Source organism: Nocardia transvalensis, assembly GCF_015477765.1.
Lineage (GTDB): Bacteria > Actinomycetota > Actinomycetes > Mycobacteriales > Mycobacteriaceae > Nocardia > Nocardia transvalensis_A.
The window spans coordinates 168,347-280,810 of record NZ_JADLQQ010000005.1 but is presented as its reverse complement, the minus strand read 5'-3'; the positions used below and the strand labels follow the sequence as shown (position 1 = coordinate 280,810).

Here is a 112,464-nt window from a genome sequence, read left to right as displayed (position 1 = left end):
TGGGAACCCGGCGACGAGATCTTCATCTTCGGCTTCAGCCGCGGCGCCTACACCGCGCGCAGCCTCGCGGGCATGATCAACCGCCTCGGGCTGCTGACCGCCGACGCGATGATCGCCAAGCAGTACCCGCGGGCGCTGAAGATCTACCGGCAGCGCAAGCGGCATCCCGACGATCCGGATCCGTGCGAGTGGGTGCAGTTCCGTGAGCAGCACTCCCATTACCCGGTGCCGATCAAGTTCATCGGGGTGTTCGACACCGTCGGCGCGCTGGGCATGCCGGTGGTGACCTCATGGCGCCACCGCTTCCACGACGTGCGGCTGTCACCGATCGTGCACTGCGCCCGCCAGGCGCTGGCCATCAACGAGCGCCGCCGCGCCTTCGCGCCCTGCCTGTGGGAGATCACCGACGAGGCCGGTGTCCAGGAGCAGCGGCCCGATCGGGTCAAGCAGGTGTGGTTCAAGGGAGTGCACACCGACATCGGCGGCGGCTATCCCGACAGCCGCCTGTCCGATATCACCCTGCGGTGGATGGTCGGCGAGGCCGAGCAGCAGGGGTTGCAGTTCGATCGGGAACGGCTGGAGCGGCTCATCGCCTTCGGCCCGACCTTCGACAACTCGGTGACCCCGCACAATTCACTGACCCCGCTGTACCGGATCCTGAATCTGATCGGGACCGTGTGCCGTCCGTTCAACCGGCGGTTCTACCCGGGTTCATGGCGGCGCCTGGGCGATCCGGAGGCGCATCGGGTGGCGCTGGCCTCCACCGCCGAGCCCTGCGCCGAATACCGTCCGCCGAATGTGGAGCGGTGGCAGCGCGAAGTGGGCCAGCCGCTTCCGGTGGAGAAGATCGAGACCAGCCCCATCACCGAGATGGCGCGGGAGGTATCCGAGCCCGCGGTGGTCTGACTCAGTTGGTTCGCACGGTCAAGCCCGGATTGGCCTGCAGCACCGGGTTGATCGGCTGACCGACGAGCAGGGCCAGGAAGCCGCAGCCGTCCTCGGGTGCGGTGGGGTCCATGGCGACAGCGCTGTTGACGCCGACGGCCTTCGTACCGGCGAAGATCGGCCCGCCGCTGTCGCCGTGCTGGCCGCACACATTGGCGGCGAACATGTGCTCCAGGTGCGCGGGCTTCGGGTCCTCGGGCCGCTGCCGGACATCGAGGGTCAGGTCGGTCTCGATGACCATGCCGCAGGTGTAACCGGTCCGCAGTCCGGCCTTGCAGACGGTGGCGCCGACCACCGGGTCCATCGTCCCGTCGATGCGGATGGCGGCGGGCAGGGGGCCCAGCAGTCCCTCACTGCTGCTGGTGGGTGGACGGATACCGCTGCCCGACCCCGAGCCGCTGGTCAACGGGCCGGGCACCGTGATCCGACGGGTGGTCACCATGTTGTTCCGGAAACGGTGCGCCTGCGAGTCGGCGATGCGGATGACCGCGTAGTCGTGCGGCCCGAGATTGGACTTCTCGAAGGAGCCGAGGGGGTCGCCACGCCGCTTGTCCTTCGCGTCGAACGACGTTTCGAACACCTGGCGGGGTTCCGTCGGCTTCTCGCCCGGGGGCAACAGATTGTCGGGATTGCAGTGTCCTGCAGTGAGATTCACCGCGTTGCCCGCAGCGTCGGTGCCGTTGAAACCGAATGAACACTTGCCCGTCCGGCCGTTGAAGTCGAAGGCGTAGGGCTGGCCTCCGAAGACGGCCTCACCGGAGAGGCTGTCGGGCGTCGACCGACTGATGGGCGAACCGCTGAACGGCCCCGTGGTCGGTGCGATCGCCGCGATCGAGCGGACGGGCCCCGCTTCGCTGGGGAACTGCACGTCCTTGGTCACCCGGACGGTGACGGTGTTGTGCACCACGTCGACGGCGTAACCGATCACGGACTCGGCCAGTGTCGCGGGCTGGCGCGACAGCCAGCGTTGGAACGCAATTCGCCGCTCGCGCAGCGCCGCCTCGCTCTGGGCGACGGTTTCGACGATGAAGCCGGCCTGCTCGGCCGACTTGCGGGCGACGGAGCTGCTGGTCCCGTTCGTCAGCGAGACGATGGGCCGGTCGCCGTCCATGCGGACACCGGCGAAGACGGTCGGGTGCGCCACTCGGGCGATGCGGGCGAAGTCGGCCAACCGCTGCGCGTTCCGGGTGCGCTCGAGGTACTGCTGCGCGCCGATCTTCAGATCGCGCTGCAGCGCCTCGACCAGCTCCGGGGGCAGTGGCACATCCTGGGGCTGCGGAGTCGCCGACGCCGGGCACGCCATCGACCCGACCACGGTGGCCACCACACAGCAGCCCAGCGCCACCCGGCGCGCACGGATACCGAACTCCATCGAGCTGCCTCCTGCCGAACGCGACGATGGTGCGGCTTGCAGCGCCTGATGCTATGTCACATCAGTCACAAAATGGACCAGGTGGTTTTCCGCGTGTCGCGCCCGGCGTGTCACCTCACGAGCAGGGCCACGGGCAGGCGGGTGAACATCTTCTCCAGCCTGACTCGATCGCTGAATGTCTGGCCGGTGAGGCGGTCGGTCCAGATGCCCTGGGGGAGGTTCAGCGTGGTGTCGCCCCAGCCGGTGTCGTTCAGGGCGACGCTGTGGCGGGTGGCGGCCACGATCACCTGCGGTGGCTCGCCGAGGCGGCCGCGGGCGTAGGCGACCAGATGCCCGGCCTGCTCGCCGGTGGCGAACAGCGGAAGGTAGCTGCCGCCGACGAAGCAATCGGGGCGTTCGCGGCGCAGCCACAGCGCATAGGCCACCACCCACATCTTGGCCGCGCCCGAGGAATCCAATTCCGGTGTGCCGGTCAGCGTTTGCAGCATCGCCAGCCGCTGCCCGAAGTCGACCGGACGGCGGTTGTCCGGATCGACCAGCGAGTCCTCCCACAGCTCGCAGCCCTGGTAGAGATCGGGGATGCCGGGCCCGCACAGCTGCAACAGCTTCTGCGCCAGCGCATCCGACCAGGCGTGCGGGGACAGCTGGGCCACCAGCTCGGCGAGTTCCGCGCCGACCGGGCCGTCGATCACCGCGTCGATCCAGCCGTGCAGCTCCGCCTCGAAGTCGAGATCGGGCTCCTCCCAGGAGGATTTGGTGCCCGCCTCGCGAACGGCCTTCTCCGCGAACAGATGCAGCCGCTCCCGCAGCCCGGGCACCGCGGCGGCGGGTCGCCCGTCGGCGGGCCAGACGCCGAACATGTTCTGCAACAGGAACAGTGAGGTCGCGCCGTCGGGTGGGGGAGTGATGTCGTTCCACGCCGTCACCGCCTGCGACCAGGTGTCGGCCAGCTGCGACAGCACCCCGATCCGGGCGCGCACATCCTCACCGCGCTTGGTGTCGTGGGTGGACAGCGTGGTCATCGAGGCGGGCCAGCGATGCGCGCGTTCGGCGTTGGCGAGATGGAATTCCAGCAGCGAGCGCCCGAATCGGCCCGGATCGCCGCCCACCTCCTGCAGCGACACCAGCCGGGCCGCCTGATAGAACATGGTGTCCTCGACGGCCTTGGCGGTCACCGCACCGCACACCTGCTGGAATTGCACCGCCGCCTCGCCGCCGACCCCCAGCGCGCTCACCAGCACCGACAGCGGTGCTGCCAGCTCCCCGTTGCGCCGCTCGACCTCGGCCACCACCGCGGCGAGCATCCCGGCCAGCGGCGCGTAGTCGGTCCGATAGACCGGGACGAACGACAGCACCTCGATGGTGGCGTTGGTCAGGGCCATCGTGTCGAAGTCGTCGGCATTCGCGTCGCGCTTGATCGCCGCGACCAGCCTGCGCACCTCGGGCACCAGCAGTTTCTCGGCCACCGCGCGCTTGATGCGATGCTCGTTGTCGGCGAACCACTCCCGGTCGCTGCCGTGCCCGCACACCTCGCGCGACAGGTCGGTGAGCGTGGCCTCCCCGCTCGGATCGATGAGAACGCCGCCGAGGACGTTCAGCGCCTCGTAACCGGTGGTGCCGTCGATCGGCAGCGTGGCATCCAGCGGTTCGCGATCGGAGAGGATCTTCTCCACCAGCAGCAGCCGCTTCGGCCCGAGGATGCGGCGCAGTTTCGCCAGGTAGGCGGCCGGCTGGGCCAGCCCGTCGGGATGGTCCACCCGCACCCCGTCGATGAGGTCGTGCTCACACCAGGCGATGAGTTCCCGATGGGTGAGCTCGAACACCGCCGGATCCTCCTGCCGGATCGCGGCCAGGCTCGACACCGCGAAGAAGCGCCGGTAGGTGCAGATCCCGGCCTTCCAGCTGACCAGCCGGTAGTGCTGCTTGTCGTGGATGCGCAGCGCATTCTCGCCGTCGGTGCCGGGGGCGATGGGAAACCGCAGGTCGTGCAGGGCGAGCATGGGCTCGGGCCCGCTGCGGTCGACGGTCAGCGCGGCCGGGTCGTTCTCGCTCTGCAGCACCGGCAGCGCCAGCCGCCCGCCCGCCCCGTTGCCCGGACTCCAGTCGATATCGAACAAGTGCGCGAACTGGGACTGCTTGCCGTTGCGCAGCACATCCCACCACCACGGGTTCTGCCGCGGATCGGCCACGCCCACGTGGTTGGGCACCAGATCGACGATCAGCCCCATGCCGCGGCTGCGCAGCTCGTCCGACAGCGCCTTGAGCCCGGCCGGTCCGCCCAGTGCCGCCGAGACCGTGGTCGGATCGGTGACGTCGTAGCCGTGCGTCGAGCCGTGCGCGGCGGTCATGATCGGCGACAGGTACAGGTGCGAGATGCCCAACTGCTGCAGGTACTCCGCGATCGTGCGGGCGTCGGCGAAGGTCAGCGCGTCGGGCCGCAGCTGTAACCGGTAGGTACTGCGGACCGACGTCTGCCGGCCGATGGGGCTGGTGAGCTGGTCGGGCAACGGGTTGTCTGTCATCTCGTATCGATCATGTACGGCGGAGGACGAGCAGGCAGCGCGCGGGTACCTCGACCGTGGCCGCGGCGAGGTAGTCGGCCTCGGTCTCCCCGGTGGGTGTCGAGCAGTCCAGCGCCACCGACCACCGGTCGCCGAAGTCGGCGCCCGGGAGGGTGAAGCCGATCGGTGCGTCGTGGGCATTGAAGCACAGCAGGAACGAGTCGTCTGTGATGCGTTCCCCACGCGGGCCCGGCTCCCCGATGGCGTCGCCGTTGAGGAATACCGCCAGGGAGCGGCCGAACCCGGAGTCCCAGTCGGCGGCGGTCATCTCCTCGCCGGACGGGGTGAGCCAGGCGATGTCGCCGGGACGGTCGTGGCCGGAGTCGGGGCGCCCGTCGAAGAAGCGCCGCCGACGGAACACCGGGTGGTCGGTGCGCAGGGCAATCGCATTGCGGGTGAACTCCAGCAGGTCGGCATTCTTCTGCGCCAGCGTCCAATCCATCCACGACAGCGGTGAATCCTGGCAGTAGGCGTTGTTGTTGCCGTTCTGGGTGCGCCCCATCTCGTCGCCGTGCAACAGCATGGGGGTGCCCTGCGACAGCGCCAGCGTGGCGATCATGTTGCGGCTCTGGCGTTCCCGCAGCGCCAGCACCTCCGGATCGTCGGTGGGCCCCTCGACGCCGCAGTTCCAGGAGCGGTTGTGGCTTTCGCCGTCGCGGTTGTCCTCGCCGTTGGCCTCGTTGTGTTTCTCGTTGTAGGACACCAGATCCCGCAGCGTGAACCCGTCGTGGGCGGTGACGAAGTTGATGCTGGCGCTGGGGCGGCGCCCGGTGGCCTCGTACAGATCCGACGAGCCGGTCAGCCGGGAGGCGAACTCGCCCAGGGTCGACGGCTCGCCGCGCCAGTAGTCGCGCACGGTGTCGCGGTATTTGCCGTTCCATTCGGTCCACAGGCCGGGGAAGTTGCCGACCTGATAGCCACCCTCGCCGACGTCCCACGGTTCGGCGATCAGCTTCACCTGACTCACCACCGGGTCCTGCTGCACCAGATCGAAGAAGGTGGAAAGCCGGTCCACATCGTGCAATTCGCGAGCCAGGGTGGCGGCCAGGTCGAAACGGAAGCCGTCGACGTGCATGTCCAGGATCCAGTACCGCAGCGAATCCATGATCAGCTGCAGGGTGTGCGGGTGGCGCACGTTGAGGCTGTTGCCGGTGCCGGTGTAGTCCATGTAGTGCGCGGGATCGTCCTCCATCAGCCGGTAGTAGGCGGCGTTGTCGATGCCGCGCAGGCAGATGGTCGGGCCCAGATGGTTGCCCTCGCCGGTGTGGTTGTAGACCACGTCGAGGATCACCTCGATGCCCTCGGCGTGCAGGGCGCGCACCATGGCCTTGAATTCGGTGACCGCGGCGCCGGGGCGCCGATCCGAGGCGTATTCGTGGTGCGGGGCCAGATATCCGAAACTGTTGTAGCCCCAGTAGTTTCGCAGCCCCCGGTCCAGCAGCATCCGGTCGTGGACGAACTGGTGCACCGGCATCAGCTCGATCGCGGTGACGCCCAATGCTTTCAGGTGTTCGATGATCGCCGGGTGTGCAATGCCCGCGTAGGTGCCGCGCTGTTCCTCCGGGACCAGCGGATGGGTCATCGTCATGCCCTTCACGTGGGCCTCGTAGATGACGGTCTCGTGGTAGGGGCGTTTGGGGGCGCGGTCGTCGGCCCAGTCGAAGAACGGGTTGATCACCACGCCGGTCATGGTGTGGCCCAGCGAATCCAGGCCGTAGGTGTGCAGCGAGGGATCGTTGTCGAAATCGCCCGCGAAGGCCTTACCGTACGGGTCGAGCAGCAGTTTGCTTGCGTCGCAGCGTAAACCGCGCTCGGGGATGTAGGGCCCGTGCATCCGGAAGCCGTAGTGCTGGCCGGGGGCGATGGTCGGCACGTAGGCGTGCCAGACGTAGCCGTCGACCTCCTCCAGCGGTATCCGCGTCTCGGCCCCCGCGTCGTCGATCAGGCACAGCTCCACCCGCTCGGCGACCTCGGAGAAGACGGAGAAGTTCGTGCCCGCCCCGTCGTAGGTGGCCCCGAGCGGATAGGCGGTACCGGGCCAGACGCCGAGCGGCGCCGCATCACCGGTTGCGTCGGGCTGAACCATGCCACCGACACTAACCGCCACCTCCGACGAACCGGTGCGGGTGGGGCGAGAGTGCCGGTCCTACGTGAATATGGGATCGGTTCGGTACGGGCGTGCAATTCGCGACCTCACACCAGCGACCGCCGCCACGTCTGCCCGACGAGATCCTTGCCGAAACTGTGGTGTGGCTCGGATTCGATCAACTCGAAGCCCGCGCGTTCGTAGATGCGCCGCGCCGCGGTGAGGACGTCGTTGGTCCACAGGACCATGCTGCGGTATCCGGCATCGGTGGCGAAGCGCAGGCATTCGCCGACCAGGGCGCTACCGACCCCGAGGCCGCGGGCCGACGGTTCGACCAGCAGCAGGCGCAGCCGGGCGGTGGTGTCGTCCTCGCGGACGCAGAACACGCTGCCGATCGGTTCGCCGTCGCGTTCGGCGATCCACGCCCGTTCGGTGTGTGGCTCCCGGGTTTCCAGGTAGTCGGCGACGATGCGGGCGACCAGCGCCTCGTAGCTGATGTCCCAGCCGTATTCGGCGGCGTAGAGGGCCGCGTGGCTCTGCACGACCCAGCCGTAGTCGCCGGGACGGGGGTCGCGGATGGTGAATTCGGCCGCGGCGCGGCCGTCGAGGATGCGTTCGATGGTGTGCATGGCGTTGACGAGGCGATGGCGGGCGGTCGGGGGATGACCGCCGAGCAGGGTGGCGACGGCGCGGCTGGACCGGCCGTCGAGGTCGGTGAATACGCCGCGGCCCAGGTCGGTCAGCTGCACCAGTTGCCGCCGCCCGTCGTGTTCGGACCGCTGCCGCAGTACCAGTCCGGCCTCCTCGAAGCGGGACAGGATGCGGCTGAGGTAGCCCGGATCCAGATCGAGATTCTGGCGCAGGGTGACCACCTCGAGGGGGCCGAAGTGGGCCAGCTCGAACAGAATTCGTGCCTCGGTGAGGGAGAAGTCGCTGTCGACGAGGTGTTCCTGCAGAACTCCGATCAGGCGCGTGTAGCGGCGATTGAATTCGCGTACCGCGGCCACATGCTCGGCGTCGACGTCGGGGTCGGTGACGGCGGTCATGTCGGCTCCAATCCTTTGACTAAGTCAAAGGTTACCGCGGGATTCCCGATCGCGGAGCGGTTTCGAGGGGTGAAGTGGTAACTTGAACGGCGTTCAAGCCCGCGTCGTGAAGGATCCCCGTGACCCTGACCTCCGAAGAAATCACCGCACTCGACGCCGCCCACCTCTGGCACCCCTACGGTGGCTTCCCGGCCGGTACCGAGCCGCTGGTCGTGGCCTCCGCCTCCGGCGCCCGCCTCACCCTGGCCGACGGGCGCGAGCTGATCGACGGCATGAGTTCGTGGTGGGCGGCGGTGCACGGCTACCGGCACGCGGTGCTCGATGCCGCCCTGGTGGCGCAGGCGCAGCGGATGAGCCACGTCATGTTCGGCGGCCTGACCCATGAGCCCGCGGCCCGGCTGGCGCAGCTGCTGGTCGAACTCACCCCGCCCGGACTGGACAAGGTGTTCCTGTGCGACTCCGGTTCGGTGTCGGTCGAGGTGGCCGCGAAGATGTGCCTGCAGTACTGGCGGGCGCTGGGGCGGCCGGAGAAGCGTCGGCTGTTCACCTGGCGGGGCGGCTATCACGGTGACACCTTCACCCCGATGAGCGTGTGCGATCCCGACGGCGGCATGCACTCGCTGTGGACCGACGTGCTGACCGAGCAGATCTTCGCGCCGATGCCGCCGAAAGACTATGAGCCGCAGTATGTCGCGGAGCTCGAGCGGCTGCTGGCGGCCCGCGCCGACGAGGTGGCGGCGGTGATCGTCGAGCCGATCGTGCAGGGTGCGGGCGGTATGCGGTTCCATCATCCGGCGTACCTGACCGACCTGCGCCGGATCTGCGACGAGCATGACGTGCTGCTGGTATTCGACGAGATCGCCACCGGATTCGGCCGCACCGGAACGTTTTTCGCCGCCGACCGGGTGGGCGTGCGCCCGGATGTGATGTGCCTGGGCAAGGCGATCACGGGCGGCTATCTGACCCTGGCCGCCACGCTGTGTACGGCGAGGATCGCCGAAACCATCAGTGCCGGACACGGTGCCCTGATGCACGGACCGACCTTCATGGGCAATCCGCTCGCCTGCGCGGTGGCCGTCGCCTCCATCGAATTGCTGCAGGCGCGGGACTGGAAGGCCGAGGTTGCGGGCATCGAGGCCGGGTTGACCGCCCGATTGGCTGCGGCGCAGGAGATTCCGGGCGTGGTCGACGTGCGCGTACTGGGCGCGATCGGCGTCGTCGAACTCGACCGCCCGGTGGATATGCGCAAGGCCACCCACGCCGCCGTCGAATCCGGGGTGTGGCTGCGGCCGTTCCGCAATCTGATCTACACCATGCCGCCGTTCATCAGCACCGCCGAAGAGGTGGACCGCATTGCCGCCGGGGTGATCGCTGCGGCCAGCGCTTGAACGGCAGAACACCGGCCACCGTCCTGGTTTGATCGGCGTGAGAAGCTGACGGCAGAGCGCGGGAGGACGGCATGGAAGACCGGGAGCCGGTGGTTGTGGTCGGAGGCGGGATCGGGGGTTTGGCGACGGCGCTCGCGTTGCTGCGGTGCGGACGGCAGGTGCGGGTTCTGGAGCAGGCGCCCGAGATCGGGGAGGTCGGTTCGGGGCTGAGCCTGTGGTCCAACGGTGTGCGGGCGCTGGCGGAATTGGGGCTGGGTGAGCAGGTGCGCCGCCGGGCCCTCATCAATGTCGAGGGTGGGATTCGCGACAGTACCGGCCGCTGGTTGTCGAAAACCGATACCGACGAAGTGGCCCGCCGGCACGGGGCGGTGGTCGCCATCCACCGTGCCGACCTGTTCTCCATCCTGCACGAGGCGATTCCGGAAGACGTTCTGCGCCTGGGGATCACCGTCGAATCGGTGGAGCAGGACGGCTCCGGGGCGAAGGTCGTGCACAGCGGCGGCAGCACACGTGCCGACCTGGTGGTCGGTGCCGACGGCGCGCACAGCGCTGTGCGGCGATCGCTGTGGCCGCAGGCTCGCGGTCTGCGGTACGCCGGATACACCTCGTGGCGGATGGTTACCCGGCCGGTGGCCGAGATCCACAGCGGTGGCGAAAGCTGGGGCCGCGGAGAGCGTTTCGGCATTCTGCCGCTGGCCGATGGGCGGGTGTACATGTTCGCCGTCGCCGACGCCCCTGCCGGTCAGCGCGGTCCGCACGGCGAATACGCCGAAGTGGTACGGCGATTCGGTTCCTGGCACGATCCGATCCCCGCCCTGTTGGACGCCGTCGATCCGGAAACTGTCCTGCGCCACGACATCTACGACCTCCCCGACCTGCCCACCTACGTCCGCGGCCGCGTCGCCCTCCTCGGCGACGCCGCCCACACCATGACCCCCAACCTCGGCCAGGGCGCCAATCAAGCCCTCGAGGATGCCGTCACCCTCGCCGCCCTGCTCGACCGCCACCCCGTCGACACCGCCCTCACCGCCTACGACCGCCTCCGCCGCCCGCGCACGCAGTCCATCGTCCGCCGCTCCCGCCGCGCAGGATTCGCCGCCCAATGGTCCTTCCCACCCGCCACCCTCGCCCGCAACCTCACCGTCCGCCTGACCCCCAACCGGATCGCCTTACGCGCCCTCGCGCCCGTCCTCGACTGGAATCCCCCGCACTAACCAAAGACGGGGTGCGTCGGGAACGTGAGGCCGCTGCATAGCCGCACCCCTTCTTCCCATCCGCACCCCTTGCGACCGTCTGTACGGGGTGCGGATGGCAAGAAGGGGTGCGGCTAGGGCGTCCGGCTTGCTCCTGAACGGCGTTCAAGTATGCTCTTCACCTGTGAGTGATCCGTTGAGCTGGTTGGACGTGCGGGCCGCCGGGCGGGTGCGGGACGGGCTGCGGCGGGAGCTGCGGGCGCGGGCGCCGGAGACGGGGCTGATCGATCTGGCTTCCAACGATTACCTGGGGCTTTCCCGGCATCCGGAGGTGATCGAGGGGGCGGTCGAGGCGGTGCGCAAGTGGGGTGCCGGGGCCACCGGATCGCGGCTGGTGACCGGGACGACCCTCGAGCACGAGCAGTTCGAGGCCGAACTGGCGGAATTCGTCGGCGCCGAGGCGGGGCTGGTGTTCGCGTCCGGATACGCCGCCAACCTCGGGGTGGTGACCGCACTGTCCGGGCGCGGCGCGCTGGTGGTGTCCGACGCGGGGAGCCACGCCTCCCTGGTGGACGCCTGCCGGTTGTCGCGGGCGCGGGTGGAGGTCGCGCCGCACGGTGATGTCGAGGCGGTGGATCGGCTGCTGGCGCAGCGCAGCGAGGAGCGGGCGCTGGTCGTCACCGATTCGGTGTTCAGCGCCGACGGGGACCTCGCGCCGCTGGTCGAACTGCACCGGGTGGTGCGGGCGAACGGTGCGGTACTGGTCGTCGACGAGGCACACGGCATCGGTGTGCGCGGCGCGGGCGGGTGCGGCCTGGTCCACGAGCTCGGCCTGGCGGGCCAACCGGATCTGGTGATCACCGCGACCCTGTCGAAAGCCCTTGCCGCCCAAGGCGGAGCGGTGCTCGCCGATGAGCGGGTGCGCGCGCATCTCATCGACTCCGCGCGCACGTTCATCTTCGATACCGGCCTCGCACCCGCCGCCGTCGGCGCCGCCCGCGCCGCCCTGCGCCTGCTGCGCCGCGAACCGGAGATGGCGGGCCGCGTCCTGACCCGCGCCGCCGAAATCGCCCGCATCGCCGAGGCGCCGCAACCGGATTCGGCGGTGGTGTCGGTGGTGCTCGGGCAGGCCCAGCTCGCCTACGACGCCGCCCAGGCCTGCCGTGCCCGGGGCCTGAGCGTCGGCTGCTTCCGCCCCCCGTCGGTCCCCGAGGGCACCTCGCGCTTGCGGCTCACCGCCCGGGCGGATCTCACCGACGCCGAAATGGCCACCATCGCAACCGTTCTCGGCGACGTCCTGGCCGAGTCGAGAGCGGCAACTCGACGGAAGGAGGCATGAAGCGTGAGTTTCCTGATCGTGACCGGCACCTCCACCGAGGTCGGTAAGACCGTGACCACGGCCGCATTGGCCGCCGCGGCCCGGGCGGCCGGACGCACGGTGGCGGTGTGCAAACCGGCCCAGACCGGCGTCGAACCCGGCGAACCCGGCGATCTGGCCGAGGTGCAGCGGCTCGCCGGAGTCACCCGAACCCTCGAATTGGCCCGCTACCCAGAGCCTTTGGCTCCCGACACCGCCGCCCGCCGCTGCGGGCGGCCGCTGCTGACGCTGGCGGAAACGGTGGCCGCGGTCGACTCCCTCTCCGACGCCGATCTCACCCTGGTCGAGGGCGCGGGCGGACTGCTGGTCAGGATCGGGGAGTTCACCCTGCTCGACCTGGCGCAGAAGCTCGGCGCCCCCGTGCTGGTGGTCGCTGCCGCGGGTCTGGGCACCCTCAACCACAGCGAACTCACCACCCGCGCCCTCGCCGCGGCGGGCGTGCGCTGCGCCGGTCTGGTGATCGGATCCTGGCCTACCGCACCGGATATCGCCTCCGAATGCAACCGCACCGACCTGCCGTCGGTCACCGGAGTGGACATCGTCGGCGTCCTCCCCGAGGGCGCGGGCCGCTGGGCGCCCGAGCGATTCGCCGACACCGCCCCGAGCTGGTTCCTGCCCGACTGGTCCGCGCGCTACCTCGGCTGAACCGACACAGGTCGGGCCCGGCTGATGATCATCGGGGCCGGGATGCCCCTACAGTGGATAGGGATGCTTGTTGCGGACCGGCACCCGTCCACCGTCGCCGACTACGACGATGCGCGGCGGAAAGCCCGCTTGGCCGAGACCGGGCTGGGGTACGGCTGGAAGACGCTGCGCCGCACCCGCCTGGTGCTGTTGCGGCTGGTCATCGCCCCGATCGTGGTCCTGACCCTGTTCGCCCAGTACTGGGCCGGCGACATCGCCCCGGAACGGGCGCGCCTGGCCCGCACCGAACCCGCGGTCTTCCCGATCGCCGCCCCCGCCACCCCGCAGGTGCGCAACACCGCGGTCTTCGACCTGGTCGGACTGGGCTCACTCGACGCCTCCGAGACCGCCCGCGCGCTGCCGTCGCTGGGCCAGCTGGGTTCGGTGTGGGCGGTGCGCTACGACAACACCGGTATCGACATCAAGGTGATCAGCGACCTGATCGTCAAGGTCACCGACGCCGCGAACATCGACAACATCGTGCTGGTCGGGCACAGCATGGGCGGAGTGATCGCGCTCGAGGTCGGCAAGCACATCCATACCGGCAGCCCGAAGAGGCTGACAGGGGTGATCCTGGACTGCACGCCGATCAACCTGGACGCGGTCCGCCCGGAAAGCCGCGACCAGGGCGAGGAACTGCTGCGCTGGACCGGCTGGATGCCGGGCGCCCGAGAGAGCCGTACCCTGCGCTTCATCGCCGAAACCTACACGCGCCGTGACCGATTCATCGACTACGGGAGTTCGCCGCCGGGCATTCGCGTCGTCGGGCTGAAGCGCGCGGTGAGCGATGTGCTGGAGCAGAAGATCTTCAACCGCGACGTCGCGAGCAACGGCCTGATCGAGGCGCAGTTCAAGGCGATCGTGGCGGGCGGTGCCGTGGACGATCTGCGGGCGCTGGCCAAACCCGCCGCCGGGAAATCGCGCCCGGCCATCGCGTTCATCCGCCCGCACAATCCCGAGCGCGACTCGATCGTCGACCCCGCCTACACCCACCGGGTGCTGATCGAGCAGGTCGGCGGCATCAACGGCACCCTGCTGGTGGTGCTGACCCGCACCACCGGCCACGCCAACCCGCGGCAGCAGCCGGGCGAATACAACAAGGTCATCGCCCAGCAGATCGTGCCGTTCGTGCGTCAGATCAACGCTCAGGAACTTGTCTCCGCCCGATGACGGTCAGCGAACCGTGTCGTCGGCCTGCGGGCGAATATCCGAGGGCGGCAGGAGGTTCCAGCGCTCCAGCTGTGCCCGGATCTGTTCGGCGGCATCGATATTGAGCGGTCCGCTCGTCCACAGCGCGTACGGCAGATTCAGGAATCGCTGTTCGGTGACCGCGCGCAGCCGGTTGATTCCCGGTTTGGCGCGCAAGAGCTCCACCTTCTGGTCGAAGGACTGCTTCGGATAATCGACGAAGACGATGGCGTCCGGGTCGGCGGCGGCCAACCGCTCCCACGACACCGCGGTCCAGGTGTCGGCGACGTCGTCGAGCGCATTGCGGGCGCCGGACGCGTCCAGGATCGCCTGTGGTGCACCGAATTTCCCGCTCGAGAATACGGTGTCGCTCGCGCTGTCGAAGACGAAGACGGTCGGTGCGCGCTCGCCCCGGGGCGCCCGGTGCAGTGCATCCAGGCGCCGGTCCAGATCGGCGGTGAGCTCGGTGGCGCGGTCGGTGCGGCCGGTGATGGCGCCCAGATCGGTCAGATCGGTGCGCAGTGCTGTCCAGGGATCGACGATGCCGCGGGGCTTGTCGCCCTCGCGCTGTCGGCAGCTCTCGGTGAGCACGTAGGCGGCGACCCCGTTCTTGCGCAACGAGTCCGGCGTGAGATCCTTCGATTCGTCGTAGCCGTAGCTCCATCCGGCCACCATCACGTCCGGCCGCTGCGCCAGCACCGTCTCGCGCGAGGGATATTCCGGCGCAACCTGTTTCAGCCGATCCACGACATCCCCGTAGTGCCGGCGCAGCGTGTCGGCATCGCGCTGCAGGCTCGACACCGCCACCACCGAATCCTGCGCCCCCAATGCCAATGCCATGGAGATCAGATTCCCGTCATTGACGAACATCCGCTTCGCGGGCGACGGAAACCGCACGTCCTCCCCGCAGTTGCGCACGGTGAGATTTCCCTCGGCCACGGTGGACGAGCCACACGCCGTCACCACCGAAACCATTGCCGCTACGGCAGATACCAGAATTGATCGCCTCATCGTCGCCCTTCTCATGTGTTGCTGGTCTCGCATGCTTTCTTCCTGTCCCACGCGCCGAGCAGCAGGTGCATTTCGCCGGTATCGGGGTGGCGGACCCGCGCCGCGCGCACACCGAAGGCCGCCTCGAGAATCTCGGGCCGCAGCGCGATGTCCGGCGGTTCCAGCGGCCCCGTGGTGCCGTCGTGCACGACCAGCACGCGGTCGCAATAGCGGTCGGCCAGCGCCAGATCGTGCATGGCCAGCACCACGGTGCGGTCGAGCGAGCGGGCCAGTTCCAGCAGTGCGAGCCGGTGGGTGATGTCGAGGTGGTTGGTCGGTTCGTCCAGTAGCAGCAGGGGAGTGGCTTGGGCCAATGCCCTGGCCAGCAGGACGCGCTGCCGTTCGCCCCCGGACATCCGATGCACCGGCCGATCGGCGAAGCCGTCGAGATCGACCGCCTGCAGCGCCGTTTCGATCGCCTGCCGTTCGCGCGGGCTGCCCGCACCCCACGGGGGCAGGTACGGTGTGCGCCCCAACGCGACCACCTCGCGCGCGAGAAGGTCGGCCGGTGGCTGCTCGTTCTGCGCCATGACCGCCACGGTGCGGGCCCGCCGCCTCGGCGAAAGCCGGTGCAGGTCTTCGCCGTTCACCAGGACCCGTCCCGCGGCCGGGCGGCTCAGCCCGGCCAGAGTGCGCAGCAGCGTGGTCTTACCGGTGCCGTTGGGCCCGACGATGCCGATCGTTTCTCCCGCGCGAACGGTGAAGCTCACCCCGGCGAGTACCGTCCGCTGCCCGCGCACACATGCCAGTCCCTCGGCGGTGAGAGCGTCTGCCGCCGGACCCTTCTCGAGGATCATCCCGACACCCCGAATCGGTAGTGGCGGCGGCCCATCAACAGCAGGAACACCGGGGCGCCGATCAGCCCGGTCAGTACCCCGACCGGAACCTCGGTGGGCCGCACCAGCACTCGTGCCGCCGCATCGGCCACCACCAGGAACAGCGCCCCGCACAGCGCGCACACCGGCAGCAGCGTCCGATGCGGGGAGCCGACCAGCAGCCGCGCGGCGTGCGGCACCACCAAACCCACGAATCCGATCCCGCCCGATACCGCCACCAGCACGCCGACCAGTACCGCCAGCCCGATGAACAGCCCGATCCGCAGCGCCCGCACCGGCACACCCACCGAGGCTGCGGTGTCCGCGCCGACGTGCAGTGCATCCAGCCACCCGCTCGCCGCCAGCAGCGCCACCGCGGCCGCGGCGACCACCCCGGCGGGCAGCCCGATCCGCGTCCAATCCGCGCCGGACAGGCTGCCGAGCAACCAGAACAGAACCCGTTGCGCGGCAGCGGGATCGGAACTGCGGAAGATCAGATAGCTGCTCAGCGCCGCGAATGCCGAACCGAGTACCGTGCCGGTCAACACCAGCCGCAGGGGAGTGAGGCCACCCTGCGCGAGCGCGATCACGAACACCATCGCGGTCGCGGCGAACGAACCCACCAGCGCTCCGCCCGACAGCGCCCACACCCCGGCCCCGGCGAGGAATCCGGAGGTGATCACCGCGGCCGCACCGACGCCCGCCCCCGAGGACACCCCGAGCAGATAGGGATCGGCGAGGGGGTTGCGTACCAGCGTCTGCATGGCCGCACCGGCCAGCGCCAGTCCGGCGCCGACCACCGCGGCCAGCACCGTGCGCGGCACCCGCAGCTGCCACACGATCGTGTCGATACCCGGGTCGGCGGTGACCGCGCCGGTCACATGGTTGCGCAACACGTCGAACACCGTGGCCGTGGGCAGGTTCTCGGCCCCGAACCCGGTCGCCACCACCATGGCGCACGCCAGCAATACCCCGAGCACGGGGATCACGATCGATGTCCGCGCGCGGATCATCGTCGATACTCCACAGGCACCTCGCGACCTCTCAGAGCGGCACTCGGCGAGGGAGGTCTGACTTCCGCGGGCACTCGTGCCGCGCGGTCACAGTGGCGCGACCGTTCCGGATTCACACCGGATTCCCGCACCCGCCGAGCAGGACGGACGAACTCTACCGCCCGGTTTGTCCGGTCATCGCACCCGGTCGCCCAACAGGTGCCGCACCCCGCCGAGGAACAGCTGCAGACCGAAGTCGAAACGCTCGGTGGCGCTGGTGTCCTCGTACAGCGGCGAGGACTCCTCCGCGAGTGCGCCGGCCGAATCCATCTGCATGCGCGACTGCTCGTCGACAGTCTCGCCGAGGACGTAGTAGAGCAGCGTGTAGGCGCCCAGGTCGGCCGCCTCGCTGGTCATGCCGCCGCGAATCAGCGCGCTCGCGAGCCGCTCCCGGCCCTTGCTGGTGGTCAGCCGCGAGGCATAGGTCGCCGACACCAGTTCCGCGCCGTCGCGGTAGGACAGCAGGCACGAGCGCATCCGATGCGCCAGCTCCCCGATCTGCTCGGCCCAGTCCTCGGTCGCCACCGCCTCGTCCATGGGCGCGAGGATGCGGTCGGCCACCGCCCCCAGCAATGCCTGCTTGTTCGGGAAATGCCAGTACAACGCACCCGGCTGCACACCGAGCGAGGTCGCGAGCCGGCGCATGGTCAGATCGGCGAGACCGTACTGATCGAGAATGGCGATGGCCCCGTCGACCACATCCGCCCGGTGCAGCTGCAATGGAAAGTCCCCTTGTGCTTTGACTCACTTGTGCCGCTATCCTAGCCTGAACACCGTTCAAGTTGCACGGCCACCCGGCCGAACGAAGGGATTCGCGCGCATGACTCAGGCACCGGTCCGGACCGAAGTCGACAGCGACATTCTCGCCATCGCCCGCGAGCAGGTGCTCGAGCGCGGCGTCGGACTGACCCAGGAACAGACCCTCGAGGTGCTGCGGCTCGACGATGAGCGGCTCGAGGAGTTGCTGGCGCTGGCGCACGAGGTGCGGATGCGCTGGTGTGGCCCGGAGGTCGAGGTCGAGGGCATCATCTCGCTCAAAACCGGTGGCTGTCCGGAGGATTGCCACTTCTGTTCGCAGTCGGGCCTGTTCCAGAGCCCGGTGCGCGCGGCGTGGCTCGACATCCCCAGCCTGGTGGAGGCCGCCAAGCAGACCGCCAAGACCGGTGCCACCGAATTCTGCATCGTCGCCGCCGTGCGCGGCCCGGACGAGCGGCTGCTGGCGCAGGTCGCCGCCGGCGTCGAGGCCATCCGCAACGAGGTCGACATCCAGATCGCCTGCTCGCTGGGCATGCTCACCCAGGATCAGGTCGATCAGCTGGCCGCCATGGGTGTGCACCGCTACAACCACAACCTCGAGACCGCCAAATCCCACTTCCCGAACGTGGTCACCACCCACACCTGGGAAGAGCGCTGGGACACGCTGCGCATGGTCCGCGAGGCCGGGATGGAGGTGTGCTGCGGCGGCATCCTCGGCATGGGCGAGACCCTCGAGCAGCGCGCCGAATTCGCCGCGCAGCTGGCCGAATTGGAGCCCGACGAGGTGCCGCTGAACTTCCTCAACCCGCGCCCGGGCACCCCGTTCGGGGATCTGGAGGTGCTGCCCGCGGCCGAGGCGCTGAAGGCGGTGGCCGCATTCCGGCTCGCGCTGCCGCGCACCATGCTGCGCTTCGCCGGCGGCCGCGAGATCACCCTCGGCGATCTGGGCGCCAAACAGGGCATCCTCGGCGGCATCAATGCCGTCATCGTCGGCAACTATCTGACCACGCTGGGCCGTCCCGCCGAACAGGACCTGGATCTGCTGTCCGACCTGCGCATGCCGATCAAGGCCCTCAACGAGACGATCTAGCGACGCGTGATTCGCCGGTTCCCGGCGGATCGGTACGGTTCAGGTATTGTCGGTCCCCGGCGAAAATGGGGACGACTAGAGGTGGTGGACATGGAACAGCGCTACAACCCGTTCACCGGCAAGCAGGTCGTTCCCGGCCTGGCGGAGTCGATTCCGGCGGCGGCCGCACTGGGTCTCGAACCCCCGCGCTTCTGTGAACAGTGCGGGCGGCGGATGATCGTGCAGGTGAATCCGGACGGCTGGTGGGCGAAATGCTCCCGGCACGGGATCATTGATTCCACAACCCTGGAACACCGCTGATGGCCCATCAACACACCGCCGCGCGATTGGACGTGAGCCGCCGTGAGGTGCGCGTCGCGTTGTGGGTCGTGGTCGCCGTCCTGCTGGTCAGCGCGTTCGGCGGTGGAGTGTGGGGGCTGCTGGCCCCGACCGAGAAGGTCGTGGTGCTCGAACCCGGGCGCGGGGCGGCGCTGACGGGGGAGAGCGCGCATCGGTTCGATGCGCTGGCGATCTTCGTGTGCATCGGCATCGTCGTCGGGCTGACGACGGCCGCCGCGGTGTGGCGGCTGCGCAGCGTGCGCGGCCCGGTTCTGCAGGGCGGCTTGCTGTTCGGGTCGCTGGCCGGGGCGTGGCTGATGTCGTGGTTCGGTCAGCAGGTGGCGCGCTGGCTGCATCCGCGGCCGGTCAGACCGGCCGTGCACACCATCGTCGAGATCGCGCCGACCGTGGCCGGCTGGACCGCGCTGCTGGTGCAGCCGCTGGTGGCCTCGCTGGTGGTGCTGGTGCTCGCCGCGCTGTCGACCTCCGAGGATCTGGGAACCGGCCTCGGCGAACCCGGACCCGACCGGATCGGTGCGCGGCCCTATGCCTCCGACGTGACCTACGGGCCGTACGGCACGCCGGCCTCCAACGGCGCCGCGCTGGGCCGCACCACCCCCTTCCAGGACGCAGACTCGGCACACTGATCAAGTGGTTGCCGGACATTGACCGAATGTGCGCCGAATTGTGTGCATGCGGACCGTAATCTGAAACCGAAAGGTCGTCAGGGCTTGCAGCGCCGCAGGTCTCGGGAGTGGATGTGGGCTTCATCGGTAGCGGTCCGGTGGTCGAGGAGATCGATGCCGTGTCGTGGCGGGTGTGCGAGCCGATCGAATATCGCGGCCGCTATCAGCGGTTCGTCGTCCCGGCCGGGTTCAGCACCGATTTCGCCTCGGTCCCGCGCGTGCTGGTGTGGCTGATCCCGCGCTACGGCGCCTACACCCGGGCCGCGATCCTGCACGACTATCTGTCCCGCACGGGCGCAGTAAGCCGGGCCGACGCCGATGCGCTGTTCCGCACCGCGCTCGGCGACTGTGGGGTGTCGGTTCCGCGGCGGTGGATGATGTGGGCGGGGGTGCGCTCCGGCTCGCGGCTGTCGGGGGCGACCCCGCGCGAAGTGGGGCTGTTCCTGCTGGTGATCGCGTTGTCGACGCTGTTCCTCGCGGTCCCCGTGCTCGTGGTTCAGCTGTGGTTGCTGCTGTTCTGGTTGGTCGAATCGGCCTTCTGGGCCGTGGCGTGGCTGGCCGGTCGCACCATCGCACCGCCGCCGAAACCGCGGACCAAGATCACCTCGTGAATGCCTCGGCTCACCGGTGGTGGGCGGCCTCGTATTCGGCCTCGAGAGTGTGTTCGCGGCGACGTTCGCGCACCTTCCACACGATCAGCGCCACGGCCAGCAGGGCGACCACCACGATGGCCATCGTCCGGCCCACCGTCTTCGCCACCACCTCATAGGACTGCCCGGCGAGAAAGCCGAGGACGACGAAGGTGGTTCCCCAGACGAGGCCGCCGACGGCGTTGAAAGCCAGGAATTTGCGGTAGGGCATGCGGGAGGTCCCCGCCAGGGCGGGCATCACGGCCCGGAAGAAGGCGGTGAACCGGCCGAGGAATACCGCCCAGCCGCCGCGACGGGCGAGGAAGTTCTGGGCGCGATCCAGCCGGGCGCGGTGGCGGTCGAGGATGGAGGCGTTCAGCAGGCGGGTTCCCACATGTTTGCCGACCTCGTACCCGACGCTGTCGCCGACGATGGCCGCCGCCACCACCAGCAGGATCATCGCCCACAGCAGTACGTGGTTCTGGCTGGCCGCCACTCCGCCGATCACCGCCGCCGTCTCACCGGGAATCACGAAGCCGACGAAGATCGCGTCCTCGGCGAAGACCAGCAGGGCCACGATCGCATACACCCACACCGGGGCGATATCGAGAATCCGGTGCAGCAGCGAGTCCATGCTGGTCACGGTACCCGGTATGCCGGACAGGATCCGTGTGGGCGGTACCACGAAATCCGGTGGCAGACGGTTCGTGCCCGCGGTTACCGTGGCGTTGACGACGATCAATGCAGGAAGGAGGTTCGGTGATGACCGAGGGACAGCGACGCGATCTCGACACGGCCGCCCAGCCCGCCGAGCGTGCCGACCTCGCGGCCTGGCGTCGTCGGCACGCGCTGCGCAGATCCGGTGCCGCCCAGCCGGTCCCGAGTAAGCGGGTCTATCGGCGCGGCACCAAGCATCGCAATCGCGATGCGGAGCAGTGACCGGCTATTCCGCGACCTCCGTGCGATCGGTCCATTCGTAGACCGGTAAGCGGCCTTCCTCGGTGTCCTGGTGCCGCGGCGTCACTTTGAAGTGCTCGTATCCGCCTCGGTGCGGAACCTTCAGTTCGATGCCGGGCGGTGTGATCGGAACGATGCGCTCGGCCAGGCTGGCGGGACCGCCCTCGAGAAATGCTTTCACTCCAGTCATTCCCCGAGTATGGCGCGTGTCACAGGTTCCGCGGTGCGGAATCGGTTCCGACGCTGCCCTTCTCGGAAGTCGTGGTCCGGGCGTGTCGTCGGCATGCGATGACGGTGAGGTATAGAACGGACTGATGACGCCCGACCTTCTCGATCGCGCCCGCGCCGTCCTCCTCAGCACCCCCGTGGTGGACGGCCACAACGACCTACCGTGGGCGATGCGGATCCTCGCCCGCTACGACCTGGACGCCGTGGATCTGGCCTCGGATCAGAGCGCTCGGCTGCACACCGATCTCGACCGGTTGCGCGCCGGTGGAGTGGGGGCCCAATTCTGGTCGGTGTTCGTGCCCAGCAGCCTGGCCGGTGATCATGCGGTCAGCGCCACCCTGGAGCAGATCGACTTCGTGCGGATGCTGACCGAGCGGTACCCGGACCGCCTGCGGTTGGCGGTGACGGCCGACGAGATGGAATCGGCCCGTGCGGACGGGCGCATCGCCTCGCTGCTGGGCGCGGAGGGCGGTCACAGTATCGACTGTTCACTGGCCACCCTGCGCGGCCTCTACGAGCTGGGTGTGCGCTATATGACGTTGACCCACAACGACAATGTGCCCTGGGCCGATTCGGCGACCGACGATCCGAAGGCAGGCGGACTGACCGCATTCGGCAAAGAGGTTGTGCGCGAGATGAACAGGCTCGGCATGCTGGTCGACCTGTCGCACGTCGCACCCGACACCATGCGCGATGCGATCGCGGTTTCCGAAGCGCCGGTGATCTTTTCGCACTCCTCGTCCCGCGCCGTGTGTGACCACCCCCGCAATATCCCCGACGACGTCCTGGCCTTGCTGCCCGCCAACGGCGGCGTCGCGATGGTCACCTTCGTCCCGCAATTCGTTCTCCCCGAAGCGATCGCGTGGGTCGAGGCCGCGGGCGAGAACATGCGCGCCCACGGTTTCGACCTCTTCGACACCAGCGCCGCGGCCAGGGAGTGCCAGCGCGCCTTCGAGGCCGACCACCCCCGCCCGGCATCCACGGTCGCCACCATCGCCGATCACCTCGACCACATGCGCGAGGTGGCCGGAATAGACCACATCGGCATAGGCGGCGACTTCGACGGCACCCCCTTCACCACCTCCGGCCTCGACGACGTCTCCGCCTATCCCACCCTGATCGCCGAACTCCTCACCCGCGGCTGGTCCGAACCCGACCTCGGAAAACTGTGCTGGCACAACGCAGTCCGCGCCCTCCGCACCGCCGAAGATGTAGCCCGCACCCTTCGCCGCACCCGCCGCCCCTCCCTGGCCACCATCGACCAACTCGACGGAGAACACTGACCCCGTCATCCCGGCGTGCGCCCTCTCGTCATCCCGGCGTGCGCCCTACTCGTCATCCCGGCGTGCTCTTGGCCGGGATCACGTCGGTGGGCGCAGGGCGGCGAATTCGTCGGTGACGCGGATGCCGTCGTCGGTGAAGCGGTAGACGGCGGCGGGGCGGCCGCCGGTCTTGCCCGGGGCGGCGGTGGCGCCCGTCGGTGTGATCACCTTGCGGCGGCTGAGGACTCGTTGCAAGTTGGTGGTGTCCACCTCGTAACCCAATGCGGCGCAGTAGATTTCGCGCAGAGTGGACATGGTGAAGCGGGCGGGAGCCAGGGCGAAGGCGATATTCGTGTAGGACAGTTTCGCGGCCAGGCGGGTGCGGGCGTGATGGACGACCGTGCCGTGGTCGAAGGACATGTTCGGCAGCGCCGAGACCGGATGCCAGCGGGTGTCCGGCGGTAGCTGTGGGTCGGCGGTCAGCGGCACCAGGCCCAGATACGCGGAGGCGATGCGGCGCGGGCCCGGCACCCGCTGCGGGTCGCTGAACACCGACAGCTGCTCCAGATGCCACAGCTCGCGCACATCCACCTTCTCGGCGAGCTGGCGCCGCGCGGAGGTGTCGAGGTCCTCGTCGTCGCGCAACCGGCCGCCGGGCAGCGACCAGCTACCCGTCTGTGGCTCCATCGCCCGCTCCCACAGCAGCACCGCCAGTTCGGTGTGCCAGCCCGGAGCGCAGCGGGAAGTTTGCGGATCCACCGGCCTGCTGGCGCCCTGACCTGCGGAGATGGTGTCGGGGAAGCGACGAACCTGGAACACCGCGGTGAGCGATTCGTGAATGGTGCTACCATGGGACACGTTTTCGATTATAAGTCGAAAACCGGGTGTATGCGAATCGGCGCGGTTGCCGACCGCATGAGGAAGGAGCCATGCCATGGCGACGATGATGCTTGCCGGGCACGTAGTGGACGGTGCTTCGGGGTACACGGGTGTCGAGGCGACCCCGGAGTGGGCGCGCGAGATCAAGCGGCTGGCGCGCGAGCGCAACGCCACGATCCTGGCGCACAACTATCAGCTGCCCGAGATTCAGGACGTCGCCGACCACGTCGGCGACTCGCTGGCGCTGTCGCGGATCGCCGCGCAGGCGCCGGAGGACACGATCGTCTTCTGCGGTGTGCACTTCATGGCCGAGACGGCGAAGATCCTCAGCCCGGACAAGACGGTGCTGATCCCGGATCAGCGGGCGGGGTGCTCGCTGGCGGATTCGATCAGCGCCGACGAACTGCGGGCATGGAAGGCCGAACACCCCGATGCGGTGGTGGTGTCGTATGTGAACACCACGGCCGCGGTGAAGGCGCTGACCGACATCTGCTGCACGTCGTCGAATGCGGTCGACGTGGTCGCCTCGATCGACCCTGATCGGGAGGTGTTGTTCCTGCCGGATCAGTTCCTGGGCGCCCATGTGAAGCGGGTGACCGGCCGGGAGAATATGCACATCTGGGCGGGCGAATGCCACGTGCACGCGGGGATCAACGGCGACGAGCTGACCGATCAGGCCCGCAGCCACCCCGATGCGGAGCTGTTCGTGCACCCCGAATGCGGGTGTGCCACGTCGGCTCTGTACCTGGCGGGTGAGGGCGCCTTCCCGGCCGATCGGGTGCACATCCTGTCGACCGGCGGCATGATCGATGCCGCCAAGGCCGCCAAGTCGAATCAGGTGCTGGTCGCCACCGAGGTCGGCATGCTGCACCAGCTGCGCAAGGCCGCTCCCGGCGTGGACTTCCAGGCCGTCAACGACCGGGCCTCCTGCAAATACATGAAGATGATCACCCCGGCCGCCCTGCTGCGCTGCCTGGTCGAGGGCCGCGACGAGGTCCATGTCGATCCGGAAACCGCCGCCGCGGGCCGCAAGTCGGTGCAGCGCATGATCGCCATCGGCAACCCCGGTGGCGGGGAATGAGCACGGAACTCGAATTTCGGCCGTAACCATGCACGGCCACAACGGGATTCGCGTGTAGTCCGCGAATCCCCTTCGAAAGGGGCTGAGCCCTATGCACACAACAAGGGCCGTCGGTGAGCAGCCGTGGGAACCGGTGATGGTTCCGGGAAGCGGGCCGCGATGAGTGCGCCGACGATTGCGTGGGAAGCCGAGGCGGATCTGGTGGTGATCGGCGGTGGGGTCGCGGGGTTGACCGCGGCCCGCACCGCCTCGCTGCGGGGTTTGCGAGTGCTCACGCTCAGTAAGGGCGGGCCGACCGACACCTCGACGCAATATGCGCAGGGTGGGATCGCTGTCGTTGCGCCGCACGGGGATTCGGTGGAGTCGCATGTGCACGACACCGTCGGTGCCGGGGCCGGACTGTGTGACCCGGAGGCGGTGCGGTCGATCGTGGAGGGCGGCCGGGATGCCGTGGCGGCACTGACCGATCTGGGCGCGGTGTTCGATCTGGGCCGCGACGGCCAGGTTTCCCGGACCCGGGAGGGCGGACACAGCGTGCGCCGCATCATCCATGCCGGTGGGGATGCCACCGGTGCCGAGGTGCAGCGGGCGTTGAATGCGGCCGGGCTGCCGGTGCTGTTCGGTGCCGCGGCCGTCGAGATCGTCACCGGGCCTGGGGGAGTGCGAGGCGTTGTCGCGGTGTCGGACAACGGTTTCGGCGTCGTGCACACGCCCGCGGTCCTGCTGGCGACGGGTGGTCTCGGGCAGCTGTATGCATGCAGCACGAATCCGCCCGGTGCCACCGCCGACGGGATCGCCCTGGCGTTACGCGCCGGCGCGGTGGTGGCGGACCTGGAATTCGTCCAGTTCCATCCGACCGTGCTGTTCACGCCGGGTGGAGTGGGCCGACGGCCACTGATCAGTGAGGCCGTGCGCGGCGAGGGCGCGATTCTGGTTGATTCCGAGGGCAATCCGGTGACCGCGGGGGTCCACCCGCGCGGCGATCTGGCCCCGCGTGATGTGGTGTCGCGGGCGATCGCGGCCCGCATGCGTGCCCTCGGCACCGACCACGTCTACCTCGATGCCCGCGCGATCGACGGTTTCGCACAACGGTTCCCGACGATCACCGCGTCCTGCCTGGCCGCCGGAGTCGACCCGAGCACCGGCCTCATCCCGGTCGCACCCGCCGCCCACTACCAGTGCGGCGGCGTGGTCACCGACACCTCCGGCCGTACCTGCGTCCCCGGCCTCTACGCCGCGGGCGAGGTCGCCCGCACGGGCCTGCACGGCGCCAACCGCCTGGCATCCAACAGCCTGCTGGAGGGCCTGGTCGTGGGCGAGCGCGCGGGCGTCGCGGCCGCCGAACGACTCGGTGAGCCCACCGGCGTCACCGACATCCCCGCGTTGTCCTTGCCCCGCATCCACCGAAAAGCCTTGCAGGAGCTGATGACCGACCACGCCTCGGTCGTCCGCGACGGCGACGGCCTCCGCACCGCCGTCCTCCGCCTCCTGCAGTTGCTCCGCTCGCATCCCGGTGACTCCGCGGTAAGGACGCTCTCGGATCTCGAGGACGCCGCCCTGACCATCACCGCCCGCGCCCTGCTGCTGGCGGCGTCGGCCCGCACCGAAAGCCGCGGCTGCCACACCCGCACCGACCATCCCGAGACCCGCGACGACCTCCGCCGCAGTCTCCCGGTCCGCTTGGGTCCCGACGGCCGCCCGCAGCTGACCACCGACACCCCCGCCCCCTGGCCCGGCCTGACGGTCCCGAGGGCATCATGATTCCCCCGCACGTCTCCCGCCCCGATGACGACCACACGGTGCGAAGTGTGAGGCGGTGGGAAGTACAGGGGGAGCGGACAGTACGAGAGCGAGTAGGAGTGTTGTGATGGTGTTGGATGCGGGGCTCGACCGGGACGATGTGGTGCGGGTGATCCGGGCGGCGCTGGAGGAGGATCTGCGGTACGGGCCCGATGTGACGACCGTGGCCACCGTTCCCGAGGGGGCGGTGGTGAAGGCGTCGATGGTGTCGCGGGAGGCGGGGACCGTGGCCGGGATCGATGTCGGGTTGCTGGTTCTCGACGAGGTGATCGGCGCGGGGAATTATGAAGTGACCGAACGGGTCTCGGATGGCACGCGGGTGCAGGCGGGTGATGCGGTTCTCGGCGTGGTGGCACCGACGCGCGGGTTGCTGACCGCCGAGCGCACCATGCTCAATCTGGTGACGCACCTGTCCGGGATCGCCACCGCGACCGCCGCCTGGGTGGATGAGGTGACGGGCACGCACTGCCGCATCCGCGACAGCCGCAAGACCCTGCCCGGTCTGCGTGCCCTGCAGAAGTACGCGGTGCGCGTCGGCGGGGGCATCAACCACCGGATGGGCCTGGGCGATGCCGCACTGATCAAGGACAACCACGTCGCCGCCGCGGGATCGGTGGTCGCGGCCCTGCGCGCGGTGCGGGAACTGGCGCCCGATATCGCCTGCGAGGTCGAGGTCGACAGCCTCGACCAACTGGATCAGGTGCTGGCGGAGAACGTGGAACTGATTCTGCTGGACAACTTCCCGCTGTGGGCCACCCAGGCCGCGGTGCAGCGCCGAGACACCCGCGCCCCGCAGACGAAACTGGAATCCTCCGGCGGGCTGTCGCTCGAGGTCGCCGCCGACTATGCCCGCACCGGCGTGGACTATCTGGCCGTCGGCGCGCTCACCCATTCGGTGCGCGTCCTGGACCTCGGTCTGGACCTGTAGCGCTACAGACCGAATTCGGCGGGCGTCAGGCGCAGCACGCGACAGCATTCCCGCAGCGCATCCGCGCCGCGGACATCCACATCGCCGTCGGCGCCGGCGATTTCCAGGCCCACCCGCACCGCGGCACGGGCCTGCGCGGGCCGCTCGGTCGCCTTGGCCACCTGCTGCAGCACGTACGCCCGACCGAAGGCCGGATCCAGCATCAGCCGATGCCAGTTGTCCTCGAACAGGATTCGTAGCTCGCGTGATGGAAAGTGATGCAGCACAGGCGCGGCCCCGATATGGTCGGCCACTCGGATCCGCCGATCCGGGTCGCCACCCGCACCGGCGCTGCCCACCAGCGCGCAGACGCCGACGGCGGCATCACGAAAAATGCTGTCTCGCATCGTATCCGGCGCCGCAGGTGGGCCGGTCGGATCGAAACGATCGACTCTGGACAAGGCACTACCCCCAACACACAGTCATCATCCGGGCGGTCCGCCTCATTGCCCGAATCCGAATTCGAACGGGCCAGACGCTAACAGACCCGCGACCGCGGCGGTGCCCGGAATCCCGGACCGGTCGCCGATTGCCCCCGGGCTCCAGGACCCGCTCCCCGATGGCGACCATTCCGGCAATGTCCAAGCAACATCGTTGCAGGTGGAATGGCCTGCCTCAGCGTCTCTTCCGGGCCCGCCGGTGACCTCGACGGCCGGACGCGGCAGGTCCTAGGCGCGCACCCGCCGCATCGCGGAAATTCGGACGCGGCCGCCGCCGCGGCATCCCTCTCGGCGTGAACGGAGCAAAGGCCGGCGATCATGGCCGTGATTTCCATCACAACCATGATCGTTCAGGCGGTCAGCTCCCGCTCGAGCGGCGTCCGGAACCGCGGCACCGCACGCACGTCACCGAACCACGCCGCCATCCGATCGGCCTCCTCCGCAATCATCCTGCCCGCCTCGCTGCCGACATCCTCCAGGAGTCGCCAGACGATCTCGCCGTCCTTGCGCTGCGCCCAGCCACCCACGACCCGGCCGTCCCACCACACCGTCGGACCGATATTGCCGTTGCTGTCGAAAAGCGCCCCACGATGCGGGCCGAGGAACCAATCGCGCGACTGCCAGCCCATCGGCGTGGGATCCAGCGCGGGCAGCAACGCCGCCCACGGCTGCGCCGCAGGCACCGGTTCGAGATCGTCGGCCAGCACCACACCGGTGCCGCCGTCGAGCTCCACCTCGGCGATATCCAAGCGCGCCAAGGTCTTACGCACCTCTCCCAGGGTCCAGCCGGTCCACCATTTCAGGTCGGCGACGGGCGCGGGTCCGAACGCGTACAGCCACCGCCGCACCAGCTCGGCACGGGCGTCGTCGATCGCCATGGCGGGAACGCCTGCGGGCAACCAGGATTCGATCGGCGCCCAGGTGTACTGGCTGCTGGCCCACGTGCCGTTCGGGCGGCCACGCACGATGCGGCCCTCACAGCCGAGGGTGACCAGCACCCAGGTGGTGATATTGGTGGGCTTGGAGTAGGACTTCCCGGGCGCGGTGTCGACCTGGGTGCGCAGCCGCGGCACCGCGGCGCCGAGCTGAGCCCCGGTCGCGCTGCCGCGCGCGAGCAACTCCCGGTGGGTCTCCTGCTCCACCTCCGCCAGCCACGCGCCGATATCGCCGTCCACGATCTGCTCGAGAAAGCGCCCGTAGGCGCGGCGCTGTTTATCGGCCAGGGCGTCGGCGACGGCCACCTGCAGCGCCGGCACCAGATCCACCGGCACCACGAACATCGTTCGCCGCATCGCCAGCATGCGCAGCAGCGTCCGATCCTCGTACAGCGCCTTCTCCACATGTGCGGGCTCCAGCCCGCGACTGCGGGCGGCCACCGACAGGAACACCGTGGCCGGATCGGTGGCATGCAGTGCCACCATCGCCTCGGCCACCGCGGCCGCATCCCCGGCCCGGGCCGGGGATGCCAGCAGATGCCTGGTCGCCAGGCGTGCCCGCCGCTGCGCGGCATCCATCGAACGCATGGTCGAATACTAGCCAATGTCCCGCGGTGGCCGAAGATCAATTCGCTGGCGCCGGTGGCGGGGGAACGCGACGATGTGAAGCGTGAGACCTGCGGTCGGTGCCGAACTGGTGCGGTGTGCGGAGTGCGGCGGCTACGAGTACGGCGGCGCGCCCGACTGCCATCGATGCCGCACACTGGTCGACGACATCCTCGAGGAGCAGTGGCGGCGCTTCCTCGCCGACTGGCCGGGCGAATCCGAGGACGAGATCGCTCGTCTCGTCGCGGACGAACCCGACAAGCACGATTGGCGCGTGGTCGACGCCGCGCTCGACAGGATCACGTGCGATGAGTGCGGTGAAGGCCTCGGTCGCGGCCCGATGACCTGCTCCTCGTGCAATCTCGCGCACGGGTTCCGCTATGGCGCGATCGAGATCGACCGCCCGGGCGTCCCACCCGGAAACGAGCATGCCGTCCGGGTCAACGTCTCGGTCGTGCGCCGACCGCACATGACATCCGCGCAGGAACTGCTGGTTCGCCGGTTGCTCCTGCCCGCCCTGCTGGTCGGATTCCTGCCGACCACCGAGCAGGCCCAGCGGGTCAGCTCGCTGGTCAAGGCCGACCCGACACCGGAGCGAGTCGCACGTGTGGTCTCCGAATGGCTGCGCGACACCGGCGACCGGCCGTTTCGCCCGCAATGAGGAACAAGTTAGCTACGGCAATGGTTTGATCATGGGACAAAGCGGACAACCGACGGGGAGAAGTGATGACCACGCCTGCGGACAGGGCCTACCACTGGGATGGCGACGCCCTGGATCTCGACGCCTACTTCGGCCGTATCGGATTCACCGCTGAGCGCACTCCGACGCTGGCGACCCTGCAGGCCCTGCAGTACGCGCACACCACGTCGATGCCGTTCGAGAACCTCGAGATCATTCTGGGACGCTCCATTCCCCTCGATCTGGAGTCGTTGCAGGACAAGATGATCCGGCGTCGGCGCGGCGGCTACTGTTATGAGAACGTCGGCCTGTTCGCCGCGGCACTGGAACGACTCGGGTTCGGTGTCACGGGTCTGCACGGCCGGATCATCATGGGCGCGGAGAGTGGATTGCGACCGGCGACTCACGCCATGCTGCGCGTGACCACCGCCGACGACGATCGAGTGTGGCTGTGCGACGTCGGATTCGGCGGCGGCCCGCTGGCTCCGCTGGAATTGAACCCGGACGCCGGTGAGGTGCGCGCCGGAGACTGGCGCTTCCGGCTGGAGCGCACCCGCGGCGAATTGGACAGCGAACTGTGGATCGTGCACCACTTCGCTCGCGACGGCTGGATCGAACGGCACAGCGTCACAATGACTCCGGCGTACCGCATCGACTATGCGGTGGGCAATCACTTCGTGTCCACCTCGCCGCGCTCCCCGTTCGTCACCCGCCCCTACGTGCAGCGTTTCCTGCCCGATGTCCACCATGTCCTGGACGGCACCACCTGGGTGGCCGAATATCCGGACGGCTCCTCGACCACCCGGGAACTGGAGCCGACCGAACTGCCGAAGACCCTCGCCGACGTCTTCGACATCGAACTGGCCGACGAAGACGCCGCGCGCCTGGCCGCGGCCGAATGGAACCACTGAATCATCGTCGTCAGCCGTTCGCTCTCGTTCCGGCGATGCGGCGGCCGAGGTGGTAGTCGGCGGGGTCCGGAGGCCGCGCCATCATCGCCTCGAACTCGCTGGGGCGACGCGGCCACAGTTCCGGATAGCCGTCCTTGCCCAGATACCAGCTGGAACATCCTGCGGCCCAGACGGTTCCGGGGGAGGCGGCGCGCAATTCCTGGTTGAAGCGCCGGGTCGCCGCCTCGGTCGGCTCGACCGTGTCGAATTCCTCGGCACACCAGCGCCGGATCCAGGAGACGACCCGTCGGGACTGTGCCTCGGCGACCGCGGTGAGCGGATGGTTGGCGATCGGGCTGTGCGGGCCGATGAGCATGAACAGATTCGGAAAGTCCGGCATCATCGTGGCCTCGAAGGCGCGCGGCCCCGCGGCCCACGCGCGGTCCAGCGTGCGGCCGTCGGTTCCGGTGATCGCGATCGGGCGCATATAGGCGTGTGCGTCGAAACCCGTTGCCAGCACCAAGATATCGATCTCGTGCAGGGCGCCGTCGGTGGTGACGACACCCTCGGGCACTACGCGATCGATCCCGGCGGTGACGAGTTCGACGTCGTCACGCTGCACGGCTCGATAGAAGCCATCGGACACCACCAGCCGCTTACACATGGGCGGGTAGTGCGGTGTGAGTCGGCGGCGCAACTCGGTATCGCGGACACCGCGCAGATTCCGCTCGCACACCCGCGTGATCAGCTCGCGCACCGGGCCGGGGGACACCAGGCCGCGCGAGAACAGTTCGAAGATCATCCGATTCAGCGCGTAGGCGGCCGAACCCAGTGCGGGCCAGCGCCGATGGGCGGCCTTGGCCAACGGCGAGTAGCGCCGGTTGACCGTGGGCAGGATCCATTGCGCCGTGCGCTGGAACAGCACCACGCGCGGCACCGTACCGGCCAGTGCCCGCACCAGTTGCGTGCCGGTGGAACCGGTCCCGATCACCCCGAGGCGCCTGCCGCGCAACGACACCGAGTGATCCCAGCGTGCCGAATGGAAGACCGGTCCGCGGAAACCGCCCAGTCCGGGAATATCGGGAATCCGCGGATGATGCAGGAACCCGGTGGCACAGGCGAGGAAGTCGAACTCCTCGATGCGCCCGTCGAAGGTGCCGACCCGCCATCGGCCGTCGGCGAATTCGGCGCCCACCACCTCGGTGTGGAACCGGGTATGCGGTGCCAGCCCGTGCGCACGGGCGGTGTGAGCCAGGTACCGCTGGATTTCGGTGCCCGGTGAATACAGGCTGCTCCACTCGGGATTCATCGCGAAGGTGAACTGGTAGTAGCGCGAGGGCACATCGCACACCAGGCCCGGATAGGTGTTGTGGTACCAGGTTCCGCCGTAGTCGCCGCCCTTCTCGAACAGGGTGATGTCGTCGAATCCGGCCCGCCGCAACCGAACCGCCAGACAGATACCCGAGACCCCGGCCCCCACGATCGCGATCCTCGGTTTCCGAAGGTGGCTCCCCTCGGGCCGTAAACCATTGCCGCGCAACGCTCGTCGACGAGAACTCACGGGCCGCCACCTCCTCGTGTACGCAACCGGCGCCCGATTGTGCAATCGATGCTAGACGCTGAGTCATTCAATAGACGCAATGTCAAGCGAATGTTACGGTGTGTGCTACGTCACGTTCGGCAGGAAGACAGCACGATGCGCGCACTGCAATACATCGGCCCCGACAGGATCGAGATCAACGACGTTCCGACACCGGATATCGGGCCCCTCGACCTGCTGCTGCGCGTTGGTGCGGCAGGTGTCTGCCACTCCGATCTGACGCTGTTGCACTTCCCGATGCGGCTCTACGAGCAGCCGCTGACCCTCGGCCATGAATTCGCGGGCACCATCGAGGCGGTCGGCGCCGCCGTCGAGGGGCGCGCGGTCGGTGAGCGTGGCGTGGTGTACCTGTTGTGGACCTGCGGGGTGTGCCGGGAGTGCGTGAGCGGTGACCAGAATGTCTGCGCGGCGGCCGGTCGCACCGCCTATCCGCCCTGCCCAGGGCTGCATCTTCCCGGCGGAATGGCCGATTTCGTGCGGATTCCGGCGGATTCGTTCGTGCCGATCGGCGAGCTGGACTTTCTGCAGGCGGCGCCGATCGCCGATGCGGCGCTCACCTCGTACCACGCCATTCGCGGTGCGCGCGAACAGTTGTGGCCCGGCGCGACCGCGGTCGTCATCGGAGTCGGGGGACTGGGGCATGTGGCGGTGCAGATCCTGAAGGCCGTCAGCGCCGTTCGGGTCGTGGCCGTCGATATCGAGCAGGACAAACTCGATCTCGCCGCCGAGTGCGGTGCCGATCTGGGCCTGCTCGGCGACGCCGCCGCCGGGCAGATCCTCGAGCTCACCGACGGTCGGGGCGCGGAGGCCGTCTTCGATTTCGTGGGTATCGATGCCACGGCGAAGCTGGCCGTCGAGACCGTCGCACCCAACGGCGCCTACCGCATGGTCGGCATCGGCGGGGGCGACCCGGAACTCACCGCGGGACCTGCCGGGGGACCCGGCTGGCCGTGGGGAGCATCGGTGCGGAAATCGCTGGCCGGGACCAAACGCGATCTCCTCGAGTCGCTGGCTCTCGCACGGTCCGGCAAGCTGCGCGTGCAGGTCGAACGCTTCGATCTCGACGACGGTCCGGAGGCGTTCGCGCGCTTGGACAACGGAAAGGTGCGCGGGCGAGCGGTGCTGGTCCCGTAGCCGCCTCGGCAGACGGGGCCGTTGCGGTTCCCGCGGACCTGCGCTTCCGGCCGGTAGGGTCGGGCGGGTGCGCACGAGTACGAAGATGTTCGCCCTGTTCGCCTCGCCCGTCCTGGCCCTCGCGGCCTGCTCGGGTGACAAGGCCGCCGATCGCCTGAACTCCACGGTGCACACCTTCGCCGACGCGCTCGCCCGCGAGGACCCCGCCGCCGCGGCCGCGGTGACCAGCGATCCGGCGCAGGCGTCGGACACCCTCGGCAAACTGTTCGGCGGCCTCGGCAAGAACGTGCAGGTCGAGGTGAACAAGGTCGACAAGAAGGACAACGACGCCACCTTCACCCTCGCCACCACCTGGAAGCTGGGTCCCGACGGGAAGAATCAGTGGTCCTACACCACGACCGGCGCCGCCACCCGCAACGGGGACAACTGGAAGATTCGCTGGAATCCGGCGACCGTCGCGCCCGGCCTGGACACCGGCCCCCTGACCTACAGCCCGGTCTATTCCGACCCGGCCGCGCGCGTGCTGGACCGCACCGGTGCCGAGCTGCTGAGCCAGCAGGTCGTCACCCTGGTGAACGTGTCCCCGGGCGCCGACCTGAACGCGGTTGCCGCCGTGCTCAATCCGGTGGACTCCAGCATCACCGCGGCCTCGTTGCAGTCGCAGCTCGACGGCGCACAGGGCAAACCGGTCACCGTGATCTCGCTGCGTCAGGCCGATCTCGCCCCGATCGAGGACCGCCTGTGGAGTCTGAAAGATAAAGGGGTCACGCTCGCTCCGCAGACGCGCCTGCTCGCCACCGACAAGACCCTCTCCTCACCGACGCTGTCGGGACTGTCCGAGCTGTGGCAGAAGAACGCCGACGCCGCCGCGGGCTGGGCCGTGCGCGCCCAGACCACCGACGGGACGCAGCGGGTCGCGGGCCAGGACCCCACACCGGTGGCCGATATCTCCAGCACGCTCGACACCGGCATGCTGCGTGCCGCCGAGGCCGCGCTGTCGCCGCTCACCACGCCCGCGGCCCTGGTGGCCATCCAGCCGTCCACCGGGAACCTGCTGGCCGTGGCCCAGAACGCCGCCGCCGACGCGCAGGGGCCGATCGCGCTGACCGGGTTGTATCCGCCCGGCTCGACCTTCAAGACCGTCACCGTGTCCGCGGCGCTACAGGCCGGGCAGGTGACGCCGGACAGCGTGGTGGGGTGCCCGGGCACCGAGAACATCGAGGGCCGCCAGATTCCCAACGACAACAAGTTCGACCTCGGCCAGGTGCCGCTGCACACCGCGTTCGCGCGGTCCTGCAACACCACCATGGGCCGGTTGGCGGTGAACCTGCCGCCCGACGGGCTCACCAAGGCCGCGGGGCAGCTCGGCCTGGGCATCGACTACACCGCGCCGGGGATGACCACCGTGACCGGCAAGGTGCCCGTGGCCGACACCCCGGCGCTGCGGGTAGAGGAGGGCATCGGCCAGGGGAAGGTGACGGCCTCCCCGTTCGGGATGGCCCTGGTCGCCGCGGCGCTCGCGCACGGCTCGGTCCCCGCCCCGGCCATCGTCGCCGGTAAACCCGGTGTGCCCGACCATAATCCGGAACCCCTGCCGCCGGCCGTCGCCGACCAGGTGAAATCCATGATGCGCGAGACGATCACGGGCGGCACCGCCACTCAGCTGCGCGACATTCCCGGCATGCTGGGCAAGACGGGCACCGCGGAGTACATCGACGACAAGCATGCGCACGGATGGTTCGTCGGGATCGACGGCGATCTGGCGCTGGCGGTGTTCGTCTCCGACGCGGGATCCTCGACCCCCGCGGTCGACGCGGCGGGGCGATTCCTGCGCGCTGAGAAGTGAGTTCGGTCACCAAATGTCTCGCACCGGTCACGCAGTGATCTCGCCTTCACTCCACAGGTCTCACACATATTTCGCGCAGATCTCACTCCGGCGTCGGAGCCGCCGGTCGGGCCCGCTACACTCGTGCGGGGAACACGCGGGCAACCGCACCTCGGTAAGTCACGGATCGCGGAGAAACTCGGAGTAGTGCCATCGAAACCGGCCAAGTGATCGCAGGGCATTACCGCCTGGTCGAACGGATTGGTAGCGGCGGCACAGGCGTCGTTTGGCGCGCCGTCGACGAGCGACTCGAACGATCGGTGGCGATCAAGCAGATCCTCACCCAGCCCAGCCTGCCGCCGGGTGAGAAGGAGATCGTGCGGCAGCGCGCCTCGCGGGAGGCCCGTAACGCCGCCCGCTTCCAGCACCCGAACGCGATCGTCGTATTCGACATCACCGACCACGAGGGCGATCCGTGTCTGATCATGGAGTACCTGCCGTCGCAGAGTCTGGCGGTGGTGCTGTCCTCGCAGGGCACGCTGCCGCTGCCGCAGGTGGCGCGCATCGGTGAGCAGGTGGCCTCGGCGCTCGTGGCCGCGCATCGGGCGGGGATCGTGCATCGCGATGTCAAGCCCGGCAACGTGCTGCTCGGCGAGAACGGCACCGTCAAGATCACCGACTTCGGTATCTCCAAGGCCAAGGGCGATGTCACGCTGACCGCGACCGGCCTGATCTCCGGCACCGCCGCCTATCTCGCGCCCGAGGTGGCACGCGGCGCGGAACCGACCCCGGCCGCCGACGTCTTCGCTTTGGGCGCAACGCTTTTCCACGCGCTCGAGGGCGAGCCCCCCTACGGCACCAACCCGAACCCGCTGGCGCTGCTGTACGCCGCCGCCAACGGCCAACTCAGCCAGCCCCGCAACGCCGGTCCCCTGACCGACCTGCTGCTGGACCTGCTCAGCTTCGACCCCGAAGACCGTCCGAGCATGATCGAGGTCCGCGACCAGCTCGCCGACTTCGCCGACTACGGCGCAGACGCCGAACCAACGCAGATGCTGGCCACCCGCCGCTCGACTGCGCAACGTTCGGCCCCCCGCCGCCAACAGGCCGTCCGCACCCTCGACCGCCGCGCCGCCCAGGCCGACATCTCCACCGCCGAAATGGCCGCCACCCCCGCCGCCACCATCTCGGCCCCGGAAATGCCCCCGGTCCGCCCAGCACCCCCAACGGCCCACCCCACCCGCTCCCACCCGATCCAGTCCCCCGCCCCGGCCGCCCCCGCCCGCAACCGCAAACCCCTTGTCTTCGCAGGCGGTTTCGCGGTGGGGTTGGTGATCGTCGCCATCGTCCTGGCCGCTATCTTCAGCAACTCGGGCTCGAATTCCCCTGCCTCCCAGGGGGGTTCGGCGTCGACGAGTGCGCAGGCGAACGGTGGTAGCACTACACAGTCAGCGCAGGCTCTGGGGAAGACCAAGAATGTCGGGCAGGTGTCCGAAGGGCGCGCTGGCATCTTTGTTCAGGACTTTTACAGGGACATCACCAATTCGAATACCGCCTCTGCGTGGAACATGCTGACGCCGGCTGCTCAGCAGGTCTACGGAAGTGAGCAGAAGTTCCAACAGTACTGGGAAGACAACATCATCCAGGACTTCGAAGACATCCGTGCCAAAGGCGGCAACAACTCTGACGGCTCTTTGGACATAAGGCTGGCCAGCCTCGTCTACGGTGGTCAGAACAAGTCGTTGGTGCTTCGCGTGATCGACACCGGCGGCGGCAACCTGCTCATCGACAGCGATACCCGCTGACCCTGGTGCGCCGATATGGCAGCAGCATGCCAATTGCGTGAATTGCTTTGTGAGCACGTCATCTGATGCTGAAGGAATGATGCGGTGACCGCCCGGCTGTCGCCGTCCACGGCCTGCTGATCGACTGGCCACCGTCATTGTTGGATTGTGAAAGTGCAAGGGCGCCAAAAGTATTCGCGGATGATGGCGACGCGCCGGGTCTGGCGCTTGATGCGTTGCGTTGACAGGGGTTACGTTTACTATCTAAGATCATCAGCTAGTGCATGTCATCCAAATGCATTCTCAGGGAGGGGATTTCGATGATTGGAACTGTTCTACTGCTGCGGCGTGCGGCCTTCACAGGTGTGGCGATCGTCGCCCTGGGAACGCTGTCTTCTATTGCTGGTGGTCCCGCGGACGCGACGGCTGTAGGCTGCCAAAACGACCTGGTCAACAATGGTGAAGGTATCACCATGGCTGAGCACGAGGCGTGCAAGCTTGGTGAACAGGGCGATATTCCCGGTTGTATAAACGCCTTGCAGTCTCCGCCGGCGTCTCGCCCCCCAGAGGTCGCATCGGCGGCATGCGTGGCGGCGAACAACCCAGGCAACGACATTGGCTGATGAACTCGGATCAGGCCGTTGCGTCTGTTCCAGTCTTGTTCCACGGACAGTTGCTTAACCAGGATTCACACGACTGTCTATCGGCCTACCGTGCCTTCGGTTCATCCCCATTTTCGATACGTCGCCGGATCGCTTTCACGGACTTGCCTTTCGGAGCCCGGCTCGGCCAGCACACGATCACCGCATACACGAGCGCACATCCCGCGAGGGTTGCGAGCAGTAGCAGCACGAAGTTCGCAAGGTCGCTCATCCTCCGTACCACCTGCCCATGGTGGCCCACGCCGCTCGGCTGCGGGGTGTGATCGACCAGCGGGACTGGTAGGGCGCACGCATGATCAACCCATGTGATTCGAGTTGCCCGATCGCCCGTCGAGCGCTCCAATTGGTCAGCGGCGCCTGTGCGGTGATCCGACTTGCGGTCAGCATCCCACCGGGCGCGAGCACGGCCAGCACCGCTGTCTCCGCGGCTACTTCGATACTCATCTGTCCCCCTTGGTCTGCATATTGGAAGGCCTCGCCGTCGAGTTGTGCGGCGCGGTGGTTGTTGTTTCGGCAACGGGGCCTGAAATGAGCGTTCCGGTTGTGCGAGCTGGGGATCAGCGCAAAACTATCCGCAAACAGCAGCTACCGACCGACGCGGGAGCGACCGACGAACGACCACTTCAGGTCACTGCGACTGGCTCATGGCTGGACCCAGGCCGAGCTGGCTGAACGGGTGTGCGTCGAGATCGAGCGAATAACGGGCCATCGGCCGCCGGTGGACGCGCAGGCCATCAGTCGCATCGAATGCGGCGAGATCAGCTGGCCTCGACGTGCAACGCGTCAAGCTCTCATGGCACTGTTTGGACGTAGAGACGGAAGCAGCCCTCGGGCTGTGGCCGAAACGAACTCAGCGTGATGCCGAACGGGAGGAAGCTACGAAACGTCGCGCCTTCCTTGCGTTAGCCGGTCTGGCTGCGCCCCTACTCACCGATGAGCCACCCCGCCGCATCGGCGCCACCGACGTGGACGAGATGCGCGAACAATTCACCAGGCTGGAGGATCTGGACAGCTACCTCGGCGGTGCGGACACGTTCCGCCTGTACTACGCCGAGTTGAGCCGGACTGAGCGGATATTGAGCCAATCCAGTAGTACCTTGCAAGTGCGCACAAGTCTGACTGAGCTCGCCGCCGAGCAAGCTCAGCAGACCGGGTGGGCCGCATTCGATGCTGGATTCAAGGACACGGCGTTGCAGCTGTTCGAGTACAGCCGTCGTGCCGCCGGGGAAGCCTTCAGCCGAGAACTGGCTACCAACGCTCTTGTCCATATCGCTTACGCCAGCGGCACTGCCGAATCTGTGATCGCCGCTGATTCCGCCTGTGCCGCAATTGGGCTCGGCGCAGCACCCAAAGCTCGAGCCCTATTCGAGTCGCGGCGAGCATGGTCACTTGGCCGGCGACCGCGACGGAGCAGCCCACGCACTCGATGCCGCGCGCGATTCACTGGAAGGCACCGTCTCGGAAGCCCCGCACTGGTCCGCATGGGTCGACCATCGCGAACTCGACATCATGACCGGTCGCGTTTGGTCTGTGCTCCACGAGCCTGAAAAGGCCACTGCGCCTTTAGAACGAGCGCTGGCGACCTACCTCGACCAGTGGGCGCGGGACAAGGCGCTTTATCTGACCTGGTTGGCCGACGCACACCTCGACGCAGGCAACCTCGTCGCGGCTATATCGACCACAGAGAAGGCGTTCACCGTGGCCGGGCGCGTCGCGTCAGTACGCCCACTGGCTCGGGCGCGTGAAGTCGCGTTACGGTGTGCCGCGACTGGAGCAGCAGGCGGTGCCGCACTCGCTCGACGTACCGCATCTGTCTGGCTCCCTACCCCTATCCAGCTGTAGTGCGTTCGATCCAGTCGGCGTAGCTGTCAATGCACCATACGACTGTGGTGGCGGTTACCTCGGGACTGTCCCATGGATGCAACTCGGCGACACGGGCAGCCAACCTGTCGCGGGCGGCCGTGGAAGTTCGCAGCATGACCCGCCGCTCCTGGCCTTCTCCCAACTCGCCCAGGTACCAAAACACCGATGTCGAGGGACCCGTAATCTCCGCACCAGCCGCGAGTCGTTCGCCCACCACCGTCTTCGCGATGGCTCGCGCCTCGTCCTCAGTGGGTGTTGTCGAGGTTACCGACCACACACGTGCTGCCGTCATGACTGCCACCCTAAGGTCCGAAGGCTCTGAAGAGTGGGTTCCATCGCAAGGGAGTGTGCAATCGAGTCTCGCCACGCTCAGCAGGGCCAATTCCTCGTGGCGCAGGCCGGGGACGCGGCGCATGACGTGGTCCCCCGGACCGATTCCCGTTGACAAATGGGCTATTGCGACAGGTGTTGGCAGGGTTAGGCTTTCGGGGTGAACGCGCGGGAGTTGCTCAAAGGTGAGCGGGCGGAGCTTGTTTCGCTGCTACGTACCCTGTCGGATGACGAATGGGTGACGCCGTCGCTGTGTGTGGGGTGGCGGGTGCGGGATGTGGTGGGGCATTTGCTCTATGACGCTATTCCGGCGCCTACCTATGCCGTGGTGTTTTTGCGGTGTGGGTTGTCTGCGGATCGGACCAACGATGTGCTGGCCGACAAGTCGAAGGTGCTGTCGACCGAGCAGTTGGTGGCGAAGTTGGAGAACTCGGGTGAGCACATCACCAGGCTGGCGCCTGGTTTGGGGCTGGCCGATATGTTTGCTCATCAGCAGGACATTCGTCGGCCGCTGGGGCGTCCGCGGGAGATTCCCGCGGAACGGCTGCGGGCGGTCCTGGAGCATCCTGATCCGTTCGCGCGTCCCGGGCGCTTCACTCGCGGCCTGCGATTCGTTGCCACCGATATCGATTGGTCGTCGGGTTCCGGGCCTGAAGTCCGTGGTGCCGGTGAGGCATTGGCGTTGGCGATGGTCGGCCGTCCGGCCGTCCTCGATGAGCTCGCGGGCGATGGTGTCGACACGCTGCGTCGGCGGATGGCTCGTGCGGCGTAACCTCCCGCCGGAGCGAGGAAAGATCCCGTCGTAGGACGACCACCGAAACCGCCGCCGAGCGTGCGCCGGGGGCGAATGATGGAACTACCGCGATTCGAGAAGGGATCCGGGGCGTTTCGGAGGTGGAAGACGGTGACGCACAAAGCATTGGCGGGGCTCGACGGGATGGTGGGGGAGTGGCGAGTGGAAAGTCCGCAATTTCCCGGCGCCGAGGGACGTTCGGTTATCGAATGGCTCGACGGTGCCTTTCTGAAAATCAGTGACCACGCTCCCGAACCTGCCCCACGGGGCACGTGGATCATCGGTGGCGACGAGACCACCGAGGACATCGCCGTCCTCTACCACGACAGCCGCGACGTCAGCCGGGTCTACCGCATGAGAGTCGACGGCACGTCGTGGCGCATCGAGCGCGACGCCCCCGGCTTCTTCCAGCGCTTCAGCGCCACCCTGGACGGCAACACCATCCGCGGCACCTGGGAGAAGTCCACCGACGGCGCCAGCTGGGACCTCGACTTCGACCTGCTCTACCACCGCATCGAGAGGTAGGGACCCTGTCGCCACGGCCTTGGGGCCGTGGCGACAGGGATGGGAATCGCCGCGGAGCCGGGAATAGGGATTGGCCGGGATCAGTGCCCGCGCCGCTTGGCTTTTCGTTTGCGGGCGACCGCGTCGCGGCGCTGGTCGGATTCGATGGCGCGGCGGCGTTTCGCGGCGGCGCGGTTCTCGTGGCCCGCTTGTTCGTGGGCTAAGCGGAGCGCGTCCTGGGCGGCGGAGCTGATCGGTCTGGCGGCCTGTTCGCGGGCGGCCAAGCGGGCCAGGCGCTTCGGATTCACCGTCGCCTTCGACCGCGATTCGACCGGGACAGGTGGTGCGGTCAGCGCGCGATCCAGCAGGCGCCCGTACTCCTTCACCGCGAATTCTTCCAGCTCGGCATTGCTCGGCTCGGCCCCGAAGACGTGACGGGCCGCGCGCACGCCGCGGCCGTCGGTGATCTCGAGGACCCCGACCCAGAATTGGCCGTCGTAGAACACGCTGAACGTGCTCGGCATCGTTCCTCCCATGGTTGTCGTGCGGCTCGAGGCCGCAATGAGAGGACGCGCCGGACACCCTGGGAGGGAGGATACTGAGCCGCCCGCGGCGACCGCCCGGACTACCAACCGGACCGTGTTTTCGCTCGTCCCGGTCGCGATGCTAGCAATCGAGGCCGGAACTCGAGCAAATGCTTTATCGCCGAGCGATCAGTCGCGCGTGACCGCGTACCCGTACACCCCGGTGGGCCGAACCGCGATCGCCACGCGATCCTTCGCGTCCGGCGGCACGACCGACCCCATGCCGTAGCGTTCGGCCAGCCGCGTGTACAGCGCCCCCTCGGGATCGGCGTCGACGTGGTCGACCACCCCGCGGACCTCGATGTAGCGGTAGGGGTTGTCCGGATCGAAGATCGACACCGACACCCGCGGCTCGGCGGCCAGGTTCTTGAACTTCTGCCGGAAATTCGTGTGCGTGAACCAGATGAACCGGCCGTCCCACACGAACCACATCGGGTTCACCTGGGGAGCTCCGTCCGGCCGGGTGGTGCCCAGGCTCGCGTAGAGCGGCCGCTCCAACAGGTCCCGCGCCTTCTCGGGAATCTCGACCATTCTCATCCTCCTCGACGGTCGTATGTTGCCTTGTTGATCAAACCCTGCCCGGTCGCGGGCCGTCCCCCCGGTCGGGCGGTGAATAACGGGTGGCGATCACCCGATAGGCTGGTAGCTGGTCCGAAGCTCCGGCTTCGGCGTGATGACCAGCACAGACGAAGGATCCGGCACCGCTATGACATCCCGCATCGAGCTCGCCCGCGTCGATCTGCGCGGTCGCACTCCCACCGCCGCCGAGCTGCGCGCCGCGCTGCCGCGCGGGGGAGTCGACGTCGACTCGGTGCTGCATCAGGTGCGGCCGGTGGTGGAGGCGATCCGCGACCGCGGCGTCGGCGCGGCGCTCGAATTCAGCGAGAAGTTCGACGGCGTGGCCCCCGCCTCGGTCCGGGTCCCGGCCGCCGCCCTCGACGAGGCACTCGAGCGGCTCGATCCCGCCGTGCGCACCGCCCTGGAAGTGGCCATCGAACGCACCCGGACGGTGCACGCCGATCAGCGCCGCACCGACACCACCACCGAGGTGGTGCCCGGCGGCACGGTCACCGAACGCTGGGTGCCGGTCGAGCGGGTAGGCCTGTACGTGCCCGGCGGCAACGCCGTCTATCCCTCCAGCGTCGTGATGAACGTGGTGCCCGCGCAGGCCGCGGGCGTCGAATCCCTGGTGGTGGCCTCGCCGCCGCAGGCGCAGTTCGGCGGACTGCCCCATCCGGCCATCCTGGCCGCCGCGAAACTGCTCGGTGTCGAGGAGGTGTGGGCGGTCGGTGGTGCCCAGGCGGTCGCGCTGCTGGCCTACGGCGGCACCGACACCGACGGTGCCCAGCTGGAACCGGTCGACATGATCACCGGCCCCGGCAATATCTACGTCACCGCCGCCAAGCGCCTGTGCCGCGGCCTGGTCGGCATCGACGCCGAGGCGGGCCCGACCGAGATCGCCATCCTCGCCGACGCCACCGCCGACCCCGCGCACGTCGCCGCCGACCTGATCAGCCAGGCCGAACACGATGTGCTGGCCGCCAGCGTCCTGGTCACCGACAGTGTCGCCCTTGCCGATGCCGTCGATGCCGCCGTCAACGCGCAGCTGGATGTCGTGAAGCACCACCACCGCGTCGCGGAAGCGTTGTCCGGCAAGCAGTCCGGCATCGTGCTGGTCGACGACATCGGCCAGGGCCTGCGCGTGGTGAACGCCTACGCCGCCGAACACCTGGAGATCCAGACCGCCGACGCGTCCGCCGTGGCGGCCCGGGTCCGCAGCGCCGGAGCCGTTTTCGTCGGCGCCTGGTCGCCGGTGAGCCTGGGCGACTACTGCGCGGGATCCAACCACGTGCTGCCCACCGCGGGATGCGCGCGGCACTCGTCGGGGCTGAGCGTGCAGACCTTCCTGCGCGGCATCCACGTCGTGGAATACAGCGAGGCCGCGTTGAAAGACGTTGCCGGACACGTGGTCGCGCTGGCCAACGCCGAGGACCTGCCCGCACACGGCCAGGCCGTGCAGATCCGATTCGAGGCGCTGCGATGACCGCGACCGCTCCGGGCGCGCGCATCTCGCTCGACGATCTGCCGCTGCGGGACAACCTGCGCGGCAAGAAGCCTTACGGCGCACCGCAATTGACGGTGCCCGTGCAGCTGAACACCAACGAGAATCCGCACCCGCCGAGCCGGGCGCTGATCGACGATGTCGCCGAATCCATCCGGGACGCCGCGACGGATCTGCACCGCTATCCCGATCGCGACGCGGTGGCGCTGCGCACCGATCTGGCGGCGTATCTGACCCGGCAGACCGGTGTCGCGCTGGAGGTGTCCAATGTGTGGGCGGCCAACGGCTCCAACGAGATTCTGCAGCAGCTGCTGCAGGCGTTCGGTGGCCCGGGCCGCAGTGCGATGGGTTTCGTGCCGTCGTATTCGATGCATCCGATCATCTCCGAGGGCATCGACACCGAATGGGTGGAGGCCAAGCGGGGCGCCGACTTCTCGCTGGACATCGATTACGCGCTGGCGTGCATTGCCGAGCGTCGGCCCGACGTGGTGTTCGTGACAAGCCCCAATAACCCGACCGGGCACAGCATTCCGCGGCAGGACCTGGTCCGCATCCTCGACGCCGCCCCCGGCCTCGTGGTGGTGGACGAGGCGTACGGCGAATTCTCCAGCGCCCCCAGCGCGATCGAGTTGATCGATCAATATCCGGCCGAGCTGGTGGTCACGCGGACGATGTCGAAGGCCTTCGCATTCGCGGGTGGGCGGCTGGGCTATCTGGCCGCCGCGCCCGCGGTGATCGATGCCCTGCTGCTGGTGCGGCTGCCGTATCACCTGTCGGTGGTCACGCAGGCGGCCGCGCGGGCGGCGCTGCGCCATGCCGACGAAACCCTGGCCAGCGTCGCGGAATTGGCCCGCCAGCGAGACCGGGTCGCCGCCGCCCTGCGGGAGCAGGGCTTCGAGGTGGCCCCGAGCGATGCCAACTTCCTGCTGTTCGGCCGTTTTACCGACGCCCCGGCCGCCTGGCAGAAATATCTCGACGAGGGCGTGCTGATCCGCGACGTCGGCATCCCGGGTTACCTGCGGGCCACCATCGGCCTGGCCGCCGAGAACGACGAATTCCTGCGCGTCAGCGAGAAATTGGCCGCCACGGAGTTGGTTCCGGCCGAAAGCACGCCGGAACCGACAGGGGAATGGAAGGCACGATGAACCGAACTGCGCGGGTGGAGCGCACCACCAAGGAATCCAGCATCGTTGTCGAGCTGAATCTGGATGGCAGCGGGAAGACCGATATCTCGACCGGGGTCCCGTTCTACGACCACATGCTGACCGCGCTCGGCGCCCACGCCGGATTCGATCTGTCGGTGCGCGCCGAGGGGGATATCGAGATCGAGGCCCACCACACGGTGGAGGACACCGCGATCGTGTTCGGGCAGGCGCTGGGTAAGGCGCTCGGCGACAAGCAGGGCATCCGCCGCTTCGGCGATGCCTACATTCCGATGGACGAGACCCTCGCCCATGCCGCGGTCGACGTGTCCGGCCGTCCGTACTGCGTGCACACCGGTGAACCGGAACACCTGCTGCACACCGTGATTCCCACCAACGGGCCGGGCGCCCCGTACTCCACGGTGCTCAACCGCCACGTGTTCGAGTCGATCGCGCTCAATGCCCGCATCGCCCTGCACGTGCGGGTGCTCTATGGGCGCGACCAGCATCACGTCACCGAGGCCGAATTCAAGGCCGTGGCACGGGCATTGCGTGCGGCGGTGGAGATCGATCCGCGGGTGAGCGGCGTGCCGTCCACGAAGGGAGTGCTGTGACGAAAACGGTTGCGCTGCTGGATTACGGCTCCGGCAACCTGCACTCGGCCCACCGCGCGCTGATCCGCGCCGGCGCCGATGTCACGGTGACCGCCGATCCCGAGATCGCCTTGACCGCCGACGGTTTGGTGGTGCCCGGCGTCGGCGCCTTCGCCGCATGCATGACCGGGCTGCGGTCGGTCCGCGGGGAGCGCATCATCGGCAAGCGGCTCGCCGGTGGCCGACCGGTGCTCGGCATCTGCGTCGGCATGCAGATCCTGTTCGAACGCGGCGTCGAATTCGGTGTGGAGACCGACGGTTGCGCCGAATGGCCCGGCACCGTGGAACGGTTGCACGCCCCGGTCCTGCCGCACATGGGCTGGAACACCGTGCAGGCCCCCGCCGACAGCATCCTGTTCGCCGGCATGGACCCCGACACCCGCTTCTATTTCGTGCATTCCTACGCCGCCCAGAAATGGGAGTGGACCTCCGACGGCACCATCGCCCCGGCCAAACTCACCTGGGCCGAGCACGGCACCCAATTTCTCGCCGCCGTCGAGAACGGCCCCTTGAGCGCCACCCAGTTCCACCCGGAGAAGTCCGGCGACGCAGGCGCCCAGCTCCTGCGCAACTGGGTGAATTCGCTGTAGACGGCCCGGTCAGCGGGGCGGTGGGGGTGGGACGGGGTCTACTCGGCTGGCCAGCCAGCGGCCGTCGACGTTATCGAGGGAGACGCGCAGGATGGTGCGGGTTTGGTGGGGGAAGCCGAGGGTGGCGTCGCTGCGGGTGGACTGGTCTATCGAGACCACCATTTGGGCGTGGTCGGGGTCGGCGGTGTCGGTGCGGCACTCGACGGCGACCGCTTCCGAATGGGTGTGCGCCGTCTCGGCGTGGGCGCGGCGGTCGGCGCTGGAGTTCGCGAACTGGTCGTGGAATTGGCCGGTGGACCGGTCGAGCACGCGGCGGTCGTAGTCCTCGTAGTTGGTGAAGTCGTAGGTCGTGAGCTGCCAGCCGAAATCGCAGGCCGCCTGGGTCAGTGGGTCGGTCGGTGCGGCGGCCGCCGGAGCGGACGCCAGGGCGGCCAGTCCGACAGCCGCGGTGGGCAACGCGAATGCGAACTGCCGCAGCCTGGTCCGAGACATGGTTCACCCCTCGTAGGTCGACGATATGTGCGGAAGGTCCGTGTCCCCGCCCCGGCCGGCGCGCGATGCCGAGCCGTCGCGCACGCCGTGACACGTCCTCTGTCAACAGTTGCCCACGCACCCGCCGCCCAAACCCGCCCGTGGTGCTCACCACCCGGGTGACGGCCGTCCCATTTGCGACATCCCGCCGAAAAGGGCAGGACCGATAACCAGTAGGCTGCCAACGTGAGTCTTGTTCTGCTACCCGCCGTCGATGTCGCCAATGGTGAGGCCGTCCGCCTGGTCCAGGGGGAGGCCGGCAGCGAAACCAGCTACGGCGCGCCGCGCGACGCCGCGCTCGCCTGGCAGGAGGCCGGCGCCGAATGGGTGCATCTGGTCGATCTGGACGCCGCCTTCGGCCGCGGCTCCAACCGCGACCTGCTGGCCGAGGTGGTCGGCGAACTGGACGTGAAGGTCGAACTGTCCGGCGGCATCCGCGACGACGAGTCGCTGAAGGCGGCGCTGGCCACCGGCTGCGCCCGGGTCAACCTCGGCACCGCGGCCCTCGAGGATCCGCAGTGGTGCGCCCGCGCGATTGCCGAGTACGGGGACAAGATCGCCGTCGGCCTGGATGTGCGCCTCATCGACGGCGACTACCGGCTGCGCGGCCGCGGCTGGGTCAGCGACGGCGGCGACCTGTGGGAGGTGCTCGAGCGCCTCGAGCGCGACGGCTGCTCGCGCTACGTCGTCACCGACGTCACCAAGGACGGCACCCTCACCGGCCCGAATCTGGCGCTGCTGCGCGAGGTCACCAACGCCACCGACGCCCCGGTGATCGCCTCCGGCGGCGTGTCCACCCTCGACGATCTGCGCGCCATCGCGGGTCTGGTGCCCGAGGGCGTGGAGGGCGCGATCGTCGGAAAGGCCCTGTACGCCGGGCGATTCACGCTGCCCGACGCGTTGGCCGCGGTGCGCTGAGGTCATGGCTGCCGGAGATCTGAACGCGCTGCTCGCCGTCGCGGGCGAGATATTGGACTCCGCCGCACCGCGTTTCGTCGAGGGTATCGGCGCGCCCAGCGCGGTGCAGAAGGGCCGCGGCGACTTCGCCACCGCGCTCGATCTCGAACTCGAGCGCACGCTGTCGGAGCACCTGCGCGAACGCACGGGAATCCCGGTGCACGGCGAGGAATTCGGCGGTCCCGAGCTCACCTCCGGCACGGCCTGGGTGCTCGACCCGATCGACGGCACCTTCAATTACTCGGCCGCACACCCGCTGTCGGGAATGCTGCTGGCCCTCGTCGACGACGGCGCCCCCGTCCTCGGCCTGACCTGGCTGCCGCTGCTGGGCCGCCGCTACGCCGCCGCGGCCGGGGGCCCGGTGTTCCTCGACGGAAAACCGTTGCCGCCGTTGCCCTCCGCCAAGCTGTCCGACGTCATGATCGGCTTCGGCGCCTTCAACATCGACAGCCACGGCCGCATCCCGGGCCGGTTCCGCTTCGACCTGCTCGGCGCGCTGAGCCGGCTGTCGGGGCGGGTCCGCATGCACGGCTCCACCGGAATCGACCTGGCGTTCACCGCCTCCGGGGTGCTGGGCGGCGCCATCGTGTTCGGTCATCACCCGTGGGACAACGCGGCCGGGGTGGCGCTGGTGCGGGCCGCCGGGGGAGTGGTGACCGACCTGCACGGCGAACCCTGGACGCTGGCCTCGAAATCGGTGCTGGCCGCCGCGCCGGGAGTGCACGAGGAACTGCTGGAGATGATCGATAGCGCGGTGGACCGCCACACAGGAGAGATGACGCAATGACCCTGGCCGTACGCGTGATTCCGTGCCTGGATGTCGACGCCGGCCGCGTCGTGAAGGGCGTGAATTTCGACAATCTGCGCGATGCCGGCGATCCGGTGGAGCTGGCCGCCGCCTACGACGCCCAGGGCGCCGACGAGCTGACCTTCCTCGACGTCACCGCCTCCACCGGCGACCGCGGCACCATGATCGACGTGGTGACCCGCACCGCCGAGCAGATCTTCATCCCGCTCACCGTGGGCGGCGGCGTGCGCACGGTCGAGGACGTCGATCGGCTCCTGCGCGCGGGTGCGGACAAGGTGTCGGTCAACACCGCCGCCATCGCCAATCCGGAGATCCTGCGGGAGATGTCGGAGCGGTTCGGCTCCCAGTGCATCGTGCTGTCGGTCGATGCGCGGCTGGTGCCCGACGGCAATCCGCCGACCCCGTCCGGCTGGGAGGTCACCACGCACGGCGGCAAGCGCAGCACCGGTATCGATGCGATCGAATGGGCCGTGCGCGGCGCCGAACTGGGTGTCGGGGAGATCCTGCTGAACTCGATGGACGCCGACGGCACCAAGGGCGGCTTCGATCTGCCCATGATCGACGCGGTCCGCAAGGCGGTCTCGGTGCCGATCATCGCCAGCGGCGGTGCGGGCACGGTCGAGCACTTCGCCCCCGCGGTCAAAACCGGTGCGGACGCGGTGCTGGCCGCGAGCGTGTTCCACTTCGGCGACCTGACCATCCCGCAGGTCAAGGACGCCATGCGCGCCGAAGGTATCGTCGTACGGTGACCACGAGTTTGGACCCGGCCATCGCCGCCCGCCTCAAGCGCAACGAGGCGGGGCTGGTGGCCGCCATCGCCCAGGAGCGCGGCACCGGCGATGTGCTGATGATGGCGTGGATGGACGACGAGGCGCTGGCGCGCACCCTGGCCACCCGCAAGGCCACCTATTTCTCCCGTTCCCGCCAGCAGTACTGGGTCAAGGGCGAGACCTCCGGCCACACCCAATACGTGCACGAGGTCCGGTTGGATTGCGACGGCGACACCGTGCTGCTGATCGTCGACCAGCAGGGGGCGGCCTGTCACACCGGCACCCACACCTGCTGGGACGGCGACGTGCTGCTCAGCGACTAGTCGGTCATGGAATCGGCGGGTGGAGTCGGCCTACCACTCGACCGCCCGATACCCCGTTCCATCCCCGCATCGAGCTGCCGCACCAGCGCCTGGCCCAGCTCGAGCAGCTGCCGGGTCTGATTGGCGTCCAGTCCGTCGAAGACCAGACCGCGCACCGCGTCGAGATAGCCGGGAGTGGCCTCCTCGACCTTGCGGTATCCGGCATCGGTGAGCACGGCATGGGCGCCGCGGCGCCCGGCCAATACCTCGCGATGGGCCCAGCCGAGTCTTTCCAGCTTGGTCACCACATGCGACAACCGTGATAGCGATGCATTTGCCTTATATGCGAGTTCGCTCAGCTGAAGCCGATGACCCGGCTCTTCCGAGAGCAACGCCATCACGAAGTATTCGAAATGCGTCACGCCGGACTCACGCTGCAGCTGCGTATCCATTGCCGCTGGTAACCGGGTCGTCAGCGCGACAAGGGTCCGCCAAGCTCGCTGTTCGATGGGATTCAGCCACTTCGTCACTTCGCGCCCTCTCTTGCAGCCAAGTGACGTGATGTTCGTTAGCGTTCCTAGTAATTATTGAAACTTCAATTCACAGTCACCTGCGGCTTCAAGTTTGCCATGATTTCGCTCGAGGGTCACGAGTGTTGTGGATGACGTGACATCTATCACGCCTGGTCAGGCGTCCTGATGCTAGGTCGCCGACGGGGTCGGCCCGGTCGGAGGCGGGGTCGGCGCGGCGGGTGCCGGTTGGGCCGCCCGATGTTTGCGGAACCGGCGGCGGACCACCCCGAACACCATCAGGACAAACAGCGCCGCCGCCACGATGGCCGCGATCAGGGTGGCGCCGCGGAACCCGGGCGCATCGACGTCCAGGATCCGTTCACCGGCGTGGGCGGCGTTGTTACCGCCCGCCACGATGGACAGCGTCATGAGATTCGGCAGAGCCGCGGCGACCGCCAGCACCGCCGCGGCGCCCGCGAAGAACCGGCCCGCCCGCTTGCGCCACATCAGCGCGGCGAACAGCAGTAGCAGCAGCGGCACCAGCGTGCAGAGGAATCCCAGCGCCAGCCCGGACCAGATGCCCTTGGCGAAGCTGCCGTGCCCGGACATCTCCGCGATGCGCTGCGCCCACCAGCGCGGGACGAAGGCGGCCACGAGGAAGTAGGCGGCGACCAGCGCCGCGATCACCAGCAGTAGTGCGATGATCCGGTTGCGCCACGTGACGAGCGACGACCGGGTGTCCGACGATTGCTCCGCGTTTCGCGAGGTCATGGAAATAGCGTAGGTGTATCACTACCGAGCGCGGGGTCGTCCGGAGAGGTGTTTCGGATCAGCGGCTTCGCTGCCGCAGGAAACTCAGGGCCGCATCGGCATGATGATTCGCCCGCAGTTCGCCTGAAATCACCTTCAAAACCGTGCGATCGGTGTCGATGACGAAGGTCTGCCGCTTGACCGGCATCAGCTTGCCCAGCAGGCCGCGCTTGACGCCGAACCGCTCGGCGACCGCGCCGTCGGGATCCGACAGCAGTGGATAGCGCAGGCCCTGGTTGTCGGCGAAGCCGGACTGGGTGTCGATCGAATCCATGCTGATCCCGGCGCAGGAGGCCCCCGCCGCGGCGAATTCGGCGGTCAGATCCCGGAAGTGGCAGGCCTCGGCCGTGCAGACCGGGGTATTGGCGGCCGGGTAGAAGAACAGCACCAGCGGCCCGTCCACCAGCAGGGAATCGAGGGAGCGGACGGTGCCCGACTGATCGGGCAGCTCGAACTGGGGAGCGCGCTGGCCTTGCTTCATGACAAGGACAGTACCGGGCGCACGAGGCGCCCGGCACCGGCGAACGCCCGGTCAGGCGCCGATCAGGGCGGCCACTTCCGGGTTCTTGATCTCCATGACGTCGAGGATGCCGTGGGCCTTGAGGAACGGCTTCAGTTCCTTGATGCGGTCGGCGTGCTCGGCGTACTCCTGCGGGAAGTTGTTGCGGTCCAGGCTCTCCAGCGCCTTGACGTAGGTGACGAACGACGCGAGCGCACTCGCCTTGTTCGCCCCGCCCATGGGCTGATTCATGTTCATCATCCGCGGCGGCTGGGTCGGCATGCCGCCCATCGGCTGCGGAGCAGCGTGCCGGGGACCCTCCGGTGACACCGGTTGCGAGGGGTACATCAGTGGTTGGACTCCTCTCGTTATCAGGGATACCGCATGCGACATGGAACATCGCGAGTGTAGTGACGCCGACCACAGGTATTCGCAGCCGGTATGGTTTCGGCTGGCTCGTCCCCCGTGGAAATTCCGGTTGCCGTCCCTGGAATGATGAAGAAATGCACGGCCCCTCATCCGACCGTCCGGGGAACCCCACCACCACGACACGTGCGCAGTTCCGCGCGCTGGCGGCCGAGCACCGTGTGGTGCCGGTGATTCGAAAGGTGTTGGCGGACTCGGAAACTCCGCTGTCGGCCTACCGCAAACTGGCCGCCGATCGGGCGGGCACCTTCCTGCTCGAATCCGCAGAGAACGGGCGGTCCTGGTCGCGCTGGTCGTTCATCGGCGCCGGGAGCCCCACCGCGCTGACCGTCGTGGACGGGCAGGCGACCTGGCTGGGCGCCACCCCGGCCGACGCGCCCTCCGGCGGCGATCCGCTGGCGGCCCTGCGCGACACCCTGCAGTTGCTGCGCACCGAGCGCCTGCCCGGCCTGCCGCCGCTGACCGGCGGGCTGGTCGGCTATTTCGCCTACGACATCGTGCGCCGCCTGGAGCGGCTGCCGGAGCTGGCGATCGACGATCTGCAGCTGCCCGACATGGTGATGATGCTGGCCACCGATCTGGCCGCCTTCGATCACCACGAGGGCGCGATCACCCTGATCGCCAATGCGGTCAACTGGAACGGCACCGACGAGCACGTCGACGAGGCCTACGACGATGCGGTGGCCCGGCTGGACCGCATGACCGCCGCATTGGCCGCGCCCGCCGAATCCACCGTCTCGGTCTTCGACCGCCCCGAGCCGGACTATCGCCGCCGCCGCACCGCCGAGGAGTTCGGCGCGGGTGTGCGCAGGCTGGTGAAGGAGATCGAGGCGGGCGAGGCGTTCCAGGTGGTGCTGTCGCAACGGTTCGAGATGGACTTCGACGGCAGCCCGCTCGACGTGTACCGCATGCTGCGGGCCTCGAATCCGAGCCCGTACATGTATCTGATGCATATCCCGGACGGGAACGGCGGCACCGCGTTCACGATCGTCGGCTCCAGCCCGGAGGCGCTGGTGACGGTGAAGGACGGGATGGCGACGACGCACCCGATCGCGGGCACGCGCTGGCGCGGGGCCACCGACGAGGACGACCTGCTGCTGGAGAAGGATCTGCTGGCCGACGAGAAGGAGAACGCCGAGCATCTGATGCTCGTCGACCTCGGCCGCAACGATCTGGGCCGGGTGTGCCGGCCGGGCACCGTGCGGGTCACCGACTATCGGCACGTCGAGCGCTACAGCCATGTGATGCACCTGGTCTCGACGGTGTCGGGCACCCTGGCGCCGGGCCGGATCGCCCTGGATGCGGTGCAGGCGTGTTTCCCGGCGGGCACGCTGTCGGGGGCCCCGAAGGTGCGCGCGATGGAGCTGATCGAGGAGCTGGAACCGACCCGCCGCGGCGTCTACGCGGGTGTGGTCGGCTATCTCGACTTCGCCGGTGACGCCGACACCGCGATCGCCATCCGCACCGCCGTGCTCAAGGACGGCACCGCCTACGTGCAGGCCGGAGCCGGAATCGTCGCCGACTCCCAGCCCGAGTACGAGGACACCGAATCCCGCAACAAGGCGATGGCCGTCCTCAAGGCCATCGCCGCCGCGCAGACCGTGCGCGCCTTCACCACCGAACCCGACGGTCAGGATTGATGAGCTCCGAAGCCGAATCACCCCGAGGCAAGGCGGCCGAGCCGCGCAAGTATCCGATCGGCGCGGTGGTGCTGCTGGCGGTCGCCGCGGCGGCGCTGTGGGGTTCCTCGCGGATGACGTGGGTGACCCTGCGGTCCTCGGATGGGCTCACCGACCCGCGCACCCATCATCTGAACGGCGGGGTGTGGTTCGGGGCGCTGACACCGCTGGCACTGGTGTTGCTGGCCTCGGTCGCGGCCGTGCTGGCCACCAGAGGGTGGCTGCGCAGGCTGATCGGAGTGGTGGTTGCGCTGGTGGCCGCGGTGGCGGCGGTGCCCGGATTCGCCATGCTCACCCATCGCGGCAACACCGCCGAACGGGCCGCCACGCTGGCCGAACTGCCCGCTCGCGCGCAGGTGGAACAGGTCACCACCGGCTCGCTGCCCGCATTACTGAGCGTGCTCGGCGCGGTGGCGGCCTTCGCGGCGGGCGTGCTGCTGGCCCGCATGCCCGCGACCACGGCGCGGCTGTCGGGCAAATACGACAACCCGGTGTTCCGCCGCGCCGACGCCGCCGAACAGGTGGCCGAGCGGCAGGCGAAAGCCGCGCGGGCGCATCCGGATACGCCGGAGCGGGCGGGCGGTTCCGAGTCGCCGGGACAGTTGTCCGAACGGGTGCTGTGGGATGCCCTCGATGCGGGTGCCGATCCCACCGACGACGAACCGGGCCGCACGTGAATACCACCTCGCATCGATGCGACGCAGAACACCCCGCCGTCGGTGCCTGGAACGTAGCCATTTACTCTTTACCTGCATCGGTGAGACAGCGCCTGGGGGGATTCTCAGGCAGTAAGTCCGTCTCCCCAGAAAGGATTCGAGCCAGATGACGGTACTCGACTCGATTCTCGACGGGGTCCGTGCGGATGTGGCCGCTCGGGAAGCCCTCCTGGATTTCCAGGCCGTCAAGAAGGCTGCCGCCGCGGCGCCGTCGCCGCGCAACGCGCTCGCCGCGCTGCATCAGGACGGCGTCGGAGTCATCGCCGAGGTGAAGCGTGCCAGCCCCTCCAAGGGTTCGCTGGCCGACATCCCCGACCCGGCCAAACTGGCCAAGGCCTACGAGGACGGCGGCGCGCGCATCATCAGCGTGCTCACCGAACAGCGGCGCTTCCACGGCTCGCTCGACGATCTGGACGCCGTGCGCGCGGTCGTCGACGTGCCGATCCTGCGCAAGGACTTCGTCATCGGCCCGTACCAGATCCACGAGGCCCGCGCCCACGGCGCGGACGTGATCCTGCTGATCGTGGCCGCCCTGGAACAGGACGTGCTGTCCTCGCTGATCGATCGCACCGAATCGCTGGGCATGACCGCCCTGGTCGAGGTGCACACCGAGGAGGAGGCCGACCGCGCCCTCGAGGCCGGCGCGTCGGTGATCGGCGTCAACGCCCGCAACCTCAAGACCCTCGAGGTCGATCGCGACGTCTTCGCCCGGATCGCGCCCGGACTGCCCACCGAGATCATCCGGGTCGCCGAATCCGGGATCAACGGCACCGCCGACCTGCTGGCCTACGCCGGTGCCGGTGCGGATGCGGTGCTGGTCGGGGAGACCCTGGTGACCAGCGGCGACCCGCGTGCGGCGGTGTCGGAGCTGGTGACCGCCGGGACGCACCCGTCGTGCCCGCGGCCGCTGCGGCGGGGAGCCGGCCGATGACGCGGGTGCGGGGACCGGAGAGCATCGAGGCACTTCCCCCGGCCAGCGCGGGCATCGCCCAGCGCAGCCACGAGCCCGACGGCGGCGGCCACTTCGGCGTCTACGGCGGCCGCCACGTCCCGGAGGCACTGATGGCGGTGATCGAGGAGGTCACCGCCCAATACGACAAGTGTCGCGTCGATCCGTCCTTCCTCAACGAACTGGACCGGTTGCATCGCGACTACGCGGGCCGCCCCTCGCCCCTGTACGAGGCGACCAAGCTGAGCGACCACGCCGGGGGCGCGCGGATCTTCCTCAAGCGCGAAGACCTCAACCACACCGGCTCGCACAAGATCAACAATGTGCTGGGCCAGGCACTGCTGGCCAAGCGCATGGGCAAGACCCGCGTCATCGCCGAGACCGGTGCCGGTCAGCACGGCGTGGCGACCGCTACCGCCTGCGCCCTGATGGGCCTCGAGTGCGTGATCTACATGGGTGCGGTCGACACGGCGCGGCAGGCGTTGAACGTGGCCCGGATGCGGCTGCTCGGTGCCGAGGTGGTCGCGGTGAAGTCCGGCTCTCAGACCCTCAAGGACGCCATCAACGCGGCGTTCCGCGACTGGGTGACCAATGCCGACAGCACCTATTACTGCTTCGGCACCGCCGCGGGTCCGCATCCGTTCCCCTTGCTGGTCCGCGACTTTCAGCGCGTGATCGGCCTGGAGGCGCGGGCGCAGATCCAGGAGCAGGCGGGCCGCCTGCCCGATGCGGTGACCGCCTGCGTCGGCGGTGGCTCGAACGCCATCGGCATCTTCCACGCGTTCATCGACGATCCGGCGGTGCGCCTGCTCGGGTTCGAGGCGGCGGGCGACGGCGTCGAAACCGGCAGGCACGCCGCGACATTCACCGGCGGCTCGCCGGGCGCGTTCCAGGGCGCCTACTCGTATCTGCTGCAGGACGAGGACGGGCAGACCATCGAATCCCACTCCATCTCGGCGGGATTGGACTATCCGGGTGTCGGGCCCGAGCACGCCTACCTCAAGGACATCGGCCGCGCCGAGTACCGGCCGATCACCGATGCCGAGGCGATGGATGCGCTGCTGCTGCTGTCGCGGGCCGAGGGCATCATCCCGGCCATCGAGTCGGCCCATGCGGTGGCGGGTGCGCTGAAGCTGGGCCGCGAGCTCGGGCCGGGCGCGATCATCGTGGTCAACATCTCCGGTCGCGGCGACAAGGATATGGACACCGCAGCCCGCTGGTTCGGGCTCTACGACGAGGAGCACCAGCAGTGAGTCGGCTTGCCGCCACCTTCGCCGCGTGCCGCGCCGAGGACCGCGCGGCGCTGGTCGGGTATCTGCCGGTCGGCTACCCCGACCTGCCCGCCTCGCTGGACGTGCTGCGGGCGATGGTCGAATCCGGTTGCGACATCGTCGAAATCGGCGTCCCCTACTCGGATCCGACGATGGACGGCCCGACCATCGAGGACGCCGCCGTCCAGGCGCTGCGCCAGGGCACCCGGGTGCGGGACGTGTTCCGCGCCGTGGAGACCGTCGCCGCGGCGGGCGCCGCGCCGGTGGTGATGACGTACTGGAATCCGGTGCTGCGCTACGGCGTCGACGCGTTCGCCCGCGACCTCGCGGCGGCCGGTGGCCTCGGCCTGATCACCCCGGACCTCATCCCGGACGAGGCGTCCGCGTGGTTCGCCGCCTCCGACGCCCACGATCTGGACCGCATCTTCCTGGTGGCGCCGTCGTCCACCGAGGAGCGCCTGGCCAAGACCCTCGATGCCTGCCGCGGTTTCGTGTACGCCGCCTCCACGATGGGTGTGACGGGCGCGCGGGACGCGGTGTCGTCGATGGCCCCGGCGCTGTGCGCCCGCGTCCGCACCCACTCCGATATCCCGATCGGCGTCGGACTCGGCGTACGCAGCGGTGCCCAGGCCGCCGAGATCGCCGCCTACGCCGACGGTGTGATCGTGGGCTCGGCGTTGGTGTCGGCCGCCGCCCAGGGCCTCGATGCCGTGCGCGCCCTGACGGCCGAACTCGCCGAAGGCGTGCGGTCGGCTCCGGTCGCGTCCTGACCGCGCCCGGACCCGACGGCGCGGTCGCGGCCATTTCCGTTACGGTGGGGCCGTGACTTTTCCAGTCCTGGCAGACACTGTTGTTGCGCACGCCGGAGCCTCGTCGGCGGTGCTGGCCTACATTCCGAGCCCGCCGCGCGGCGTGTGGAATATCGGCCCGTTGCCGCTGCGCGCCTACGCGCTGTGCATCATCGTCGGCATCATCGTGGCGATCTGGTGGGGGGAGCGGCGCTGGCAGCAGCGCGGCGGGCAGCAGGGTGCGGTGCTGGACGTCGCCATGTTCGCGGTGCCGTTCGGCCTGATCGGTGGGCGGCTCTATCACGTGGCCACCGACTGGCAGAAGTACTTCGGCGCCGACGGGCATCCGATGAACGCGCTGAAGGTGTGGGAGGGCGGCCTGGGCATCTGGGGCGCGGTGCTGCTCGGCGGCATCGGCGCCTGGATCGGCTGCCGGGTCTATCGAATTCCGTTGCCCGCCTTCGGCGACGCCATCGCCCCGGGCATCCTGCTGGCGCAGGCCATCGGCCGGTTGGGCAACTATTTCAACCAGGAGCTCTACGGCCGCAAGACCGACCTGCCCTGGGGTCTCGAGATCTACCAGCGCTTCGACACCGACGGCAAGCTGGACATGATGAACGGCGTCTCGACCGGACAGGTCCTGACCGTCGTGCAGCCCACCTTCCTGTACGAGATGCTGTGGAATCTGCTCGGCGTGGCGGCGCTGGTGTGGCTGGACAAGCGCTACCGCATCGGCCACGGGCGGCTGTTCGCGCTGTATGTGGCCCTCTACACCTTCGGCCGGTTCTGGGTGGAACTGCTGCGCGACGACGAGGCGACGCATCTGTTCGGCATCCGCATCAACTCCTACACCTCGGCCATCGTGTTCCTGTGCGCCGTGGCCTATTTCGTCCTCGCGACCAAGGGCCGCGAGACCGCCGAGCAGCTGCAGCCCGGCACGGATCGGCCGTGGCCGTGGCAGCTGAGCGCGTTGCGCCGCCGCGGTGAGCAGTCGGCGGAAACCCCTGCGACGCAGACGGACTCGGCCGTGGACTCGGAGCCGGCCGCCACCACGGCCGCATCCGATCCGGGCGTGGGGACCGAATCCTCGGGGGACGAGCCTGCCGATACCGCGGGCTCGACGGATGCGACGGCGAAATCCGCCGAATCCGGCAAGAATTGACGGGTGCGGCCGTGCGGGGGGTGCGCCGCCGCACGGCCACACCGGGGGCGACCGAGGAGGACGTGATGAACGACCCCAATCAGCAGTATCCCGGATACGGTCCCCGGTACGGTCCACCCGGAACCGGACCCGGCATGGAACCGGGTGGCCCCTACGCCGAGCCCCAGGACCAGCCCGCCTACGGGCAGCCCCAGTTCGGTCAGCCGCAGTACGGGCAGCCCGGCGCCTACCCCTCCGCCTATGTCCCGCCCGGCGTGGACCCGGCCGCCCCCTACGGCCGCAACATCTACGGCGAGCCCTACTCCGACAAGTCGAAACTGGTCGCCGGCCTGCTGCAGATCTTCCTCGGCTGGCTCGGCGTGGGCCGCTTCTACCTCGGCCACACCGGAATCGGCGTGGCCCAGGTAGTGGTCACCGTCTTCACCTTCGGCCTCGTCGGCTGGATCTGGGGCGTCATCGACGGCATCCTCATCCTGACCGGCAAGGTCCGCGACCCCAACGGCCTGCCTCTCCAGGAGAATTAGTCCCTCGCTTCGCTCGGGAATGGAGGGGACAGCGCTCGCGAACTGAGGGGACTGCGCTCGCGAACTGAGGGGACAGCGCTCGCGAACTGAGGGGACAGCGCTCGCGAACTGAGGGGACAGCGTTCGAGAACTGAGGGGAGAGGATTCAGGAACCGAGGGCACGAGGCTCGGCGGGCGCGGTCGGGAACGGCACGATTTCGACAAGCATGCACCGCAGACATCTCCCACCATGCCCGAGGCGTCTCTCACGTGCCCGAGGCGTCTCTCTCATGCCCGAGCGAAGCGAGGGCGGGGGACCGACGGGATCGGGAGCGGCGGGTTTTCGACAAGGACGCGCCGGAGGCGTCCCCCGGCATGCCCGAGCGGAGCGAGGGCCGTAGGCTGTTGCGGTTCTGTGTGTCGTGTGCGGGAAGCGCCCGTGCACCGCGGGAGAGGTATACCATTGCGCCGCAAGCTGTTCGCCGCCGTGTTCGCCGTCGCTGCCGCCACCGGGCTACTCACCGCCTGCGGCAGTAGCGATCCGAATGTGCTGAAGGTCGGCACCGAGGGCACGTATGCGCCGTTCAGCTTCCAGGGCACCGACGGCAAGCTCACCGGCTACGACGTCGAGGTCGCGCGGGCGGTCGGCGACAAACTCGGCAAGAGGGTCGAATTCGTGCAGGCCCCGTGGGACGCGATCTTCGCGGGACTGGAGTCCAAGCGCTTCGATCTGGTCGCCAATCAGGTGACCGTCAGCCCGGAGCGGCAGCAGAAGTACGGCATCTCGCAGCCCTACACCGTGTCGCAGGGCGTGATCGTCACCCGCGCCGACGGAGCCTCGCTCACCACCCTGGCCGATCTGAAGGGCAAGACCTGCGCCCAGTCGTCCACCAGCAACTGGAGCAAGGTGGCCTCCGGCGCCGGGTGCAAGGTCGAGGCCGTGGAGGGCTTCGTCCAGGCCGTGCAGCTGCTGAAGGACGGCCGCGTCGACGCCACCGTCAACGACACCCTGGCCGTCGGCGCCTACACCAAACAGCACGGCCAGGGCAGCGTGAAGGTGTCCGGTCAGACCGGCGAGGTCAGCAAGCAGGCCTTCGCCGCCCGCAAGGATTCCGGCGCGCTGATCGATGATGTCAACCGCGCCCTCGACGAACTGCACGCCGACGGCACACTGGCCAAGATCTCGGACAAGTACTTCGGTACCGACGTCAGCAAGTAACGGCGCGGCCGGTAACCTCGCCATCTGGCATGGACTCAACCACCTGGGCGCTGATTCGGCACAACCTCTGGCCGATGCTGGAGGCCACCCTCACCAAGACGCTGCCGCTGACGGCCATCAGCTTCGTCGTCGGCCTGGCGATCGCACTGCTGGTGGCGCTGGCGCGGATGTCGACGATCCGGCCGCTGTCGGCGGCGGCCCGGTTCTACATCTCGATCATCCGCGGCACGCCGCTGCTGGTGCAGCTGTTCATCATCTTCTTCGGGCTCCCGCAGCTGGGCATCGTGTTCGAACCGTTCCCGGCCGCCGTGATCGCCTTCAGCCTCAACGTGGGCGGCTACGCGGCCGAGGTGGTCCGCGCGTCGATCCTGTCGGTGGCGCACGGGCAGTGGGAGGCCGCGCACGCGCTGGGCCTGTCGCCGGTGCAGACGATGGGCTCGATCGTCCTGCCGCAGGCCGCGCGCATCGCGGTGCCGCCGCTGTCGAACACCCTCATCTCGTTGGTGAAAGACACCTCCCTGGCGTCCACGATCATGGTCACTGAACTGTTGCGGGTGGCGCAGACGGCGGCCGCTCCGACGTTCGACTTCTTCTCGCTCTACGGCGTCGCGGCGCTCTACTACTGGGTAATTTGTTTGATACTCGGATTTGCGCAAACCCGCCTGGAAACCCGGCTGGCGCGGCATGTGGCCAGGTGACGCGCATCATGGTTTATCCGATTGATAGCGAAGGGTGTGCCCGCTCAGCACAGCATCGGCGGCAGGACTAGGCTCGAGCCGTGATGCGACGGACAAAGATAGTGTGCACCCTCGGTCCGGCTACCGCCTCCGAGGACCGGATCCGCGAACTTGTCGAAAGCGGCATGGACGTGGCCCGGTTGAATTTCAGCCACGGCGAACACGCCGATCACGCCGAGAACTACCAGAAAGTCAGGAAGGCCGCGGACCAATTGGGCCGCGCCGTAGGCATTCTCGCTGACCTGCAGGGGCCCAAGATTCGGCTCGGCAGGTTCATCGACGGCCGCACCACCTGGGCCACGGGGGAGGAGGTGCGTATCACCGTCGACGATATCGAGGGCACCCACGATCGCGTCTCCACCACCTACAAGCAGCTGGCCGCGGACGCCCGGCCCGGCGACCGCCTGCTGGTCGACGACGGCAACATCGGTCTCACGGTGGTCCGCGTCGACGGTAACGACGTGGTGTGCCGGGTGACCGAGGGCGGCCCGGTCTCCAACAACAAGGGCGTCTCGCTGCCCGGCATGGACGTGTCGGTGCCCGCCCTGTCGGAAAAGGACATCGAAGACCTCGAATTCGCCCTGAAACTGGGCGTCGACTTCATCGCGCTGTCGTTCGTGCGCTCGCCCTCGGACGTGGAGCTGGTGCACGACGTGATGGACCGCGTCGGCCGCCGCGTGCCGGTGATCGGCAAGCTGGAGAAGCCGGAGGCCATCGACAATCTGGAGGCCATCGTGCTGGCCTTCGACGCGATCATGGTGGCCCGCGGCGACCTGGGTGTGGAGCTGCCGCTCGAGCAGGTTCCGCTGGTGCAGAAGCGCGCGATCCAGATGGCCCGCGAGAATGCCAAGCCCGTCATCGTGGCCACCCAGATGCTGGAGTCGATGATCGGCAACTCCCGCCCGACCCGCGCCGAGGCGTCCGACGTCGCCAACGCGGTGCTCGACGGCGCGGACGCGGTGATGCTGTCCGGTGAGACCTCGGTCGGCCAGTACCCGATCGAGGCGGTGCGGACCATGGCCCGCATCGTGCACGCGGTGGAGGCCGAATCCTCCACCCGGGTCCCGCCTTTGACGCATGTGCCGCGGACCAAGCGCGGTGTCATCTCGTATGCGGCCCGCGACATCGGTGAGCGGCTCAATGCCAAGGCGCTGGTGGCGTTCACCCAGTCCGGCGACACCGTGCGGCGGCTGGCCCGCCTGCACACCCCGCTGCCGCTGCTGGCGTTCACCCCGCTGCCGGAGGTGCGCAGCCAGCTCGCGCTGACCTGGGGCACCGAGACGTTCCTGGTGCCGCCGGTGGGCACCACCGACGAGATGATCGGCCAGGTCGACAAGGAACTGCTGTCGCTGAACCGGTATTCCAAGGGCGACCTGGTGGTGATCGTGGCCGGTTCCCCGCCGGGAACCATCGGCTCCACCAACCTCATTCACGTGCACCGCATCGGCGAGGAGGACCACTGAGTTGAGCGCGTCACTGGGCGAATCGGTCGCCACCGGCTCCGGCAGCGGCGATCTCGAGGTGCTGCTCGGGCTGCTCGACCTGGAGGAGGTCGGCCCGGACACCTTCCTGGGTCACCACCCGGAGAAGGTGTGGAGCCGCACCTTCGGCGGCCAGCTGGTCGCGCAGGCGATCGTCGCGGCGGGACGCACGGTGGGACCGGACCGCCCGGTGCACGCGGTCAACGCGCATTTCGTGCGCGGCGGCGATGTGAAGAAGCCGATCGAATACCGGGTGGAACGCCACCGTGACGGCCGTTCGTTCGCCAATCGCACGGTGACCGCCTACCAGGACGATCAGGAGCTGTTCGTCATGCTGGCGGCGTTCCAGGACTGGGCCAAGGGCCTCGAGCACGCCACGCCGCAGCCCCGGGTCCCCGATCCCGAGCAGCTGCCGCGGGTGGAGGAGTCCTTCACCGGCCTCGAGGACCGGCTGCAGATGTTCGTCAAGGCGCCGCATCCGATCGATATGCGCTACACCAACGACCCGGCCTGGATCCTCAAGGGCACCGGTGGCACCCTCGACTACAACCGGGTGTGGATGAAGGCCGACGGTACGCTGCCCGACGACCCGCTGATTCACGTTGCGACGCTGGGTTATTCGTCCGACACCACGGTCCTGGACTCGATCATCACCACGCACGGCCTGTCGTGGGGCTTCGACCGCATCGTGGCCGCGACGGTGAACCACTCCATCTGGTTCCACCGCCCGTTCCGCTTCGACGACTGGGCGCTGTACGCCACGCAGTCCCCGGTGGCCGCGGGCTCACGCGGCCTGGCCATGGGCCATTTCTATTCCCGTTCCGGTGAGCTGCTGGCCACGGTCGTGCAGGAAGGCGTCATCCGCCACTTTCCGTCCCGCTCCTAGATCAACTCCCGATTTTCTTCCAAATCGAAACTTTCGCGGTGGAGGGCGTGGATCGAATACGGCACCGCGTCCTCCGCGGAAATTTCCAGCACCAGCCGCTGTTCCAGGGCGGACAGATTCGCCTGGGTCAGCAACTTCTTGTCGCCGACGAGGCTGAGCGCGATCTCGTAGGTGCGGCGGTCGCCCGGATCGACGCCGGGATGGTCCAGTAGCCATTGCGTTTCGAGCAGGGTGTGGTCCGGCTGATCGGGCTCCACCGGCAGGGTGAAGCGCCACGCGAACACGTCGCGGTCGGCCACGTGTTCGTCGACCACACAGCGCACGGTATCCACGACGCGATCGAGTGTTTCCGGTGTCACATAAACATGGAGCGAAACATCCGAAATGCGTTTCGGCATGTCCTTCAGTCCTGTTCTTGTGTCGAACCATCGGCGGCACTGTCCGCGGGGAGTGTAATCCCTGGATGCCCGAAATGGGGAGGACACATGCGTGTCCTTACACCTTTTGTCGATAACTCAGGCGTGGCGCCCGACATTAGTGATCTTTACATACGATGGCGGCTCGCTGCGCCCGCCCGGCAGCACCACCAAGTGCGGGCGGCCGCGCTCATCGGTGCGCTGTCCCTCGTGAATGTGCAGGGCCAGCAACAGCGGTACCAGGGCCTCGGCGATGCGGTCGCCGACCTCGCAGTACTTTTCGGCCGACAATCCGACCGGATCGGCGATGTTCTCCCGGCCCACCAGCGCCAGATCGTTTCGGGCCCGGTCCATTTCGGCGATGGTGCGGGCGCCGCTGCATTTCGCGATGCGATGCGCCTCGAGCAGGGTGAAGGCGCGTGAGGCCGCCGCGGGCACCAATTTCACGATCTCGTCGCGAATCTGCTCGGTCATGGCCAGCATCAGATCGGCTCGCTCGATCATCTCGGGCTTGAGTTTGCGTGCCTTGAAGTTGCCCGCATCCGCGCCGAGCCCGGTGATGGTCTGCGCCGCAAGGGGTTCCACGCCGAATCCGACGAGCGCGCGGGTGCCGGCGCTCTCGGCGGTCAGATCCGCCAGTCCGTGTTCGGCCGCCAGGGCGCGGGTCAGGCGCTCGGCAATCACCGACCTGCAAACATTGCCGGTGCAGACGAACAGGACGTGCATGGCAGTACGGTATGTCGCTGCCGATCGATCCAGAAGGACGAAAAGCCTCCTCACGCCCTTATTTGGTCAGATGTTCATCTTTGCGTAGCGAGTCGTGCACCCTCGTTAGCCCGATGGTCGCCGTACGGAGTAGATCGCTTGTTCCCAACAATTTTCATCCGGAATCGTCCGGATAGTAGGCAGTTTCGTCGACCACCGGCGCGAGCTTCGGATCCGTTCGGCGGATCCGGCCGCGGGTGGAGAACAGCCTGCCTCGGGAGGCGACGGTGGGCGCGAAGCGGCCAGTCCGGTGGGGGAGTCCATATCGTCGTACATGGCTTCGATGCCGCCGCGGGCGAAGTAGGCCTCGTGCCAGAAGCCCGTGCCGCCGGAGTCGCGCAGAAATTGCTGCCACCATTCGCGATGGGGCGCAGAGCGGGTCCAGCGTATAGATGACGACCAGGTCCGGATAACCGGACAGGTCGGCCGTCAGCCGGTTCACCCGCATGATCGCGACCTCCACTCGGTCCCCTGTGCGGAACTGCGAGGGAGGGGCCGCGACGGTTCGATCGCGCGGCTCGTGCTCAGCGCAAGACGTCGACGACGATGCGGGTGGCGTCGGCGAGCAGGGCGTTGTCGGCCTGCGCCTGCTGTTCCGATTTGACCGTGAGCAGCGCGATGACCACGGGTTCACCCCGCTCCGTCCAGGCGACGGCGACATCGTTGGCCGAGCCGTAGTCCCCGGTGCCGGTCTTGTCCCCGACGGTCCATCCGGACGGTACTCCGGCCCGAATCCGTTGCCCGCCCGTGGTATTCGCGAGCAGCCAGGACTTCAGCCGCTCCCGTTCCGGCGCACCCAGCACCTCGCCGACGACCAGCGCCCGATAGTCGGCCGCAATGGCGGCGGGGGTCGTGGTATCGCGCTCATCGCCCGGGATCGAGGTATTCAACTCGGTCTCCCACCGGTCCGACCGGGTCACCGAATCCCCGATCGAGCGCAGAAACGACGTCAACGCCGACGGCCCACCGAGCAGCTTCAGCAGCTGATTGCCCGCGGTGTTGTCGCTTTTGGTGATCGCCGCCTCGCACAGCTCCCCAACGCTCATCCCGCTGTCCACCCGCGTCTCGGTCACGGGCGAATATGCCACGAGATCTTCTTTCGTGTAATGCACAACCTGGTCGAAGTACCCACTTGCGAGCGAATGCTCCCGCAACAACCCACCGCACACCAACGTCTTGAACGTCGACTCGAACGCAAACCGCTCGTCCCCGCGATAGGCCACCTGCTTCCCCTGTGAATCCACCGCGAAAACCCCGACCCGAGCCCCATACTTCCGCTCCAGCTCGGCAAACCGCTCCTGGCCGGACGCCTGAGCAGTACTCGTCGCCGCGGCCGCCTCGTCACCCGCCTTCCCGGCATCGCCCCCCGAACACCCGGCCAGCACGAGCCCCGCCACCACGGCCATCACCGCACGCCACCGCACCCGCAACCTCCGCTCCACGATCCGCCGAAACGCCACCACCATTCCATATCGACGGACGCACCCAGTCCGCGGCCGAGGAAGGGGCCAATCCGACCAACCCGGTGACAGGCAAGTGGTTACTTGCCTATAGTGAGGGGGTGAGCGAAGAAACCGACTCGGGCGAGGTGTTCAAGGCGCTGGCCGAGGCCACGCGCCGAGTTATCCTCGACGAACTTGCCGAGCGTGACGGCCAAACGCTGTTCGAATTGTGCGGTCGGCTGACGATGCGGCATCGGATGTCGTCCACGCGGCAGGCCATCTCCCAGCATCTGGAGGTGCTCGCCGCCGCCGGCCTGGTGACCACGCGCCGGGAAGGCCGGTACAAGTTCCATTATCTGAACCGAGAACCGTTGCGGAATCTCACCGATCGCTGGTTGAAGGAGTAGAACATGCGTATCAACGTGACCAGTGTGCTCGTCGATGATCAGGCCAAGGCATTGCGCTTCTATACCGAGGTCCTGGGCTTCGTGAAGAAGACCGACGTCCCGGTCGGTGAGTACAAATGGCTCACCGTCGTGTCACCGCAGGACCCCGACGGTGTCGAACTGCTGCTGGAACCCGACGGCCACCCCGCGGCGCGCCCGTTCAAGCAGGCCCTGGTGGAGGACGGCATCCCGTACACCTCCTTCGCCGTCGACGATATCCAGGCCGAATACGACCGGCTGCGCGAGTTGGGTGTGCACTTCACCCAGCCCCCGGTCGATCACGGCACCGTCACCACCGCCGTCCTCGACGACACCTGCGGCAACCTCATCCAGATCGCCCAGCACAAGGCCTGACCGTCACCGCCAGGCCCGAATCCACAGCGGTCGCTAGGGTGAAGGTCGAGTGGGTCGAACGTGCCCGTTGCCCGGGGCGCTGGAATCGGTTGGAGGTCAAGGATGTTCACGGTCCATCACGACGGTGTGACGATTCCGGTGTCTCGGGGCGGCAGGGGCCGGCCGCTGGTCCTGTGCCCCGGGATGAACACGACACAGGCCGAAATGCACGAGCTGATCGAGCTGCTGCGGCGCGACTTCGACGTGATGACCTTCGACCACCGGGGCCATGGCCTCTCCTCGGCCGCGGACCGGTACAGCTTCGAGGCATTCCGCGGCGATCTCGCGGCCGTGATGGCCGAGGTGGGACGCCTCGACCTGCCCTCGCAGCCCGTGCTCGTGGGCTACTCGCTGGGCGCCGACCTGGCCCTGCACTATGCCGCCGACTATCCCGACACCATCGCCGAACTCGTGATCATCGACGGGGCGACCCCGGTGCCCGAACCGTTCATCACCGAGATCGACCTGCCGGAGTTCCGCGCCATGTGGGAGGACTTGGCAGCAGAGTTCGAGGCGGCCAAGGGCACCCCGCGTCAGGTGTTGCTCACCGCACAGGAAATCCTCGACCTGAACCTCGAGCTGGATGTCATCCGGTCCGGACGCACTGTCGAGCTGGATGTGGTCGGACCCGGCAGCCTCGACCGGTACCGAAAGATCGACCACCCCATCACGATGATCATGTCGACCACGATGGCCGGCGACAGCAACGAAGGACGCATCCCACGCCACAATCAGCTCTGGCGCACCGGCATCGACCGGCTCGTCCGCGAGCACCCACACATCGCCGTGTCCTGGCTCGACGCCGACCACGGCCTGGTCTTCACCCACGCCCCGGACATCGCCCGGATCATCCGAACCGCACAAGCCTGACGTCAACTAGAAGGCCTTGCGCCCCAGGCCTTTCGGCATACCGCCACGGAGCATCCATCTACCGTTCACCGTGGCCTACTGGTCGAGCAACACCCTGAAGTCGACGGTATTCCACCGTTCCGGCCGCATGTGGATCGCGACGTTGCCGGACGCGGTCTTCTCTGTCGCGTTCACGTAGTCGGTGGCGCGGTCCGGTCCCATGTAACGTGCGGCCATGTCGTAGCCCTCCTGCTTGGAGGCCGGCCTGATCTCGGTCACCGGACCCTCCACTGACACGTATCGGTAGTCGTCGACAACGGCCACCTGCACGCACAACGCGAACCGGCCGGCCTCCTCGATGAGCCGGACCTTGCGCAGACCGGCGGGCGTGATCACCTTGACCAGTCCGCCCGGCTGGTACTCGTACCAGACCGGGGTGGTCAGCGGCGCGCGTTCCGGTTCGGCCGTGACGCTCAGGACTCCGACATACGGTTCTGCGAGGAAGGCCTCTCGTTCCTCTCGAGTCATCGGACGCATAGCCGACAGACTAGCTAGGTCCGATGTCAAGCTTCCGGTGAAGCCAAAACGTACCTGGCGTGTATCGGCGAGCCGAAGGGTGGGAAGACCGGTGACGATGCCTTCTTCGAACGCCTGGAGGAGGCGTGGAAGCTGGAAGCCTCAGACGCCCAACATGTTTCGTGGTGGAATCTCGGTGACGTTGCACAAGCCTGGGTGCGACTGTAGTCCACCAATAAGAAGGCTGTGTACCGAGCCACTCGGCGTGCGACAGCGGGGGATCTTGTCGATGAGGGTTTCCTCGAGGAGCGTCGCGTCCGAGGTGCCGTGCACGTCGAGCTCGGGAGTAGCTCGCAGAAACACCATCTACCTGGTGCCGAGTGTGGGACTCGAACCCACACGTCCGTGAGGACAACGGTTTTTGAGACCGTCGCGTCTGCCAGTTCCGCCAACTCGGCGCACCGGGGGGAAATGATAGCGGGTGTGTGGGGCGGGACCTAATTGCGGTGGGGTCGCGGGGGGACGAGGTGCTGTCAAGGGGGGTCTACGGGTCGGTGCGGGTGAGGACGGGGTGTGTGGTGGTTCGGTGGCGCGGCCCGCCGACGTCACCCCTGAACGGGGGGTTCCGGGGCGGATTGTTTGCCGATTAAATCGGAGTCCTCGAAGCCTCCGAGAGCGAGATCTCGGAGGGGCGCCCCGGCCGCCACAAGTGGTTCCGGGGCCGCGGACGGTAGGACCAAGGGGAGCCGATGACGTCGTCGACCGCCACTTTCGCGCTGAGCGCGGAAGAGCTGAAGTTATTTCATGAGCAGGGGTATATCGGGCCCTTCGACCTGTACGAACCCGATGATATGGAGCGGAAACTGCGGGCCCTGCGCCCGAAGCTGCTCAACACGAAGAACGCCATCTACAGCGAAAAGAACGCCGTCTCCGGCGTGACCAACCTGGCGAACTACGACCGGCACCTGGATATCGACTTCCTCGCCGAGCACATCACCCGTCCGGAGATCGTGGACCGGGTCTCCAGCATCCTGGGGCCGGACACGCTGTGCTGGCGTACCGAGTTCTTCCCCAAGTATCCGGGGGACGAGGGCACCGACTGGCATCAGGCCGACAACTTCTCGAATGTGGCCGGATCGAAGTATCCGCAGATAGTGTGGCCGGAGGATGCGGAGTTCGGTGGCACGATCACCGTGTGGACCGCCTTCACGGAGGCCACCGTGGAAAATGGCTGCCTGCAGTTCATTCCGGGTTCGCACAAGACCATGAACTATGATGAGTCGAAGGTCATGGAATACAACCTGGACGCCATCAACAGTATGGAGAAGAACGGCGTCAAGCGCGGGTTCTTCGGCTACGACTACCGGCAGCTGCAAAAGGACCCCAATTGGTCTCCGGATGAGTCCAAGGCGGTGTCGCAAGTGATGCGGCAGGGCCAGTTCATCATCTTCTGGTCTACGCTGATGCACGCATCGCACCCGCACAGTGGGGCCACCGATCAGATGCGCCTCGGATTCGCCGCCCGTTATCTGCCCACCTCCGTGCGGGTGTACCCGTATTCGGAAGGTTTGGAGGAATTCGGCGGCCGGGCCAGCCTGGAACGATTCGGAAATGTGCTCACCTCCGGCACGGACACCTACGGGCACAACCGATTCGCCACCCAGACCGTCAATGGATACAGTTTCCCCGTTCGGCCGGGGGTGAGCGGAGCATGACCGCCCCCGAGGACATCGAACAGTGGGTCCGGCAGACGTGTGCCGATCTCGGCCTGCCGGTGGAGGGGGCCGATGCGGACTTCTTCGCCGCCGGTGGCACCTCACTCACCGCCACCCGGCTGATCGCCCGAGTGGAGGAACGATTCGGTGAGGATGCGCTTCCCCCGGAAGATCTGTACGAGCGCAGCAGCCTGACCGAGATCGCCGCCACCATTGCCGCCAACGTCGGCCGTCTCGACAGCGTCTGAGAGATACCCGTGCCGAGGGTGAACACCGATGCGGCGGTGGTGCTGCGGCCTGCCGCGGCAACGCCGCCGATCACGCTGATCTGCCTGCCCTATGCGGGCGGCAGCCATGACATGTTCCGACAATGGGCGAAAGATCTGCCGGACCGCATCGAGCTGGTGTCGTTACAGTTGCCGGGCCGTGGACGGCGAATACTCGATCCGCCGTACGAAGACTGGGACTTCCTGGTCGCCGACGCGTCCCGGTCGCTGGCTCTCTATCGCCGTGGGCCGCACGCGTTCTACGGCCACAGCTTCGGCGCCCGCCTGGCGTACGAACTCATCCAGCGGTCCGGAGATGCGAACCCGCCGATGCGACTGTTCGTCTCGGGCAGCCGAGGTCCGAGCGTCCCGCAGCAGCGTCCCTTCATGCACCCCCTGCCCGAGCCGCAGTTCCGTGCCGCGCTGCGTCAATTGGGCGGGACACCCGAGGAGATCTTCGACGACGAGCCCCTGATAAGCCTGCTGTCGGCATCGGTCCGTGCAGATATCCGGCTGTCGGAATTGTGGGACGACCGCCATGCGGGCCGACCCATTACCGTTCCGGTGACCGCAATGTACGGACGTGACGACTCCATCGACGACAAGGTGGCGATGGCGGGTTGGGCCGACCACACGTGCGCAGGCTTCGAACTGCTGGAGATGCCAGGCGGTCATTTCTTTCTCGACACTCATCGCGACGAGCTACTGACGGTGCTCACCGCACGATTAGGACTCTCACGATGATCACGCTCACCGCGACCCCGCACGCGCTCGAAGTCCACCGGCGGATCAACGACACGTCCACCGATTTCCCGGACGCGACCATCACCGAGATCTTCGACGACGTGGCGCGGACCTATCCGTCGGCGCCTGCCGTCATGGACGGCGTTCGCACATACAGCTATTCGGATCTGGCCGTCGATGCCGACCGGTTCGCTGCCCGGCTCGTCGAATGCGGTGTGGATGCGGGTTCGGTCGTGGCGGTGTCGATGCGGCGCTCCTATGAACTCGTCGTTGCGCTGGTCGCAATCCTCAGGTGCGCAGCGACATACCTGCCGGTGGATCGCGGGTGGCCCGACGCACGACTGGATCGCATGCTGGACCAGACCGCCTGCCATCACCTGTTCACCGACAGTCCCGTCGAGGACACCCGCCGCTTCCCTGCGCTCACCGTGATCTCCGCACCCGAACCCGGACAGCCGCAACGGACACCGAGGAGCACGGCCACCGCCGATTCGATCGCCTACATCACCTACACCTCCGGCTCGACGGGGATCCCCAAAGGGGTGCCTACTCGGCACCGGAGCGTGCTTCGGTTGGTGCACAATGCCGTTTACGCCGACCTCGGCCCTTCCGCACGCATCCTGCAGCTGTCGCCGGTGACCTTCGACGCCGCGACATTCGAGATCTGGGGTGCGTTGCTCACCGGCGGCGCGTGTGTGTTGTACCCGGCGCCCTGGCTGAGGTTGACCGAACTCCGGAACACGATCTCCCGCCATCGGGTGAGCACCGTCTTCCTGACGACCGCGCTGTTCAACACGATCCTCGACGAGAGCCCCGCGGTGCTCGATCCCGTGGCGACGATTTTGACAGGCGGGGAGGCACATTCGATACCGCACATCACCCGCGCCGTCGACCGGTGGGGACCGGACAAAGTGGTCAGCGTCTACGGGCCGACGGAAGCTACGACCTTCGCGACCTACTATCCCGTCCGCCACCGGCCGGGGGAGATGAGTTCGCTGCCGATCGGCAAGCCCATCCAGAACACCAGCGCCTATCTCGTCCGCGAGCAGCGCCTGTGCGAGCCCGGCGAGCTGGGGGAAATCCATCTGGGTGGTCCGGGCCTGTCGCCCGGCTATATCGGCGCGCCCGAACTGTCCCGGGAGCGGTTCGTCGACTGCCGGATCGGCGACATGTCCGAGCGCCTGTACCGCACCGGTGATCGTGCCTACCTGCTGGACGACGGGAATCTCGTCTTCCAGGGGCGCACCGACGACCAGGTGAAGATCCGCGGCCACCGGATCGAACTCGGCGAGGTCACCCATCACCTCATGCGCTACAGCGGAATTCGGCAATGCTTCGTGACCGTGACCGAGGGCGGCACCGGAGAGAAGTCCTTGGCCGCATTCGTCACCCCCGGCGGCGCCGCGCTCGACGCGGACGCGGTCCGTCGGCACTTGGCGCACTCGCTTCCCGGCTATATGATCCCCAGCCGCATCGTCGTTCTGGACACTCTGCCGCTCGGCCCCACCGGAAAGATCGACCGCACCGCGTTGCTCGCCACCCTCACCGAAGGGGTTGCGCGACAATGACCGCCGACATCCTCGGCGAGCACGACCAGGCCCGGGAGGATTCGGCATTCCGCGAATCGGTCCGCTCCGCCCTCGCCGAGACGGTGCTCCCCCGAGCCGATCACTGGGAGCGGCAGGGCTTCATCGATCGTGATCTCTGGCCCGATCTCGGCGCTCGTGGGTTGCTGAATATCGGTTTGTCGGGCCCGCAATTCCTGCGCAGCGCCATCTTCCTCGAGGAACTCGGGCGAACGGGGTACGCCGGGGTACGGGCGAGCATCGCCGTGCACGCCTACATGGCGGCCTACTATCTGGCCTGCTTCGGCACCGATGAGCAGCAGCGGCGCTATCTGGACGGGCTGCGGCGAGGCGAGCTCGTCGTCGGCCTGGCCGTCAGCGAACCGGACGCCGGATCCGATCTGAGGGATCTGCGGACCCGCGCCGAGCAGGCCGCCGAGGGATATCGCGTGACGGGCACCAAGAGCCCCGTCGCCAACGGCCTGCAGGCCGACGTGCTGATCACCCTGGCCACGACATCGGCGAAACCGCTGTCCAACGCGCTGGCCGGAGCCTCGTTGCTGATCGTGGACCTGCGCGACGTGCCGGTGCGACGCACGGCCACACCCATGCTGGGCTGGCGCAGCGCCGGGATCTGCCGCATCGACCTCCACGACACGCCCGTCGCCGCCGGCAATCTGCTCGGCCGCCGGAACCGCGCCCTGCTGCACCTGATGGCCGCGCTCGACTTCGAAAGGCTCGTCGCCGGGCTGCTGGCGCTGGGGGGAGCGCGGCACTGCCTGGAGCTGACCCTGTCCCACGTCCGCACCCGCATCCTGGACGGGGCCTCCCTGGGATCCCGGCAGGTGATCCGGCACCGGCTGTCCGCGCTGGTGAGCGAGCTGGACGTGCTCACCGCCTCCCTCTATCGGGCGGCCCGGCTGCACAGCCTCGGGCAACTGGACACCTACACCGCCGCGAACGCCAAACTCAGGGCGACGGAACTCGCCGCCGAGGCGGCCCGCACCTGCCTGCAGTACCACGGTGTCCGCGGATATCGGGAGGATGCGGCCCCGGCCCGGATCTACCGGGACGCGGCCGGTGCCGTCCTCGCGGCGGGACCCAGTGAGGTTATGCACGAACTCATGTCCGAAAACATCGAACAGGTTGTCCGAACGCCGCACCCGGCCGACCCGAGTGTGCACCGGCGGTGACACATACTTTTGCGCAAAAGGATTTCGAAACCGTCGGGTCTGCGCATTCGCCGTTGCGCACATCGGGGGCGGAAAATGATAGCGGGTGCGGCGGATATGCCGAAATCGGCGAGGCGCGCTGGCCTTTGCGCTGGGTAGATGGGTTCTGGGTGGTGTTGAACGGTACGCTTTAGGGCACTCGGGTGCGTGCCGAGCCGGCGAGTGGGGCGTCGGAGCGGTAGGCGCCGGGTGTCGACATCGGAATCACGAGGGGTCTGTCTATGGGAACGTCAGCAGGGGGCGCGAAGAAGGATGCGGGGACCGTCGCGAAGCGGGTGGTCGTCGCCGAGGACGAGGCTCTCATCCGGATGGACCTGGTGGAGATGCTCTCCGAAGAGGGCTATCAGGTGGTGGGCGAGGCGGGTGACGGCCAGCAGGCGGTCGACCTGGCCGAGGAGTTGCGACCCGATCTGGTGATCATGGATGTGAAGATGCCGCGTCGTGACGGCATCGATGCGGCGGCGGAGATCGCGTCGAAACGCGTTGCGCCGGTGGTGATTCTGACCGCGTTCAGCCAGCGCGACCTGGTGGAGCGGGCCCGGGACGCCGGTGCGATGGCGTATCTGGTCAAGCCGTTCACCAAGTCCGATCTGGTGCCCGCGATCGAGTTGGCGGCCAGCCGTTTTCACGAGATCACCGCGCTGGAGGGCGAGGTCGCCAATCTCGCGGATCGCCTGGAGACGCGCAAGCTCGTCGAACGCGCGAAGGGCGTGCTGATGCAGACGCAGGGGTTGTCCGAGCCGCAGGCGTTCAAGTGGATCCAGCGCACCGCAATGGACCGCCGTACCACCATGAAGGCGGTGGCCGAGGTGGTACTGGAGAACCTTGCCCCTAAGTCGTAGGGCTTGACGTTGCCGTGCATTTACAAAATGGCAATGCTGCGTAGTGGAAATTTCTTGGACCGAACTCATGAAAAATGGCGCGAATGTGACCCGCGCCGCACTCTGCACCGCTAAGTTCTGAGCCGGGCCGCATGGTCGGCCCGCCCCGGTGATCCCGGGGTTCGGCAGGACATAGAGGTGTATCGTGCTTGGTTCAATGACGCGGACCGCTACACGTTTTCGTGTCGCCCGTGGCGCGCTGGTGATCGGAGCCGCGGCAATGCTCGCGGTGACCGGATGCGGCAGCAAGACGACCGAAGGCGGCGGGGGCGGCACCGGCGGTGCCGACAGCGCCCTGAAGATCCGCCCGGTGGTGCAGATCGACAGCGAGGGCAAGGAGGTGCCGGCCACCGACACCTCCGCGGCCGCCGATCCGGCCGGTGACGGCAAGGCGAAGTGCGGCCCGCTGACGATCGCGATGTCGGGGCCGCTGACCGGGCCGAACGCGAACCTCGGCCTCAATATCGTGCGCGGCGTGAAACTGGCGCTGGACCAGCACAACAAGGCCAACCCCGAGTGCCAGGTGAAACTGCGGGAGTTCGACACCGAGGGCGACTCGCAGAAGGCCAGCCAGGTGGTTCCCGCGATCATCGGGGACCCGTCCATCGTGGCGCTGATCGGTCCGACCTTCTCCGGTGAGGTGAATGCGACCGGTCAGTCCACCAGCGATGCCGGATTGCTGTCGCTGACCGCGTCGGCCACGAACGTCAATCTGACCAAGAACGGCTGGCGGACCTTCTTCCGCGGGCTCGGTAACGACGGTCTGCAGGGACCGGCGGTGGCCAAGTACCTGATGCAGACCGGCAAGTACAAAAAGATCTGCGTGGTCGCCGAGAATACCGACTACGCAACGGGTCTGGCGAAGTCGGTGGCGGACACGCTCGGTCCGGGCGTGGCCGATCCGAGCTGCGCGGCCAATATCAAGCAGGGCGACAAGGATTTCTCGGCCACGGTGTCGAAGCTGGCGGCCGCCAAGCCCGATGCGATCTATTACGCGGGTTACTACGGTGACGCCTCACCGTTCGCGCAGCAGCTGCGCTCCGGCGGCGTGACATCCACGTTCATCTCCGATGACGGTGTCCGCGATATCGAGTTCGTCCGGCAGGCCGGCAATGCGTCCAAGGGTGCGATCCTGTCGTGCCCGTGCGGTCCCGAGCCGGAAAAGTTCACCGCCGATTACAAGGCGCTCAACGGATATGAGCCGGGCACCTACTCGGTGGAGGGTTACGACCTGACCACGATCGTGCTGAAGGCCATCGATGCGGGGAAGGTGTCGCGCGCCGACATCGTCGAGCATGTGCGCAACTACGACGGGCAGGGGTTGGCCCGCCGCTACAAGTGGGATGCGACCGGTGAATTGCAGAACGCGCTGATCTGGATGTACGAGGTCAAGTAGGCAACATCGGTTCGAAACAGCGTGTGCCGGATTTCCGATGAACTGCGTAGGCAGCGGTCGTCCGGCACACGCTGTTTCCTCGACGGCGAGAGTTACGAATGTCTTTACCCGCAGGTGCCGATGCGACCGTATTAGCCGCGTCCATCGAGTTCAACGTATCCGGAGTGGTCGACCAGTTCTGGCGCTTATCGGTGGACGGCCTGACCTATGGCTCCATCTATGCCTTGGTGGCGGTCGGTTACACGCTGGTCTACGGCGTGCTCCGGTTGATCAATTTCGCCCATTCGGAAATATTCATGCTGGGCCTGTTCGGTCAGCTGGTCGGTTTGATGGTGCTCGGTTTCGCGCCCAGTGGTGACGTTTATGCGCAGGGCGTCGTTCTGACCGTGGTCTTCCTCGCCGTGGCGATGGTGTTCGGCATGGCGGTCTCCGGTGCCGCGGCGGTCGGTCTGGAACGCGTCGCCTATCGGCCGTTGCGGCGGCGCGGCTCCAAACCGCTGATCTTCCTGATCACCGCCATCGGCATGTCGTTCGTGCTGCAGGAGATCGTGCACTACGTGGTGCCGAAGTTCTATCCCACGCTCGGCGGCACCAATGCGCAGCAGCCCATCATCCTGGTGCAGCCCACCGATCAGTTCAGCATCTTCGATGCGCCGGTCACCAATGTGGCGCTGATGATCATCGTGGCCGCGGTGATCCTGGCGGTCATCACCGAGGCGCTCATCAATCAAACCAAGTTCGGGCGCGGCATCCGGGCGGTGGCACAGGACCCGGACACCGCGACTCTCATGGGGGTCTCGCGGGAACGAGTCATCATGCTGACGTTCCTCATCGGCGGTGTGCTCGCCGGTGCCGCCGCGCTGCTCTACACGCTCAAGATTCCCAACGGCATCATCTATTCCGGCGGATTCATTCTGGGCATCAAGGCATTCAGCGCCGCGGTGCTCGGGGGGATCGGCAACCTGCGCGGTGCGTTGCTGGGCGGTCTGCTGCTGGGCCTGGTGGAGAACTACGGCCAGATCCTGTTCGGCACGCAGTGGCGCGACGTGGTGGCCTTCGTGGTCCTGGTGGGTGTGCTGATGTTCCGGCCGACGGGCATCCTCGGCGAGAGCCTGGGGAGGGCACGGGCATGACGACCTCGACGAATCGTTCCGACGCGACGACCCGGCCGATGCACGGTGTGGGAGATGCGTTGCGCTCGTGGTGGGGTGGGCTGTCGCGGCCCATGCGGTGGGCGGTCGGCGTCCCGGCAATCGTCGCCCTGGCGCTGCTGCCGCTGTTTCCGCCGCCCCTGCTGAACACCCCGGGCACCAGTTTCGGCGGTGTCATGGCCCAATTCGCGATGTATGCGCTGCTGGCGATCGGCCTGAATGTCGTTGTGGGCCAAGCGGGCCTGCTGGACCTGGGGTACGTCGGCTTCTACGCGGTCGGCGCCTACAGTGTGGGCCTGCTCACCAGCCCCAACAGCCCGTGGAATCAGACCGATGGCGGCTTCCTGAACTCCGAGTGGGCCTGGCTGGCGTGCGTGCCGATCGCGATCATGATGACCGCGATCTCGGGTCTGATTCTCGGCACACCGACGCTGCGGCTGCGCGGCGACTACTTGGCGATCGTGACGCTGGGCTTCGGCGAGATCGTGCGCCTGCTGGCCGACAATCTCGGCGAGATCACCAACGGCAGCCTGGGGCTCGCGCGCATCGCCTATCCGCATGTCGGCGAATCCACCGACCATCCGGAGGGCTATTTCTCCTCCAGCAACTTCGGTGACACGAGTGCGGTGAACCCGTTGGAGCGGGCCAACTCCGGCACCTGGTGGTTCTGGCTCGGTATGGCACTGGTGATCGTGGTGCTGCTGGTGGTCGGCAATCTGGAGCGCAGCCGGGTCGGACGCGCGTGGGTGGCCATCCGCGAGGACGAGGACGCCGCGGAGATGATGGGAGTCCCGGCGTTCAAGTTCAAGCTGTGGGCCTTCACCATCGGCGCGGCGGTCGGTGGCCTGTCGGGTGCGCTGTATGCGGGGCAGGTGCAGTTCATCAACCCCGTGGGGTTCAACGTCATCAACTCGATGCTGTTCCTGTGCGCGGTGGTGCTCGGCGGGCAGGGCAACAAGCTCGGCGTGATCGTCGGCGCATTCCTGATCGTGTACCTGCCGAACCGGTTCATGTCGGTGAATGTGGCCGGTCAGTCGCTGGGCGACTTCAAGTATCTGTTCTTCGGTATCACGCTGGTGGTGGTGATGATCTTCCGTCCGCAGGGTCTGTTCCCGGTGCGGCAGCAACTGCTGACCTATGGGCGCCAGATCTATCGAGCGGTGCGGCGGGCGCCACAGCCGGCCGTGGCCGGCGCGACGGGAGCGAGCCGATGACCGGGCCGGGCGCGGGCGGCGCGCTGTTCGACAACGAAGATATGGCGGCCGGGTACGCCGAGGCACCGCAGCCGGAGCAGACCGCGGGCGTGGTCGAGGTCAGTGAGGTGCTGCCCGAACTGGCCGACGCCGAGACCGTCGCGGAGGTGGTGGCGCCCAGCCGGGCGATCGAAACCGCCGTGGGCGCACCGCTGTTGCGTACGGAGGGGTTGACGGTTCGGTTCGGTGGCCTCACCGCGCTGGATCAGGTGAGCTTCGAGATCCGCCGCGGCGAGATCCTCGGACTGATCGGCCCGAACGGAGCCGGCAAGACCACCTGCTTCAACGCCATCACCGGTGTGTACCGGCCGGCCGCGGGCACGGTGTATTTCGACGGTGAGCCGTTGCGTACGGCCAAGCGCAACGAGATCACCCGGCTCGGCATCGCCCGGACCTTCCAGAACATCCGGCTGTTCAACGAGATGACCGCGCTGGAGAACGTGGTGGTCGGCACCGACGCGCGGCATCGAACGTCGGTGCCGGGCGCCATCTTCCGCACCGGGCGGCATCGGCGCGAGGAGCGCGATGCCATCGAGCGCGGCATGGCGCTGCTGGAGTTCGTGGGCATCGCGCCGCGGGCGGTGGAGAAGGCGCGCAACCTCTCCTACGGCGATCAGCGGCGGCTGGAGATCGCCCGGGCGCTGGCGACCGAGCCGAAGCTGCTGTGCCTGGACGAGCCCGCCGCCGGATTCAATCCGAGCGAGAAGGCGGCGCTGGTGGATCTGATCCGCAAGATCCGCGACGACGGGTTCACGGTGCTGCTCATCGAGCACGATATGCGGCTGGTCATGGGGGTGACCGATCGGATCGTGGTGCTCGAGTTCGGCCGCAAGATCGCCGACGGGCTGCCGGACGAGATCCGCGACGATCCGGCCGTCATCGCCGCCTACCTCGGTGTGCCGGATGAGCAGGCCACCGAGGAGGAGACGGTGAGCGAGGAGGCCGAACCGCTCACCGTGGTCCGGGACGAAACCCCGGATGCCGCACGCGAAGTCGAGGAGGCCGAACCGGAGCCGAGCGGTCGCCCGTCCGCACCGGTGCCGTTGCAGCCGGGGGAGGGGCCCGGGGAACAACCGCTGCTGGCCATCGAGGATATGGTCGTCAACTACGGCAGAATCCAGGCGCTGCACGGCATTTCGCTACATGTGGCGCAGGGTGAGCTGGTGACGCTGCTGGGCGCCAACGGCGCGGGCAAGACCACCACCATGCGCGCCCTGTCGGGCCTGCTGCCGTTGACCCGCGGCCGAATCCAATTCGAGGGCAACGACATCACCCGGATGAAGGCGCACGAACGCGTGGTCGCGGGCCTCATCCAGGCGCCCGAGGGCCGCGGCGTATTCCCCGGTATGACGGTGCAGGAGAATCTCGATATGGGCTGTCATGCCCGGCCGTTCAAGGAACGGTCGGAGTATGCCAAGACCCTGGAGTGGGTGTTCGAGCTGTTTCCGCGGCTGTCCGAGCGGCGCAAGCAGGTCGGCGGCACGTTGTCCGGCGGTGAACAGCAGATGCTCGCGATCGCCCGCGCCCTGATGGCCCGGCCGAAGCTGCTGCTGCTCGACGAGCCGTCGATGGGGCTGGCGCCGATGGTGATCCAGCAGATCTTCCGCATCATCGGCGAGATCAACGCACAGGGCACCACGGTGCTGCTGGTCGAGCAGAACGCCCAGCAGGCGCTGACCCGCAGCGATCGCGCCTACATCCTGGAGACCGGGGAGGTCGTCAAGACCGGCGGGGGCCGCGAGCTGCTCACCGATCCGGCGGTGAAGTCGGCCTATCTCGGGGTCGCCTGAGGTTTGCGGGGAGTCCGGCATTCGGCGCAATTCGGACTCCCCGTATCCCGAAACCGCAGATCTGAAATGTAAACGTGTTGAACGTGTGACCAATACGATATGAACGCTACCCGGTAGCTGTTGCGAGGGTATGCACCCCTTGCGACACTTTTCCAAGTGGAAACAGCTGTTGCCGAGAAACCCGGGCTCGAGACTCCTGCCGTCTCGAGCTCTCCCTCCCCGACCCCCGAACCCGCGCGCACATGGTCGCGTGCGGGGCTCGCGGTGCTGCTCATCGCCACCGCGGTGGCCTATCTGTGGCGGATCACCGTCAACGGGATGGCCAACAATTTCTACGCCGGCGCGGTCTGGTCCGGTTCCCAGGACTGGAAGGCGCTGCTCTTCGGCTCGGTCGATCCGGCCAATTTCATCACCGTCGACAAGCCGCCGCTGTCGCTGTGGGTGATGGGTCTTTCGGCCCGGCTGTTCGGTTTCTCCAGTGCGAGCATGTTGGTTCCGCAGGCGCTCATGGCGGTCGCGGCGGTGGCATTGCTGTATGCCGCGGTGACTCGCGCCACCCGTAACGCGGCCGCGGGCCTGCTGGCGGGTGCGGTGCTGGCGGTGACGCCCGTGGTAGCGCTGATGTTCCGGTACAACCACCCCGACGCCGCCATGGTGCTGCTGATGACCGCGGCCGCGTACTGCACGGTCCGGGCGGTGCCGACCGCGAGCGTGCGATGGCTCACGCTGGCCGGGGTCGCGCTCGGATTCGCGTTCCTGGCGAAGATGCTGGAAGGACTGATGGTGCTGCCTGCGCTGGGCATCGCCTATCTGATCGCCGCGCCGGTCGCGCTGCGCACCCGCGTCACCCACCTGATCGCGGCCGCGGTGGCACTGATCGTGTCGTCGGGCTGGTTCGTGGTGCTCACCATGCTGTGGCCCGCCTCGTCGCGGCCGTACATCGCGGGTTCGACCGACAACACGTTCATGGATCTGGTGCTGGGCTTCAACGGGTTCGGCCGCTTCCTCGGCCATCAGCAGTCCAGCGGCCAGCTCCCGCTGCCGGCAGGCTACCAGGTGCCCTCGTCGCTGCTGCAGAGCTTCAACGACTTCGGCTCGGCGGGACCGGCCCGGCTGTTCGCCGGGCAGAGCGGCTTCCAGATCTCCTGGTTCCTGCCCGCCGCGCTGGTGGCGTTCGCGCTGGTGGTCGTCTCGCGGTGGCGTGCGCCGCGCACCGACGAGGTCCGCGCCGCCGGTCTGGTGTTCGGGCTGTGGCTGGTCCTGGTCGGCGCCGCGCTCAGTGCGATGGACTCCGCCGAGCACGCCTACTACTCGCTGGCGATCGCGCCCGCGGTGGCCGGGTCGCTGGCCGTGGGCGTGGCCGAGGTGTGGCAGCGCCGCGACGAGGCGTTCGGCAGGGTCGGCGCGGCGGTGTTGATCGCGGTCACAGGCGTGTGGAGTTTCGTTGTGCTGCAACGCAATGCGGACTGGATGCCGACGCTGCGCTGGGTGGTCCTCGCGGTCGCGGTGGTCGCGGCGCTCGGCTTGCTCGTCGCCGCGCTGCCGATTCCGGCCGCCGCGCGCCGGATCGCGACGCCCGTGCTGCTCGTGGTGGGCCTGGTGGCCGGATTCGGCGGATCCACCGCCTATGCCGCGGCCACCCTGCCACAGGAGCACACCGGCCGCAGCCCTGCCGTGGGTCCGCCGCCACCGCGCGAGACCGGATTCGCCGCCCTCATCCGCGGGCAGATGCGCAACTTCGCCGACGGCGCCGCCTTCACCGATCCGCACATCGTGGAGATGCTGCGCCACAGCAACACGACGTGGTCGGCCGCGGTGGAGCGCTCCTCGGTGGCCGCGGCCGTGGAACTGGCCAGCGACACCCCCGTAATCGCCATCGGCGGCTTCGCCACCGTTGACCCCACACCCACGCTCGCCCAGTTCCAGGACCTGGTCCACACCCACCAGGTGACCTACTACCTGGCCCAGGAACAGCACCTCCCGCCCGCGTGGCGCGTCGACAAGAGCGCCCCGCTACTGAACCACCCATGGATCGCCGCCGGTCACCGCGACATCGCCGACTGGGTGAGCACCCACTTCCGAATGACCCGAATCGGCACGGTAGCGATCTACGACCTGACCGCCCCGATCGACTAGCACCGCACATCCCGCACCGCTAGCGCTGCACCCTTGCATCGCTAGCGGTGCATTGTGTGTCCCCTGTACCGCTGGCCAGTGCGTCGTGGGTATTCGCTAGCGGTGCATCGCGCATCTCCGCGTCGCTAGCGGCGCGTCATGCGTCTCTTGATCGCCAGCGCAGATTCGTGCATTCCCGCGTCGCTAGCGCCGCACATCCGCATCGCTAGCACTGCATCATGCATTCTGCATCGCTGGCGTCGCGCATCTCCGCGTCGTGGCGTCGCGCATCCCCGCATCGCTCGCGCTGCATCTTGCATCCCCGCACCGGAGGCGCCCCGGCGCCGGAGGTGCGGGGTCACGGCTTGTCGGTGGCTGTACATAGACTCTCTGCCGTGACCCCAGCGACCACCGACCAGCGTCCGAGCAGTGTGTCCGCAGCGGCCCAGGGAGAGTCCAAGGAACGGCCCACCCTTTTGCTGCTGGACGGGCATTCGCTCGCCTATCGCGCGTTCTACGCGCTGCCCGCGGAGAATTTCAAAACCGTCACCGGGCAGACCACGAACGCGGTGTACGGGTTCACCGCGATGCTGATCAACCTGCTGCGCGACGAGAAGCCCACCCATGTGGCGGCGGCCTTCGACGTCAACCGCAAGACCTTCCGCACCGAGGCGTATCCGGAATACAAGGCCAACCGCATCACCACCCCCGACGAATTCCGCGGGCAGGTGGAGATCACTCAGGAGGTGCTGGGTGCGCTCGGCATCCCGGTGATGGCGCTCGAGGGGTACGAGGCCGACGACATCATCGCCACCCTGGCGACCCAGGCTGTGCCGCAAGGGTTCCGGGTGCTGATCGTCACCGGCGACCGGGACTCCATCCAGCTGGTCAACAACGACGTGACGGTGCTGTACCCACGCAAGGGTGTCTCGGAGCTCACCCGGTTCACCCCGGCAGCGGTCGAGGAGAAGTACGGGCTCACCCCCGCCCAGTACCCGGATTTCGCGGCGCTGCGCGGCGACCCGAGCGACAACCTGCCGGGCATCCCCGGCGTGGGGGAGAAGACCGCCGCCAAGTGGGTGCGCGAATTCGGCGATCTGGCCACCCTCGTGGACCGGGTCGACCAGGTGAAGGGCAAGGTCGGCGATGCGTTGCGCGCCAACCTGTCCAGCGTGGTGCTCAACCGGCAGCTGACCGAGATGGTCAAGGACGTCCCGCTGCCCTACACCCCCGAACAACTCGCCCAGCAGCCGTGGGACCGCGACAAGATCCACCGGCTGTTCGACGATCTGGAATTCCGGGTGCTGCGCGACCGGCTGTTCGAGACTCTCGCGCCCCCGGAACCGGAGGCCGAGGGCGGCTTCGAGATCAGCGGCGGCGCGGTCGAACCCGGCGGGGTCGCGGACTGGCTCGCCGAACATGCGAAAGCAGGCGTGCGCCACGGCATTTCGGTGGTGGGCACCGGCACCCCGGTGCACGGGGACGTGAAGGCGATCGCGATCGCCGCCGCCGACGGTGAGGGCGGCTACTTCGATACCGTCGGGCTCACCCCGGAGGACGAGAAGGCGCTGGGCGCCTGGCTGGCCGACCCGGCGACGCCGAAGGCGGTGCACGAGGCCAAGTCCGCCATGCACGCCCTGCGCGGTCGCGGCTGGACGCTGGGCGGGCTCACCAGCGACACGGCGCTGGCGGCATATCTGGTCCGGCCCGGACAGCGCACCTTCAACCTCGACGATCTGTCACTGCGCTACCTGTCGCGGGAACTGCGCGTGGAGACCGCCGAGGACGCTCAGCTGTCGCTGCTGGACGACTCCGAGCAGGTGGACGCCGAGATCGCGCAGGCCGAGATGCTGCGCGCCCGTGCGGTTTTCGATCTCGCCAACGCCTTCGACGCCGAACTGCAGGGCATCGAGTCGACCACCCTGCTCACCGATATGGAACTGCCGCTGCTGGCTGTGCTGGCGGAGCTGGAGGAGGCGGGGATCGCCGTCGACGTCGACGAATTGGAGCAGCTGCAATCCGAATTCGCCGACCGGGTCGCCGACGCCGCCAACGCCGCCTATGAGGTGATCGGCAAGCAGATCAACCTCGGCTCGCCCAAGCAGCTGCAGGTGGTGCTGTTCGACGAGCTCGACATGCCCAAGACCAAGCGCACCAAGACCGGCTACACCACCGATGCCGACGCGCTCGAGTCGCTGTTCGAGAAGACCCAGCATCCGTTCCTGGAACATCTGCTCGCGCACCGCGATGCGACCCGGCTGAAGGTGACCGTGGACGGCCTGCTGAAGTCGGTCGCCGACGACGGCCGCATCCACACCACCTTCAACCAGACCATCGCGGCCACCGGGCGGCTCTCGTCGACCGAGCCGAACCTGCAGAACATTCCGATCCGCACCGATACCGGCCGCCGCATCCGCGACACCTTCGTCGTCGGTTCCGGCTACGAATCGCTGATGACCGCCGACTACAGCCAGATCGAGATGCGGATCATGGCGCATCTGTCCAAGGACGCGAACCTGATCGAGGCCTTCAACTCCGGCGAGGACCTGCACAGTTTCGTCGCGTCCAAGGCGTTCGACATCCCGATCGCCGAGGTGACCCCGGAGATGCGCCGCCGCATCAAGGCCATGTCCTACGGCCTGGCCTACGGTCTGTCGGCCTACGGACTTTCTCAGCAGCTGAAGATCAGCGCCGAGGAGGCCAAGGCCCAGATGGAGGTGTACTTCAACCGATTCGGCAACATCCGCGACTACCTGCGCGATGCGGTGGATCAGGCCCGCAAGGTCGGCTACACCGAAACCCTGTTCGGCCGCCGTCGCTATCTGCCCGACCTGGACTCCAGTAACCGTCAGCGCCGCGAGGCCGCCGAACGCATGGCCCTCAACGCCCCCATCCAGGGCACCGCCGCCGACATCATCAAGGTCGCCATGATCAACGTGCAACGCGCCGTGCACGCCGCCGGCCTGAAATCGCGCATGCTCCTGCAGATCCACGACGAACTCGTCTTCGAGGTGGCCCCCGGCGAACGCGAGGCACTGGAAACCCTTGCCCGCGAGAATATGGCGAGCGCCATCGACCTCTCGGTGCCCCTCGAGGTCTCCGTCGGCGTGGGCCGCAGCTGGGACGCCGCGGCCCACTGACCTCGCGCATCACTCGGTAGCGGCGAGGACCTCGCGCAGTGTGCGGGCGAAGGCTTCGGGCTGGCCCGCGTAGCCGAATTCGCCGTCCATGAAGCCGCCGTGGTGGCTCGGGAAGACGGTGGGTTTCCGGCCGAGCAGATCGGCGATGGCCGCGGAGGTGCGGCCGGTGAAGGTGTTGCCCGTCTCCTCCCCGACGGCGATCACGATGCGGGTCGGTGCGGCGGTGAGGGCGGCGATATCGGGGCGGTAGCCGCTGACCGGGAAGGACCGGTCCGACAGCAGCGGGTCGTCGCGGGAACCGTCGTCCTCGGTGGGCATTCCGAACTGCGCGGGATCGGGTGCGGGCTGGGCGAAGTACTCGTCGGTGTACTCGCCCTCCCAGGACGTCATGGCGATGAATGCGGCCATACCGGCGCCGAAGCCCTTGGCCTCGTAGGCATCCCGGAAACCGGCGCGGGCGCGTTCGGCGGCAGCGGCGTCGGGGAGCACCGAGATGAGCGGCGGTTCGTGCGCCACCAGCGTGGTCACGTCGCCGGGATGGGCGGTGACGAGGGCGAGGGCGACGATCGCGCCGCCGCTGCTGGCGAAGATCTCGACCGGACCGGCATCGATCGCCGCGATCAGGGCGTGCAGGTCGTCCGCCAGCACCGTCGGCGAGAAGTCGACCCGGCCGTCCTTGCGCGTGCTGCGGCCGAGGCCGCGCGGGTCGTAGGTGATCACGGTGCGATCGGGGAGTTGCGTGGTCAACGCGCGGAACCCGCTGGCGTCCATCGGGTGGCCGATCAGCAACAGCGGCGGCCGCCCGTCGGCGGTGGGCAGCGGGCCGTGCACGTCGTAGGCGAGATCGGCCTCGGGGGTCACGAGGGTATGGGTCGTCATACCGATCAGGACGCCCTCCGCGCCAGGAATTCATCGGTCCTCCGCTCGGTTCTGTGGGCATCGGCGGGGCACAAGGCATTTGCTGGCAGACTGGCTGCGATGAGTGCGCTGGACTGGGATCACAACGCCTACTACCACCGGCTGCTGCTGCGGCAGCTACCGCCGGCACCCCGGCGGGTTCTCGATGTCGGTTGTGGCGCCGGCGCTTTCGCGGTGAAACTGGCGCGATACGCCGGGCACGTCGATGCCGTCGACCGGTCGCCGGAGATGATCGACGCGGCCCGGCTGATCGCGCCGCCCACCGTCACCTGCACCCTCGCCGATGTGCTGGAGACACCGCTGCCCGAACGCGAGTACGACGCCATCCTCTCGGTGAGCGCCCTGCATCACATGCCGCTCGATCGCGCCCTACCGAAACTGGCCGATGCTCTCCGCCCGGGCGGGGTGCTGGCCGCGGTGGCGTTGCCGCGCACGGATCTGCCACGCGAACTCCCCGTCGAAGTCGCGGCGGCGGCCGGACATCGACTGTTCGGCGCGGTATTCCTCGCCCTGCGCAGATTCACCGACGGCCGCTGGCACGGCCTCGCACCAACCCATGAGGCGATGCCGGTATTCCTCGACCCGCCCCTGACCACCGACCAGGTGAGGCAGCAGGCCCGGCCTCTACTGCCGGGCGCACAGATCCGCAGACTGGTCTTCTGGCGCTACCTACTGGTGTGGCGCAAACCGGTTCTGCCGTAAGGACTGCTGGTATCAGCTGTGTAGCCACTCGTCGTCGTGTAGGAGGGCGCCCTCGGTGGCCTGGCGGATCTGGTCGGTGTAGAGGGTGCAGGCCGCGGCGGTGGCGCGGCAGACCGTGGCGCAGGCCGTTTCGCCGAGGCGGTCGCAGCGTTCGGCGGTGTCGGTGCACACGCGGATGGTCAGTTCGCACAGTGGGAGGTTCCATTCCGAGCGGCGGTCGAGTAGATCGCCGGTGAGCCGGCACAGGTCGGCACAGTCGGTGAGGGTTTGGATGTGGTGCGCGGTGGCGTGCTCGCCGCCCCGGTCGAGGGACTCCCGGATCTGATGGGTGCAGCGGCGGTGGCAGCCGAGTAGGTGATTGATCGCGTTCTGGGCGGTTGCGTCGGTCATCGCGGTCTCCCGGGTCTCGGGTCTTGCCCACGGTGGCTGGTACTGCTGAGAGTGGCACAAAACGGACACGAGTTCCGGTTTTCTACAGATTTGCCCAGATGTGGCGGCGTAGCTCTGAACAGGGGATATCCCCACTCTTGCTGATTTGCCTAGCAGGTCATCGGTCGTTCGCATGCCGTTTACGGACGATTGTGACGAAGTTACTCGTGGGTTACCGGGGAATATGGTTGCCTTCGGGGTGCGGAGTCCATATTCTCGTTCCCGTGCCGAAACCCGCCGCTAGCCACAGCGCCGCGCTGAATGTCGCCGACCGCGACCGCGCTGCGCTCCTTTCGCTGACCGCGATTGTGGCTATTGGTCGAATTCTCGTAGTACGCCGCCGTAGCGGGGTCTGATTCGGACCGGCCCCCTCGCTGCGGCCGTACAGATTGCTTGCGCTGGTCCCCTTTCTGTCACCAGAGACGACAAGGCTTCGGGAAGACCTAGTTCAATGACGATCACCATCGACACACACGCCTTCATCTCGGCCGCGCCCAAGGGTCTGCGGACCGAATGCGCCGGGCTGAGCCCTGCCGAGTTCTACGACCGCTACTGCGGCCCCACCGGTCCGGTCAAGCTCAGCGAGTGGGCACCGGCCGGCCAGCGCCACCCGTCCGCGACGTACACGGCGACGCTGGAGTTCGCCGGCCACCTGCGGACCGTGGTCGCCGCCGGCAGCCCCGTCGCGGCCCTGACCTCGGCCCTCTACGAGGAGGGCTATTCGGTCGAGATCCTGCAATTCCACCAGCGCCGCACCCCCGCCGGCACCGCCACCTTCGTCCAATGCGAATCCAACGGCCGCCGCGGCTGGGGCGCCGCCATCGCCAACGACGGCGCGGAGTCCACCGTCCGCGCCATGATCGCGGGCATCAACCAACTCGGCTGACCCCGCACCTCCGGCGCCAAGGCGCCTCCGGTGCGGGGATGCAGGGAGGCGCAGGCGCGGGCATGCAAAGAGGCGCAGGCGCGGGCATGCAAAGAGGCGCAGGTGCGGGGATGCAAAGAGGCGCGGGGCGTATGCAGGGCCGCGGGCGCGGGAATATATCGGGCGTGGACGCGGGGATCCGAGGGGGCGGGGACGTAAGAGGGTGCTGACGCCAGGGCGCCTCCGGCGCGGAGATGCAAGGGGGCGCAGGCGCGGAGATGCAAGGGGGCGCAGGCGCGGAGATGCAAGGGGGCGTGGCCGCGGGGACCTGAGGGGTGCGGGCTCTCCAGTGCCCAAGCACCGGGTGACCCTCTCTTGTGGCGCCCGGCCTCCCGCATCCCCGCACCGTAGGCGCCCTGGCGCCGGAGGTGCGGGGTCAATAGCAACGCCGCACCACGAAACATGATGCGGCGCTTCGTCGTTGGTTAGAGTCAGCTCAGCTCTGCTGCTGTTCGGCGAGCTGCTTGCGGACCTCGTCCATGTCGAGGGCCTTCACCTGGGAGACCAGGTCTTCCAGGGCGGCCGGGGGAAGGGCACCGGGCTGGGCGAAGACGAGCACGCCCTCCTTGAAAGCCATGATGGTCGGGATCGAGCGAATATTCGCCGCCGCGGCCAGGCCCTGCTGGGCCTCGGTGTCGACCTTCCCGTGCACGACGTCGGGGTGCTTCTCCGACGACGCCTCGAAGGTGGGCGCGAAGGACTTGCACGGGCCGCACCAATCGGCCCAGAAATCGACCAGCACGATGTCGTTACCGGTGACGATCTCGTCGAAGTTCTGCTCGGTCAGAGTCTGGGTGGCCATGGGATCCTCTCGTTGGTTGTGCTTCGGTGCAACGTCGCACACCTCGGTTATCTTCCGGTTCCGCGGGCGACCGGCACGCGCGCCGCTGATCGCCGTCCCATCGCCGGATACCCACCACCGTAGCCGTGTAAGCGCCAGGAGGCCCCGGTCAGGGGTGGTGCACTCCCGCAACGACCCCTATCCGCGTGAACGGTCCTCGACCAGCTCCACGAAGACCCGCGTCCCCTCGGTGATCTTGGCCGCCGCCTTCTCCAGTTGCTCGGGAGGCAGATACTTCCCGAAGGCCGCAGCATCGAGCAGTTGAGAACGCACCTGCTCCAGATTCATTTTCGCCCATTCGAGCCGACTCATCTTCATGCCCGGCAGCGTACATCGATTCGAACATAGTTTCGATACCGTTCAGGGCGAAATCGCCCACTCCACACGCCGGTCGCCGTCCCACCGCCGGATACCTTCGACCGTGGCCGGGAAGTCGCGATCGGCGGCCACAGCATGAATCGCCTCCCCCAGTTGCTGAGGCCGTAACCGCCGCGCCAGCGTCACATGCGGGGTCCAGGCGTCGGGCTGGATATTGGCCGGTACGCCCGGGCAGCGCGCGATCACCGAGAAGATCCGTCGCTGCAGGTCCAGCAGCGATTCCGTCGGCACTACCAGCCGGACCAGGATCGGATTGCGCGCCCCGAACACCACCAGCCCACCGAGCCGGACGGGCAGCGGCCGGAATTCCTGTGCGGCAAGGACACTGTCGAGTCGGGGCCAGATCTGACGAGCCACCGCGAGGGTGATGTGCGGCCGATGATCGGCGGCGGGGCTGTGCACACCCGCCTCGGCCAGCAGCCGCCACTGCCTGCGGATCTCCGCCTCGGCCGCCTCGTCCAACACCAATTCGACCGACTGCACCATGATCTTGGCAAACATACGCGGTCCCGGCCGCGTCCGTGCCGCGTTCCGTCGTCTCGCACCGAGCCCCGCGCATCCCCCGCGAACCGGACCGTCCAGGATAGGGGAGTGAACGAGAAGGTGCGGCTGGGTCTGATCGAGGGCGACGGAATCGGCCCCGAGGTGGTGCGCGCCGCCCGCGCGGTGGTCGACGACGCACTCGCCGCGGCCGGTGCCGACCCGATCGACTGGATACCGCTGGCGATGGGGCACACGGCCATCGCCGCACACGGTGACCCCCTACCGGAGTCCACGCTGGATGCGCTGGCCGACCTCGACGCCTGGATCCTCGGCCCGCACGACAACGTCTCCTACGCCCCCGAGCACCGCACGGGCACCCCGCCGGGCGGCGCGATCCGCAAGCGGTTCGGCCTGTACGCCAATATCCGCCCGGCCCGCGCATTCCCGGGTGTCCGGGCGACCGCGCCCGAGATGGATCTGGTGATCGTTCGCGAGAACAGCGAGGGCTTCTACGCCGACCGCAATATGGCCGCCGGATCCGGGGAGTTCCGGCCCACCGCGGACGTGGCGCTGTCGGTAGGGGTGGTGACACGCGCGGCCTGCGAGCGCATCGCCCACGAGGCGTGCCGGCTCGCCGCAACCCGCCGCAAGCGGCTGACGATCGTGCACAAGGCGAACGTGCTGCCCTTGACCATGGGCCTGTTCCGTGACGTGTGTTACGAGGTCGCCCGCGACTATCCGGGGCTGGCGGTCGACGACGAGCACGTCGACGCCGCCGCGGCCCATCTGGTGCGTGCCGCCGCCGATTACGACGTCCTGGTCACCGAGAACCTGTTCGGCGACATCCTCTCCGATCTCGCCGGTGAGCTGAGCGGTTCCCTCGGTCTGGCCGCCTCGCTGAACTGCTCGGCGACCCAGGCGATGGCACAGGCCGTGCACGGCGCCGCCCCCGCGCTGGCCGGGCACAACCGCGCGAATCCCGCGGCGGTGCAACTGTCGTCGGCGATGCTGCTGCGCTGGCTGGGATCTCGCCGCGCCGACGACGCATTCCGCCGCGCCGCCGATCGCATCGAGCGTGCGATCGGCGCGACGCTCGCGGCCGGAGTGGCAACGGCGGACCTGGGTGGTCTGGCGTCGACCACCGAGTTCACCGAACAGGTGTGCGCCCGGGTGACGCGGTGGTGATAGGGTGCCGAACTCGGCGTGTATGGGCCACGCGCCGACCCGGCGCGGATTAACCTTCGGTAACCGACCGGCACAGTCGGTCCGAATCGCCTAAATTTCGAACGGCGGGCGACGCCCGGATGTCGCCCACCCAAACATGGAGGGCTGCTGTGTCTGTTCGATCCGGCGCCCGCGGGTATGTCCTGCGGGCCGCGTGTGTCATTGCCGGTGGAGCGCTGGTGTTAGCGGGCTGTACCAAGAACACCGAGGACAATGCTCCTACGGTGGAGAAGGTCAAGGTCGAGAAGGTCGATTCGATCGCCGCGAAACTCCCGGAGAAGATCAAGCAGTCGGGCAAGTTGGTGGTCGCGGTCAACGTCCCCTATCAGCCCAATGAGTACAAGGACGCCGACGGCAGGATCGTCGGCTACGACGTCGATCTGATGGATGCGGTGGCCTCCGTGCTGGGCGTGCGGGCCGAGTATCAGGAATCGGGATTCGAGAAGATCATCCCCGGGGTCGACGCCGGCACCTACGACGTCGGCATGTCCTCGATGACTGACACGAAGGAGCGCGAGGGCGCTGCCGACTTCGTCAACTACTTCAGCGCCGGCATCCAGTGGGCTCAGCAGAAGGGCAAGCCGGTCGACCCGAACAACGCCTGCGGTAAGCGAGTCGCCGTGCAGCGCACCACCATCGAGGAGACCGAGGAGGTGCCCGCCAAGAGCAAGAAGTGCGAGGCGGAGGGAAAGCCCGCGATCAGCATCATGCCCTTCGACGAGCAGAGCGCCGCGGCGACGGCCCTGGTGCTCGGCCAGGTCGACGCCATGTCGGCGGACTCCCCGGTGACGGCGTACGCGATCAAACAGAACAAGGACAAGCTCGAGCCGGCCGGTCCGCTGTTCCAATCCCAGCCCTACGGTTGGCCGGTGAAGAAGGGCTCCCCGCTGGCGGCGGTGCTGCAGGAGGCCCTTCAGCACCTGATGGACTCCGGTGAGTACCGCAAGATCGCGGAGAACTGGGGTGTCGAGGAGGGGGCCATCACCAAGGCCACGATCAACGGTGCGGTGGGCTGACGGCGGTGAGTGAGCGAGATTCGGCCACCGACCCGGCGCCGATCAAGGCGGTGCCGCTGCGGCATCCGGGCCGGTGGATCGCCGCGGCGATCATTCTCGTACTGCTGGCGCTGTTCCTCTACGGTGCGGCCACCAACAAGGCCTACGGGTGGGACACCTATTGGAAGTACCTGTTCGACTCACGGATCGAATCCGGCGTCCTGGTGACCCTGGAACTCACCGTGCTGGCCATGGCCATCGGTGTCGCGCTGGGCGTGGTGCTGGCGGTGATGCGACTGTCGCCGAATCCGGTGCTGCGGTCGGTGGCCTGGGTGTACCTGTGGATCTTCCGCGGCACTCCCATTTTCGTGCAGTTGACCTTCTGGGGTCTGTTCCCCTCGCTGTACAAGGTCATCATTCTGGGCGTTCCCTTCGGCCCGCAGCTGGTGCAGCTGGATATCCAGAACCTCCGCAATTGGTTCCTGTTCGCGGTGATCGGCCTGGGTCTCAACGAGGCCGCCTACATGGCCGAGATCGTCCGCGCCGGAATCACTTCCGTGGGTGAGGGCCAGCGGGAGGCGTCGGTGGCGCTGGGGATGTCGTGGGGGCAGACGATGCGCCGCACGGTGCTGCCGCAGGCGATGCGGGTGATCATCCCGCCGACCGGCAACGAGCTGATCAGCATGCTGAAGACCACCTCGCTGGTGGCGGCGATCCCCTTGACCACCGACGTCTTCGGACGTGCCCGTGACATCTATGCGGTCAACCTGCAGCCGATTCCGCTGCTGCTGGTCGCCGCCACGTGGTACCTGGTGGTCACCAGTGTGCTGATGGTCGGGCAATATTATCTGGAGCGGTACTACTCCCGCGGCATGAGCCGGCAGCTGACCAGCAAGCAGCTGCGGGCACTGGCCGATGCCCAGGTCTCGGAGGTGGGCAAATGAGCACTGCGGCAAGTACTTCGGCCGCATCGACGGTCACCGACAGCACGACCCCGATGATCCGCGCCGATCAGGTGTGCAAGAACTTCGGTGCGCTCCAGGTGCTCAAGGGCATCTCGCTGGAGGTCGCGCGCGGGGAGGTGATGTGCCTGGTCGGCCCGTCCGGGTCGGGCAAGTCGACCTTCCTGCGCTGCATCAACCACCTGGAACAGGTCAACGCCGGCCGACTGTACGTGGACGGCGAACTGATCGGGTATCGCGAAAGGGGCGGCAAGCTCTACGAATTGAGCCCGAAGCAGGCCGCGGCCCAGCGCCGCGACATCGGCATGGTGTTCCAGCACTTCAACCTGTTCCCGCATCGCACCGCGATCGAGAACGTCATCGAGGCGCCCACCCAGGTGAAGAGGGTCCGCAAGCAGGACGCACTCGCCCGGGCCAAGGAGCTGCTGGACCGAGTCGGCTTGGCGGACAAGGCCGAAGCCTATCCGGCCCAGCTGTCCGGTGGCCAGCAGCAGCGGGTCGCCATTGCCCGCGCCCTGGCGATGGAGCCGAAGCTGATGCTGTTCGACGAGCCCACCTCCGCGCTGGACCCGGAGCTCGTCGGCGAGGTGCTGGGCGTGATGCGCGAGCTGGCCTCCTCCGGTATGACCATGGTCGTGGTCACTCACGAGATGGGGTTCGCCCGCGAGGTCGCCGATCAGCTGGTGTTCATGGACGGCGGCGTGGTGGTCGAGGCGGGCAACCCCCGCGAGCTACTGGCCAATCCGCAGCACGACCGCACCAAGACCTTCCTGTCGCGGATCCTCTGACGTGTCCCCTGCGCATCAGTCCTGCCCGCCGTAAGCCCCTCTCTGGGAGGGCTTTCGGCGGGCCAGGGCGATGCGGAGTTGGCCCAGGAGCACTTTCGCGGCGGGGGAGGTGAGTCGGTCGGTGCGCCAAGCGAAGGCGAGGCGGCCGTGGAGTTCCGGCTCGACGATGGGCAGGGTGCGGACGCCGAAGGCGGCGGCCTCGGCCGGGGTGAGGGCCGGGACCACGGCCGTGCCGAGGCCGCGGGCGGCCAGGCGCAGCAGCAGCGGGGGAGCGGCGGCCTCGAAGGCGACGTAGGGCTCGAAACCGGCTGCCGCGCAGCTGCGTTCGAGCAGGCCGCGGACGCCGGTGCCGCGGGTCAGGCAGATCAGCGGCCGGTCGCGCAACTCGGCCACCGCGATCTGCCCCCGCGGATCCGGGTTGTCGGCGGCGACCGCGGCGACGATCGGGATGTCGAGCATCACGTCGATGCCGATGTGGGGATCCAGGGGCCGACCGGTGAGGCCGATCAGCGCGATGTCGAGTTCGCCGCGGTTCAGGCCGTCCAGCATGGCGTCGGAACTTGCTTCGGTGAGGGTGATTTCGACCTGCGGATGGTCGTCGTGGAAGTCGGCCAGCACGGTGGCGATGTCGAATTCGCCGGTGGACACGCCGGATATGGTCCCGATCCGGATATGGCCGCGCAGCAGGCCGGTGAATTCGTCGACGGTCTCGCGCACCCGTTCGGCCGCCGCGAGTGCGGCCCGGGCATGGGGCAGCACCGCCGCACCGGCGGCCGTCGGAGTGACCGTGCGCCCCGAGCGGTCCAGCAGTGGTTGCCCCAGCTCGCGCTCCAACTGCCGGATCTGCGCCGACAGTCCTGGCTGGGCCAGATGCAGCCGTGCCGCCGCGCGGGTGAAGTTGGCCTCCTCGACCACGGTGACGAAGTACCGCAACTGCCGCAGCTCCATAACTATCAATTCTATCTAGTAGAAGATCTATCTGTTTTACTTCTGGTTCCGCCCGCGGAATCGTGAATGGCATGACGAACACCGACTTCCCCTCCGTCACCGGCCCCGTCTTCCGCCCCGGCGACGACGGTTACGACGCCGAGGTGGCCGGCTTCCAGACCGCCTACACGCACCGCCCGGCCCTGGTGGTCGGCGCCCGGCACGCCGAGGACGTTCGCGCCGCCGTGGAATACGCCGCGCGCCAGGGACTTCCGCTCGCGGTGCAGGCCACCGGTCACGGCCTGTCGGTGCCGGTCGAGGGCGGCGTGCTGATCAGCACGCGGCGTATGACCGAGGTGACGGTCGACCCGGCCGCGCGCACCGCGCGGGTGGCGGCCGGTGTCCAGGCCGGGGCGCTGATCGACGCGGCGGTCCCGCACGGCCTGGCGCCGCTGAACGGCTCCTCCCTGTCGGTCGGCATGGTCGGCTACCACCTCGGCGGCGGCCTCGGCATCCTGGCCCGCACCCTCGGCTACGCTGCCGACCACGTCCGGGCGATCGAATTGGTCACCGCCGACGGCCGGCTGCGCCGCCTGGAACCCGGTGACGACCTGTTCGGCGCGGTCCTCGGCAGCGGCGGCAACTTCGGGGTGGTCACCGCGCTGGAGATCGATCTGTTCCCGATCGCCTCGGTCTACGGCGGGCAACTGACCTTCGACACCGCGCTGGTGGAACCGGCGCTGGAGGCCTGGCGGTTGTGGACCCGCGACGTGCCCGAGGAGATGACCTCGGCCATCACCATCATGACCATGCCCGACGTCCCGGCGATCCCGGAACCGTTGCGCGGCCGCTACATCGCCACCGTCAATATCGCCTACACCGGGTCAGCCGAGGACGGTGAGCGCCTGGTCGAACCGCTGCGCAGCGTCGGGACCCGCCTGCGCGACGATCTGCGCGTCATGCCCTACTCCGAAACCCATGCCATCTACCGTGATCCGGACTTCCCGCACGCCTACACCGCGACCAACGCCCTGCTGTCCGACCTGACAGCCGATGCGGCACAAGCCTTCCTGGACACCACCGGCCCCGACGCACCGATCTCGGTGGTCGCCGGATTTCGTCACCTGGGCGGCGCGCTCCGCCGTCCCGGACCGTCCGGTGCCGCCATCGACCACCGCGAGGCCGAATACATCGCCCGCTTCATCACCCGGCCCGACACCGTCGGCACCGAGGTCCGCGACCACCACGACCTGATCCGAAAGACCCTGTCCCCCTGGACCATCGGCCACAACCTCAACTTCCTCTACGGTGCCGGCGACTGGGCCGACGAGGACCAGACCCGCGGCGGCTACACCGCCGACACCTACGCCCGCCTGTCCGCCCTCAAATCCACCTACGACCCGGCCAACCTGTTCCGTCACAACCGCAATATCCGCCCGCACTGACCCGGCGAAAAGCATGCCGGGTACTGGGGGGATGCCATGCCGGGTACCGGGGGTATGCCATGCCGGGTACTGGGGGTATGCCATGTCGGGTACTGGGGGTATGCCATGCCGGGCATCAGGGGTATTCCCGGCCGGGTAGCGTGAGCCCGGTGCCGATTACGTTCGATACCAGTGGCTTCCAGCAGGTTCGCGAGGATGCCTGGCAGCACCCGGACACCGGGGACATGCTCACCTCGAGTTACTACGATCTGGTCCCCGACCTACCCGCCCCGCTCGACGAGCTGACCACGTTGCGCCGACGATTGACCGAATCCCGTGCGGAGACAGGCGGATTGATCGAGGCGCACGTGGTCGGGTTCGGGGGGCTGCCCGCATTGCTGCGCTTGGAGAAATACCCGCTGCCCAATCAGTCGGCCGGACTGGTGTTCGCGGCCTCGTTCGTCGTGCCCCGCACCCAGTGCAGTGCCGCGCTGACGCTGCTGTGCCCCGAAGCCGGACCGACCGGGGTTCGCGAGGCAATTCTGGCCGACCGCATCGGATTAGAGCACATGTACCCGCCGCACCCCTATGCACCCGAGGTCACCGCGGCGCTGCCCTACAGCGCCGCCGACGACCCGCGGTGGGATGCGGAATTCCCCGACCATCCGCTCAGCCGCGCCCGCCGCTGGCTCACCCACACCTGCCGAACCGCCGGTGTGGACCCGCGTTTCGCCGCCCTGCCCGCGTTCACCGGCCCGCTGCCGAGCTTCCCGGATACCACACCGATCCCCGAAGTGCCGACCGGCGGGAGCTGATCCCGGCCAAAAGCACGCCGGGAACAAAGGAGGGAAGGGGCGCGCCGGGAACAAGGGAAGGAAGGGGCGCGCCGGGAACAAGGGAAGGAAGGACGCCGGGAACAAGGGACGGCGGTTCGCCGGATCGATATGGACGAACCGGACCGTCCGCGCTATCGTCGTGATATCACTTCGATATTGGGAGGATGTCATGGAGCTTCGTCCGGCCAGCCGGGTGAATGGGTTTGTCGTGGCTGCGGTCCTGCTCGTGCTGTTTCTCGCGGCGGTAGCGGGGGCCGTGCTCGGGTTCGTGGCCGTGGTGAACGGCGGCGGGGCGGGGCCGCTGGCGGGGGCGATCGTGGCCACGGTCCTGGCGCTGATCCTGCTCGTGTGCGCGACAGGGTTGACGGTGGTCAATCCCAATGAGGCCCAGGTGGTCCAGTTCTTCGGCCGCTACATCGGCTCGGTGAGCGAGCCAGGGTTCTTCTCGGTGGTCCCGCTGACCGACCGTCGGCCGATCTCGTTGCGGGTGCGCAACTTCGAGACGCAGCGACTGAAGGTCAACGATGCCGACGGCAGCCCGGTGGAGATCGCCGCCGTGGTCGTCTACCGGGTCGTCGACAGCTTCAAGGCCGCGTTCGCGGTCGACGACTACGAGGAGTACGTCGAGACGCAGTCCGAGGCCGCGGTCCGGCACCTGGCCACGACGCACCCCTACGATGCGCACGACCCGGACCGCACCAGCCTGCGCGACGGTGCCGAGGTCGCCGAGGAGCTGACCATCGAACTGCGCGAACGCACCTCGACGGCCGGCATCGACATCATCGAGGCCCGCATCACCCATCTCGCCTACGCTCCGGAGATCGCGCAGGCCATGCTGGTCCGCCAGCAGGCCGCGCAGATCGTGGCCGCGCGCACGCGAATCGTGGAGGGCGCGGTCGGCATGGTGGGCCTGGCCCTGGAACAACTCTCCCAGCAGGGGGTCGTCGAACTCGACGAGGAGCGTAAGGCCGCCATGGTGTCCAACCTGCTGGTCGTCCTCTGCGGCGACCGCGCGACCCAGCCCGTCGTCAACACCGGCTCGCTGTACGCCTGATGGTCAAGCGCGAGCCGAAGAGGGTACTGCTGCGGCTCGACCCGGCCGTCCACGAGGCGATCGCCAAGTGGGCGGCCGACGATCTGCGCAGCGTCAACGCCCAGATCGAGTACGCGCTGCGGCTGGCCCTGGAACAGGCCGGGCGGTCCCCGAAGGGCCGGGGCTCGGCGGGAGACGGCCTGGGACCGACCGGAGACGGCGTGGGGGCCGGAGCCGACTGACCACCCGTTTCGCCCGGAGATTATTACCGGACAGTCACGTGTTGGGCACAAAACATCTAAGGACGTGCGAAAATGTCACGAATCGGTAGCGTGGTCGCGTGCCAATCGCGTTCGAAACCAGAGGACTGCAGCAGTTCGATCAGAACAGGTGGGGTAACCCTGTCACCGGTGACGTCGTCACCTTGACCTATATCGATCTGGTACCCGACCTGCCGGCGCCGTTGGACGACCTGGACACGCTGCGCAGGCGGCTCACCGAACTGCAGGCCGAATTCGGCTGCCTCATCGAAGCGCACACCATCACCGTCGACGGCCAGCCGGCGCTGCTGCGGCTGGAGAAGTTCCCGCTGGCCGACCGGGCCGGGCTCGGATTCACGGCGGGCATCGTGGTCCCGAAGGCGAACTGCAGCGCGATTCTGAAGATCATGTGCCCCGAGACCGGGCGCTCGGGCGTGCGGGAGGCGGCCGTGGTGCCGAAGGTCGGCTTCCAGAACATGTTCCCGCCGCACCCGTATGCGCCGGAGATCAAGGGCAAGTTGCCCTACAACGTGGCCGATGACGCCCGCTGGGATCCGCAGTTCCCGGACCATCCGCTGACGCGGGCGCGCAGCTGGATCACCCACGTGAGCCGCACGGCGCGCATCGATCCGCGGTTCGCCGCACTGCCCGCATTCGGTGGGCCGGTGGCCGTGAGCGCGGGGAGCACCTCCACCGCCGCGGCGGAGACGACCGCGATCCCCACCGCCGCGTCGCGGGCCGAGACCGTGGCGATCCCCGCCAGTCCGGTCCGGGCGGAAACGATGCCGATCCGGCGGGCGTAGCGGTCGGTGCTGAGTATTCGGGGGATCCTGCTGATCCTCGCGTGCGCGTTCGTCCCGATGATGGATGCGTTCATCGCGGGAGTGGCACTGCCGGGCATCAGGCGCGACTTCGGCATCGAGCAGGGCTCGGCGCTGCTGAGCCTGGTGCTGGTCGGCTATCTGGCGGGATTCGGATCGTTGCTGATCGTGGGCGGACGCGTCGGCGACCGTTATGGACGCCGCCGGATTCTGTGGGCGGCGGTGTCCGGCTTCCTGATCGCCTCGGCGGCATGCGGAGCCGCGCCCACCTTCTGGGTGCTGGTCGCCGGCCGAATAGTGCAGGGCGCGACAGCGGGATTCGTGATGCCCCAGGTGCTGGGCTTGATCACCACCCATGCGGGGCAGCGCCGGGAGCGCGCGATCAGCTGGTACTCGTCGATGAGCGGGATCTCCGCATTGATCGGCCTCATCGGCGGCAGCGCCCTGCTCGATGTCATCGACGGCTCCGGCGCGTGGCGCTGGCTGTTCCTGGTGAATATTCCGCTCGGCATCGTCGCGTTGGCTCTGCTGCCGCGGTTGGTTCCGAGGACGGAACCGAATACCGGTCAATACGTGGATTGGCGCGGCGGGGCGCTGCTGTCGCTGACGGTACTCGGCTTTCTGCTGACGGCGTCGCTGGCGACGAGCCTCGGCCCGGCCGTGCTCGTCCTCGCCGCCGTCACCGTTCTCGCGGGCCGTGCCTGGGTGTTGCACCTGCGGCGGTGCGCGCGTACGAACACCGCCGCGGTCGTTCCGAAGGGCATGTTCGACAATCCGCACCTGCGTTGGGCTTTGGCCCTCATGCTGCCGTTCTTCGCCGGTGCCGGAGGCTTTCTGTATGCCCTGCCCCAAACGCTGCAGGAGGGGCTGGGACAGTCGCCCCTGCTCGCGGGTGTCGTGACGGCGCCGATGGCGCTCGGCTTCTTCGTCTCCTCTTTCGCCGTGCCGCGACTGCGTGATCGGCTGGGTATCACAACCATTGCGCTCGGTGCCGGGATCCAGGCCGCCGGTCTGGCCGCCATGGCCGGTGGCGTGACGACCTCCACGACCCCGCTGATGTGCCTGGCGTTGTTGCTGATCGGCATCGGTCAGGGAATCACCCTGGGCGCCATGAATGCCCACATGCTGTCACTGGTGCCCGCCGAACTCGCCGGGATGGGCGGCGGTGTCCTGCTCACCGCGCAGCAGGTCTCGATCGCGACGGGCACTGCCGTGCTGGGGACCGTCTTCGGGGTGCTCGTACAGTCGTCTGGCCACCGGACGGCGATGGCGACGGTACTCGGCGTTCAGATCCTGTTGGCGGGGTTGGTGATCGGTGCCGGCCTGCGGTCAGCGGCCGCCGTCCGCGTCGGCAGGCTGTAGCGACGAGATCGCGTCGAGGCCGTAGCCCATCTCGTCGCGCAGGAAGCGGACCATCGTCCACCAGCGCGCACCCTCGTCGTCGAACTGTCCGAAGCGCTTGCAGTACAGCGGAATCCACCGCAGCGACTGCTCGATCATCGTCTCGCGCGACGGTTGCCGATGACCGTAATCGTCGTAGGAGATCGAACGGTGGTGAATGAAATACCCACCGGGGAGCCGTTTTTCGCAGATGTCGGCGTACTCGCGCGTCTGCAGGATGAGGTAGTGCCACACCTCGTCGATCGCCTGCTCCACCGGCAGGAACAGCCCGCTGAGCTCGTCGCGATGAGCAGAGACGAGGGTCAGGTAGCGCACCGCTTCGCGAACCTGGATCCGCGCGGTCGGCTCGTCGACGTCGTTGTGCTGCCGCACATGGCGGACCGTCTCTTCGTAAAGCTCTCCGAGGATGTCCTGCTCTGTCATCCGTATGTCCCCTTCAGCGGACGAGCCAGGCGTATTTGCCGGACTTGCCGATCGGAATGTGAGTTCGATGGGTGACGGCCGTGCGCAGCCCGGTCAGATGCGATGTGGCTCCGGCCAGTTCGGCCGTGGCGGCCCCGACCAGCGGCGCGTCGTCGAATGTGGTGTAGGCCAGTTGCGCGCTCGTGCCGTCGACCCGCAGCTGGTAGACGAAGATCCGCGGGTCGATATCCGCTATGACGTCATCGAGTTCCGCCTGTGAGGTGATGGCGGCATCGGTGACGAGCAATTCCTTCTCCCGCCCGCAGAAGCGGGCGATCCGGCTCGGGTCGGCCGATCCGTCGTGCGTATGCACACAATCGCCGGTGTTGTACCGCAGCAGCGGCATATACGGATTGCGGATACTCGAGACGATCAGCTTGTGGATGCCGCGACTGCCGGTGATCGGCTGGAGCTCGACCTCCATATCACCGAGGTGCGGATGGTATGCGCCCTTCGTATCGCCGTAGTACAGGTATCCCAGCTCGGTGCTGCCGAACAGTTCGACGACCGGACAGCCCAGGCGTTCGACGAGGAAGCGCCGGACATTGCGGGGCGTGAACTCGTATCCGTGAATCGCGCTGACGGGGTGCGGGAAACGGGAACCGGCCGCGCGCAGCAGGTAGGCGGCGTGGTAGGACGAACAGTCGAGATGGTATCGGCCCTCGCCTCTTTCGTGGCGCACGGTCTCGATCTCCGCGAGCATCCGATCGAGGGCCGCCGCCGACCAGAGCGCGGGATCCAGCTCCTGATTGACGTAGAAGGTCCGGTCGTCGAGCCAGCGTCGCGCGATATCGGAGGGCGCCCCGCCCTTGGACTCGTTGACCCGCGCCACATGGTCGGTCGCCAATCGGGTGGTGACCGAGATACGGGGGACACCCGCGGCGAAGGTGTCGCCGATCTCGGGATGGTCCCGCCACACCGCATAGTAGGTCCGCAGCAGAAACAGCGGCGGCCGAATCAGCTGCATCCGGGCATGATTCGTGCCGGTGGACCAGACGTACTGTGCCGCACCCGACTCCAGGGCGGCGCGCACCCGCGGCGTCATGAACGAGTCGGGGAAGGACTCCGCCAGATCGGCCTTCGTGATGATCGGAAACGAATTCGAGGCCGCGTTGTCCCGGTAGAACGGAATCTCTCGCGTTGCTTCGACGAATGCAGGGGGGAGCGATCGTGTATCGGGAGTCTCGGTCATGATGTCGGGCGGTCGGAGCCGGGCCGAGCGGGTCGGCCCGGCTCACGCGTTGCGACTAGGAAATGCACCCGGCCTTCGAAATGCAACCCGCCTTGGAAATGCAGCCGTCCTTGGCGGTGGATGCCGAATTCGCGGCCACCCACTTCTCCCAGTTCGCATCCTGGGCCAGGGTCTTGATCAGGTCGTTCATTGGAGGATCCTCCGATCGAAGCGAATCTGCCTGCGGCAACAGGGTAAAGTAAAGCAATGGTAAAAGTTGGGCGATGTGACCGGAGTCACCTATTTCAAGATCTATTCCTAGGTGGAATCACCGCATGTCGCCCGGGTGCTACCGCGCCGCGGGCCGCTCGGTGACGAATATCGCCGTGCCGGGGAAGATTTCGCCGCGCAGCGGGCTCCACTGCCCCCATTCGCGGTCGAGCCATTCCGGCCAGTCCGGCTCGATGATGTCGAGAAGGGTGAGCCCGGCGGCGACGATCTCCCGGACTCGATCGCCGATGGTGCGGTGGTGCTCGACGTAGGTGGGCTGGCCGTCGGCGTCGACCTCGATATAAGGCGTGCGGTCGAAATAGGAAATGGCGGCACGCAGCCCCTCCGGGCCCGGGTCGTCGGGGAAGACCCAGCGCATGGGGTGGTTCACCGAGAACACCCAGCGGCCGCCCGGGCGCAGGACGCGCGCCACCTCCCGCATCACCTGGGCCGAATCGGCGACGAAGGGCACCGCGCCGAAGGCCGAGCAGGCCAGATCGAACGATTCGTCCGCGAAGGGCAGCGCCTCGGCCCCGGCCTGCACCAGCGGCACCCGCGGACCGCCGCGTGCCATCGCGGCCGTCCCGCGCTCGAGCATCGCCTTCGACAGATCCAGGCCGACCGGATGCGCGCCGTGTGCTGCCAGCCAACGCGAGCAGGGGGCCGAGCCGCAGCCGATTTCCAGGACGCGTTTGCCGGTGATGTCGCCGAGCAGGTGCCAATCGCCCTCGTGCAGGCCCTCCGGACACCAGATGAATTCGCCGGTCGGGGAGTCGACACCCAGAAAATCCGCGTGCGTGTCGTGATATTGCTCCGCATCGGCGTCCCACCACCGCCGGCTCGCCCGCTGACTGGCCGCCGAACCGATCTTCGCGCGGGCCACCCCGGCGGTGCCGAGCAGGGTGTTCGCCTGCACGTGGCGATCGTCTTCCAACACGGCGGGATGATCTTCGGGCATCATGTAAGGGTATCTACTTGCCCAGGGGGACCCGTGTTTGCTTGCCGCAACTCGCGTCGCGTACGCTGATCCCCGCGAGTGTCTTCAGTACTTGCATACCGGGGGTATGTCGAGACTGGGGCCGCGCGTGCTGTGAGGCCACATGCAAGAGTGCAGCGTTGTGTATGCAGCAGCGATGTGCTGTGCATGTCCAACGTAGTCCCCTGGCTGTGATTTCACGGCAAAACCGAAAGTACCAATGTCCACTACCGACCACAATCCGTCCGGAGCAACCCAACATATGCCCACCACGACCACCTCGCCGCAGGTTGCCGTCAATGACATCGGCACCGCCGAGGATTTCCTCGCCGCCATCGACAAGACGATCAAGTACTTCAACGACGGAGACATCGTCGAAGGCACCATCGTCAAGGTCGATCGGGACGAGGTCCTGCTCGACATCGGCTACAAGACCGAAGGTGTCATCCCTTCCCGCGAGCTCTCCATCAAGCACGATGTCGACCCCGCCGAGGTCGTTTCCGTGGGCGATGAGGTCGAGGCTCTGGTCCTCACCAAGGAGGACAAGGAAGGCCGCCTGATCCTGTCGAAGAAGCGCGCGCAGTACGAGCGGGCGTGGGGCACGATCGAGGAGCTCAAGGAGAAGGACGAGGCCGTCAAGGGCACCGTCATCGAGGTCGTCAAGGGCGGTCTGATCCTGGACATCGGCCTGCGTGGCTTCCTCCCCGCGTCGCTGGTGGAGATGCGCCGCGTCCGCGATCTGCAGCCGTATGTCGGCAAGGAGATCGAGGCCAAGATCATCGAGCTGGACAAGAACCGCAACAACGTCGTTCTGTCCCGCCGCGCATGGCTCGAGCAGACCCAGTCCGAGGTCCGCAGCGAGTTCCTGCACCAGCTGCAGAAGGGCCAGGTCCGCAAGGGCGTCGTGTCCTCGATCGTCAACTTCGGTGCGTTCGTCGATCTCGGCGGCGTCGACGGTCTGGTGCACGTCTCCGAGCTGTCCTGGAAGCACATCGACCACCCGTCCGAGGTCGTCGAGGTCGGCATGGAGGTCACCGTCGAGGTTCTCGACGTCGACCTGGACCGCGAGCGGGTCTCGCTGTCGCTCAAGGCGACCCAGGAAGATCCGTGGCGTCAGTTCGCCCGCACCCACGCCATCGGCCAGATCGTGCCGGGCAAGGTCACCAAGCTGGTTCCGTTCGGTGCCTTCGTGCGCGTCGAGGAGGGCATCGAGGGCCTGGTGCACATCTCCGAGCTGGCCGAGCGCCACGTCGAGGTGCCGGATCAGGTCGTGCAGGTCGGCGACGACGCGATGGTCAAGGTCATCGACATCGACCTGGAGCGTCGCCGGATCTCGCTGTCGCTGAAGCAGGCCAACGAGGACTACCACGCCGAGTTCGACCCGTCGAAGTACGGCATGGCCGACAGCTACGACGAGCAGGGCAACTACATCTTCCCCGAGGGCTTCGACCCCGAGACCAACGAATGGCTCGAGGGCTACGAGAAGCAGCGCGAGGAGTGGGAGTCCCGCTACGCCGAGGCGGAGCGTCGCCACAAGATGCACACCGCCCAGATGGAGAAGATGGCCGCCGACGCCGCCGCCGAGGCCGCGAACGGCGCCCCGTCCAACTACTCCTCCGAGAGCGGCGAGCGGTCGTCCGCGCAGGCGGAGCCGGCCGGTGGTTCGCTGGCCAGCGACGCGCAGCTCGCCGCGCTGCGCGAGAAGCTCTCCGGCAACGCGTAACCCGCTGAGCTGAGCGCGAAGGCCCCGGTCCTCGGACCGGGGCCTTCGCCGTATTTCCTCGTTATCCCGGTATTCTCGTCCTGACATGTCCGAACCCGCCGCCGACTCCTTCCCCACCCTGTGGGAGCGCCGAAAATTCGAGGCGATGGCCCGCATCCAGCAGGTTGCGCTGGATCTGTTCGACGAGCACGGCTACCGCGAGGTGACCGTGGAGCGGGTGGCGGCCGCGGCCGGGGTCTCGCCCAGTTCCGTCTACCGCTACTTCGGGACCAAGGAGATGCTGGTCCTCTACGACGAGGCCGACCCGAAGCTGCTCGATGTGCTGCGCACCGCGGGCGGGGGCGAGCCGCTGGAGATGTCCGAGCTGATCGCAATCGCGCGGTCGCTGGTGCCGACGGTGGTCGAAGCGCTGGTCACCGGCGAGGCGGAGAGCCGGATGCGGCAGAGCCTGCAGTACATCCACACCATTTCCGAGGTGCGCGACGGGCAGATGCGGCAGATGCGGGAGATGGAGGACCAGTTCCGGATCCTGTTCGCCGACCGTTCCGGACGCGACCCCAACGATCTGAAGGTGCGGATGGCCGCCGCCACGGCGATCTGGGGTGGGGCTGCGGCGCTGGACCATTGGGCCGGTACCGGTTTCGCCCGTCGGTTGCGCGAGGTGTATTACGAGGCCGTCGGCTCGATCATCGACGCCATCGAGCAGATATTCCGGTGACCGCGCGCGGAATCCGCGGCAGCCACCAATTCCAGCGGCCGAACAACCGCATGAACGCGGGCACGAGGACCAGCCGCACGATCAGCGCATCGATGGCGATGGCCACCGCGAGCGCGAACCCGATCTGCTTGAGCTCCAGCACATCCGCGGTCACGAAGCTGGCGAACACCGCCACCATGATGGCCGCCGCGGCGGTGATGGGGCGGGCGGTGCGCTGCAACCCCTCCGCGACGGCGGCGGCATTGTCTCCGGTGCGGTCCCAGGTTTCCTTCATGCGGCGGATGAGGAAGACCTCGTAGTCCATCGAGAGGCCGAACAGGACCGCGAATACCAGCATGGGCAGGTAGACCTGCAGGAACCCGGTGCTGTGGAAGCCCAGTACCGACTCGCCGAAGCCGTATTGGAAGACCCCGACCGTGGCGCCCAGGGCGGCCCCGGTGGCGAGCAGATTGAGCGCGATCGCCTTGACCGCCAGCACGATACTGCGGAACGTGATGATCAGGAAGATCAGCGAGGCGGTCAGCACCAGGGCGATCACCCAGGGCAGACGGGAGGTGATCAGCCGGGACACATCCGCGAAAACCGCCGACGGACCGCCCACTCGAATCTCGGCCGCATCGATACTCGTTGCGCGCGAACGGATATCGGTCGTCAGATCGGCAACGGCACTGGAGTCGAACGAATCCCGGGGCACGACCGCGGCCAGGAGTCGCCCGTCGGCCTGTTGCGGAAGGACCCTCGCGACGCGCGGATCCTCGGACAGACCGGTAACGAACCGGCTCGCCTCGGCGCGGGCCGCACTCGACAGCGGGGAATCGTCGGGGCCGGTGGCGACCACCTCGATCGGCGCGAGCAGCCCGGGCCCGAAGTTCTCCTGAACGAGACGGGTGGCCTGCCCGGTGGGCCGATCGGCGAGCGAGCCCAGCCCCATATCGATGCCGTACCGCAGACCGGTGAGCGGCAACGCCGCGGCGGCCAACGCCGCGACGCCGAGCACACCGAAGAGGACGGGCCGCGCCATGACGGTGTGCGCCCAGCGTGCCCAGGCGCTCGACGCCGTCTCCGACCGCGCCTCGGCCGGACGCAGCCGCGCCGGGAGGGCACCCCGGTTGATCGCGGGCCCCACCGCCGCCAGCATCGCAGGGAGCAGGGTGAAGGCCGCGGTGAGGGTCGCGACGACCGCCGCGAGGACGCCGACGACGACACCGTCGAGCATCGGCATTCCGACGACGGCCAGTGAGCTCAGCGAGATCATGACGATGAGCCCGGAGGCCAGAATCGTCCGGCCGGTCGTATCCAGTGCGACACCGACCGCCTGCTCGATCCGGCCGCGGTCGCGGCGGTCGCGCACACCGCGGCGGGTCAGCTCCTCGTTGAATCGGCTGACGATGAACATCGCATAGTCGATCGCGGTGCCGGTGGCGATCATGGTCGCGACCGACAGCACCAGCGAGTCGAAGGCCAGAAAGGTGGTGAGGCCGAACAGAACTCCGACGCCCACCGCGACTCCGGCCGCGGTCACCGTGATCGGGATCGAGGCCGCCACGACGGCGCCGAGGGCCAGGACGAGGAACAGCGCCGCCACCGGCAGGCCGATGGCCTCGGCGCGGGTCAGGTCGGTGGTCTCGGTCTGCATCAGATCGGCTTCCACCGGGGAATAGCCGGTGACCGTCACACGCACGTCGTCGTCGGAGACGGCGGCGAGGGCCGATTGCAGTCGGGTAGCGACCTCGGCCCGTTCCGACAGGCTGCCGTCGACACCGACGAGGCCGAATGCGGTATGCCGGTCCGCGGAGATCTGAGCCTGCGCATTGCCCTGGAACGGCCCGATCGCCCCGGCCACTCCGGCGACATCACGCACCGCCGCGATCGACCGATCGATCGCGGCGCGGAACTCCGGCGCGTCGGCGGTGTGGCGGTCGGAATGGAAGACGATCAGATCCTGCTCCACGCCGAATTGCGTGAAATGTTGTGCGACAAGGCGATCGACCTCGCTGGATTCCGAACCCGGCACCGTGTAGTCGGGGGCGCCGAGGCGGGCGTGCAGGGCGGGATAGGTCGCACCGCACACCACGACCAGCAGCAGCCACACACCGAGGACGATGCGGCGGTGGCGTGCCATGAGCACAGCCCAGCGTCCGACGACGCGCAACCGAGGTGCCGGCTCGCGAACATCCGGTGTGTCGAGCACGGCCGGTTCGATCATCGCGCCTCCCGAAGGAATATACCTGAAAGTGACTGTCAGGTATCTGGGGGCAGCCTAACGGCCTGCCGGCCTACCTGCAAGTGACTGTCAAAATCCGGATGCGACGGCCCGGCGGGTGATGCGAGGGCTTCTCGGGTAGCCTCATCGGCGAACTTGAAACTGTGTTATTCCACAATCTGGCGGAAGGTTCGAGCGGCAGCATGGGGCTCTTCGACGGCATCAACCGGCGCGAATTCCTGGCGAAGGCCATGGCCGCCGGAGGGGTTGCGGCACTGGCGTCTTGGGCGAATCCGATCATCGAGCGGGCGCATGCGGCGGATCCCGCCGGGATGGGCGGGCTCGGGGATATCGAGCATTTCGTGCTGCTGATGCAGGAGAACCGGTCCTTCGATCACTATTTCGGGACCATGTCCGGTGTCCGCGGGTTCAGTGATCCCTCGGCGTCGTGGCGGCAGTACGGCTGGGCGCCCGGCGTCGGGCCGACCCCGGACGGGTATGTCGAACCGTTCCGGCTCGACACCAATCGTGGCGCGACCCTCGACGGGGAATGTATCAACGATCCCGACCACAGCTGGGCGGGGATGCACGAGGCGTGGAACGGCGGTGGCAACGACCGGTGGATGCCGATGTCGATCGCCAGCGTCGGCCCGGCGAACGGGCCCGCGGCCATGGGCTACTACACCCGCGAGGACATTCCGGTCCACCACGATCTTGCCGATGCCTTCACCATCTGCGACCACTATCACTGTTCGGTGCTCGGCCCGACCGACCCGAACCGGCTGTACTGGGTGTCGGCGACCATCGACCCGGACGGCCGGGACGGCGGGCCGCTGGTGGAGACGCCGACGCTGATCCCGCAGAACGTCTACAGCTGGCGCACCTATCCGGAGAACCTGTCCGAGGCCGGGGTGAGCTGGAAGATCTACAACAACCGCGACGTCGGCCCGATCTCGTCGGTGATCCTGGACGGCATGATGGGCTGCTTCAAACAGGCCGCCGATCCGAATTCCGAACTGGCGCAACGCGGTAAGGCTCCGGTGTATCCGCACGACTTCGCCGCCGATGTGGCCGCCGATCGGCTGCCCGCGGTGTCGTGGGTGATCCCGCCGCTGTTCAACTGTGAGCATCCGGCGCTGCCGCCTGCACTGGGGGCGGTGGGCATCATGCAGGTGCTCGACATCCTCACCTCCAATCCGCGGGTGTGGGAGAAGACGGCCCTGATCGTCAGCTACGACGAGAACGGCGGCTTCTTCGATCACGTCACGCCGCCGACCCCGCCGCCGGGTACCCCCGGCGAATTCCTGACCGTCGATCTGGGCCGGGTGCCTGCGGCCAAGGGCATCGCGGGTCCGATCGGATTGGGTTATCGCGTGCCGTGTTTCGTCATCTCGCCGTATTCGCGCGGCGGTCTGGTCGCCTCGGAGACCTTCGACCACACCTCGCAATTGCGTTTGCTGGAACGCCGTTTCGGCGTCGAGGTGCCGAATCTGACGCCCTGGCGCCGCAGCGTCACCGGCGATATGACATCGACCTTCGATTTCGCCTCCGCCCCCGACGCCGTCCCGCCGCGAATCACCGACCCGAATTCCCGCACCGCCCCCGCCCTGGCCCAATGCGGCCCCAACATCGCCCTCGGCACCGCCGGCGTCGGCACCCCCTACCCGGTCCCCCCGAACAACATGCCCGCCCAACAACCGGGCACCCGCCGCCGCCCCAGCGGAATCATCTGACATCCCGGCCAAAAGCGGGCCGGGCCCCCCACCCGGCGTGCCCACCGACTTGTTTGCGACGTGGCCACCTCGGCATACCGTCGTGGTGGCCCCACTTCTCACTCGGCCGTGCCAGCCACTTCGTCATCCTGGTCTGGCCGCCACTTCTTCATCCCGGCGTGCTTACTACTTCGTCGTCCGGAATGCTCGCCACTGTGTCATCCCGGTATGCACATCGCTTCTCATCCCGGTATGCACATCGCTTCTCATCCCGGCGTGCTCATCGCTTCTCATCCCGGCGTGCTTTTGGCCGGGATCAGCTGGCGGTGGCGGGGACCCAGTTGGCTGCGGCCGCGGCGGTGCGCTTGCGCATGGCGGCGAAGCTGTGCCTGGCGGGGCTGATCAGGGCGGTGAGCCATGGGCGGCGGTATTCGGCCAGTGCGGTCGCGACGGCGGGGATGTGGATGCAGTGCACCGTGCCCGGCTTACCCAGTCGGTGGCGACCCGTCTGGATGTTTGTGGTGCCCAATGGTGTTCCTTTGCTTGCTCGAGACGGCCTGGATCGCCTGCGGCGAAACATTAGCGGAACAAAAGTGTGAGGCACTGGATTTTCCGAAACTTTCGTCCCGGCGTGTCGGAAAGTTGCCGACCTCGGGTCTGGATGGCGTGAAAAAAGTTGCGAATTGATATCGCCGTAGTCACGGAATGGGTAATTTGCTGGACCACGGGTGAGAAATATTGCTGCCGTGGGTAATCGACCGGATTGGCCGCCGCACGGGGTGCACCGAGCGGTGCGGCCGGGAGGATGCGAGACTGGTCGAATGTTGCGTATCGGTCTCACCGGAGGCATGGGAGCGGGCAAGTCGACTGTCGCGCGGCTGCTCGTCGAGCGGGGCGCGGTCCTGGTCGACAGCGATACGATCGCCCGCGAGGTGGTCGCGCCGGGCACGCCCGGACTGGCCGCACTGGTCGAGGCGTTCGGCTCCGGCATCCTGGCCCCCGACGGCAGCCTGGACCGCGCGGCATTGGCGGCCAAGGCGTTCGCCGACGATCAGGCCCGCGCCACCCTGAATTCCATCACCCACCCGCTGGTGGGTCGGCGCACCGCCGAGATCATCGCCGCCGCACCCGCCGATTCGATTGTGGTGCAGGATATTCCGCTGCTCGTGGAGAACGGGCTGGGCGCGTTGATGAATCTGGTGGTGGTCGTGACCGCCGACGTCGAGACCCGGGTTCGGCGCCTCGAACAGTTCCGCGGCGTGTCCCGCGAGGACGCCCTGGCCCGCATCAAGGCGCAGGCCACCGACGAGCAGCGCCGCGCCGCCGCCGACGTGCTCCTGGACAACAACGGCGACCCCGAGGATCTGCGGCCGCAGGTGCGGGCGCTGTGGGAGGAGCGCCTGGTGCCGTTCGAACACAATCTGCGCACCCGAACCCGGGCCCAGCGCGGCGCGGTCCACCTGGTCCCGGCGAATCCGGAGTGGGACGCGATGGCGCAGCGGCTGATCGGGCGGCTGGCCGTCGTCTGCGGCGCGTCGGCCCGGCGCATCGACCACATCGGTTCCACCGCGGTGCCCGGCCTGCCCGCCAAGGATGTCATCGATGTCCAGATCACCGTCGCCGATCTCGGGACCGCCGACGAACTGCGGGAACCGTTGGAGGCGGCCGGTTTTCCGTGCATCCGGGAATACGACCACGATGACCCGAAACCCGGAACCGATCCGGCGCACTGGGGTAAGCGGGTTCACGGCACCGCCGACCCGGGACGCCCCGCCAATATCCATCTGCGCGTGGACGGTTGGCCCAACCAGCGATTCGCGCTGATCTTCCGCGACTGGCTGCGCGCGATACCCGCGGCCCGCGACGAATATGTGACCGTGAAGCAGAAGGCCGAGGCCGACGCGGCCGGTCTGAGCGGGGAGGCGGCCATCCAGGCCTACCTCGACGTGAAGACGCCCTGGTTCGACGGAGCCTACCCACGCGCGGTCGAGTGGGCGGCGCAGCCGAAGTGACCGGGTACGCCTAGTTCCAGGTCAGGTCGATATCCATCGACCTCATCCAGCGATCGAAACTGTAACCGTGGCTGGCGATTCCGTCGATGGCGGCCGTCGCCGTGGCCACGGCCCGCTGCGCCGCGGTGAGATCCAGGTATCCGGCGGCGTGCGCGGCGAGCAGCTCGTCGATATCGAGCAGGACCGCGTCGCGGTCGGTGCGCACCACGATGTCGAGGTAGAGGTCGACCGATTTCCATCGACCCGGTTCGACCTCGCCGAAGTCGCCGATGTCCAGGTAGTAGTCCTGGTCGCGCCCGTGC

At 67.9% G+C, this 112,464-nt stretch carries 116 protein-coding genes, 1 tRNA gene, 1 pseudogene and 1 riboswitch (2 of these 119 only partly in view); of the genes and pseudogenes, 75 read left to right on the top strand and 43 right to left on the bottom strand.

What is annotated here, in order from left to right:
* Positions 1–906: the 3' portion of a DUF2235 domain-containing protein gene (locus IU452_RS16415; protein WP_195109932.1), read on the top strand. It extends 255 nt beyond the left edge of the window; 906 of the gene's 1,161 nt are visible here — the last part of the coding sequence; its start codon lies beyond the left edge, outside the window; it ends in the stop codon at positions 904–906.
* Between the two features lies 1 nt (position 907).
* On the opposite strand, the gene IU452_RS16410 is transcribed toward IU452_RS16415, so the two are convergent.
* The 4 genes from IU452_RS16410 to IU452_RS16395 form a co-directional block, all read right to left on the bottom strand.
* Positions 908–2,317 carry a S1 family peptidase gene (locus tag IU452_RS16410; RefSeq protein ID WP_195109931.1) on the bottom strand — a complete coding sequence of 470 codons (1,410 nt, stop codon included), beginning with the start codon at positions 2,315–2,317 and terminating at the stop codon, positions 908–910.
* A 110-nt stretch (positions 2,318–2,427) separates the two neighbouring features.
* The gene (gene treY, locus IU452_RS16405; protein ID WP_195109930.1) at positions 2,428–4,839 is read right to left on the bottom strand and encodes a malto-oligosyltrehalose synthase; all 2,412 of its coding nucleotides are present in this window, start codon (positions 4,837–4,839) and stop codon (positions 2,428–2,430) included.
* 10 nt (positions 4,840–4,849) lie between these two features.
* Positions 4,850–6,964 carry a glycogen debranching protein GlgX gene (gene glgX, locus IU452_RS16400; protein ID WP_195109929.1) on the bottom strand — a complete coding sequence of 705 codons (2,115 nt, stop codon included), beginning with the start codon at positions 6,962–6,964 and terminating at the stop codon, positions 4,850–4,852.
* A gap of 107 nt (positions 6,965–7,071) precedes the next feature.
* Positions 7,072–8,010, bottom strand: a complete 939-nt coding sequence (locus tag IU452_RS16395; protein WP_195109928.1) for a bifunctional helix-turn-helix transcriptional regulator/GNAT family N-acetyltransferase — start codon at positions 8,008–8,010, stop codon at positions 7,072–7,074.
* 119 nt (positions 8,011–8,129) lie between these two features.
* Between IU452_RS16395 and IU452_RS16390 the strand changes: the two genes are divergently transcribed.
* From IU452_RS16390 to IU452_RS16370, 5 genes are all read left to right on the top strand, one after another.
* Positions 8,130–9,398 carry an adenosylmethionine--8-amino-7-oxononanoate transaminase gene (locus tag IU452_RS16390; RefSeq protein ID WP_195109927.1) on the top strand — a complete coding sequence of 423 codons (1,269 nt, stop codon included), beginning with the start codon at positions 8,130–8,132 and terminating at the stop codon, positions 9,396–9,398.
* Between the two features lie 71 nt (positions 9,399–9,469).
* Entirely contained in the window at positions 9,470–10,612 is a 1,143-nt protein-coding gene (locus IU452_RS16385) for an FAD-dependent monooxygenase (RefSeq protein ID WP_195109926.1), read from the top strand.
* Positions 10,613–10,775: 163 nt separating this feature from the next.
* A complete protein-coding gene (locus IU452_RS16380; RefSeq protein WP_324192656.1) occupies positions 10,776–11,930 on the top strand; it encodes an 8-amino-7-oxononanoate synthase in 1,155 nt (384 codons plus the stop codon).
* A 3-nt stretch (positions 11,931–11,933) separates the two neighbouring features.
* The gene (gene bioD / locus IU452_RS16375; protein ID WP_195109924.1) at positions 11,934–12,614 is read left to right on the top strand and encodes a dethiobiotin synthase; all 681 of its coding nucleotides are present in this window, start codon (positions 11,934–11,936) and stop codon (positions 12,612–12,614) included.
* A gap of 63 nt (positions 12,615–12,677) precedes the next feature.
* The gene (locus IU452_RS16370) at positions 12,678–13,823 is read left to right on the top strand and encodes an alpha/beta fold hydrolase (protein WP_195109923.1); all 1,146 of its coding nucleotides are present in this window, start codon (positions 12,678–12,680) and stop codon (positions 13,821–13,823) included.
* 3 nt (positions 13,824–13,826) lie between these two features.
* Here the strand turns inward: IU452_RS16370 and IU452_RS16365 are convergent, their stop codons facing one another.
* From IU452_RS16365 to IU452_RS16350, 4 genes are all read right to left on the bottom strand, one after another.
* Positions 13,827–14,852, bottom strand: a complete 1,026-nt coding sequence (locus IU452_RS16365; RefSeq protein ID WP_195109922.1) for an ABC transporter substrate-binding protein — start codon at positions 14,850–14,852, stop codon at positions 13,827–13,829.
* 11 nt (positions 14,853–14,863) lie between these two features.
* The gene (locus IU452_RS16360; RefSeq protein WP_195109921.1) at positions 14,864–15,688 is read right to left on the bottom strand and encodes an ABC transporter ATP-binding protein; all 825 of its coding nucleotides are present in this window, start codon (positions 15,686–15,688) and stop codon (positions 14,864–14,866) included.
* A complete protein-coding gene (locus IU452_RS16355; protein ID WP_195109920.1) occupies positions 15,685–16,719 on the bottom strand; it encodes a FecCD family ABC transporter permease in 1,035 nt (344 codons plus the stop codon). Before IU452_RS16355 ends, IU452_RS16360 begins: the two co-directional genes overlap by 4 nt.
* 54 nt (positions 16,720–16,773) lie before the next feature.
* Positions 16,774–16,846: riboswitch (cobalamin riboswitch) on the bottom strand.
* 47 nt (positions 16,847–16,893) lie between these two features.
* The gene (locus tag IU452_RS16350) at positions 16,894–17,478 is read right to left on the bottom strand and encodes a TetR/AcrR family transcriptional regulator C-terminal domain-containing protein (protein ID WP_195109919.1); all 585 of its coding nucleotides are present in this window, start codon (positions 17,476–17,478) and stop codon (positions 16,894–16,896) included.
* A 100-nt stretch (positions 17,479–17,578) separates the two neighbouring features.
* Here IU452_RS16350 and bioB point away from each other — a divergent pair, with 100 nt between their 5' ends.
* From bioB to IU452_RS16330, 4 genes are all read left to right on the top strand, one after another.
* A complete protein-coding gene (gene bioB / locus IU452_RS16345; protein WP_195109918.1) occupies positions 17,579–18,604 on the top strand; it encodes a biotin synthase BioB in 1,026 nt (341 codons plus the stop codon).
* Positions 18,605–18,694: 90 nt separating this feature from the next.
* A complete protein-coding gene (locus IU452_RS16340; protein ID WP_195109917.1) occupies positions 18,695–18,904 on the top strand; it encodes a hypothetical protein in 210 nt (69 codons plus the stop codon).
* Entirely contained in the window at positions 18,904–19,569 is a 666-nt protein-coding gene (locus IU452_RS16335; protein ID WP_195109916.1) for a DUF2567 domain-containing protein, read from the top strand. The genes IU452_RS16340 and IU452_RS16335 overlap by 1 nt, the downstream gene beginning before the upstream one ends.
* A gap of 113 nt (positions 19,570–19,682) precedes the next feature.
* On the top strand, positions 19,683–20,219 hold the full coding sequence (locus tag IU452_RS16330; protein ID WP_195109915.1) for a DUF1353 domain-containing protein: 537 nt from the start codon (positions 19,683–19,685) through the stop codon (positions 20,217–20,219).
* Between the two features lie 10 nt (positions 20,220–20,229).
* On the opposite strand, the gene IU452_RS16325 is transcribed toward IU452_RS16330, so the two are convergent.
* A complete protein-coding gene (locus IU452_RS16325) occupies positions 20,230–20,871 on the bottom strand; it encodes a DedA family protein (RefSeq protein ID WP_195109914.1) in 642 nt (213 codons plus the stop codon).
* 128 nt (positions 20,872–20,999) lie between these two features.
* On the opposite strand from IU452_RS16325, the gene IU452_RS16320 reads away from it, so the two are divergent.
* On the top strand, positions 21,000–21,176 hold the full coding sequence (locus tag IU452_RS16320; protein ID WP_195109913.1) for a hypothetical protein: 177 nt from the start codon (positions 21,000–21,002) through the stop codon (positions 21,174–21,176).
* Between the two features lie 4 nt (positions 21,177–21,180).
* On the opposite strand, the gene IU452_RS16315 is transcribed toward IU452_RS16320, so the two are convergent.
* Positions 21,181–21,384: a DUF5988 family protein gene (locus IU452_RS16315; RefSeq protein ID WP_195109912.1), complete on the bottom strand. Its 204-nt coding sequence runs from the start codon at positions 21,382–21,384 to the stop codon at positions 21,181–21,183.
* Between the two features lie 124 nt (positions 21,385–21,508).
* Here IU452_RS16315 and IU452_RS16310 point away from each other — a divergent pair, with 124 nt between their 5' ends.
* Positions 21,509–22,705 carry a dipeptidase gene (locus IU452_RS16310; protein ID WP_195109911.1) on the top strand — a complete coding sequence of 399 codons (1,197 nt, stop codon included), beginning with the start codon at positions 21,509–21,511 and terminating at the stop codon, positions 22,703–22,705.
* 78 nt (positions 22,706–22,783) lie between these two features.
* Here IU452_RS16310 and IU452_RS16305 read toward each other — a convergent pair whose 3' ends face one another.
* A complete protein-coding gene (locus tag IU452_RS16305; RefSeq protein WP_195109910.1) occupies positions 22,784–23,542 on the bottom strand; it encodes an NUDIX hydrolase in 759 nt (252 codons plus the stop codon).
* Positions 23,543–23,618: 76 nt separating this feature from the next.
* Between IU452_RS16305 and nadA the strand changes: the two genes are divergently transcribed.
* From nadA to nadC, 3 genes are all read left to right on the top strand, one after another.
* Complete coding sequence (nadA, locus tag IU452_RS16300) at positions 23,619–24,644, top strand: quinolinate synthase NadA (RefSeq protein WP_195109909.1); 1,026 nt, start codon at positions 23,619–23,621, stop codon at positions 24,642–24,644.
* Between the two features lie 159 nt (positions 24,645–24,803).
* Positions 24,804–26,405 (top strand): L-aspartate oxidase, encoded by a 1,602-nt coding sequence (locus tag IU452_RS16295; protein WP_195109908.1) that lies wholly within the window; start codon positions 24,804–24,806, stop codon positions 26,403–26,405.
* A 106-nt stretch (positions 26,406–26,511) separates the two neighbouring features.
* Positions 26,512–27,372, top strand: a complete 861-nt coding sequence (gene nadC / locus IU452_RS16290) for a carboxylating nicotinate-nucleotide diphosphorylase (protein WP_195109907.1) — start codon at positions 26,512–26,514, stop codon at positions 27,370–27,372.
* Positions 27,373–27,374: 2 nt separating this feature from the next.
* On the opposite strand, the gene IU452_RS16285 is transcribed toward nadC, so the two are convergent.
* Positions 27,375–27,758, bottom strand: a complete 384-nt coding sequence (locus tag IU452_RS16285) for a tellurite resistance TerB family protein (protein ID WP_195109906.1) — start codon at positions 27,756–27,758, stop codon at positions 27,375–27,377.
* Between the two features lie 443 nt (positions 27,759–28,201).
* Complete coding sequence (locus IU452_RS16280; RefSeq protein ID WP_195109905.1) at positions 28,202–29,374, bottom strand: winged helix DNA-binding domain-containing protein; 1,173 nt, start codon at positions 29,372–29,374, stop codon at positions 28,202–28,204.
* Positions 29,375–29,456: 82 nt separating this feature from the next.
* Between IU452_RS16280 and IU452_RS16275 the strand changes: the two genes are divergently transcribed.
* Together IU452_RS16275 and IU452_RS16270 are read left to right on the top strand one after the other, a co-directional pair.
* Complete coding sequence (locus tag IU452_RS16275) at positions 29,457–30,053, top strand: hypothetical protein (RefSeq protein WP_195109904.1); 597 nt, start codon at positions 29,457–29,459, stop codon at positions 30,051–30,053.
* Between the two features lie 65 nt (positions 30,054–30,118).
* Positions 30,119–30,982, top strand: a complete 864-nt coding sequence (locus IU452_RS16270; RefSeq protein WP_195109903.1) for an arylamine N-acetyltransferase family protein — start codon at positions 30,119–30,121, stop codon at positions 30,980–30,982.
* Positions 30,983–30,992: 10 nt separating this feature from the next.
* Here the strand turns inward: IU452_RS16270 and IU452_RS16265 are convergent, their stop codons facing one another.
* On the bottom strand, positions 30,993–32,441 hold the full coding sequence (locus tag IU452_RS16265) for an NAD(P)/FAD-dependent oxidoreductase (protein ID WP_324192655.1): 1,449 nt from the start codon (positions 32,439–32,441) through the stop codon (positions 30,993–30,995).
* A 216-nt stretch (positions 32,442–32,657) separates the two neighbouring features.
* Between IU452_RS16265 and IU452_RS16260 the strand changes: the two genes are divergently transcribed.
* From IU452_RS16260 to IU452_RS16245, 4 genes are all read left to right on the top strand, one after another.
* Positions 32,658–33,695, top strand: a complete 1,038-nt coding sequence (locus tag IU452_RS16260) for an NAD(P)-dependent alcohol dehydrogenase (RefSeq protein ID WP_195109902.1) — start codon at positions 32,658–32,660, stop codon at positions 33,693–33,695.
* An 85-nt stretch (positions 33,696–33,780) separates the two neighbouring features.
* Positions 33,781–35,541 (top strand): penicillin-binding transpeptidase domain-containing protein, encoded by a 1,761-nt coding sequence (locus IU452_RS16255; RefSeq protein WP_195110226.1) that lies wholly within the window; start codon positions 33,781–33,783, stop codon positions 35,539–35,541.
* Positions 35,542–35,747: 206 nt separating this feature from the next.
* Complete coding sequence (locus IU452_RS16250) at positions 35,748–37,325, top strand: serine/threonine-protein kinase (RefSeq protein ID WP_195109901.1); 1,578 nt, start codon at positions 35,748–35,750, stop codon at positions 37,323–37,325.
* A gap of 299 nt (positions 37,326–37,624) precedes the next feature.
* The gene (locus IU452_RS16245) at positions 37,625–37,927 is read left to right on the top strand and encodes a hypothetical protein (RefSeq protein ID WP_195109900.1); all 303 of its coding nucleotides are present in this window, start codon (positions 37,625–37,627) and stop codon (positions 37,925–37,927) included.
* Positions 37,928–38,173: 246 nt separating this feature from the next.
* Here the strand turns inward: IU452_RS16245 and IU452_RS16240 are convergent, their stop codons facing one another.
* Positions 38,174–38,410 (bottom strand): hypothetical protein, encoded by a 237-nt coding sequence (locus IU452_RS16240; RefSeq protein ID WP_195109899.1) that lies wholly within the window; start codon positions 38,408–38,410, stop codon positions 38,174–38,176.
* Positions 38,411–38,507: 97 nt separating this feature from the next.
* Here IU452_RS16240 and IU452_RS39490 point away from each other — a divergent pair, with 97 nt between their 5' ends.
* Positions 38,508–38,825 carry a helix-turn-helix domain-containing protein gene (locus IU452_RS39490; protein WP_195109898.1) on the top strand — a complete coding sequence of 106 codons (318 nt, stop codon included), beginning with the start codon at positions 38,508–38,510 and terminating at the stop codon, positions 38,823–38,825.
* Between the two features lie 64 nt (positions 38,826–38,889).
* Here IU452_RS39490 and IU452_RS16230 read toward each other — a convergent pair whose 3' ends face one another.
* On the bottom strand, positions 38,890–39,234 hold the full coding sequence (locus IU452_RS16230; RefSeq protein WP_195109897.1) for a hypothetical protein: 345 nt from the start codon (positions 39,232–39,234) through the stop codon (positions 38,890–38,892).
* Positions 39,235–39,794: 560 nt separating this feature from the next.
* Complete coding sequence (gene cutA, locus IU452_RS39485) at positions 39,795–40,121, bottom strand: divalent-cation tolerance protein CutA (protein ID WP_195109896.1); 327 nt, start codon at positions 40,119–40,121, stop codon at positions 39,795–39,797.
* 198 nt (positions 40,122–40,319) lie between these two features.
* Between cutA and IU452_RS16220 the strand changes: the two genes are divergently transcribed.
* Together IU452_RS16220 and IU452_RS16215 are read left to right on the top strand one after the other, a co-directional pair.
* Complete coding sequence (locus IU452_RS16220) at positions 40,320–40,931, top strand: maleylpyruvate isomerase family mycothiol-dependent enzyme (protein ID WP_324192654.1); 612 nt, start codon at positions 40,320–40,322, stop codon at positions 40,929–40,931.
* 132 nt (positions 40,932–41,063) lie between these two features.
* Positions 41,064–41,477 carry a hypothetical protein gene (locus IU452_RS16215; RefSeq protein WP_195109895.1) on the top strand — a complete coding sequence of 138 codons (414 nt, stop codon included), beginning with the start codon at positions 41,064–41,066 and terminating at the stop codon, positions 41,475–41,477.
* 80 nt (positions 41,478–41,557) lie between these two features.
* On the opposite strand, the gene IU452_RS16210 is transcribed toward IU452_RS16215, so the two are convergent.
* Both IU452_RS16210 and IU452_RS16205 read right to left on the bottom strand, forming a co-directional pair.
* Positions 41,558–41,980 (bottom strand): YjdF family protein, encoded by a 423-nt coding sequence (locus IU452_RS16210; protein ID WP_195109894.1) that lies wholly within the window; start codon positions 41,978–41,980, stop codon positions 41,558–41,560.
* Between the two features lie 189 nt (positions 41,981–42,169).
* A complete protein-coding gene (locus IU452_RS16205) occupies positions 42,170–42,571 on the bottom strand; it encodes a PPOX class F420-dependent oxidoreductase (protein ID WP_195109893.1) in 402 nt (133 codons plus the stop codon).
* Between the two features lie 175 nt (positions 42,572–42,746).
* On the opposite strand from IU452_RS16205, the gene hisD reads away from it, so the two are divergent.
* Genes hisD through hisH form a run of 4 tightly spaced genes read left to right on the top strand, consistent with a single transcriptional unit; the run spans position 42,747 to position 46,487 of the window.
* Positions 42,747–44,084: a histidinol dehydrogenase gene (gene hisD / locus IU452_RS16200; RefSeq protein WP_195109892.1), complete on the top strand. Its 1,338-nt coding sequence runs from the start codon at positions 42,747–42,749 to the stop codon at positions 44,082–44,084.
* Positions 44,081–45,247, top strand: a complete 1,167-nt coding sequence (locus tag IU452_RS16195; RefSeq protein WP_195109891.1) for a histidinol-phosphate transaminase — start codon at positions 44,081–44,083, stop codon at positions 45,245–45,247. Before hisD ends, IU452_RS16195 begins: the two co-directional genes overlap by 4 nt.
* The gene (gene hisB, locus IU452_RS16190; RefSeq protein ID WP_195109890.1) at positions 45,244–45,858 is read left to right on the top strand and encodes an imidazoleglycerol-phosphate dehydratase HisB; all 615 of its coding nucleotides are present in this window, start codon (positions 45,244–45,246) and stop codon (positions 45,856–45,858) included. Before IU452_RS16195 ends, hisB begins: the two co-directional genes overlap by 4 nt.
* Entirely contained in the window at positions 45,855–46,487 is a 633-nt protein-coding gene (gene hisH / locus IU452_RS16185) for an imidazole glycerol phosphate synthase subunit HisH (protein WP_195109889.1), read from the top strand. The genes hisB and hisH overlap by 4 nt, the downstream gene beginning before the upstream one ends.
* A gap of 9 nt (positions 46,488–46,496) precedes the next feature.
* On the opposite strand, the gene IU452_RS16180 is transcribed toward hisH, so the two are convergent.
* Positions 46,497–46,979 carry a hypothetical protein gene (locus IU452_RS16180; RefSeq protein ID WP_195109888.1) on the bottom strand — a complete coding sequence of 161 codons (483 nt, stop codon included), beginning with the start codon at positions 46,977–46,979 and terminating at the stop codon, positions 46,497–46,499.
* Between the two features lie 225 nt (positions 46,980–47,204).
* Here IU452_RS16180 and priA point away from each other — a divergent pair, with 225 nt between their 5' ends.
* From priA to hisI, 4 genes are read left to right on the top strand one after another with little or no spacing between them, the layout of a single operon-like run.
* Positions 47,205–47,936 (top strand): bifunctional 1-(5-phosphoribosyl)-5-((5-phosphoribosylamino)methylideneamino)imidazole-4-carboxamide isomerase/phosphoribosylanthranilate isomerase PriA, encoded by a 732-nt coding sequence (gene priA, locus IU452_RS16175; RefSeq protein ID WP_195109887.1) that lies wholly within the window; start codon positions 47,205–47,207, stop codon positions 47,934–47,936.
* A gap of 4 nt (positions 47,937–47,940) precedes the next feature.
* Positions 47,941–48,762 carry an inositol monophosphatase family protein gene (locus IU452_RS16170; protein WP_195109886.1) on the top strand — a complete coding sequence of 274 codons (822 nt, stop codon included), beginning with the start codon at positions 47,941–47,943 and terminating at the stop codon, positions 48,760–48,762.
* On the top strand, positions 48,759–49,532 hold the full coding sequence (gene hisF, locus IU452_RS16165; RefSeq protein ID WP_195109885.1) for an imidazole glycerol phosphate synthase subunit HisF: 774 nt from the start codon (positions 48,759–48,761) through the stop codon (positions 49,530–49,532). Before IU452_RS16170 ends, hisF begins: the two co-directional genes overlap by 4 nt.
* On the top strand, positions 49,529–49,876 hold the full coding sequence (gene hisI, locus IU452_RS16160; RefSeq protein ID WP_195109884.1) for a phosphoribosyl-AMP cyclohydrolase: 348 nt from the start codon (positions 49,529–49,531) through the stop codon (positions 49,874–49,876). Before hisF ends, hisI begins: the two co-directional genes overlap by 4 nt.
* On the opposite strand, the gene IU452_RS16155 is transcribed toward hisI, so the two are convergent.
* The 4 genes from IU452_RS16155 to IU452_RS16140 form a co-directional block, all read right to left on the bottom strand.
* Entirely contained in the window at positions 49,873–50,385 is a 513-nt protein-coding gene (locus IU452_RS16155) for a MarR family winged helix-turn-helix transcriptional regulator (protein ID WP_195109883.1), read from the bottom strand. The two genes, hisI and IU452_RS16155, sit on opposite strands and share 4 nt — an antisense overlap.
* Positions 50,386–50,556: 171 nt before the next feature.
* Positions 50,557–51,138 carry a permease gene (locus IU452_RS16150; RefSeq protein ID WP_195109882.1) on the bottom strand — a complete coding sequence of 194 codons (582 nt, stop codon included), beginning with the start codon at positions 51,136–51,138 and terminating at the stop codon, positions 50,557–50,559.
* Positions 51,139–51,196: 58 nt separating this feature from the next.
* Positions 51,197–51,658 carry a peroxiredoxin gene (locus IU452_RS16145; RefSeq protein ID WP_195109881.1) on the bottom strand — a complete coding sequence of 154 codons (462 nt, stop codon included), beginning with the start codon at positions 51,656–51,658 and terminating at the stop codon, positions 51,197–51,199.
* A 51-nt stretch (positions 51,659–51,709) separates the two neighbouring features.
* Positions 51,710–52,024 carry a hypothetical protein gene (locus IU452_RS16140; protein ID WP_195109880.1) on the bottom strand — a complete coding sequence of 105 codons (315 nt, stop codon included), beginning with the start codon at positions 52,022–52,024 and terminating at the stop codon, positions 51,710–51,712.
* A gap of 155 nt (positions 52,025–52,179) precedes the next feature.
* Between IU452_RS16140 and IU452_RS16135 the strand changes: the two genes are divergently transcribed.
* From IU452_RS16135 to IU452_RS16085, 11 genes are all read left to right on the top strand, one after another.
* On the top strand, positions 52,180–53,742 hold the full coding sequence (locus IU452_RS16135; protein ID WP_195109879.1) for an anthranilate synthase component I: 1,563 nt from the start codon (positions 52,180–52,182) through the stop codon (positions 53,740–53,742).
* Positions 53,742–54,458, top strand: coding sequence for a TIGR02234 family membrane protein (locus tag IU452_RS16130; RefSeq protein ID WP_195109878.1), 717 nt, complete (start codon positions 53,742–53,744; stop codon positions 54,456–54,458). Before IU452_RS16135 ends, IU452_RS16130 begins: the two co-directional genes overlap by 1 nt.
* Before the next feature lie 145 nt (positions 54,459–54,603).
* Positions 54,604–55,428 (top strand): indole-3-glycerol phosphate synthase TrpC, encoded by an 825-nt coding sequence (trpC, locus tag IU452_RS16125; protein WP_195109877.1) that lies wholly within the window; start codon positions 54,604–54,606, stop codon positions 55,426–55,428.
* Positions 55,425–56,699 (top strand): tryptophan synthase subunit beta, encoded by a 1,275-nt coding sequence (gene trpB, locus IU452_RS16120; RefSeq protein ID WP_195109876.1) that lies wholly within the window; start codon positions 55,425–55,427, stop codon positions 56,697–56,699. The genes trpC and trpB overlap by 4 nt, the downstream gene beginning before the upstream one ends.
* Positions 56,696–57,487, top strand: a complete 792-nt coding sequence (gene trpA / locus IU452_RS16115) for a tryptophan synthase subunit alpha (RefSeq protein WP_195109875.1) — start codon at positions 56,696–56,698, stop codon at positions 57,485–57,487. Before trpB ends, trpA begins: the two co-directional genes overlap by 4 nt.
* A gap of 52 nt (positions 57,488–57,539) precedes the next feature.
* Positions 57,540–58,667, top strand: a complete 1,128-nt coding sequence (gene lgt, locus IU452_RS16110; RefSeq protein ID WP_195109874.1) for a prolipoprotein diacylglyceryl transferase — start codon at positions 57,540–57,542, stop codon at positions 58,665–58,667.
* Between the two features lie 65 nt (positions 58,668–58,732).
* Positions 58,733–59,191 (top strand): TM2 domain-containing protein, encoded by a 459-nt coding sequence (locus IU452_RS16105; RefSeq protein ID WP_195109873.1) that lies wholly within the window; start codon positions 58,733–58,735, stop codon positions 59,189–59,191.
* Between the two features lie 442 nt (positions 59,192–59,633).
* A complete protein-coding gene (locus IU452_RS16100) occupies positions 59,634–60,389 on the top strand; it encodes an amino acid ABC transporter substrate-binding protein (RefSeq protein WP_195109872.1) in 756 nt (251 codons plus the stop codon).
* Between the two features lie 29 nt (positions 60,390–60,418).
* Entirely contained in the window at positions 60,419–61,087 is a 669-nt protein-coding gene (locus IU452_RS16095; RefSeq protein ID WP_195109871.1) for an amino acid ABC transporter permease, read from the top strand.
* Between the two features lie 80 nt (positions 61,088–61,167).
* Complete coding sequence (gene pyk / locus IU452_RS16090; protein WP_195109870.1) at positions 61,168–62,589, top strand: pyruvate kinase; 1,422 nt, start codon at positions 61,168–61,170, stop codon at positions 62,587–62,589.
* Position 62,590: 1 nt separating this feature from the next.
* The gene (locus tag IU452_RS16085; protein WP_228817938.1) at positions 62,591–63,493 is read left to right on the top strand and encodes an acyl-CoA thioesterase; all 903 of its coding nucleotides are present in this window, start codon (positions 62,591–62,593) and stop codon (positions 63,491–63,493) included.
* On the opposite strand, the gene IU452_RS16080 is transcribed toward IU452_RS16085, so the two are convergent.
* From IU452_RS16080 to bla, 4 genes are all read right to left on the bottom strand, one after another.
* Entirely contained in the window at positions 63,490–63,807 is a 318-nt protein-coding gene (locus tag IU452_RS16080) for a hypothetical protein (RefSeq protein ID WP_324192653.1), read from the bottom strand. The genes IU452_RS16085 and IU452_RS16080 overlap by 4 nt on opposite strands.
* Before the next feature lie 201 nt (positions 63,808–64,008).
* A complete protein-coding gene (locus IU452_RS16075) occupies positions 64,009–64,635 on the bottom strand; it encodes a low molecular weight phosphatase family protein (RefSeq protein WP_195109868.1) in 627 nt (208 codons plus the stop codon).
* Positions 64,636–64,740: 105 nt separating this feature from the next.
* A complete protein-coding gene (locus tag IU452_RS16070; protein WP_324192690.1) occupies positions 64,741–65,016 on the bottom strand; it encodes a hypothetical protein in 276 nt (91 codons plus the stop codon).
* A gap of 182 nt (positions 65,017–65,198) precedes the next feature.
* Complete coding sequence (gene bla / locus IU452_RS16065) at positions 65,199–66,080, bottom strand: class A beta-lactamase (RefSeq protein WP_195110223.1); 882 nt, start codon at positions 66,078–66,080, stop codon at positions 65,199–65,201.
* Between the two features lie 155 nt (positions 66,081–66,235).
* Here bla and IU452_RS16060 point away from each other — a divergent pair, with 155 nt between their 5' ends.
* The 3 genes from IU452_RS16060 to IU452_RS16050 all read left to right on the top strand — a co-directional run bounded on the left by IU452_RS16060 (position 66,236) and on the right by IU452_RS16050 (position 67,825).
* Positions 66,236–66,523: an ArsR/SmtB family transcription factor gene (locus IU452_RS16060; protein WP_195109867.1), complete on the top strand. Its 288-nt coding sequence runs from the start codon at positions 66,236–66,238 to the stop codon at positions 66,521–66,523.
* 3 nt (positions 66,524–66,526) lie between these two features.
* Entirely contained in the window at positions 66,527–66,916 is a 390-nt protein-coding gene (locus IU452_RS16055; RefSeq protein ID WP_195109866.1) for a VOC family protein, read from the top strand.
* Between the two features lie 102 nt (positions 66,917–67,018).
* Positions 67,019–67,825: an alpha/beta fold hydrolase gene (locus IU452_RS16050; RefSeq protein ID WP_195109865.1), complete on the top strand. Its 807-nt coding sequence runs from the start codon at positions 67,019–67,021 to the stop codon at positions 67,823–67,825.
* A gap of 75 nt (positions 67,826–67,900) precedes the next feature.
* Here the strand turns inward: IU452_RS16050 and IU452_RS16045 are convergent, their stop codons facing one another.
* Together IU452_RS16045 and IU452_RS16040 are read right to left on the bottom strand one after the other, a co-directional pair.
* On the bottom strand, positions 67,901–68,341 hold the full coding sequence (locus IU452_RS16045; protein WP_195109864.1) for a pyridoxamine 5'-phosphate oxidase family protein: 441 nt from the start codon (positions 68,339–68,341) through the stop codon (positions 67,901–67,903).
* 350 nt (positions 68,342–68,691) lie between these two features.
* A tRNA-Leu gene (locus tag IU452_RS16040) sits at positions 68,692–68,778 on the bottom strand.
* 291 nt (positions 68,779–69,069) lie between these two features.
* Here IU452_RS16040 and IU452_RS16035 point away from each other — a divergent pair.
* From IU452_RS16035 to polA, 13 genes and pseudogenes are all read left to right on the top strand, one after another.
* Positions 69,070–70,035 carry a chlorinating enzyme gene (locus IU452_RS16035; protein WP_195109863.1) on the top strand — a complete coding sequence of 322 codons (966 nt, stop codon included), beginning with the start codon at positions 69,070–69,072 and terminating at the stop codon, positions 70,033–70,035.
* On the top strand, positions 70,032–70,283 hold the full coding sequence (locus IU452_RS16030) for an acyl carrier protein (protein ID WP_195109862.1): 252 nt from the start codon (positions 70,032–70,034) through the stop codon (positions 70,281–70,283). The genes IU452_RS16035 and IU452_RS16030 overlap by 4 nt, the downstream gene beginning before the upstream one ends.
* Before the next feature lie 9 nt (positions 70,284–70,292).
* Positions 70,293–71,045: a thioesterase II family protein gene (locus IU452_RS16025; RefSeq protein ID WP_324192651.1), complete on the top strand. Its 753-nt coding sequence runs from the start codon at positions 70,293–70,295 to the stop codon at positions 71,043–71,045.
* Positions 71,042–72,613, top strand: a complete 1,572-nt coding sequence (locus IU452_RS16020) for an amino acid adenylation domain-containing protein (protein WP_195109861.1) — start codon at positions 71,042–71,044, stop codon at positions 72,611–72,613. Before IU452_RS16025 ends, IU452_RS16020 begins: the two co-directional genes overlap by 4 nt.
* Positions 72,610–73,803, top strand: a complete 1,194-nt coding sequence (locus IU452_RS16015; protein WP_195109860.1) for an acyl-CoA dehydrogenase family protein — start codon at positions 72,610–72,612, stop codon at positions 73,801–73,803. The genes IU452_RS16020 and IU452_RS16015 overlap by 4 nt, the downstream gene beginning before the upstream one ends.
* A 260-nt stretch (positions 73,804–74,063) precedes the next feature.
* Entirely contained in the window at positions 74,064–74,684 is a 621-nt protein-coding gene (locus tag IU452_RS16010; RefSeq protein WP_195109859.1) for an ANTAR domain-containing response regulator, read from the top strand.
* 196 nt (positions 74,685–74,880) lie between these two features.
* Positions 74,881–76,119: a branched-chain amino acid ABC transporter substrate-binding protein gene (locus IU452_RS16005; RefSeq protein WP_228817935.1), complete on the top strand. Its 1,239-nt coding sequence runs from the start codon at positions 74,881–74,883 to the stop codon at positions 76,117–76,119.
* Positions 76,120–76,217: 98 nt separating this feature from the next.
* Positions 76,218–77,252, top strand: coding sequence for a branched-chain amino acid ABC transporter permease (locus tag IU452_RS16000; protein ID WP_195109858.1), 1,035 nt, complete (start codon positions 76,218–76,220; stop codon positions 77,250–77,252).
* A complete protein-coding gene (locus IU452_RS15995; RefSeq protein WP_195109857.1) occupies positions 77,249–78,484 on the top strand; it encodes a branched-chain amino acid ABC transporter permease in 1,236 nt (411 codons plus the stop codon). The genes IU452_RS16000 and IU452_RS15995 overlap by 4 nt, the downstream gene beginning before the upstream one ends.
* Positions 78,481–79,392: pseudogene (locus tag IU452_RS38175) on the top strand (ABC transporter ATP-binding protein); the annotation flags it as partial. The gene IU452_RS15995 and the pseudogene IU452_RS38175, both read left to right, overlap by 4 nt.
* A gap of 225 nt (positions 79,393–79,617) precedes the next feature.
* Positions 79,618–80,313 (top strand): ABC transporter ATP-binding protein, encoded by a 696-nt coding sequence (locus IU452_RS38170; protein ID WP_228818058.1) that lies wholly within the window; start codon positions 79,618–79,620, stop codon positions 80,311–80,313.
* 156 nt (positions 80,314–80,469) lie between these two features.
* Complete coding sequence (locus tag IU452_RS15985) at positions 80,470–82,449, top strand: ArnT family glycosyltransferase (RefSeq protein ID WP_195109855.1); 1,980 nt, start codon at positions 80,470–80,472, stop codon at positions 82,447–82,449.
* A gap of 374 nt (positions 82,450–82,823) precedes the next feature.
* Positions 82,824–85,568, top strand: coding sequence for a DNA polymerase I (gene polA, locus IU452_RS15980; RefSeq protein WP_195109854.1), 2,745 nt, complete (start codon positions 82,824–82,826; stop codon positions 85,566–85,568).
* Positions 85,569–85,577: 9 nt separating this feature from the next.
* Here the strand turns inward: polA and IU452_RS15975 are convergent, their stop codons facing one another.
* Entirely contained in the window at positions 85,578–86,447 is an 870-nt protein-coding gene (locus tag IU452_RS15975; RefSeq protein WP_195109853.1) for an alpha/beta fold hydrolase, read from the bottom strand.
* Positions 86,448–86,546: 99 nt separating this feature from the next.
* On the opposite strand from IU452_RS15975, the gene IU452_RS15970 reads away from it, so the two are divergent.
* Positions 86,547–87,188 (top strand): class I SAM-dependent methyltransferase, encoded by a 642-nt coding sequence (locus tag IU452_RS15970; RefSeq protein ID WP_195109852.1) that lies wholly within the window; start codon positions 86,547–86,549, stop codon positions 87,186–87,188.
* Between the two features lie 12 nt (positions 87,189–87,200).
* Here IU452_RS15970 and IU452_RS15965 read toward each other — a convergent pair whose 3' ends face one another.
* Positions 87,201–87,578: a four-helix bundle copper-binding protein gene (locus tag IU452_RS15965; RefSeq protein WP_195109851.1), complete on the bottom strand. Its 378-nt coding sequence runs from the start codon at positions 87,576–87,578 to the stop codon at positions 87,201–87,203.
* Positions 87,579–88,068: 490 nt separating this feature from the next.
* Between IU452_RS15965 and IU452_RS15960 the strand changes: the two genes are divergently transcribed.
* Positions 88,069–88,503, top strand: a complete 435-nt coding sequence (locus IU452_RS15960) for an alpha-isopropylmalate synthase regulatory domain-containing protein (RefSeq protein WP_195109850.1) — start codon at positions 88,069–88,071, stop codon at positions 88,501–88,503.
* Positions 88,504–88,978: 475 nt separating this feature from the next.
* On the opposite strand, the gene trxA is transcribed toward IU452_RS15960, so the two are convergent.
* The 3 genes from trxA to IU452_RS15945 all read right to left on the bottom strand — a co-directional run bounded on the left by trxA (position 88,979) and on the right by IU452_RS15945 (position 90,262).
* Positions 88,979–89,344, bottom strand: coding sequence for a thioredoxin (gene trxA, locus IU452_RS15955; RefSeq protein ID WP_195109849.1), 366 nt, complete (start codon positions 89,342–89,344; stop codon positions 88,979–88,981).
* A gap of 177 nt (positions 89,345–89,521) precedes the next feature.
* On the bottom strand, positions 89,522–89,701 hold the full coding sequence (locus IU452_RS15950; RefSeq protein ID WP_195109848.1) for a DUF6374 family protein: 180 nt from the start codon (positions 89,699–89,701) through the stop codon (positions 89,522–89,524).
* Positions 89,702–89,743: 42 nt separating this feature from the next.
* Positions 89,744–90,262: a 2'-5' RNA ligase family protein gene (locus IU452_RS15945; protein WP_324192649.1), complete on the bottom strand. Its 519-nt coding sequence runs from the start codon at positions 90,260–90,262 to the stop codon at positions 89,744–89,746.
* Positions 90,263–90,352: 90 nt separating this feature from the next.
* Between IU452_RS15945 and IU452_RS15940 the strand changes: the two genes are divergently transcribed.
* From IU452_RS15940 to IU452_RS15925, 4 genes are all read left to right on the top strand, one after another.
* Positions 90,353–91,429: an isocitrate/isopropylmalate dehydrogenase family protein gene (locus IU452_RS15940; protein ID WP_195109847.1), complete on the top strand. Its 1,077-nt coding sequence runs from the start codon at positions 90,353–90,355 to the stop codon at positions 91,427–91,429.
* A 149-nt stretch (positions 91,430–91,578) separates the two neighbouring features.
* Positions 91,579–92,484 (top strand): ABC transporter substrate-binding protein, encoded by a 906-nt coding sequence (locus IU452_RS15935; RefSeq protein ID WP_324192648.1) that lies wholly within the window; start codon positions 91,579–91,581, stop codon positions 92,482–92,484.
* Positions 92,485–92,489: 5 nt separating this feature from the next.
* Positions 92,490–93,407 carry an amino acid ABC transporter permease gene (locus tag IU452_RS15930; RefSeq protein WP_416382328.1) on the top strand — a complete coding sequence of 306 codons (918 nt, stop codon included), beginning with the start codon at positions 92,490–92,492 and terminating at the stop codon, positions 93,405–93,407.
* The gene (locus tag IU452_RS15925; RefSeq protein WP_324192647.1) at positions 93,404–94,213 is read left to right on the top strand and encodes an amino acid ABC transporter ATP-binding protein; all 810 of its coding nucleotides are present in this window, start codon (positions 93,404–93,406) and stop codon (positions 94,211–94,213) included. Before IU452_RS15930 ends, IU452_RS15925 begins: the two co-directional genes overlap by 4 nt.
* Before the next feature lie 15 nt (positions 94,214–94,228).
* Here the strand turns inward: IU452_RS15925 and IU452_RS15920 are convergent, their stop codons facing one another.
* Entirely contained in the window at positions 94,229–95,161 is a 933-nt protein-coding gene (locus IU452_RS15920) for a LysR family transcriptional regulator (RefSeq protein ID WP_195109845.1), read from the bottom strand.
* Positions 95,162–95,232: 71 nt separating this feature from the next.
* Here IU452_RS15920 and IU452_RS15915 point away from each other — a divergent pair, with 71 nt between their 5' ends.
* From IU452_RS15915 to IU452_RS15890, 6 genes are all read left to right on the top strand, one after another.
* Positions 95,233–96,585 (top strand): FAD-binding oxidoreductase, encoded by a 1,353-nt coding sequence (locus tag IU452_RS15915; RefSeq protein WP_195109844.1) that lies wholly within the window; start codon positions 95,233–95,235, stop codon positions 96,583–96,585.
* Between the two features lie 149 nt (positions 96,586–96,734).
* Positions 96,735–97,379 (top strand): hypothetical protein, encoded by a 645-nt coding sequence (locus tag IU452_RS15910; protein ID WP_195109843.1) that lies wholly within the window; start codon positions 96,735–96,737, stop codon positions 97,377–97,379.
* A 190-nt stretch (positions 97,380–97,569) separates the two neighbouring features.
* Positions 97,570–98,454 (top strand): SPFH domain-containing protein, encoded by an 885-nt coding sequence (locus IU452_RS15905; RefSeq protein WP_195109842.1) that lies wholly within the window; start codon positions 97,570–97,572, stop codon positions 98,452–98,454.
* The gene (locus tag IU452_RS15900; protein ID WP_195109841.1) at positions 98,454–98,675 is read left to right on the top strand and encodes a hypothetical protein; all 222 of its coding nucleotides are present in this window, start codon (positions 98,454–98,456) and stop codon (positions 98,673–98,675) included. The genes IU452_RS15905 and IU452_RS15900 overlap by 1 nt, the downstream gene beginning before the upstream one ends.
* 98 nt (positions 98,676–98,773) lie before the next feature.
* Positions 98,774–99,496, top strand: coding sequence for a hypothetical protein (locus tag IU452_RS15895; RefSeq protein ID WP_195109840.1), 723 nt, complete (start codon positions 98,774–98,776; stop codon positions 99,494–99,496).
* 6 nt (positions 99,497–99,502) lie between these two features.
* The gene (locus IU452_RS15890; protein ID WP_195109839.1) at positions 99,503–100,876 is read left to right on the top strand and encodes an MFS transporter; all 1,374 of its coding nucleotides are present in this window, start codon (positions 99,503–99,505) and stop codon (positions 100,874–100,876) included.
* On the opposite strand, the gene IU452_RS15885 is transcribed toward IU452_RS15890, so the two are convergent.
* The 4 genes from IU452_RS15885 to IU452_RS15875 form a co-directional block, all read right to left on the bottom strand.
* The gene (locus IU452_RS15885) at positions 100,844–101,338 is read right to left on the bottom strand and encodes a hypothetical protein (RefSeq protein WP_195109838.1); all 495 of its coding nucleotides are present in this window, start codon (positions 101,336–101,338) and stop codon (positions 100,844–100,846) included. The genes IU452_RS15890 and IU452_RS15885 overlap by 33 nt on opposite strands.
* Before the next feature lie 13 nt (positions 101,339–101,351).
* Positions 101,352–102,569, bottom strand: coding sequence for a hypothetical protein (locus IU452_RS15880; protein WP_195109837.1), 1,218 nt, complete (start codon positions 102,567–102,569; stop codon positions 101,352–101,354).
* A gap of 55 nt (positions 102,570–102,624) precedes the next feature.
* Complete coding sequence (locus IU452_RS38915; RefSeq protein WP_267467573.1) at positions 102,625–102,759, bottom strand: hypothetical protein; 135 nt, start codon at positions 102,757–102,759, stop codon at positions 102,625–102,627.
* A gap of 138 nt (positions 102,760–102,897) precedes the next feature.
* Complete coding sequence (locus IU452_RS15875) at positions 102,898–103,776, bottom strand: class I SAM-dependent methyltransferase (protein ID WP_195109836.1); 879 nt, start codon at positions 103,774–103,776, stop codon at positions 102,898–102,900.
* Between the two features lie 280 nt (positions 103,777–104,056).
* On the opposite strand from IU452_RS15875, the gene rpsA reads away from it, so the two are divergent.
* Both rpsA and IU452_RS15865 read left to right on the top strand, forming a co-directional pair.
* Positions 104,057–105,517: a 30S ribosomal protein S1 gene (gene rpsA, locus IU452_RS15870; protein WP_195109835.1), complete on the top strand. Its 1,461-nt coding sequence runs from the start codon at positions 104,057–104,059 to the stop codon at positions 105,515–105,517.
* 85 nt (positions 105,518–105,602) lie between these two features.
* Positions 105,603–106,235: a TetR/AcrR family transcriptional regulator gene (locus IU452_RS15865; protein ID WP_195109834.1), complete on the top strand. Its 633-nt coding sequence runs from the start codon at positions 105,603–105,605 to the stop codon at positions 106,233–106,235.
* Here the strand turns inward: IU452_RS15865 and IU452_RS15860 are convergent.
* Positions 106,204–108,441, bottom strand: a complete 2,238-nt coding sequence (locus IU452_RS15860; RefSeq protein WP_228817933.1) for an MMPL family transporter — start codon at positions 108,439–108,441, stop codon at positions 106,204–106,206. The two genes, IU452_RS15865 and IU452_RS15860, sit on opposite strands and share 32 nt — an antisense overlap.
* A gap of 200 nt (positions 108,442–108,641) precedes the next feature.
* On the opposite strand from IU452_RS15860, the gene IU452_RS15855 reads away from it, so the two are divergent.
* A complete protein-coding gene (locus IU452_RS15855; RefSeq protein WP_195109833.1) occupies positions 108,642–110,171 on the top strand; it encodes a phospholipase C in 1,530 nt (509 codons plus the stop codon).
* Between the two features lie 295 nt (positions 110,172–110,466).
* Here IU452_RS15855 and IU452_RS15850 read toward each other — a convergent pair whose 3' ends face one another.
* Entirely contained in the window at positions 110,467–110,679 is a 213-nt protein-coding gene (locus IU452_RS15850; protein ID WP_195109832.1) for a hypothetical protein, read from the bottom strand.
* Positions 110,680–110,971: 292 nt separating this feature from the next.
* Between IU452_RS15850 and coaE the strand changes: the two genes are divergently transcribed.
* Positions 110,972–112,162, top strand: coding sequence for a dephospho-CoA kinase (coaE, locus tag IU452_RS15845; RefSeq protein WP_195109831.1), 1,191 nt, complete (start codon positions 110,972–110,974; stop codon positions 112,160–112,162).
* Positions 112,163–112,172: 10 nt separating this feature from the next.
* Here the strand turns inward: coaE and IU452_RS15840 are convergent, their stop codons facing one another.
* On the bottom strand, positions 112,173–112,464 hold the 3' portion of the coding sequence (locus IU452_RS15840; protein WP_195110216.1) for a DUF402 domain-containing protein. Its footprint extends 233 nt past the window's final position; only the last 292 of its 525 coding nucleotides appear in the window; its start codon lies beyond the right edge, outside the window; its stop codon occupies positions 112,173–112,175.

Excerpts from the sequence above, each read along its gene's own strand:
- IU452_RS16410 (WP_195109931.1), bottom strand. The coding sequence starts at position 2,317 with ATGGAGTTCGGTATCCGTGCGCGCCGGGTGGCGCTGGGCTGCTGTGTG.
- treY (WP_195109930.1), bottom strand. The coding sequence starts at position 4,839 with ATGACAGACAACCCGTTGCCCGACCAGCTCACCAGCCCCATCGGCCGG.
- glgX (WP_195109929.1), bottom strand. The coding sequence starts at position 6,964 with ATGGTTCAGCCCGACGCAACCGGTGATGCGGCGCCGCTCGGCGTCTGG.
- IU452_RS16395 (WP_195109928.1), bottom strand. The coding sequence starts at position 8,010 with ATGACCGCCGTCACCGACCCCGACGTCGACGCCGAGCATGTGGCCGCG.
- IU452_RS16385 (WP_195109926.1), top strand. The coding sequence starts at position 9,470 with ATGGAAGACCGGGAGCCGGTGGTTGTGGTCGGAGGCGGGATCGGGGGT.
- IU452_RS16370 (WP_195109923.1), top strand. The coding sequence starts at position 12,678 with ATGCTTGTTGCGGACCGGCACCCGTCCACCGTCGCCGACTACGACGAT.
- IU452_RS16365 (WP_195109922.1), bottom strand. The coding sequence starts at position 14,852 with ATGAGGCGATCAATTCTGGTATCTGCCGTAGCGGCAATGGTTTCGGTG.
- IU452_RS16360 (WP_195109921.1), bottom strand. The coding sequence starts at position 15,688 with ATGATCCTCGAGAAGGGTCCGGCGGCAGACGCTCTCACCGCCGAGGGA.
- IU452_RS16355 (WP_195109920.1), bottom strand. The coding sequence starts at position 16,719 with ATGATCCGCGCGCGGACATCGATCGTGATCCCCGTGCTCGGGGTATTG.
- bioB (WP_195109918.1), top strand. The coding sequence starts at position 17,579 with ATGACTCAGGCACCGGTCCGGACCGAAGTCGACAGCGACATTCTCGCC.
- IU452_RS16340 (WP_195109917.1), top strand. The coding sequence starts at position 18,695 with ATGGAACAGCGCTACAACCCGTTCACCGGCAAGCAGGTCGTTCCCGGC.
- IU452_RS16335 (WP_195109916.1), top strand. The coding sequence starts at position 18,904 with ATGGCCCATCAACACACCGCCGCGCGATTGGACGTGAGCCGCCGTGAG.
- IU452_RS16325 (WP_195109914.1), bottom strand. The coding sequence starts at position 20,871 with ATGGACTCGCTGCTGCACCGGATTCTCGATATCGCCCCGGTGTGGGTG.
- IU452_RS16320 (WP_195109913.1), top strand. The coding sequence starts at position 21,000 with ATGACCGAGGGACAGCGACGCGATCTCGACACGGCCGCCCAGCCCGCC.
- IU452_RS16315 (WP_195109912.1), bottom strand. The coding sequence starts at position 21,384 with ATGACTGGAGTGAAAGCATTTCTCGAGGGCGGTCCCGCCAGCCTGGCC.
- IU452_RS16310 (WP_195109911.1), top strand. The coding sequence starts at position 21,509 with ATGACGCCCGACCTTCTCGATCGCGCCCGCGCCGTCCTCCTCAGCACC.
- nadA (WP_195109909.1), top strand. The coding sequence starts at position 23,619 with ATGGCGACGATGATGCTTGCCGGGCACGTAGTGGACGGTGCTTCGGGG.
- IU452_RS16295 (WP_195109908.1), top strand. The coding sequence starts at position 24,804 with ATGAGTGCGCCGACGATTGCGTGGGAAGCCGAGGCGGATCTGGTGGTG.
- nadC (WP_195109907.1), top strand. The coding sequence starts at position 26,512 with ATGGTGTTGGATGCGGGGCTCGACCGGGACGATGTGGTGCGGGTGATC.
- IU452_RS16285 (WP_195109906.1), bottom strand. The coding sequence starts at position 27,758 with ATGCGAGACAGCATTTTTCGTGATGCCGCCGTCGGCGTCTGCGCGCTG.
- IU452_RS16280 (WP_195109905.1), bottom strand. The coding sequence starts at position 29,374 with ATGCGTTCGATGGATGCCGCGCAGCGGCGGGCACGCCTGGCGACCAGG.
- IU452_RS16270 (WP_195109903.1), top strand. The coding sequence starts at position 30,119 with ATGACCACGCCTGCGGACAGGGCCTACCACTGGGATGGCGACGCCCTG.
- IU452_RS16260 (WP_195109902.1), top strand. The coding sequence starts at position 32,658 with ATGCGCGCACTGCAATACATCGGCCCCGACAGGATCGAGATCAACGAC.
- IU452_RS16255 (WP_195110226.1), top strand. The coding sequence starts at position 33,781 with ATGTTCGCCCTGTTCGCCTCGCCCGTCCTGGCCCTCGCGGCCTGCTCG.
- IU452_RS16245 (WP_195109900.1), top strand. The coding sequence starts at position 37,625 with ATGATTGGAACTGTTCTACTGCTGCGGCGTGCGGCCTTCACAGGTGTG.
- IU452_RS16240 (WP_195109899.1), bottom strand. The coding sequence starts at position 38,410 with ATGAGTATCGAAGTAGCCGCGGAGACAGCGGTGCTGGCCGTGCTCGCG.
- IU452_RS16230 (WP_195109897.1), bottom strand. The coding sequence starts at position 39,234 with ATGGACAAGAGCGTTGGTAGCCAGTTCTCGGCTGAAGGCTTCCCCGGC.
- cutA (WP_195109896.1), bottom strand. The coding sequence starts at position 40,121 with ATGACGGCAGCACGTGTGTGGTCGGTAACCTCGACAACACCCACTGAG.
- IU452_RS16210 (WP_195109894.1), bottom strand. The coding sequence starts at position 41,980 with ATGCCGAGCACGTTCAGCGTGTTCTACGACGGCCAATTCTGGGTCGGG.
- IU452_RS16205 (WP_195109893.1), bottom strand. The coding sequence starts at position 42,571 with ATGGTCGAGATTCCCGAGAAGGCGCGGGACCTGTTGGAGCGGCCGCTC.
- hisD (WP_195109892.1), top strand. The coding sequence starts at position 42,747 with ATGACATCCCGCATCGAGCTCGCCCGCGTCGATCTGCGCGGTCGCACT.
- IU452_RS16195 (WP_195109891.1), top strand. The coding sequence starts at position 44,081 with ATGACCGCGACCGCTCCGGGCGCGCGCATCTCGCTCGACGATCTGCCG.
- hisB (WP_195109890.1), top strand. The coding sequence starts at position 45,244 with ATGAACCGAACTGCGCGGGTGGAGCGCACCACCAAGGAATCCAGCATC.
- IU452_RS16180 (WP_195109888.1), bottom strand. The coding sequence starts at position 46,979 with ATGTCTCGGACCAGGCTGCGGCAGTTCGCATTCGCGTTGCCCACCGCG.
- IU452_RS16170 (WP_195109886.1), top strand. The coding sequence starts at position 47,941 with ATGGCTGCCGGAGATCTGAACGCGCTGCTCGCCGTCGCGGGCGAGATA.
- hisF (WP_195109885.1), top strand. The coding sequence starts at position 48,759 with ATGACCCTGGCCGTACGCGTGATTCCGTGCCTGGATGTCGACGCCGGC.
- IU452_RS16150 (WP_195109882.1), bottom strand. The coding sequence starts at position 51,138 with ATGACCTCGCGAAACGCGGAGCAATCGTCGGACACCCGGTCGTCGCTC.
- IU452_RS16145 (WP_195109881.1), bottom strand. The coding sequence starts at position 51,658 with ATGAAGCAAGGCCAGCGCGCTCCCCAGTTCGAGCTGCCCGATCAGTCG.
- IU452_RS16140 (WP_195109880.1), bottom strand. The coding sequence starts at position 52,024 with ATGTACCCCTCGCAACCGGTGTCACCGGAGGGTCCCCGGCACGCTGCT.
- IU452_RS16135 (WP_195109879.1), top strand. The coding sequence starts at position 52,180 with ATGCACGGCCCCTCATCCGACCGTCCGGGGAACCCCACCACCACGACA.
- IU452_RS16130 (WP_195109878.1), top strand. The coding sequence starts at position 53,742 with ATGAGCTCCGAAGCCGAATCACCCCGAGGCAAGGCGGCCGAGCCGCGC.
- trpC (WP_195109877.1), top strand. The coding sequence starts at position 54,604 with ATGACGGTACTCGACTCGATTCTCGACGGGGTCCGTGCGGATGTGGCC.
- trpB (WP_195109876.1), top strand. The coding sequence starts at position 55,425 with ATGACGCGGGTGCGGGGACCGGAGAGCATCGAGGCACTTCCCCCGGCC.
- IU452_RS16105 (WP_195109873.1), top strand. The coding sequence starts at position 58,733 with ATGAACGACCCCAATCAGCAGTATCCCGGATACGGTCCCCGGTACGGT.
- IU452_RS16095 (WP_195109871.1), top strand. The coding sequence starts at position 60,419 with ATGGACTCAACCACCTGGGCGCTGATTCGGCACAACCTCTGGCCGATG.
- IU452_RS16075 (WP_195109868.1), bottom strand. The coding sequence starts at position 64,635 with ATGCACGTCCTGTTCGTCTGCACCGGCAATGTTTGCAGGTCGGTGATT.
- bla (WP_195110223.1), bottom strand. The coding sequence starts at position 66,080 with ATGGCCGTGGTGGCGGGGCTCGTGCTGGCCGGGTGTTCGGGGGGCGAT.
- IU452_RS16055 (WP_195109866.1), top strand. The coding sequence starts at position 66,527 with ATGCGTATCAACGTGACCAGTGTGCTCGTCGATGATCAGGCCAAGGCA.
- IU452_RS16050 (WP_195109865.1), top strand. The coding sequence starts at position 67,019 with ATGTTCACGGTCCATCACGACGGTGTGACGATTCCGGTGTCTCGGGGC.
- IU452_RS16045 (WP_195109864.1), bottom strand. The coding sequence starts at position 68,341 with ATGCGTCCGATGACTCGAGAGGAACGAGAGGCCTTCCTCGCAGAACCG.
- IU452_RS16035 (WP_195109863.1), top strand. The coding sequence starts at position 69,070 with ATGACGTCGTCGACCGCCACTTTCGCGCTGAGCGCGGAAGAGCTGAAG.
- IU452_RS16030 (WP_195109862.1), top strand. The coding sequence starts at position 70,032 with ATGACCGCCCCCGAGGACATCGAACAGTGGGTCCGGCAGACGTGTGCC.
- IU452_RS16020 (WP_195109861.1), top strand. The coding sequence starts at position 71,042 with ATGATCACGCTCACCGCGACCCCGCACGCGCTCGAAGTCCACCGGCGG.
- IU452_RS16015 (WP_195109860.1), top strand. The coding sequence starts at position 72,610 with ATGACCGCCGACATCCTCGGCGAGCACGACCAGGCCCGGGAGGATTCG.
- IU452_RS16010 (WP_195109859.1), top strand. The coding sequence starts at position 74,064 with ATGGGAACGTCAGCAGGGGGCGCGAAGAAGGATGCGGGGACCGTCGCG.
- IU452_RS16005 (WP_228817935.1), top strand. The coding sequence starts at position 74,881 with ATGACGCGGACCGCTACACGTTTTCGTGTCGCCCGTGGCGCGCTGGTG.
- IU452_RS16000 (WP_195109858.1), top strand. The coding sequence starts at position 76,218 with ATGTCTTTACCCGCAGGTGCCGATGCGACCGTATTAGCCGCGTCCATC.
- IU452_RS15995 (WP_195109857.1), top strand. The coding sequence starts at position 77,249 with ATGACGACCTCGACGAATCGTTCCGACGCGACGACCCGGCCGATGCAC.
- IU452_RS38170 (WP_228818058.1), top strand. The coding sequence starts at position 79,618 with ATGGTCGTCAACTACGGCAGAATCCAGGCGCTGCACGGCATTTCGCTA.
- IU452_RS15975 (WP_195109853.1), bottom strand. The coding sequence starts at position 86,447 with ATGACGACCCATACCCTCGTGACCCCCGAGGCCGATCTCGCCTACGAC.
- IU452_RS15970 (WP_195109852.1), top strand. The coding sequence starts at position 86,547 with ATGAGTGCGCTGGACTGGGATCACAACGCCTACTACCACCGGCTGCTG.
- IU452_RS15965 (WP_195109851.1), bottom strand. The coding sequence starts at position 87,578 with ATGACCGACGCAACCGCCCAGAACGCGATCAATCACCTACTCGGCTGC.
- IU452_RS15960 (WP_195109850.1), top strand. The coding sequence starts at position 88,069 with ATGACGATCACCATCGACACACACGCCTTCATCTCGGCCGCGCCCAAG.
- trxA (WP_195109849.1), bottom strand. The coding sequence starts at position 89,344 with ATGGCCACCCAGACTCTGACCGAGCAGAACTTCGACGAGATCGTCACC.
- IU452_RS15950 (WP_195109848.1), bottom strand. The coding sequence starts at position 89,701 with ATGAAGATGAGTCGGCTCGAATGGGCGAAAATGAATCTGGAGCAGGTG.
- IU452_RS15945 (WP_324192649.1), bottom strand. The coding sequence starts at position 90,262 with ATGTTTGCCAAGATCATGGTGCAGTCGGTCGAATTGGTGTTGGACGAG.
- IU452_RS15925 (WP_324192647.1), top strand. The coding sequence starts at position 93,404 with ATGAGCACTGCGGCAAGTACTTCGGCCGCATCGACGGTCACCGACAGC.
- IU452_RS15920 (WP_195109845.1), bottom strand. The coding sequence starts at position 95,161 with ATGGAGCTGCGGCAGTTGCGGTACTTCGTCACCGTGGTCGAGGAGGCC.
- IU452_RS15915 (WP_195109844.1), top strand. The coding sequence starts at position 95,233 with ATGACGAACACCGACTTCCCCTCCGTCACCGGCCCCGTCTTCCGCCCC.
- IU452_RS15905 (WP_195109842.1), top strand. The coding sequence starts at position 97,570 with ATGGAGCTTCGTCCGGCCAGCCGGGTGAATGGGTTTGTCGTGGCTGCG.
- IU452_RS15900 (WP_195109841.1), top strand. The coding sequence starts at position 98,454 with ATGGTCAAGCGCGAGCCGAAGAGGGTACTGCTGCGGCTCGACCCGGCC.
- IU452_RS15885 (WP_195109838.1), bottom strand. The coding sequence starts at position 101,338 with ATGACAGAGCAGGACATCCTCGGAGAGCTTTACGAAGAGACGGTCCGC.
- IU452_RS15880 (WP_195109837.1), bottom strand. The coding sequence starts at position 102,569 with ATGACCGAGACTCCCGATACACGATCGCTCCCCCCTGCATTCGTCGAA.
- IU452_RS38915 (WP_267467573.1), bottom strand. The coding sequence starts at position 102,759 with ATGAACGACCTGATCAAGACCCTGGCCCAGGATGCGAACTGGGAGAAG.
- IU452_RS15875 (WP_195109836.1), bottom strand. The coding sequence starts at position 103,776 with ATGCCCGAAGATCATCCCGCCGTGTTGGAAGACGATCGCCACGTGCAG.
- rpsA (WP_195109835.1), top strand. The coding sequence starts at position 104,057 with ATGCCCACCACGACCACCTCGCCGCAGGTTGCCGTCAATGACATCGGC.
- IU452_RS15865 (WP_195109834.1), top strand. The coding sequence starts at position 105,603 with ATGTCCGAACCCGCCGCCGACTCCTTCCCCACCCTGTGGGAGCGCCGA.
- IU452_RS15860 (WP_228817933.1), bottom strand. The coding sequence starts at position 108,441 with ATGATCGAACCGGCCGTGCTCGACACACCGGATGTTCGCGAGCCGGCA.
- IU452_RS15855 (WP_195109833.1), top strand. The coding sequence starts at position 108,642 with ATGGGGCTCTTCGACGGCATCAACCGGCGCGAATTCCTGGCGAAGGCC.
- coaE (WP_195109831.1), top strand. The coding sequence starts at position 110,972 with ATGTTGCGTATCGGTCTCACCGGAGGCATGGGAGCGGGCAAGTCGACT.